Genomic DNA, 115,343 nt, shown 5'->3' with positions numbered 1-115,343 from the left:
CGCCGGTTATGCTGACAGTGTCATGTTCGTTCGCTATCCAGAAATTAGTTGCTTCAATTCATCAGTTTATTCACTTTAAACCAGAACAAGAAAAATTGGTTTCAGCTGAAGTAGCGGAATAATAGGTGTTGTTATGATTTCTCCAGTTTTTTTACTTTATTTTCTATTTTTCTTAATTGTTGGTGTGCCAGTTTTATTTGCACTTGGGTTAGCGCCAGTAATTACTTTTTTTCAGAATGACCAAACATTATTTATTAATATGCTATACCAGCGTCTATATTCTGGTTTAGATAATTTTTTGTTGCTTGCATTGCCATTTTTCATGTTGGCAGGCGAATGTATGTCGAGTGGCGGCATTACCCCTCGTATTATTTCGTTTGCACAGACTCGTGTTCAACACCTTAAAGGTGGGTTAGGGCATGTAGTCATCCTAGCGGCGACGTTGTTTGGTGCACTAACGGGCTCAGCGGTAGCGGCCACCTCAGCGATTGGCAATATGTTAATCCCAGAGATGTCTAAATACCGTTACGACAAAGCTTACTCTGCTGCTTTGACCGCCGCCGCTACCGTGTTAGGTACGATTATTCCGCCGTCAGGTATCATGCTGATCTACGCTTTTGTCATGAATACATCAGTGGCAGCAATGTTCTTATCAGGGATTGTTCCAGGCTTTATCTTCTGTGTTGGTTTAATGATCGTTAACCGTATTCAGATTCGTCATTATCCAGAGGTTCAACCAATGGAGAGGGCGACGAAGATAGAGCGTAGTAAAAGTCTAAAAATGGCTATTCTACCTTTGCTGACGCCCGTTATTATTCTAGGCGGCATCTACGGTGGCATCTTTACACCGACAGAAGCAGCTGCTGTTGCGGTGGCTTATGCCATTGTTATTTCGGTGTATGTTATTAAAGCAACCACCATTAAGGCCACGTACGTATTATTCTCGAAGGTCGCTGTTAACGCCGCTGCTATTTTGATTATCGTTGCTGCCGCAAGTGGATTTGCTTCTGCGATCAGCTTCTCTGGTATCTCAAATCATGTGTCTGAATTGATTAACGGTATTACAGATAATCCTTACTTGCTGTTCTTTATCATCAACATCTTTTTATTCATCGTAGGTATGTTTTTAGATGCAGGCCCTGCGATTCTGATTTTTGCTCCAATTATTGGCCCAATCATGATTAATGCGGGTATCGACCCAGTGCATTTTGGTGTTGTGATGTGTGCCAACCTATCGATTGGATTGGCGACACCGCCAATGGGTTTGGTGTTGTTTGTGGCATCCGGTGTATCAGGTGTGCCATTGCAGAAAATATCAAAGGCGATTATTCCGTTCTTAGCGGTTGAGTTCCTAATCATCTTTATGATTTCGTTCTTCCCGCAGCTCGTCATCGGATTACCAAAATTATTAGGCGTGATGTAACCCAGAGGCCAACGCTATCGGTGTTGGCTCTCAACTAATAAACAATAAATATTAATACCCCTACATGTGAAATATTGAAATAAATTAAATTATAACGATAAATTGAAAGGAACATCTTATGAAAAAGACACTTCTAGGATTAGCAGCAGCGGCAATGTTTACAGCGGGCGCAGTTAATGCGGCAGATTACAAGTTAACCGTCCCTCATGTTACCAATCTTGATGGTTACAACCACCAATCACTATTGGTGTTTAAAAACTACGTAGAGTCGCGTTCTAATGGCCAAATCAGTGTCGATATTTATCCTTCTGGTCAACTATGTGGTAACGCTAAAGAGTGTATTGCTGGGGTTCAAGCTGGCATGTTTGATTACTTCCAAACGACGACGGCAGAGCTCGCAAACTTTTGGCAACCGGTAGGGGCATTTGACTTACCGTACTTATTGCCCAATGACCGTGTGGCGGAATGTGTGTATGACAATGAAAAATTCATTGGTGATGTACGTAGTGAAGTACTGAAAAAAGCGCCGAATGTGCGTCTGATGATGGTTTCAAACTCGGGTGGATGGCGAAATATTGCAACGACCAAGAAGCAAGTGAAAACACCAGATGATGTGAAAGGCCTAAAACTTCGTACGGTTCCAGCCAAGATTCAACAAGAACTTGTCAAAGATCTAGGTGGTTCGCCAACACCAATCGCCTGGCCTGAGGTCTATACTGCTTTGTCGACAGGCGTGGTTGATGGCACTAAAAATGGCATCGTTGATATTATCATGAATCGCTTCCATGAAAGCCTGAATTATATGATCTTAGACGGCCATGCGTACATGGGTGGGGCATGGGTATTTAACGACAACAAATTTAACTCATTCCCAGATGACCTGAAGAAAGTCGTTATTGATGGCATTTCTGCTCAAAATCAATACCTACGAGCGTATCCTAAGCACAAAGAATACTCAGCTTACGAAGAGTTTAAGAAAGCAGATGGCACCATCTATAATCCAACGGCTGCTGAAAAAGAAGCATTTAAAACGGCTTCAGCACCAGTTAAAGATTACTTCTTAAAATCTACAGGACCAGAAGGTCAGAAATGGTTACAGCGTTTTGAAAATGAGATCAAAACATGTGAAGCCGCGATTGATGCCGACTACAACTTACAATTCAAATAAACATACCATTTAGTTAGGGCGCACAATTGTGCGCCTTTTTTTAGCCTAAGAGTCGAATTATTGGAGATAACGATGGAACTGATTACCAGTGGAAATACGCTAACAATAAAACATAAAAATAGAACCGTATTTACGCACTCTCTACAAACACCCGCCCTATTTCTTGGTACTGGCGAAGGCAACTTCGATATGTACCGTGGGAACTTTGATATTACTGACTACGTTGTAGAGCGTCTGCCTTTGAGACAATTTGACGTCACAGAGGCAGGAGAGAACCGTTTTTGTATTACGTTTAAGTTTGACGGAAACGACGTTATTCGCATGATTGTGTCTGAAACGGAAGAAGGCCGCTTGCTGTCTGAATTTGAAGCGGTGGATCATTCATATAATCGTTTCTGGATCCGTGTTTCAGCTACACCTGATGAGCGAGTATTTGGCTGTGGTGAGCAACTGACTTATTTAAACCTACGTGGAAAAAACTTCCCATTATGGTCGAGTGAACCGGGTGTGGGTCGTAACAAAAATAGTTATGTAACTTGGCAAGCTGATGTGCATGATAGAGCTGGTGGCGATTATTACACCACGAACTATCCACAACCCACATTCGTATCGGACAAAAAGTACTTTTGCCATTTAGAAACCACTGCCTATGCGGATTTCAATTTCACAAACGATGATTTTCATGAGCTTCAGTGTTGGGATATCCCTCGTTATTTGCTGCTAGACAGCGAAGATAATTATTCAGACCTAATGGAAAACATTACGGGTGTATTTGGCCGACAACCAGAAATGCCAGAATGGGTATACAACGGCTTAATTATTGGGATCCAAGGTGGTACCGAGATCACCATTGAAAAGGTAGCAGCCGCGAAAGAAGCCGGTATCGAAGTCGCTGGAGCGTGGTGCCAAGATTGGCAAGGCATTAAGATGACCTCTTTTGGCAAGCGCTTGCAGTGGGATTGGCAGTGGAACAAAGAACTATACCCAGAGCTTGATAGTAAAATTCATCAAATGAAAGAAGAGGGCGTTCGCTTTCTTGGTTACATAAACCCGTATGTGCTCGAAGACTTTCCTCTATATAACGAAGCGAAAGAAAAAGGTTATTTGGCCACTCAACAAGATGGTTCTAAATATGTCGTCGATTTTGGTGAGTTTTACTGTGGTGTGGTTGATTTCACTAACCCAGATGCCTGCGAATGGTACAAGGGTGTGATTAAAACGAACATGATCGACTTTGGGCTTGATGGCTGGATGGGCGATTTTGGAGAATACTTACCGACAGATTGTGCATTGAGCAACGGAGTTAGTGCAGAAATAGAGCATAATAAATGGCCATATCGTTGGGCGAAAGTACAGCATGAAGCGATTGAAGAAGCGGGTAAAACGGATGATATCTTGTTCTTTATGCGAGCTGGTGGTACTGGGATTCAAGGGTATTGCCACACCTTATGGGGCGGAGATCAATCGGTCAACTGGTCTCTTGACGACGGTTTAGCGTCGGTGATTCCAGCGGCATTGTCTTCAGGGTTGATGGGGAACGGCATTCATCACAGCGATATTGGCGGATATACCACGTTACACGGTATGAAGCGAACGAAAGAACTGTTCCAGCGCTGGTCAGAAATGGCCGCATTCACTCCGATTATGCGCAGTCATGAAGGTAATAGACCTGGTGATAATCATCAATATGATACCGATGCTGAAACGTTAGCGCACCTAGCTAAAATGACGAAAGTGTTCAAGCATTTGAAGCCGTATATTAAAGAAGCTGTTGCCTTAAATGCGAAACAAGGTATGCCAGTACAGCGCCCGCTGTTTATGCATTACGAGCAGGAAGCTGAAACGTATGAGATTAAGTACCAGTACCTCTTTGGTCGAGATATCCTAGTTGCACCTGTCTACAACGAAGGCGAAACGGTTAAAACCGTGTATTTGCCAGAAGATAACTGGATTCATGCATGGACAGGGAAGGTGTTTACAGGAGGTTGGATTGATATTGATGCTCCAATTGGTGAACCTGCCGTGTTTTATAGAGAATCTTCATCGTATCGTACGTTGTTAGATGAAATAAAAACCATTTAAATCATAGGGTTACACTCTTGTTATATAGCCTCGCCGTTATCGCGAGGCTTTTTTGTAGTTAAAATTACAAAAATGTACATTTATGGACAAAATTAAGTTGACGAAGGTCACGTAAAGGTGCAAAATTGCGATATAAATCACATTGATTAGTCAATTTTACTCAACGTACCAAAGGCATCTGACATGAATAACACCGCAACGCTACAACAACCAATTCAACTGATTGATTCAAAAACTAAAATCGTCTTACGTGAAGTATTGTCATTGATGAAAATGGCATCTTTGGTTGCTGTCCCACTATTATTGCTTTCTCTGGCGTGGATTTAACCACTCACTGTACCGGAAAGCAGCGCACAAAGGATGTGCGTCCGTTATTGATAGTATTTTTCTAACTTCTAACTTCTAACTTCTAACTTCTAACCTCTAACTTCAGACGTCCAACTTGCGACGTTAACCGTGACCGTCCTATTGCTCATCGCTTGCTTTTAGCCAGCGGCTCCTCTTCAATGTATTTCCGTAAACTTTGTGCGCGGTGAACAATGGTTTTGGTGGATGAGATAACCGTGTTTGGCTGAATGTTTCTTTCACAAATCATCAAAACACCAACCCAGATCAGTGATGTATCGATTAGTTTAATATTGAGTTTGTCAGTGTGAATAGGATCACTCTAGCGTTCGAAATGTCGCGGTATCATAGTCGGTCCGCAACACTGAGCGTCTGCAACGGCGCCTAAATTGGTTTATCTATGCTGTCGATTGAAGACAATAAAAAGAAGTGGGACTTTTTTCAAAAGCATCACTGGGTATCACCTGACTTTATGCTGTCGCCGATCCTGGAATCTTGGGAAAGATGCGCTAAACAGTCGAGCCCTTACAACTGGTCCAAACCGCATATTGCTTCTGGCTATACGCTTAAATCTCTGATTAAGAGAAATGAGCGTGTTATTACCTCAGCCACCACAGTGATAGAAGACACCTACGACTTACTGCGAAGCGAAGAACTGGTTCTATTTGTGACGGACGATAGCGGCTGCGTGTTATTTAGTGTCGGGCATGATGCTTTGTTGCGTGAAGTCAGTGCGTTGGGTTTTAAGAAAGGCTGTTTTTTCTCAGAAGGGAAAATTGGTACCAACGCGATCAGTTTGACACTTAACACACATTTACCGACAGAAGTATTTGCAGCAGAGCATTTCAACCGTCATTTGCATTGTTACGCAACCACCGCCGCACCCATATTCGATACGTTTGGTCGCTTACGAGGAACCATCTCGTTATTCAAAAAAGCCACCGAGTACACAAAAGAAAACCACGTCATTATTGCGTCTTGTGCGAAAGAGATCGCGCTGCAGATCCACGTCCAAAATGAGCAAGAGACAATGAACCGGCTACTCAATGCTTACAATGCTACATTGGAGTGTATGGATGACGGGTTATTGTCTTGGAATGAAGATAATCGGATCACGATGGCTAATCACCAAGCCGAAGAATTACTCAATTTCAAAACCTTAGACATTATCGATAAAGACATCTTTTCGGTGGTTCGTTTTGCGCCAAATATCCAAAGAAGTATAGAAACACACAGCACGATTAGGCGTAAACAAACCATCGTTGAGGTAAATGGTGAATTTATCGAGTCGATTGTGACGTTGAAACCGTTGGTTGATGGCTCAAATCTATTATTCATTCATCCTATCGATAAAATTAGAGAACTTGCGCAACAGCAGATAGGGGGAAATGCTAAGTATACATTTGCCAATATTAATGCCCAGTCTCGCGGAATGAAGCATGTGTTAACGATTGCCAAACGTGCCGTTAAGTCAAAAGCACCTATCTTAATCAATGGCGAAGAAGGGGTAGGAAAATCCGATCTTGCTATGGCAATTCATAACGAAAGTAACGCAAAAAACGGCCCATTTATCACGCTGAATTGCCGCTCTTTGACATCCGAAGCCATGGTCAAAGAAATGCTTGGTTTTGATGACGAAGATGGTCAGGGTTTGCCTTCTAAGTTTGAGTTAGCGCATAACGGAACGTTATATTTGGAAAAGGTCGAATATTTGAGTCCAGAGTTGCAAGCGGTATTGCTGAAGTTACTAAAAACGGGTTTAGTGAGCCGTTGTGATAGTGCACGGTTAATACCGGTAAGCTTTCAACTTATTACCAGCACGTCGTCGGATATTAGTGAGTATGTTGCGAGGCGGTCTTTCGGGCGACAGCTGTATTATGAACTGTCCTCGAATGAGCTATCAATACCGCCGTTGAGAAAACGTAAAGAAGATATTGAACATCTTATAATGGTGATTATTCACAATTATGAAAAGCGTCACAATGTGGCGGTATCGATTGAAAAAACCGTGATGGACGCGTTAGTCAAGTTCAGCTGGGCGGGTAATAATTCTGAATTAAAAAGCCGAATGGAACGGATCCTTCTCAATCGCAGTGGCAACCTGATTACCTTAAGTGATATTCCTGAAGAGATTAAGCACAATTTAAGCGACGAAGGCAGTCGAGATGGAAAATCGATACTTACATTGGAAGACGTAGAAAAAAAAGCCATCATTCAAGCATGGAAAATATACGACGGAAAAATGCAAGATATGGCCAAAGCATTGGATATTGGTCGCACGACATTATGGAGAAAGATTCAAAAATATGGGCTTGAAGACACAGCACGTTAAAGGGTGATCTGCAATTTTCTCTGCGCTAATGACGACGACAAGAATAGACAAGAACGCCCTTAGTGCAAATAGGCATCGTTGATGCTGACAGCGTTAGGCTTAGCGTAAAGAGCGTTATTATACAGGGTGTATAACCATCGACTGATGCTGAATGTTTAACATCAACCGATGGGGCGAGTGGTTCCAGTGAGTCGACGATCAGTTGCTGCGAATGACTTTGGCAGGGTTGCCCACACACACTGTGTTAGAGGGTAAATCCTTTACTACGACGCTACCAGCGCCAACAACGACATTGTTTCCAATGGTTACGCCTGGACAGACCGTGACATTGGCGCCAAGCCAAACGTCATGACCAAGTGTTATCGGCAATGCTGATTCAATACCGGAAGCGCGTTCTTTTGCGTCAAGAGGGTGTATCGCGGTCGCGAGAATAACGCCTGGGCCAAGAAGGCAATTGTCACCTGCGGTAATCGTGTTGCAATCAAGAAATGTGCAGCCGTGGTTGGCATAAAACCCTTTGCCGACTTTAATGTTGTAACCATAATCACAATGAAATGGCACGTTGAGATCGGCATCGGTCTCATAGCCCAATAGTGAATTGATGGTATCAGGAATTGTGGGATCGTCAGGGTGGCTCTGGTTTAATTTAAAACACAATAACTTGGCGTTCGTACGCTCGGATTTTAGTGCTTGTTCACTAGGGTCATAATTAACACCGGACAGCATCTTTTGTTTTTCGTTCATAGGATGAATTGATATCACTTAAGTCAGAATAAAGGATAACAACGCAACAAGGTTGTATTGTCATCATTTGTTAAATGGTCTTTAGGTTGGTCGACTGCGGATGAAAAGTCTCTATTTATAACGTGCCAATGAGAGGCTTTCGACTTACATCAGTACTGATGACGAGGGACGCCACACAATCTGCCATTCCCTCGTTCTCTATATGTGTAAGATACAATTAGGTCCCTATCGTACGCTAATTATTGGCTTTTACACGTTCAAGCACAGAAGAGTCAGTGTGGGCAAATTCGCCGTCGTAGATCTTCAACATGGTGGATTGAGAGTACGTCAGTGTATCACCCTCTATGTTAAGGTTCATGGTAAACCCTGTTGTGCTTGCTTTTTGTTGCATAAAATTAGACTCAGCAACACCACGGTCTGACATGGTCAGTGTCATGTTATTGCCTGCCGGTCCTTCTGCGGTGACACAAGTGGTTCTTGGCACACAGAAAGAGTTATAAACGACCTGATTTTCTTGATCGTAAATGAAGTAACCGCGTTGATCATGAAATTTAGAGTCATCAGCTTTTCTAAAGACTTCTTGCTTGTAGTAGAGCGCCACTAGTGTTTGTTCACTCGCATTGACTGCGTCAGCGGCCACTTCAAAAGTCATGACTTCGTAAAATGGAGTAATTGCGGGTGCGCCTTTTCCCTGCTCTGTGCCGGCTTGAGCGGGAGAGAGATCAACCCCGGTGTCGACGGTTTTCCAAGTCCCCACGAGTTGTGCGAGAGGACCAAATTCGAGGCCATCTATCACGGTGTGGTCTGCTAGTGAAGAGAGAGAGAATAACGCTAATGTACCTACTGCTAGTGTTGAGACTAGTTTCATTATGCTGTCCTTAGTTTTTATTATATAAATTAGTTGTTTTTAATCAATGATGAGCGTTATTACCACGTTCTTTACGGATAAATTAATGCTGTGTTCATTTATATTTCGAGTACAAACTCAGCTCTAACTTCATCATTGTAAAACAACATTACTAGTTATTAAGTGGAGGAAAATTAATCCAAATCATTATTAAGATGATAAAAGAGATTTAATTGAAATTAATGTTTAATAAATGTAAGTTTTTATTTCCTTGGTGAATCAATAGCTGTGCTTAAATATTGCATTTATAATATATCTAATGTGTGCATTGGTTGGGTATTGTTTGGACATACATTATTTAACGGCACAAAAAAGGCCAGCTAGTGCTGACCTTGTCTTTTGGGCGTTGACGCCAATTAAGACATTATTATGAGTGGTACTATTGGCCTAATTGATGCGCAGTCAAAATAGCGGCAAATACGCTATCTGCGGTGACTGGAAAAGGCATGTTGTGAATGGTTTCACCTTCCGCGGTAGCACCTTCAGCAACTTCAAATAGTTTCTCTTTGTTGATCTCTTTGACACCCATATCAAACAAGTTGGTCGGTAATCCTACGTCGCGACAGAAAGTGAGCACGGTTTGGATTTCTTCCATTGGCGCATTTTCTAATACTAGTTGAACGAGGGTTCCGAATGCCACTTTTTCGCCGTGGTACAAGTGATGGCATTCTTCTAATTTGGTTAAACCATTATGGATGGCATGCGCTGCGGCGAGACCACTACTTTCAAACCCGATGCCACTAAGGTATGTGTTCGCTTCAATGATGTTTTCGACGGCAGTGGTACTTACGCCGTTTTCTACTGCGATTTTTGCTTTCACACCATCTTCAAGCAACGTCTCATAACACAGTTTTGCGAGCGCTTGTGCAGAGCGGGTCGGCGCGCCACCTGCCATCGTTGGTTTTCCTGATGTCATGTTTGCACGGGCTTCAAAGTACGTAGAAAGCGCGTCACCCATACCAGATACCAACAGCCTTACCGGTGCACCCGCAATGACTTTCGTATCCATTACGACCATATCTGGGTTTTGTGGGAACAGCAGATATTCTGCAAACTCACCTTCTGGGGTGTAGATAACAGCAAGCGCGCTTGTTGGAGCGTCGGTAGAGGCAATAGTAGGAACCACAACCACAGGGATCTTAGTATAGAAAGCAACAGATTTAGCAGTATCAAGCGTTTTACCACCACCAATGCCGATGATGACATCATTTTTCTGTGTTGCGCAGATATCCGTTAGACGGTCAATTTCTAAGCGTGAGCACTCACCATTAAATATGTCCATCGCAAGCGGCATGTCTTCTTTAATAAAGCTATCTTTTACTGTGTCGCCGACTAGGCCTGTTACGAACTCATCGGCAATCGCTAGAGGGTTTGCGCCGAGGGCTTTGACATATGTCGCAATAGAGCCTAATACGTTTTCACCTTGAACATACTTACTTGGGCTAATAATAATCTTGTCCATTTTTCTAGACCTTTTATTTTAAGTTAATAGTTATTTTTGTTTCAACGTTGGCTTCATCTTAAAGAGGGGCAGTGCATTATCGAAAGCATTTACCAAAGTGAGATCCGATTGTTTGACGTGGCTAACAAAGCGCGTTTCGGACGAGAATTGGATTTGGCAATTATGCAGGGTGAGATCACCAAAGCGTCATTTTACTGAAAGTTACGTTTCATTTTGGAACGTTTAATTTTGTTATTTGTTCCATTTTGGAACGATTTGTTTTTTATTGTCGAGTAGCCATTTATTTTTATGATGGATGAAAAGTTACCAGTATCCAATTAACGAACATAAAAATATAAGAGAAACAAAAGATGAAAAAATTAATTAATAGTGTCGAAGACGTTGTTAGAGAGCAGATGGAAGGTCTTGCCGCTTCTCGCCCTGAACTTAAAGTGAATTACGAGCCGCGTTATATGTGGCATGAAGAAACTCCGGGTCAAGTTGCCCTTGTTTCAGGCGGCGGTTGTGGTCATGAACCATTACATGCGGGCTTCATTGGCAAAGGTATGCTGACGGGGGCTTGTCCAGGTGAGGTGTTCACTTCGCCAACACCGGACCAAATGTATGAATGTGGTAACCAGGTGAATACGGGTGAGGGTGTGTTGTTTTTTATCAAGAACTACACCGGTGATGTTCTTAACTTTGAAACCGCTGTTGAACTACTGCATTTCGATGGTATTAAAGTCGGTTCAGTACTGATCGATGATGATGTTGCGGTAAAAGATAGCTTGTACACCGCAGGTCGACGTGGCGTCGCTGGTACGGTCCTCGTAGAAAAAATTGTGGGTGCAGCTGCAGCCAAAGGTTACTCACTAGAGCAATGTGAAGCGCTAGCGACTCGGATAAACAATCGTTGCCGTTCGTTTGGGGTGGCGTTAGATGCGTGCGTTGTACCTGCCGCTGGCAAGCCATCATTCACACTGGCGGATGATGAAGTTGAGTTTGGTGTAGGCATCCATGGTGAGCCAGGCATCGAGCGTATTAAATTTACCAACGCTGACGAGCTTGTCGACAAAATGTTTGTTGAGCTGTCTGAAAATGACGGATACAGCCGCACTTTACGTTTGTGGAACCGTGTCGAAGGTCAATGGGATGAAACATCATCAAAAATTGAAGATTTTGAAGCGAATCAAGAGTACATCGCCATTGTAAATGGCCTTGGAGCAACGCCGGAATCTGAGTTGTACGGTGTGTATCGTCGCTTGGCGCAAAACTGTGAAAAGGCTGGCTTTAATATTGCGCGCAACATGGTGGGTAACTATTGCACCTCGCTCAATATGGAAGGGGTATCTATTACGCTGCTTAAAGCAGATTCCGAAATGCTAGAACTGTTTGATGCTCCGGTTGATACAGCGGCGATTAAGTGGTAATTCGAGGTCAAATTATGCAAATTGAAAAACAACACATTTTAAACTGGCTTGAGCTTTGTGCGGTGTCATACGAAGAGAACCAAGATTTCTTAACGGATCTTGATCGTGATATCGGTGATGCTGACCATGGTCTTAATATGAATCGTGGTTTTAAGAAGGTTAAAGAAACACTGCCAAAAGTTGAAAAACAAAATATCGGCGCAATATTGAAAAATACCGGTATGACGCTTCTTTCTAGCGTTGGTGGTGCCAGTGGCCCTCTATACGGTACCCTGTTTATTCGCACGGCAGCCTCAGTTGGCAGTCGAGAATCCCTTACTTTTCAAGAATTGATCGATGATCTAAAAAGTGGCGTTGATGGCGTGATTTCACGTGGTAAAGCGGAGCAAGGTGACAAAACCATGTGTGATGTTTGGTTGCCCGTGCTTAATGGTACTAAAGCGTCTTTAGAGGAAGGGGTAAGCCCTGACCATCTATTGGACGAGATGGTGTTGCTTGCGGAGAAAAGTGTGGTTTCAACTATTGAGATGCAAGCCAGAAAAGGACGTGCAAGTTACCTTGGCGAACGCAGTATAGGTCATCAAGACCCTGGCGCGACATCGTCACTTCTAATGATTAAAGCGCTAAGACAGGCAATAGCAGGGAAATAAAGCATGGTAGGCATTGTAGTCGTATCGCATAGCCGCCTGTTAGCTGAAGGAGTGGCCGAATTGGCCACTCAAATGACGCAAGGCAAAGCGAATCTAGCGATAGCAGCAGGGATCGATGATCCTGAAAACCCAATTGGTACTGACGCGATTGCTGTCATGGGCGCCATTGAAGAAGTGTGTGACGACGGCGGCGCGATTGTATTGATGGACTTGGGGAGCGCATTACTGAGTACAGAAATGGCGTTGGAGCTCCTCGATGATGACATTCGCGATAAAGTGGTGTTGGTCTCGGCACCGATTGTTGAGGGAACGATGGCAGCAAGTGTTGCCGCCGCTGCTGGGCTTTCTATTCATGACGTTATTGCAGAAGCCACGAACGCATTAGATGTTAAGAAAGAACATTTAGGAGAAGAAGCGGCGACGAGTAAAATCACAGAGGTAGACTGTCTATCCCATGAAGGCGAAGTATTATCGTTTAAATGGCTTGTTAAGAATCCTCATGGCATTCACGCGCGTCCAGCTGCTGCGATCGTTGGCTGTCTTGCCAGTTTTAGTGGTGACCTTCAGCTAGATAAAGAAGGCAAAAAAGCGAATGCGAAAAGTCTAAATAGTATCGCTAAGCTTGGTGTTCGATGTGATGAAAGTATGACGCTGTTTGCGTCTGGTGATGACGCACAGCTGGCGATTGATGCCTTTACTTTGCTTGCACAGCAACACTTTGGTGAGGCTGAAGCGGTGAATAACCCGACGCCAATGGTGGCAAACGAGCACCATGACGATGATGTTGCTGAGCAATCTCAACAAGACATTGAAGGAGCCATTGTAGGGCTTAGTGTAAATGGTGGCATTGTCACTGCGCCCGCTGTGCTCTTTGCTCAAGAAGTTCCGGATGTTCCGACGCGTGATTTTATTGGGGCGGAAGGTGAGCAGTCTAAGCTAAACAATGCAATGTCTTCGGTCAAGCAACACTTAGAGCATCAAGCTAAGCTACCACATGGTGAAATATTTGCTGCACATGCCATGATGCTCGATGATCCTGAGTTACATCTTCATGCAGAACGGTTGATTCTAGAGGGCAACATTGCAGAGCGAGCATGGTGTGATGTGACTACTGAATTGGCACTGCAGTATAAACGCGCTGAAAGTGATTATATGCGTGAGCGTGAAGCTGATGTTTATGATATCGCTCGACAAGTCATGATTGCGCTCACGGGAGCAGTACCAAAAGCACTCACTATAAGTGAACCGAGTATCTTGTTAGCTCGAGATCTGATGCCATCTGATGTAGCAGGATTAGACAAGTCGAAAGTGCTAGCAATTTGTTTAAGTGAAGGCGGAAAAACGTCGCACAGCGCCATTCTAGCGCGTGCGATGGGTATCCCTGCCATTGTTAAAGCGACAGGCTGCACGGACCAAGTAAAAACCGGTGCCCAGGTGACCGTTGATGGTTTTAGTGGTTTGTTGTGGGTCACGCCTTCCACATCGATACAAGAAGAACTAAACAATAAACGTCAAGAATGGCTTGCCAAGCAAGAAGCCGCGTTAAAGAATGCACTTGAAGTAGCGGCCACTCAAGACGGTACCGCGATTCAAGCTCTGGCCAATATTGGCGGTCCTGAAGATGTGGCACAAGCACTAGAGAATGGTGCGGAAGGTGTGGGTTTATTTAGAACTGAGTTTCTATTTCAGGCAAGTGATGCACTGCCAACAGAAGACGAACAGTTCCAAATTTACCGAGATATCGCGCAATCATTTGGCGATAAACCAATCACAATCCGCAGCCTCGATGTTGGTGGAGATAAACCATTAGCCGCGTACCCAATGCCACAAGAAGAGAACCCATTTTTGGGACTTCGAGGCGTTCGTTTATGCTTAACACATGAAGCGCTTTTTGAGACCCAATTAAGAGCCGTGCTCCGTGCTCATGCTGAGCAATCCAATATACAGCTGATGATTCCGATGATAGCGACGGTTGGTGAAATTCATCGCGTCAAAGCGCTGATTAATCGAGTACAAGAGCAACTTCATATTGTAGGCAACGCGCTACCCGTTGGCATTATGATTGAGGTACCGGCTGCGGTATTTAATGCAGATGCATTAGCAAAAGAAGTAGATTTCTTCTCGATTGGCACCAACGATTTAACTCAATATGTTATGGCCGCAGATCGAGGCAATAGCGATGTTGCTGAGTTGGTGAATTACTTTGAACCGGCGGTCCTTAATGCTATAAAAATAACGATCGAGGCGGCTAACAGAGCCGGCATTCCGGTCAGTATGTGCGGTGAAATGGCGGGAGATGTGACTGCAACAGAGTTACTGCTTAGTTTTGGTCTGAGGAAATTCAGTGCCAGCTCGACGCTGTTGCCCGCATTGAAACAGAAAGTTAGAAACGTGAATATGGCGATCGTATAGTCGCCATCAGCCATCAACGCTAAACCCAAGCCCAAGCCTAGTCGCTTGGGCTTTTTTATGTCGGTCGTACTCAAAATATCAAATGGCCAAATGGTGACTATTTACCATTTGCATTATGCCCCTGCAGGTTATCAGTGTTTTAATTGCTAAATGTCTGATATAACAAATGCCTATGTTCTAGTTAGGAGTCATTATGTTGAACGTCGCATTCTTTAGTACTAAATCATACGATGAGCAGTCTTTTAATCGCTCAAATGACACAAGTCAGATGACCTTTCACTTTTACGATTTCCGCTTAACTGAGAAAACCGCAAAGCTAGCAAAAGGCTGTGAGGTTGTTTGCGCCTTCGTCAATGATGACTTGTCCAAGCCGGTATTAGAGCACCTATCAGTAAGAGGTGTGAAGCTCATTGTTATGCGATGTGCCGGTTTCAATAATGTTGACGTTGAAGCAGCAAAAGCGCTGGGTATTCAAGTCGCGCGAGTGCCTGCCTACTCACCAGAAGCCATTGCTGAGCATGCTGTGGGACTGATGATGACCTTGAATCGTCGTTTTCATAAGGCGTATCAGCGTACTCGCGACGCTAATTTTAATCTTGAAGGATTAGTTGGCTTTAATTTTCATGGTAAGACTGCGGGTATCGTCGGTACGGGCAAAATAGGCTTAGCGACTACTCGAATTCTTCGTGGCCTTGGTATGAATGTCCTGTGTTTCGACCCTTATCCTAATCCGCTGGTTACCGATCTTGGCGCAACCTATGTGGATCTCGATACGCTGTTTTCGCAATCTGATGTCATTTCTCTGCATTGTCCGATGACGCCTGAGAATTATCACCTTCTTGATGAAACCGCGTTTAGTAAAATGAAAAAAGGCGTGATGTTAATCAACACCAGTCGCGGGGAGTTACTGGATTCGAGTGCCGCTATTGAGGCCCTAAAACAAGGCAAGATAGGGGCATTGGGTCTTGATGTTTACGACAATGAAAAAGAGCTTTTTTTCCAAGACAACTCAAATGATGTGATAGTAGACGATATATTCCGCCGCTTGTCTGCTTGTCATAATGTGATATTTACGGGTCACCAAGCATTTTTGACTCAAGATGCGTTAGCGAACATTGCGGATGTGACGCTCAGTAATGTTCGTTTGTTTGAACAACAAGCCACAAATGCTAATTTTCTTTAGGTGCTAGGACTGGCACGAGTACCTACTGCCAAGGACACGTTGCGGTGAAGCGATGCAGTAAAGGAGTGGCGCGCAAGTTGTCATCTTATGAAGGTGCTTATTACGTACTTGCTACTCTAGGTGAACGTCAGCAAAGCCATAAGAAGTGAAACCACTCAGCTAGGTCCCCGTGTACTTGCAGTGCATGAGGGCCTATCTAGCGCATTGATTAAAGTTCAGATTCAATGTTTAAGCTTCGAAATAGGGCGTTGCTTACTGGGCTTAGTAGCGTTGTACCAGGTTCTTTGGTGATTTTTTGTGTATCGCTTTCCCATGATGTGTCGTTTTTATCTTGTTGAACATGCCAATAATAAGAATGGTCTTCGGAGAACAAGTAACGCTTTAATTGTTCGGCAAACGCTTCGCTTTCAATGACTATGCCAAACTCAAGGTTAAGAAAATCTGAGCGAGGATCGAAATTTGACGAACCGACGTAACTCAAAATGTTGTCCAAGATAAACGCTTTATTGTGGAAATGTCCGTTAGCAGAATGATAGTTGTCGCGATGGGTCGCGTCGGTGTCATATTCATAAATATTAACACCTAAATCAAGCAAACCCTGACGATGCTGCGCGTAATAAGCCGGTACGAATGGTGAGTCGTTCGATGCGGCTGAATTGGTAAACAGCGTGACATCGGCACCATGATTAATAAAATCAGGGATGACCTTAAACCCATCATTATGCGGTATCAAATAGGGGGTCGAAATAATCAACTCCTCTTTTTTACTTGGATAGCGATAAACAAAATGTTCTAAGCGCTTTTTGAAGTAAGGCATGGAGGTGCCGACCTTGTCTACCGAGTCAAAAATAGGAGTGATTTTGGCTGGGACGTAAATAGCGTCATCAAGCGCATTGACTTCAGATTCAATACGGGTGACCAATGCTTGATTTTGTTCCACTGATTTGGCGACCGCTTGAGTCAATTCGTCACTATTTTGTTTTTTTGATGTTATTAGTGCTTCTATCGGTGTGACTAAGTCGTTCTCCCACAATGCCAAAAAGTTTTCTTCGAAAGGGTTAATGACTTGACCTTTAATTAGGGTATCCAAATCGAAAAAATTATTTTTAGATTTGAAACTAAAGTAATCATCACCAATGTTGCGCCCCCCTAGAATCAGCACCTCGCCATCGATGTTGAAGTATTTTTCATGTAGGCGGTGGTTGAGTTGTGCTTTGTTGCTTTGATAATCAAACGATCGACCTAACCAGTTTGTTTTTCTCGACTTAAAAGGGTTGAAAATACGGATGTCGAGATTGGGGGTTTGGTTAGCGGACGCCAGCCATGTTTCGTTAAATATGAGTAAATCATCAAGGATAATTCGTACCTTTACTCCGCGCTTTGCCGCTTGTGTTAATGCATCCATCAGCATTAAACCAGATACGTCCTTAGTCCACGAAAAATATTCGATGTCGATTGATTTTTGCGCGGTACGAACAAGGGCTAAACGTTGTGCAAACGCCTGAGGCGCAGAAGAAATTAATGACACTTCTCCGTGGAAGGTCTGATATTGCCAATCACTTTCAAAATTATTGTCTACCTGTGGCTGATGGGTGGCACAACCTGAGATTAAAGCGAAGAGAAATAATACCGTGATTAATTGACGGTTAGGTTTCTGAAGAATAGAGCTCATTAAATTCATTGGCTTTCCTAGTAATTGAGTCCATTCAATGAGGTGTAATTTTTGGTTAAACGGTGGCAAAACATCGCTCCCAAAGTGCTACCGAACATCCTTCCACACACGTGGTACTTTGAGTGTCGGTTTTTTAACCTTTTTCTTAGCGACGACATCACCAATAGCAGTTGGTGAACAGGTTTCAATATGTCGTTTTACGACATAAAAAACCTCGAATTCATATTTATACTCGCAATAAAGATGTTCGCCTTTAATAAACTGGTCAGAAAGTTGTCCAGTTAATGTCGTACTATCAGTGGACTGAGCTAAAGTGAACGGCGTTATTAGTATGCTGATTAAAAGTGAAAGTTGTTTTCTTATCATGACTATTTAGCCTGTTTCTAATACAGAAACAGGCTCTATTACATATGAGGGCAGGGCGGTTACTTGTATTCGATCACTTTCGCGACAAACTCAACCATATCTGAATTACCGACCGTGTTTTGATAGAAGTCGACGGAGAAATATTTAGGTTGATCACGTTCGATGTGTTTAATAATGTTTTTGCTAATTTGATTTGGATTGATCGCGCTGTAAACATGGAACTTCTTGATTTTTTCCAAGTTCATCTCTTTTGCTTGGTCTGAAGAAATGTAACGCTCTGTGAAGTTTTCTTCTAATGTACCGACATATTGGATTGTTTCGAAGTTTGCTGATTGCTCCGTAACAACGAAAAGGCCAACATCAGCAGTTTGTTGCTCAAGGTGGCTCATTTCCTTATTAATGATATCGAGATTTTGTTCAGCGCTAAGATGAGGTTGCGCAAAAGCACTGGCAGAAGCACTGGCAATCATGGCCGATAAAAGTAGTTTGTTCATGGGTATCCTTTCTAAAATGTGGTGTAGATTTCGGAAAGGATAGTAATCGGACGAGTGAATTAGGAATAATCGCTTATGAAGGATTCAATCCTCACAAACTACGCATGCAGACTTAAAGTTAGCTTAGGCCTGCGTTTTTGTTGACGCGCTCTACATAACTGACTAGTGCGCTGGCAATCTCGCTATGTAATGTCCTTAGTTGCTTGGAATGAGGGGAGCAGATCGCCACGGGGATTCGAAAATTCTCTCTCACAGCGTCGGTTTCAATTTCAACAAGTCCGTGATCATCAAAGTCGGTGTAAGTCACAGCTCGAGGTAGCATTGCCCACCCCACATTGTGCTGAACGAGTTCCATGGCGACCGTAAGCTGATCAACATACTCATGATCGGCAGAAATAATAATCTTTGCTCCCATTTTGTCATCGAGTAAACTTTTAATAATCAGTTGTTTCGTCGTTTTGAGTAAACCCCAGCGTTCCGATTTAGGTGCTTTAGCGATGTCACTATCTTTTGCCGCGTAAATGCTGAAGGTAAGGTTATTTAATAGTGTCGATTGAATACTACTAATCATGCGTCGGTCGTCCGCATTGATGAGCCCGAACTGAATCTCATCTGCCAAGATGCCATCACGAATCTCTTGTCGGCTTTTTACCGAGAAATTCACTTTCATTGTAGGATGAAGTTCGAATAATCGAATTCGAATCGCTCGAATTGCACTTGGTGGAATAAAACTATTATAAGCAATATTAATGCTTTCTAGCTCACCAAAAGATAAGCTAAGCGCCACTTTATCAAATGAACGAGCTTGCTCAACAACGAGTTTTGCATAGGAATACAGTAGCTTGGCATCTTCAGTGGGTTTGGCCGTTCGGCCTATTCTTTGGAACAACTCAACCGCCAATTCATCCTCGAGATTATTGATGACTTGCCCGATAGTGGTTCGGTGCTTGTCGAGTTGAACCGCTGCTTTGCTAAATGATCCTTGTTCATAGACTGCCACGAAGCTGTTTAACTGCTCAATGCTAAAATTCATAGTGTTTGTTCCCAATCCTGTAATGTGTCGATCAGCCGCATAATTGTCAACAAGATAACATGTAGTCAAGATGATCAACACTGCGAACCGAACATGAACGAGTATAGTCATGAGGGTTACATCCTACAAACGCGATTCACCACTTTTGGGTATCAAGCATATTATATGCCCAACAACGAAGTGGTTACTTGTTTGTGTGCGTTTCATTTTATTAATGCAGTTTTAGCGCGCCAAGATAACACTTTATTTATAATTACGGATACAAGGAATTGTATATCGTAAAATAATTAACTAACGGAATTATAGTTTTGACTTCCGTTAATTAAGGTAATTAAATGTTCAAGCTTAAAAATAAAATGACTCGCACTCTTATTTCTATTTTTCCTTTGGCTTTTTCTGGTGCAGTTATTGCGAATGCCGATGCTGAAAATGTTGACACTTTACCATCGAAGCCAGCAACGATGGAAGAGTATGGGGTTCCTAAGTATCTACCAAAGTTGGGAATTAGCGCGATGGTACAGGAATTACACTTTGTTGAGCATGCGCGCAAAAAAGTAACGATTGCTGACCAAGTTCGTGAATCAGAAGTTTACCTGGTTCAGACTACGGATAAAAAAGGGAATATTGATTTACGCATTAAATATGACCCTAATAATGTTAACGAAAATGAAAATTTGCTCGAAAACATTGAGTCTATTACAAAAGCTGAATATCAAATGCGTCAATACGCTGAAATGTATGATAAAGAATCAGTGAAAGTTAAAGATCTTGGCAATGGCGACCTTGAAATAACGTTTGATTATTCAAAATATACACTACCACAAGATTTGGCGTATTTTAGGTTCATGCAAGGCAAGTTGCTGTTAACCGATGGCCAACCTGTATCTTTAATTGTGACTAATCGCCAACCGTTTACTCAAGGTAAATACTTGATTGATAGTTATCAGCAGACGACATTCTTTGATACCTTACTTAACGGTCGCACGGTGATTAAAGATAAAAAAATAACAGCGATAGGTAAACATAAAAAGAAAGCAGCGAAAATTGAAATTGACTTAACCCCGGTCGTTTATTACGACGATAATTTGGGGGCCGTAGTGAAGGATGAAGCACTGCTCACTAAAGTCTCGGATCCACGTATGAGAGAAGAATACGTAGAGTTGGATCGTACCTTCCCGCTAATGGCTGATATGGTTAGACGTCAGGGTATTGACGTACCACTACCGTTTGGTATTTCGGTCGCTTATCGTAATCAAGATATGGATTTTAATTTTACTGATTTCAATATCATGGGGATGGGGCTTAATGACTTTTTTGATCCCGAACAAACGATAGCCCATGTGACGGCGGAGTCTCTAACGATTCGTGGTGATGTCAATATTTTGCCATTTTGGAATGTGTTTGGGTACGTAGGTCAGATCGATGTAAATGCAGTGGTTGATGCGACATTTAAAGGATTGGATACTCCTTGGCCTTTACCTGACTTGCCATCAGTACAATTTGGTGTACCGATTCATCTTCAGTACGACTTAATCGGTGCTGGTACGACATTATCGGCGGGTTATAAAGAATTTTTCGCTTCGGTAACGGGTACATACTCGCTGACAAGACTTAAGGGTAACAATAACGCTGATTGGGGTGATGGTATTGTGACTATCCAACCGATGCTAGGTTATCAACTGGTTGACTATCGAGCGCAAATTTTTATTGGTGCTGAGTATCAGGGACTAAGACCACGTATGAGTGGAAATCTAGGTAAGGTTGAGATTCCCTATTTTGGCGAAAAAGAATTTGATTATGATGTAGGAGTGGATCTAAATAAGTGGGCTTACCTCGTCGGCTTCAATAAGCAAATCGGCAAGCACTATAATCTAACGATGTTATATAACCGAGGCGAAACAAGAAATGCGCTAACTGTTAACTTGGGTTATCGATTCTAGTTGGAATAACTCGCCTGTTTCTTAATCTTATTTATATTATTTTGTTTGAGTTCTATTATGAAAACCAAATTTGGCATCGTTGTGCTGTCAGTATTGCTGTCTGCATGTTCAACACATCACGCTTTGGATGAGCGTGTTACTAAAGAAAATTATCAACTTGTTACCGTTAGTGGGACAGAAAAACTAAATTTAGAAGAACCGGTTCGATTTTGGGGTGGTGAAAAACCAGACTTTCTTACCTCTGATGTCGCGCATTCACCTGTGATTACGGTAAATGGTGACCGCTTAAACATCTTGGCGCTTTCTGGCGGAGGGGCGAATGGCGCATTTGGTGCCGGCGTGATAAATGGTTTATACGATGCTGGTGAACTCCCTGATTATTCAATCATTACAGGCATAAGCGCTGGCGCACTCATCGCTCCGTTTGTCTATACGGGAGGCGAGGATATTCACCAACTTAAAGAAGTCATGCTGGGGCTAAATGATGACAGAGTGTTGGGGAAAAAGAACTTCCTTAATACGTTGTTCAAAGATGCCTTTACCAATGGCCAGAGTTTGTTGTTATTAATGCAAGAGATCTATGACTCCGAAATGATTGAGCGTATGGCGGAGCGACATAGACAAGGCAAGCGTCTTTTCATTGGCACAACACATTTTGATTCTGGTCAGCAATCGGTATGGAATATTGGCCAAATAGCTGACAGCAACCTTGAAAACAAGGCGGATCTCATTCATCAAATACTGGCGGCAAGTTCGTCGATACCCGGCGTTTTTCCACCACAATTTATTTCGGTAAATTACGAAGGTGAGACGCTGGAAGAGTTACACGTTGATGGTGGGTTAACCTACCAAATGTTCTTTGATCCAGCGAATTACGATTATGGACAAATGAGCAAGGCGATGGGGCTAAAAAATAAGCCACAGGTCCATGTAATCAGAAACGGGACGCTGAAAAGCTCATATCAACGCGTTGCCGATAAGGGGGTCGACTTATTAACTCGAAGCATCACGAGTTTGACGTTACAACAAACTCGTGGAGATATGTATCGAATGCTCTATATGAGTAAAGAAAGTGATTTAGATATAGATTTTACTTATGTGGATCCTGAGTTTAAAGCGCACAAACAGAGCAAAAAAATGTTTGATACTGAGTATATGGTTAACCTGTACAACTATGGTTATAGGAAAGCACAAGGTTTAAACCTTTGGACTAAAGAAGTTCCTCAATAACGATTAATTCTTTTATATATGAAAGAACAAACACTTTAATTTTGGCTCGATTAATATTTAAGAAAATATGATTTTCAATATTAATCGAGTTTTTTACGCAAGACAATATTATGCCTATTAAACATCATCAACTATTTTTATTTACTATAATTAGTCTGTTTTCTACACCAACGTTTGCAAGTTTTTTAGACCCGATTGACGGCCAATTTGATATGGGCGACTACTTGGCCAATAATGCACACGGCTTTATGCCTATACCAATACTGATCACTGAACCTGCAGTAGGGGTCGGGGGCGGGTTTTTAGGCATGTTTCTCCATGAATCAGAGAAAGACAAACAGAATAGAAAAGCACACGCTTTAAGTTCAACGGACGGTGGGGCGCAATTACTAGCGCCCGCGATTACTGTCGCAGGTGGTGCCGTTACTGACAACGGAACCTGGATGGCTCTGGTTGCTCATCGTCATACGTGGAATGATGATAGCATTAGATACTTGGGAGGAATGGGATATGGCCATGCCAATATCGATGTTTTTCGTCGTGCCCCTGATAACTGGCCTATTGATGCATCATTGCAAATGTCGACGGCTAGTGAAGGTTTTCTACTAAAACAACATGTTGAATTTCGGCTACCCAATACCCAGCTTTTTTTGGGTGTTTCACAAAGCGTGTCAACGTTCTCTACGAGTATAAATAGTGCGTCGGTTGACTTATCAGGTCATATTATCGATATCCCCAATATATCACAGTCATTGCAAAGCACCGTATCTTCTCTAGGTGTGATAGCGGAACTGGATACAAGGAACAACTTGTTTTTTCCAACCAAAGGGGCGTCGATTGTCGCTGAGTATATGATTTATGATGAGGCACTGGGTAGTGACTACAATTATCACACTTTGGATGTGGACGCGTTCAAATATGTGCCCGTGAATGACTCGCTGACACTGGGGTTTGCAGGCTCGTATAGTTCATTAAAAACGGAAGAATTGTTTTTGCCTCCACTGTCTAATCCGTATATCAATATGCGAGGGGTGGCGGCGTTTAAATATCAAGGCAATGAAGTCAGCACTCTGCAAGCGCAAGCGATGTGGCACATGACTTCAAGGTGGACTTTAACTGGTTTTTATGGCGTCGGGTCAGCAGCAGAAGAGTCCGAAGCGCTGTATGAAAGTACGGTAAGTGCGTATGGTGCTGGTTTTAGATACAACATTGCGCGTCGCTATGGATTAAATGTCGGTATGGACTACGCTATCAGCGAAGGTGAAGGCACACTTTATTTTCAAGTTGGGACGGGTTTTTAGTAGAGTTAAACCTCTCCTATACCGGGATTGATTTAAAACAATGTTGTTATTGCCGTGGCTTATTATAAGGCACGGCTTTTTTATACCTGTGACTGTGACTGTGACTGTGACTGTAATAAATAAATGGTAGTCGTAAATCGTATAGCTAGCGTTTTGGATATAGAAAGTGAGCCAAGGTGTGCTTTGAGCTGTTTTCAGTAGCGAGTGGCACCATAGTCTCTGATGGGAAAATGAACGAACCGTTAGCGGAGTTGTTAAGTCAATGACATTCCGATTAAGCGACCACAGAGAATTATTTAATGAGGTGCATCAACACTCGGTCTCGATTGATATCTGCGGGGTGCCTTGGCGGCGCTCGTGAGGGAATGATAGCAGAAAAATTGGGCATCCTTTCCCAATACAAGAGCATGGCTCAAAACGTTATGTCCATTCACAAAAATTCATTACATTACCAAGAAGCGTAGTTAACTTGGTCGTCAGATTATAAGTGGGTATGAGTTAGCGTGATAATCGCATTTGAAGGACCAAACCCTTCAATTTATCTGTTTCTAGGTTAGCAGCAAGGGGAGTGATAACGCGCTGTTTACGAAGAGACGTATCAGGCATGTATTTGAGCTAAAGTGATGAGTCAGTAGTGAGCAGCAGTGCTCACTACATGATGAGAGTTTGAGAAGTCAAAACGAACGGTCCGATAACCGTGTTTAGAATATTTCGTATCGTCTGTTTTGAAGAGCAATACCTTGCGAGAGCACAAGGTATTATATCTAGTAGATGCGTTGAACCATAAAGCGGTCTTTGGGTTCGATGAGACAATCTTGTGCAGAAACAATTTGAAGCTCTCGTACATTCTGTATATGAGTTTCTTTTAGTATGCCGTAGCAAGCATTGTTAGCGTATTCGAATGCCTTGTGCGCCTCTAGTCCACTTAACAAACCTGCGGTGAAAAGTGCGGAGATTAAATCACCAACGCCAACGGGTTGTTCGTCGAACTCAATGAAAGGCCTTTGAACCATATAGCATAGGTCTTTCATTGCGAATAACATGGTGAAGACATTGTCTGAAATACTATGAAGGTGTTTCACCACGACCATTGTGGGACCTAGCGTCAATGCTTTTCGGCATGCTGAAATCGCATCTTGTAAGGACTCAATAGTAATGCCAGTAATGGCAGCTAACTCAAATTGATTGGGTACGAGAACGTCGGCAATCGGTGTTAGGTGTTCGATGATAGCATTGGTGACATCATCACTAACAACGTCTTCTTTGTTGGGGCCGCCCATCACGGGATCGCAAACGTAGATTGCATTTGGGTTTGAGCATTTTACTTGCTTTACTAACTTTCTAATCTCAAGTGCTTGAGCGCCGTTAGTTAAATAACCGGACAATACACCTTGGCATTCACTTAATGCGCCAATTCGGTCGAGTCCTAACGTCAATTCACCGATTAAACTGGCGTTAAATTTGGTTCCTGTCCAACCTTGTTTGTATTGTGCGTTATTTGAAAATTGTACGGTATGGATTGGCCATACTTCGAATCCCAAACGTTGCAACGGAAAGACTGCAGCGCTGTTGCCAGCACGTCCGTAAACCACATGGGATTGAATGGAGATAATACCTTTCATAATATGCCTACTTAATTATGAGTTAGATTAAAAGTTGAGTGTTGAACTGAGCAAAGTAGTCATCGAGAACACGACGATTTTCAGAGTGATAGTGGTCATACTTGCTAGGCAACATAATGAAAATCAGATGAATTTAATATAACCTTATAGTTAAATTCTGAATGATGTTCATATCTACATCAGTGCTTTTTATCAGTGTTTTGTTTTAATTTATTAGGGTTGAATCTGTTTGCTAATTGTAGATTTCTTCCCTTTATAGGATCCTATAATAAAGTAATAATGATATTTTAAATAATCGTTTTTGATGGGCGAAACCATCGCAAATTAGGTTTTTTATTATACATCAGGCAGTCAATTGTTATTTTTGTAGATTGTTACTATTATAGTTCGTTGCGTTAGTGGGTTGTTTGCAAGTTATTATAAACAACCCTGATATATTAAATTTATAGGTTTATGAAAGTAGTGGCATTAATGTTATTGTCTGGTTTTACGTTTGCGAATTATTTTGTTCGTTTTATGTAGGGCTAATTCGATGAGGAAATAATACCTCGGGCTGAATTAAATCTATAAAAAACTTACAAATAGCCAGAGACATGAACACAAGAATAATCATGATGATTGGGGTTTGGATATCGTATGTTGGAGTCAGGTGCAACGTTCCATTAGTCAAAACGACAAGCAGTTGCCCGCCTAACATTTTTTGTAAGGGTTGTTTAAGTATGTCGCATATTAACCAAATACAAAATAAATTAGCGAAATAGAAAGCAGCAAGCTGCCACGCTTCGGTCAGTACTGGCATAATCAATACAAATTGAATCAAAATGACGACCGAAAATACTAAGAAACCGCCGATGACGTGTTTAATCATGGATTTAGGCATGGTAACCAGAGAATTAGCAAGCACACACGCTAACATTGGGAACGTTGTGCCGCCTGGTACCGGCAGGTGTATCCATATCAAAAAACTTGTTGCGACAATACATGCGTTTTGTAGAACGGTCATGAATCGTGCTTGGTAATTAGTAAATACAGTGAGTGTTGGCTTAGTTTGTTTAATGAGCGCTTTACCTTCACGATCCGTTAACCCTAATAAGGCTGGTAGCGTCTTGCTTGAACAATCGTTTATGGCATTTTGAGTGAGAAGGCGCTTTATTGTTGAGTAGCGGTGTATCAATAACTGCTCAGATTCTGGCGACTCTATTTCTCGTTCCGCACTCTCTATCAACGCGGCTAGTAAAATCTGATAGTTTTTCTTGTTACTTGCTAGATCATGGCTTCCGTTAAGTGGTAAAGATAACAAGGAAATAAGGCGTTTTTTTGCCGTGGAAAACTCGACGTCTGTTGACGATTTATCGAATAAACTAGGGTACCGGGCACTGACGATTTTTTTCCGTATTGCTTCAAGTGCATCTTCAAACGAACTTTTGACCAACTGCTGGGTTTCTTGTTGCCCTAAGAAGGTGTAGACAAACGTGAAGACGAGAACGCCTAGTATGGTTTCTTGCAAACGAGTCACTGCTATCTGAAATGTTGCCACATTATCAAGACCACCAACCATCGCGATTAAAGTACAAACGGTCAACGCCATTTTAAATAGGTAGCCGTGATATTGGCAGCCTGACAAGTAGATAAGAATGGAAGAGACCGCGATAAACGTCGTCATAAAGTAAATAGGACTTTGTGGAAACAATGCGACAAGAATAACAGCAAGTATACTGCCGAGCGCGGCACCGAGTATGCGTTCCTTGCCTGTTTTAATTGAATGCCCAAATGATTCATTGGTTGCGAGAATGACGACAGTAGCGGCGGCCCAATATGCCTTTTCCCATCCAAGCCACAATGCGATTAACAGCGCAGCAGGAACCGCTATGCTAATTTTTAATGCTTCTCTTATATCTAACTTACCCATATCGACCTACAGAGATTTATGTACTAAGACGGATGCTGTGGTTCCAACAATGAGGTTAAAGTCATCAGGTGTTTCTGTGAGCTTTACTTTAACCGGCACACGTTGAGCCAAGCGAATCCATTGGAAATTTGGATTAACGGTCGGAAGTAGGAAAGATCCAGTGCTCCCGTCTTGTTTTGAAATACCAAACCCCATGCTTTCTACATACCCATGTAATGGGGTATCTGGGTGCGACATGAGTGTCACTTGTGCCTCAGAACCCAGTCGGATGTTGCGAAGATCGGTTTCTTCAAAAAAACCTTCCACCCAAAAGCTGTCGTCTTCGATCAAGGCTACGACGGGTTGATTAGCGACAACTTGAGAACCCTGCTGTAGATTTAGGTTGGTAATGAATCCATCTGTTGGTGCAACGACTGTCGTGAACTCTAGGTTAAGTTCAGCGACTTTTGTTGCTGCCGCAGCCGCTTTAACGTTGGCGCTCGCGGTTTGTATGTCATTTTCTAGGTTGTTTAACGTTAATACAGGGACTGATCCAGGGGTGATTTTCTCTAGTGCCGCAGAGCGATGTTCCTCGTTTTTTGCGCGTTCGAGTAAGGCTTTGGCTTGCAGTAAATTTGCACGGGCTTGATCAAGTGATGCGATAAAGACGCTTTGGTCTATTTCAAATAATACGTCTCCGGCTTTAACAAAATGATTGTCTTCGACATTTAATTGGGTAACCGGCCCTGTTACTCGCGGTGTGACCTCGATGATATGTGCTCGAATCTGTCCGTCTCTTGTCCATGGGTTTTCGATATAATCAGTGTAACGCTGTATACCGAAGTAAGCGGCGATGACAATAATTAATAACGATGAGAGTATTTTTTTTGACATGGGGAGTACCTTTTCACGCTCAAGCTGGATCTAAAAGAGAAGCAAGTATTGACTGATTAATAATGCGTAAATGGCGGCAATTGCGACTTCTACGACAGCATACGCATAAAAAAATCGGTGCCACTTCATATAAATAACGACTTTGCTGGTCAACAGCGTAAGCAGATAACTCAGAACGCACACTAACAAGAAAGGGGGAAAATAGATCCCTCCCAGCTCAAGTTCATGAGGCATCGAAACGAGTGAATATGGCATTGGTTTCTCATTCATCTTGTTGAAATGATAAGTGAGTGATGTCGGCATTTAACACTAACTCACTTGACTAATAGAGAGTTTATAAGTGTGTTGTAGAAATCAGTAATCGGTTTTGTAGGATGATACCCATCCAAAGTATGGTGAGTATTCATGGATAAACTTGTGAGATTTTTATGAGAACTGTGTGAAAGGGGAGATAGATATAAGGTGCATGCTTATTGGGTATTAAGAACGATCAAACCAATAAGGATGGAATTGACATGAACAAACATACTCAGCTAGGACTTATTTTTACATCGGTGACGGCCGCACTTTCCGGTGTTTCCGCACAAGCCGCTGAACTCGATATTACGCTAACCAACGCCACTAAGGGCATTTATTTTACGCCGTTGATTGTCGCGGCACACGATTCAACCCTCGTGATGTTTAGAACAGGCGAAAGTGCTTCTCCTGAACTTGAAGCGATGGCAGAAGGTGGTGATATTTCTGGGCTTTCATCCGTAATAGCGAATGCGGGTGGTGTCGTCGTAGAAAACCCAGCAAGTGGCATTCTTAATCCAGGTGATCAAACCACATTCTCTATCGACACCGGCACAATGGGTTACTTGTCAATTTCGGCTATGTTACTGCCGACAAATGATGGATTTGTTGGACTTGATAGTTGGGAAATCCCGAGCGAAGCTGGGACTTATAAGGTGCGACTCCGTGGGTACGATGCGGGTACAGAAGCGAATGATGAATTAGCAGCGAGCATGCCTAATCCACCATTCATTACTTTCGGTGCTGGGGGTTCTGGTGTTGAAACTACCGTGACAAACGCCAAAGTCCACGTTCATGCGGGAAATCTTGGTGATAGCGACCCTGCCGCAGGCATCAGTGATTTAGACAATGCAAGCCATCGTTGGTTAAATCCGGTTGCCACTTTAACTGTTGTTGTTAAGTAAGGGATTATTATGAAATATAAACTATTCATGATTGCCAGTTCCGTCGCATTACTAGCAGGTTGTCCGGATGATTCAAACAATATAAGCGCCGACACGATGCGAACGTACACCGTGACGGTGAAGAATACGACGGCTAATCAACCCATGTCTCCTCTTGCGGTACTTGCTCATAATAACCAGTACGAACTATTTTCTGTTGGCGTTCCTGTATCGCTTGAGCTTGAAAAACTCGCAGAATCGGGCAGCAATAGTGACATTCTAAGCTTGCAAGCCACCCAAAGTAATGTGGAACTGGGGGTTTCTGGTAATGGACTGATACTTCCTGGGTCATCAGATACCGTGACTTTTAGTATTGATTCCTCTAGTGCAAATGAATTGTCATTGGCATCAATGTTGGTTAACACCAATGATGCATTTATTGGGGAGACAGGTATTAGTCTCGACTCATTAAGTGTGAATGAGAGCTACGAGATGGCAATGAACGTATGGGACGCGGGGACAGAAGGCGATAGCGAGTCTTCCAGCACCATCCCGGGTCCTGCTGGTGGAGGGGAAGGTTTCAATGCCGCTCGTGACGATATAGATAGACTTGCGTTTCATGCGGGGGTTATCTCTGTTGATGACGGATTAATTGGCTCTGCATTGAATGCCAGTCACCGCTTTGCAAGCACTGGTGCCTTGCTGACGATAATTCGTACCAAGTGAAAGATATCGCGCCTTGCTTCGGTCTGGTTTTCTACTGCGTGATTAAATTCGCGTTATTTCACCAAACCAAAGCAAGGAGCGAGCATGGTCACAAAGGAAAGACCAGTCACCGAAGTATTAAACCCTGACGCCGCGACGATTATGCTAGTGGAGGACGACGAAGACCTCGCGGGCTTGATACAAATGCACCTTAAATTTCAGGGCCATCACGTCATTCGAGCGACAAGTGTCAAAGAAGGCATTGAGCGCTATAGTGAACAATCCATTGATATGCTGGTACTGGATCGCGGTCTTCCTGATGGTGATGGGTTAGATGTCTGCTTGCAACTGAGACATCAAAACGACTGGGTGCCAATAATAATGATGACGGCGCGTGATTCAGAGATGGACAAAGTTGATGGACTAGAAGCAGGGGTGGACGACTATATTACTAAGCCTTTTAGTGTACTCGAGTTTCAGGCGAGGGTACGAAATACTCTTCGACGTCATCATCGCCAGCATAAGACCGAACACCTAACGCCCATCCATTCAGAAACCAAACACGAGTCGCCAGCATTAAGTTTAGGCTCATTGTCTATTTATCCTGAGCAACACACGGTAGCACTTGCAGGTCAACATCTTGATTTAACGGCGACCGAATTCACGCTCTTGCATTTTCTTGCACGTCGTCCCGGTCGCGTATACAGCAAGGATGAGTTGCTGGAACATGTTTGGGATACGCATCATAGTGGTTATCATCACACGGTTTGTAGCACCATTAACCGCCTACGAACCAAGCTAAACAAGGCTCATAGCGTACATAATTATATTCAAACGGTGTGGGGTGTGGGGTACAAATTTTTGCCGGATAGTGTGTGATGCATGCTTCTGAAAATCAGCCATAACACAATCTTTCGAGTGTTTTGGGGTTGATGTGGGCGCTAAAAATAAAAAATCGTTTTGAAATTCGATGCAATGGAGGAAGTCATGGTGCCAGGTAACAAGGCTGCGATGAGTTTTAAATCTCGCTTAATTTTGCTAACCAGCGTGTGGTTTTTATTGGCGTCGGCACTTATCGCCTTTACTTACGATTGGCAAAGAAAAACGACGGAACTCCGAACAAAACAGAGCCTACATAAAGAATTGGCTTCGCATATGCGTGACGATAACCCTTTGATGATTGGTACCGATTATAATCCAGTGGCACTCAAGTCTATTTTTCATACCTTGATGTTGATAGGTCCCGACTTTGAGATTTATTTTCTCGATAGCCAAGGCAATATTACCAGTCATGCCGCGCCAGAAGGCGCCGAGTTAATGGATAAAGTGGATACGGCCCCAATCCAACGTTTTCTGATCAACGAACCGTTTCCTATTCTTGGTGATGATCCCCGACACAGCGACCAAAAGAAAGTGTTTTCAGTGGCTGCAATTACTGAATTAGGCTCGACCATCGGATATTTATACGTGGTTATTGGCAGTAGTCGACATACCGACATTGCTAATTCGCAACTGGATACACCCTACCTAGCACTCGCGTCACTCATTCTCTTGTCTATTTTGGGTTTCAGCCTACTTGCATATTGGCTCGTTAAGCGCAGTTTATTGTTGCCGATGGAACGTGTGACGAGAAACTTGCAAGAGCAGGCAGAACAAGACTTTCGTTTAACCCCTGATTTTACGCATCAAGTGCCTGAACTAGTGCCGATTGCAGAGCAATATCAACTCATGGCAAAACGGATACAACAACAATTTTTGCAGCTTGAATATCAATCCAGTGCACAGCGTGAATCTCTTATGACATTAAGTCACGATCTGAAAACGCCTCTGTCGAGTGTGTTGGGTTATTTAGAAACTTGGCGCTTACAAAGCTCGACCCCTGATCCATTAATCGATATTGCTTTCAATAATAGTGTCAAACTCTCAGCTCAGTTGCAGTCTCTGCTTAAAGCTGCGAAAAAGCAACCGGCGTTACCGGTTTATCAATATGAATCCGTTAATCTTTCTAAGGTGTTACACACCTGCAAACAAACGATTCAAGTTGAGCTAAACCGGCGCGCGTTAACCTTATATATGGATACAAATCGTGAAATTTGGACGATTGGAGATGAGTCACTTTTAGAGCGAATGTTGTTAAACCTCTTGGAAAATGCGATACGGCATAGCCCTTTTGGGGGGCAAATTATCGCTACGGTATTGGAGAATACAGAAGGCAGACGAATTGAATTCAGTCTCGTTAATAGCATTGAACCCCAAGCAAAAAATGGCAGCCTAGGTATCGGAACGAAAATCGTAAAATCGATCCTTATGCTTCATCATAGTTACCTTGAAACGGACATTTCTAATGAACAGTGCATCCAACGGTTTGAATTAGAAGCGCTGAATGTTTAGCTAAAGAGATCGACATCGATGCCACCGGGTAAGATCGTTCATAAGCCTAAAAAGGCACGTGATGGTTAACATCACGTGCCTTAGTATAAATCCAACAAGATGGATTCCCACACTATTGGATAGTGGCGTAGTCATAGGAAACGTATTACATTCGCTGTGTGGATTCAGAGTCGAATATTGAACAGCGCGCCGCATCGACCTTAACGGTAATCTTATCACCAGCGTGGATCTCAAATTCGGTGGTTGTGCGGTGAGACAGTGTGTGGTCAGCATCAAACTGAGTCCAAACGAGGGTATCTGATCCCATGGGTTCAACCAACTCTATCGTGCCAGTAATACTATTTTCCTCATCATCATGCTCTAAAGACGTGAATAAATGTTCTGGTCGCATACCTAATGTCACCGCTTTTCCATCGGTTACTGATGACTTAAATGGGTAAGACGTAACGTTTAGCACCAAATCTTTAGAGCGGAAGTAAATGTTGTCACCTTCCACCATTAGTTTCCCGTCAACACAGTTCATCGCAGGCGAACCTAAAAACGTGGCGACAAACAAGTTAGCGGGTTTGTTATAGACATTGTGAGGGGTATCCAACTGCTGGATAATACCATCTTTCATCACTGCAATTCGGTCAGCCAGCGTCAGTGCTTCGATCTGGTCATGAGTGACGTAAATCATAGTGGATTTCAATGTATTGTGCAGTTTTTTGATTTCCAATCTAAGCTCTGCACGCAGCTTGGCATCAAGGTTTGATAATGGCTCGTCAAACAGATAGATGTCAGCATCTCGAACAAGGGCTCGTCCTATGGCAACACGCTGGCGTTGGCCCCCGGAAAGCGCGGAGGGTTTTCGATCAAGCAAGGGTTCTAGCTGCAATAGTTTAGCCGCCCATTGTACCTTCTTATTGATCGTATCTTTGTCGACACCCGCAATCCGCAATCCGAACGACATATTTCGCTCAACCGACATGGTTGGATAAAGGGCATAGGACTGAAAAACCATCCCAATACCGCGGTCCTTTGGATCGGTCCATGTGACATCTTTGCCGTCAAATGAAATGCTGCCGCCACTTGAGTCAATAAGGCCACCGATAGCGTTAAGCAATGTGGACTTACCACACCCTGAGGGCCCCAGTAGAACCAAAAACTCACCATCATTAATATACAGGTCTAACTGCTTGACGACTTTTGTGCTCTCATAACTAATGTCGAGCTTGTTGATGTTAACTATACCCATGATGATTATCCTTTTACTGCGCCAGAAGCGATGCCTCTAACAAACCAACGTCCCGACGCCACATAGATGATAAGAGGGACCAAAGAAGTAAGAATGGTAGCGGCCATGTTGACGTTGTAGGCACGCTCACCGGTTGTGGTGTTGACGATATTGTTAAGTTGCACGGTCATCGGTAGATTGTCTGTGCCTGCAAAGACTAACCCGATCAAGAAATCGTTCCAGATATTCGTCACTTGCATAATGACCGCTACGATGATGATAGGTACCGACATCGGTAGCATTATGGAGAAAAATACTTTAAAGAATCCTGCACCATCAATACGAGCGGCATTGAACAGTTCCATTGGTAAGGTACTGTAATAATTGCGAAACAGTAGCGTCATGATAGGCATACCAAAAATAACGTGTGAGACTACAACGCCTGTTAAGGTACCGTAGATACCTAAATCGGCATAAACACGAATCAATGGGTAGATGAACACTTGGTACGGAATGAATGCGCCCAGCAACAAGCAAGCAAACAGCAGGTTTGCGCCTTTTATTTTCCAAAAGGAGAGGGCATAACCATTTATTGCACCAAATAAAACAGAAATAATGACACTAGGGATCAATATCTTTACCGAGTTCCAAAAGCCCACTTGTAAGCCGTTACATTCTAAGCCAGTACAGGCGCTGCTCCATGCGACTTTCCATGAATCAAAGGACAGCTGCTGTGGCAAGGCAAAAATACTGCTCATGCGAATTTCGTCGAGTTCTTTAAATGACGTAACGATCATGACATACAGTGGCAATAGGAAAAAGAGCGCGGTAATGGTTAGAAAACCATAGATGCCGATGCGTCCCCATCGTGCCTTAACCGAGGTTGGGCGTTTAGTGGCAGCTGGCGTCATCGTAGGTGAGAGAATACTCATAGCTTACCTACCTTGTTTCTTGATGTAGTTGGTGTAAATAAACGGTGCGATTAAACACAGTACAGTGGTGAGCATGACGGTAGATGCGGCAGTCGCAATGCCAATATTGGCGCGCTCAAAGAGGTTATCCATAATAAACTTCGCCGGTACTTCACTGGCGACACCCGGTCCGCCTAACGTCATGGCTACAACAACGTCATACATCTTGATGATACTGATGGACAGCAGTACGACGGTGGTAATAATCATTGGACGCAGCATCGGTAAGATGATGCTGAAATAAACTCGCCACGTCGGAATACCGTCTATTTTTGTTGCTTTCCATAAGTCTTCATCAATACCTCTTAACCCTGCTAATAATAGCGCCATCACTAGGCCAGAGCCTTGCCAAACGGCTGCAATAATGACGGTGTAGATCACCATGTCAGGATTGACGATCCAGTCAAAAGTAAACGATTCCCAGCCCAAGTTGTGCATGGCGTTTTGAATACCGAGCTGTGGGTTGAATATCCATTGCCAAACGAGTCCGGTAACGATAAAGGACATGGCATAAGGGAAAAGAAAGACAGTCCTAAAGAAACTTTCCGCTTTAATTTTTTGATCAATAAAAATAGAAAGTAAAAAGCCGAGAACAAAACAAATAGCGAGAAACAAAAAGGCGATGACTAATAGGTTTTCTAACGATGTGACCCAACGTGATGTCTCGAATAGACGTTCATATTGAGAGAATCCGACAAAGTCATACTTAGGCAGCATTCTTGAGCTGGTAAATGATAGCCTTACCGACCAAAACATCGTACCCATGTAAGCGACAATGACAGTAAAAGCCATTGGTAGTATTGCTACATAAGCCAGTGTGTTTCTTCGAATGTGCCGCTTAATGGCGACTAGATCCATGCGGGATCTCCCTTATTTAATTAGATGAGAGATAAAATAGGCACCGCCCTTGAGGGAAGGTGCCAAGTGTAAGGTGCCAAGTGCGTTTAGTCGCGAAGTGCGCGCTCGAAAATTGTCACGGCTTGCGCGGTGGTGATGTTTGGTGAGTTCCAAACCTCGGTCACGGCATCTTTTAACGAACCGTACAAATATTCTTCCATTAACATTGACCCATCTGGGATTTGGCGGTCAGCGACTTTTAGAATGGCTGCGCCTTTTTGTGCACAGATATCCATTGAGGACACATCAATATCGGTTCGAACTGGAACTGAACCTTTCAGGTTATTGAATTCGACTTGTGTCGCTGGTTTAAGCATGGATTCAACGAGACTCTGCTGAGCGGCGATTTGGTCTTTATCATCGGTTTTAGGGAAGACGAACACGTCGCCACCAACGATGTAAAGCGAGTCATCGCCCAAACCTGGGAAACAACCGTAATCTTGGCCCGGAATTTTGTTGGCCTGAGTAAATTCGCCTTTTGCCCAGTCCCCCATGACTTGTATACCGGCTTTATCGTTAATAACTAAGCTGGTGGTGTCATTCCAGTTACGACCTGGAGACCCTGTGTCAACATAAGGTTTAAGTTTTAGGAAGGTATCGACAACTGTTTTAAACCCATCAGAGTTTAACGTCTCAGCGTCTCTTTTACCCAAGGCATCGAGATACAGTTGTTTACCCCCTATGTTGCTAAGTACCGTGGCGAACAATAGGTTTTCTTGCCAGTTTTGTCCTCCCAGTGCGAGTGGGATATAACCGGCCTCTTTTAGCTTATCAAGGGCAGAGAACAATTCTTCGGGAGTTTGGGGCTCTTGCTCAATGCCGGCTTTATCAAACGCTTCTTTTGAATACCAGAACCAACCAGGCATGTGGATATTGACGGGCGCGGCATAAAAATGGCCGTTAACTTTAATCGCGTCCAGGGTAGGTTTAGGTAGGATTTGATCCCAGTTATTTGCTTTGGCGACGGCATCAATATTATTGAGCATGTCTTCCGCAATCATCTCGTGATACTGCTGCGAGGTGTTAAACAGTGCGGCGGTTGTTGGAGAGCCACCAATCATACGGTTGATTGCCGCCGATCGTGCGTTAGACCCACCTGCAACGGCGCTGTCTTGCCATGTTCCGCCATCCGCTTCATAAGCGTCCGCAAGTACTTTAATCGCTGCAGATTCACCGCCCGATGTCCACCAATGCATAACTTCTGCTTCTTCTTTAGCAAAAGCGGGGGAGGCGGCGATAGCGATAGCAGCAGCAAGTGTCACGTTCTTGATCATGAGAATACCCTTTCGTTGTTTTGTTATAGTCCTAAGTAGTATTTCTATAATGGAATCGATTCCATTTATTATTTTATAGCGCTTCTTTCTCATCAGATCTAGGAACTTTTTGAGTAAATTATAAACATGAGAAATTGGTCACGAATTCTACGTATTTGTGTATTAAGTGTAAAAATTGATGTCTTAAACGGTGTAATTTCACTAATATAAGTGAAATATAGTAGTGACTAGTCCATAGGGTGACAACAAATGGCGACGATAAAAGATGTGGCAAAACTGGCAGGAGTTGGAGTTGGAACTGTTTCCAGATATCTTTCTGGTAATGCCTCTATTTCAGCTAAGACAATGGATAAAGTGGCCGCCGCAATGTCGGATCTCAATTATCGGCCAAACAGCATGGCACGCTCATTATCGTCGAAAAAGTCGAATATCATTGGATTATGGGTGCCATCATTCTCTGGGTCGTTTCATCGAAAGATGCTGCAAACCATCGAAAGAGAACTACGGAAACGCGATAAGCACATCATCCTTGCCAATGCGGAGGATGCAACGACGGATAAAGAGCGGATAGCGTGCTTAGATTATCTCATTGAGAGAGACTGCGATGGCATTCTAATGTCGTGTCCAGAGTTGTCCGTGGTTGAACTAGCAAAAATTGAAGCACGGTACCCGAAAGTGGTGTTCATTAACCGTGATATCGACGAACTCGAGCAAAAAACCTTTAGCGCCGATCATTATCAGGGAGGCAAGTTAGCGGCTCGTCATCTGGTTGAATTGGGGCATAAGAATATTGCCGTTGTGAGCGGACGAATGAGCGCGCAAGATGCAAAAATGCGTCACCAAGGGTTTATCGATGAGTTAAGAGCCTCAGGGATCGAGGTAGATGCCGACCTAATTGAATCTGGTGGCTACAGTTTTGAACAAGGCGCGGTGGCCACACAAAAGTTATTGGCTAAAGACAAGCCGTTTACCGCGTTGTTTTGTGGTAATGACAACAGTGCCATGGCCGCGATTGCAGCACTACATCGACAAGGCATTCGTGTCGGCGTAGACATCTCAGTTATTGGTTATGACGACATCGATATATCGAGTTATACATCGCCAGCAATGACGAGCGTTCATGTGCCGTTAGAAGAAATATCTCGTAATGCTTGTCATCAATTATTGAACTTATGCTACGACGAAAAGCTGCCTATTGCCTCCCATTTTGAACCGACACTTAATGTTCGTGATTCGACGGGTTCAGTGCAAAAATAACAATACGTAGCGTAATAATACACGGGTTCATAAACCGTATTTATTGAATGTGGTTCGAAGAATGCCATTGAAGAAATCATCCTAAATTACTAGAAAATTCGTGGGCTTAGTACATTAATAAGCCCGTCTAGATAGATAAAAACTATTACGTGTAAAGAGGTCTCATTCATGTCAACATTTCTCGATCAGGGAACCCGATTTTCATTAACGGATCCAACGCTTCTTCCTAATTCGGCGGGTTATCTCTGGAATCGTAAGATGATGATTCATGTTAATTGCCAAGGTTACGTTGTCGCGCAATACATGAATCCAGAACCCAAAAAATATACGCATGTACCAAATCTAGCCGCGACGAGTTTTATGCAGCCGGAACAGCCTTATTTTGCCCATCATCCAGGTCGCTTTTTTTATGTGCGAGATGATGAAACGGGCGAGTTGTTTTCTGCACCATTTGCGCCGATTAAATCCAAGTTGGATAGCTTTGATTTCCAGCCGGGTCTAAGCGACGTTAAGTGGATCGTTAAACATCAAGGCATTGAACTGACGATTACTCTTACGTTGGGTGAAGATGAAGCCGCAGAATTGTGGCATGTCGAAGTGTCGAACAAGGGGGCCACACCGCGTAAGCTCTCTGTCATTCCTTACTTTCCAGTTGGTTACATGTCGTGGATGAACATGGGCGCACATTATGATGAGTCGCTCAATGCGATTGTCTGCACTTCAATCACCCCTTACCAAAAGCTAGAAGATTACGAAAAGAACAAGCACCTAAAAGATATGACATTTTTTGCGTCTGACGTTATCCCCGATGCTTATGAGACCAGTCTCCCGCGTTTTGAAGGACAAAGCGGCTTACATAACCCTGCGGCATTGCAAGGATTTGCGGATCTCTGCAGTAAAGAAGCCCATTACGAGATGCCTGTTTGTGCGATGCAATTTAAGCTAGACCTCGAACATGAAGAAAAGAAACAACTGAATTTCGTGTTTGGTCCGGCGCTTGATAAGTCCGAGATTAGGCATGTTGTTGCCCGTCATTCCGGAGATGAAAAAGTGGCAGCAACCCAAGCGTATGAAGAATACATATCGTCAGGCTCCGGTGTGGTAGAAATAGAGACACCTGATGTTGCGTTAAATCATTTTGTGAATCACTGGTTACCAAGACAGGTTTTTTATCATGGTGACACCAATCGATTGACGACTGATCCTCAGACTCGCAATTACCTGCAAGATGGGATGGGGATGGCGTACGTGAAAAGTGACGCTACACGAGCTGTGATCCTTACCTCATTATCTCAACAAAAGATGGATGGAGAAATGCCTGATGGCGTATTACTGACGCCAGAAGCCACCTTGAAGTACATTAATCAAATCCCTCACACTGACCACTCTGTATGGTTGGCATTAATTCTTGATGCCTATCTCAATGAGACGAATGATTGGGGCCTCTTACAACAGGACGTCGCGTGGGCAGATGATGACACTAGTGCGTCAGTACTCGAACATATGAATCGTGCCATGAACCACATGTGTGAAGCGAGAGATTATCGAGGCTTGCCATTCATTGCTCAAGGTGATTGGTGCGACCCGATGAACATGGTGGGCCCGAAAGGAAAAGGCGTCTCGGGTTGGCTAGCGCAAGCGCTAAGCGTTGCGCTGCAAACTTGGATAAGAATATCTAGAAAATACAATGATGAATCCATAATTCAGCAATTCGAATCTATGGTTGAAGAATTGGCCACCATTTCACATGAGTATCTGTGGAAAGGGGATTGGTACGCGCGTGGTATCACGGATGACGGCGTAACGTTTGGTGTCCCAGAAGATAGTGAAGGGCGTATCTTTTTGAATACCCAAAGCTGGGCATTTATGGCCAATATGCCTAATGCGGAACAGAAAGCAAAAATGTTGGCCGCGATTGACGAGCAACTTGATACACCTTATGGCGTCATGTTATGTGCGCCTGCGTTTACTCAAATGCGAGAAGATGTGGGTCGTGTGACACAAAAGTGGCCAGGCTCAGGGGAAAATGGTTCTATTTACAATCATGCCGCCGCGTTTTATGCCGCGAGTCTTTATGCCATAGATGAACCTGACCGAGCATTTGCAGTATTGAGGAAAATGGTGGCTGATCCACAAAGTGATACCTTTGAGCGTAGAGGCCAATTGCCTGTCTATATTCCCAATTATTATCGTGGTGCATATTATCAATACCCCGACACGGCAGGTCGTTCCAGTAACTTGTTTAATACGGGTACTGGTGCATGGTTTTATCGCATGATTATTGAAGAAATGCTCGGTCTTAAGGGATGTGAAGAAGGCCTTTCCATTCAACCTAAAGTACCTTCTGAATGGTCAAATTTTTCGGTCAAACGATCGTTTCGTGGTGCGCAGCTACATGTGACGTATCAACGTACCTCAGAGGTAACGAAGGTTGAGGTGATCATGGATGGTAAGAAACTAACGACTAATATACTGCCAGGGCTTCAATCAGGTGGTTGCTATCAAGTTACGGTACTTCTACCGCGAGAGAACGCACATTCGGTATAGCAGAGTGAATGATGTAGATGGCTAGGCAATAGACTATGTCGAGATCCGCGTTATAAAGAAAGCCAGTTGGTCCTCCAACTGGCTTTTTTATTCGTCTTGTACATTTAGTCCAATGTTGTCACCGGACTATAGGCTGATTATTCTGACTCAGAAGAAGCGGTGTCTTCCGTTGTCGTCACTGGTTCAGCAAACACTTCAACGGGCTTTGCAACAATACTGCGTGTTTCTTGGTTCACATCATTTAAGACGACTTTGAGTGTATCACCTAATCGATACACCAAATTTTGGTCGATAGTGACAGTGCCATTTTCGTTATTGCTAACGATTCGGTCTTTGTTGTTTACTATTAGCGAGTTTGGAATGAACACGGCAGCGCCGTTTTCAGTCAATCGAGCTCGCATACCCGCACGATTAATGTCAAAGATTTCTGCCAAAAATTCGGTGCCGTTCTTTGGTTCGTTTGCAAGAGTTCGAGCGTACAACCAATCTCCGACATTACGCTCTGCCATTCTATGATGTTTGCGGTGAACGGCTAGCTCATCACCCAAGACATCATCCGGCTTTTGTATTGGTTCCGCGTTAGTAATGTGCGCTTTTAGAAGTCGGTGGTTGACCATGTCGCCGTATTTACGAATCGGTGATGTCCATGTCGCATAAACATCGAGGCCCATCGCATAATGCGGTAGAGGTTCATTGCCTACTTCGCTGTATGCTTGGTACTTACGTACTCGGTTGTCTAGGTAGCTTGAGTCCAATCCGCCTAAATCACGGCGCAAGGCAGCAAAGCCGTCCAAAGACATGATTTGCTCTTCAGTGTAGATAGGTTCTTCATTCGGTGGGTTGACCAACTCAAGAACGTCTTTTACCTTCTCTGGTTTAAAACCAGCATGGGTGTTAAATACACCGTAACCAAAGGCTTCTTTTAGAGTGCGACCTGCACAGATGTTGGCGGTAATCATCGCTTCTTCTACGAGGCGGTTAGCGCTACGTCGAGAGTCTGCGTGAATTGCGACAACATCATTATCTTCGCTGAGTTCAAATCGATAATCTGGACGGTCTGGGAAAACAACTGCGTTAGCTTGACGCCAAGCTGCGCGCGCTAATGAGAAATCGTACAAGTCACGAACAACCTCAGCAATTTCTTCACTTGGTTGCCACACATCACTTGAACCATTCTCTAACCAATCAGAGACATGTTGGTAAGCAAGTCGCGCGTGAGATTTCATGTTCGCAGCAAAAAATTTGATGTCATCTTGAATAACACCGTCTTTATTGACCGTGACAGAGCAGCAAAGGGCAGGACGCTCGGCATTTTCAAGCAATGAGCATACATCGTCTGCTAAGTCGCGCGGTAACATTGGAATATTACGTCCTGGGAGATAGATGGTGTAGCCTCGTTGGCGAGCCACAATATCCATTTCATCTTCGGGAGTAATATAGGCCGTTGGGTCAGCAATCGCGATTGTTACTTCGAAGTCGCCATTGTCTTTTTTCTTAGCGAACAGCGCATCGTCCATATCTTTGGTCGATTCGCCGTCGATGGTAACAAAGGGCATAGACGTCATATCAGTGCGCGTGAGCGTAGCATCGTCTTTGATTTCCCATGCGTCTAAACCGGCAGGCTCAGTGTTGGGTAAATCATTTTGCGCTAGGGTGACCCACCACGGCGCGATTTTGTCACCGCCATCGGTAATCTTTTGAGAGATTTCTGCTAAAAAGCCGTTGTCACCTTTTAAAGGGTGATTGATTACATGAGCAACGACCCAGTCACCGTCATTAAGCTCATCACTCTTGATACCTTTTTGAGTTTTGGCTTTTAAAGACAGTTTTTTAAGCTGCGGATGATCCGGTGTAATATTAAGGCGGCCTTTAAAGCGCTTTACGCGGGCAATAAAGCGGGTAACACCTTGTTCAACAAGTTCTTGAGGCTCTGCTAGTTCGCGATCTTTATCCGTACGTATAATTGCGACGACTTTATCGCCGTGCATACATTTTTTCATATACGGTGGTGGGATAAAGAAACTGGTTTTCGCGTCGACTTCTAAAAAGCCAAACCCTTTCTCGGTTGCTTTGATTGTGCCTTCTTTTTTAGGAAGGTTCTCTTGAATCTGCTGTTTGAGCTGGGCGAGTAGCGGGTTATCTTGAAACATGCATCTACTTCTTAATAATGAAAGTGCCCACACTATACCCAAACGCTCGGTTGTTGCCTAGTTCAAACTCAAGGCGTAACCGCATGTCAATCATGCAGCAATAACGTAACGAAATGCTTAAAGTTTTGCCACATTGATGGCACATTACTCAATAATGACAGTTCAAGAATAAAATTGTGATGTATTTCAATTTTTTCTGGCTTTTTTTGTGCTTTTAGTGAATAATCCGCCTCCTTGTTTACGTCCCTAGTGGCTTGATGCGATTTTCACTTTTCCGCATCTGAATGGAATCAGCTCTTATCTACTGTTTTTAAAGCAGTATTGGATCAGTTTGGAATTGGTAGAGCTCATGGGACCTGTGTTTATATTTACTTTAATGGGATCCCAATGCAAGATTCTGCAATTCAATTCAATGAATTAGCTCTTAACAGCAATATTCTTTCTGCTCTAGACTCTATGGGCTTTGTATCGCCAACTCCAATCCAGGCGGCTGCAATTCCTCTATTGTTAGAAGGAAGAGATGCGTTAGGTAAAGCTCAGACGGGTACGGGCAAGACAGCAGCATTCTCTTTGCCGCTTCTTAACAAAATCGATCTTAACCAGCATAAGCCTCAAGCAATCATCATGGCGCCAACGCGTGAGCTTGCTATCCAGGTTGCTGCTGAAATCAAAAACCTTGGTCGTGACATCAAGGGCTTGAAAGTATTAGAGATCTACGGTGGCGCTTCTATCGTTGATCAAATGCGCGCACTAAGCCGCGGTGCTCACATCGTTGTGGGTACACCTGGTCGTGTTAAAGACCTTCTAAACCGTGACCGTCTACACTTAGACCAAGCACATACATTCGTTCTTGATGAAGCGGATGAAATGCTAAAAATGGGCTTCGTAGATGACGTTACTTGGATTCTAGAGAAAGCACCAGAAACGGCTCAACGTGTTCTGTTCTCTGCAACTATGCCTCCAATGGTAAAAACGATTGTTGATCGCTACTTGCGTGATCCTGCTCGTGTTGACGTTGCGGGTACTAACCACACGGTTGATAAAGTTGCTCAAAACTACTGGGTAGTAAAAGGCGTAGAGAAAGACGAAGCAATGGCTCGCCTTCTTGAAACTGAAGAAATCGATGCGTCTATCGTTTTCGTTCGTACTCGTCAAGACACTGAGCGTCTAGCTGACTGGTTAACTGCACGTGGCTTTAGCGCGGCAGCACTACACGGCGACATCCCTCAATCTCAACGTGAGCGTACTGTTGACAACATCAAACAGGGTTCAATCGATATCCTAGTCGCGACTGACGTTGTTGCTCGTGGTCTTGATGTGCCACGTATCACTCACGTATTTAACTACGACATCCCATTCGATGTTGAGTCATACATTCACCGTATCGGTCGTACTGGTCGTGCTGGACGTAAGGGTAAAGCTATCCTTCTTGTTCGTACTAACCAAATCCGTATGCTGCGTACGATTGAGCGTGTAACTAAGTCTCAAATGGAAGAAATTCAACTTCCACCACGTGACCAAGTTGCTGAAGCTCGTCTAGTTAAGCTTGGTGCTGAGCTAGAAACTGAGAAAGGCCACAAATCACTAGAAAGCTTTGCTGAGCTAATCGAAAAGCTTCAAGAAAGCCTAGAGATCGATGCTGCGACACTTGCTGCGATTCTGCTTAAACGTCAACAAGGCAAACGTCCTTTGTTCTACGTTGGTGCTGATCCAATGATTGAAGCTATCGAGCGTGACAAAAAACGTCGTAAAGAACGCCGTGACAATCCTGATGCAGGTCGTCGTGAAGGTGGTCGTAGCTTCAACACTCAAGATTGGGATACTTACCAACTTCAGGTTGGTCGTGAGCAAGGCGTTCAAGTTAAAGATATCGTTGGTGCGCTAGCGAACGAATTAGGCCTAACTAAAGGCTCTATTGGTGCTATCAAACTTGATAAAGGCCAAACGTACGTTCAACTGCCTAAGCAGATGACTACTGATGTAGCAGGTAAGCTTCGTAAGCTTCGCATTCGTCAGAAAGAAGCGGGCGCTGTTGTTGTTGAATTCAATGATTTCCGTGAATCTCGTGGTCCACGTCGCGATGGCGGCGGTAGCCGTGATAATCATCGTGGTGCACGTCGTGAAGGCCATCGTGGTCAACGTGACGGAAACCGTGAAGGCGGCAATCGCGAAGGCGGCGGCTACCGTGGTAACCGTGACGGCGCTAACCGTGGTCAACGTGCTGAAGGTGAACGTCGTTTCGATCGTAACCGTGGCAGCGACCAACGTGGAAGCCACCGTGGCGAACGTGGTCAATCACGTAACACTGAGTCTTAATGCCATTAAACATTAAGCACTAAATGAAAGCCGAGCGAATGCTCGGCTTTTTTGTGTCTGTTAATAAATTTTCTAAGTGAATGGCTACTAGTGATAAAAAACACGATTAAATTCAATGGGTGAATTAATTTAAAATTTGATCTTCGTCAAGAAATATCATTTTGAAACAAATATTCTTATAAAACAAATTTGAAAGATTCAAAAATTATTGAATAATACAATAAGATTATATGGGAAGGTTTCTTTCCCCTTTTCGCTCAACAACAGGATACATTTTCATGTCTGATTCGTTTGTTCTCGTCATCAACTCCGGTAGTTCATCTCTTAAATTCGCCGTCATCGATTCTCAAAGTGGAGAGGCTGTATTAAGTGGGTTAGGTGAGTGTTTCGGTTTGCCTGATGCACGCATGGCTTGGAAATTTAATGGACAAAAAACCGAAGTTGCCGTTGAAGGTGAAGGTAACCACCACAAACTTGCTATTGGTAAGTTGGTTGGCCTAACTGAAGAATTAGGTTTTTCTGATAACATCGTCGCGATTGGCCACCGAATTGTTCACGGTGGTGAGAAATTCACTTCGACGGTTCGCATCGACGAGACGGTGACACAAGAAATTGAAAAACTTGCTGACCTTGCTCCGCTGCATAACCCAGCAGGTGCCATTGGTATTCGCGCGGCTATTGAAGCATTCCCAGCGCTTCCGCAATTCGCTGTATTTGATACTGCTTTCCACCAAACAATGCCAGAGAAGGCGTTCACTGGCGCTATCTCAAATGAGTTGTACACAGAATACGGTATCCGTCGCTACGGTTTCCATGGAACAAGCCACTACTTCGTTAGTCGTGAAGCGGCGAAGATGCTCAACAAGCCAGTAGAACAATCGAGCTTTATCTCGGTTCACCTTGGTAATGGTGCGTCTGTTTGTGCAATTAATAATGGTGAGAGTGTCGATACGTCTATGGGCTTCACTCCTCTATCTGGTTTGATGATGGGTACGCGTTGCGGAGATTTAGACCCAGGCATTATTGAATTCTTGATGAAGAAAGGTTGGAGCCAAGAGAAGGTCTTTGAGACGCTAAACAAGAAGTCTGGCTTCTTAGGTGTGTCTGGCATTACTTCTGACGCTCGTGGCGTGCTAGAGGCGATGGAAGACGGTCATGAAGGTGCTAAGCTTGCCTTTGAAGTCTTCACATACCGTGTAGCGAAGTACATTGGCTCTTACTTGATTCCTCTAGATCACCTAGACGCGGTTATCTTCACCGGTGGTATTGGTGAAAACTCACTACCAATTCGTCGTGAAATCATGCGTAACCTTAAATTGCTTGGCTTTGTCGAAGACGAGAAGGGTAACGAAGACGCGCGCTTCGGTGCTGCTGGTATCGTCGGTAAGTCTGAGCTTTTGGGTGCGGTGGCTATGGTTATCCCAACCAATGAAGAATTTGTGATTGCTCAGCAGTCGGTAGAACTTCTGTAATAGATTCTAAGAAAATCAGATAATGAAAAGCGAGCCCAAGTGGCTCGCTTTTTTGTTTTGTATGTTGATTAAACCATCACGAACGATACTTTCTTCGTTTAGTCGATCTTCGAGTCAACGAGGCTAGTGCTGAGTTATTTATGCCCCATTTTTTGTTTCAAACCAATCACAAGAACCGTCATCCCCTTGAAAAAGGGGATCTTCGTCAGCACGTTGTGAACCTATTCGTGTGTTATTCATTTCTATTTAAGTGAGTCACATGCTGATGAAGATCCTCGTTTGCACGAGGATGACGGCCTAATTGGGATGGGTAGAAGAGCAATAAGCTGAGAGCTTTATGTCCAAAGGCGTGTTAGTAGGCGCGATACGAATAGCTTGCCAACCAACGAAGAATTTGGGACTGCTCAACAGTCGGTAGAACTACTGTAATTGATTTAAAATTTATTAGTAGAAAGCGAGCCTAGGGCTTAATGCCGATCAGTTAATCGAAAGTAACAGATTGAGCGATCCTTCCAGAATGTCAAAATCCGAGTGTTATTTTAACACTCGGATTTTTTATGTTTCTTAGACAAGCTCTTAATCAAGTACGCAACTTCTCTACAGAACAATTCTCAAAGTTATCAGATCTATTGTCCCCTGAACTCATTGATCAATACTTCCAAGAGTCTGGGGTGGCGATTATTTAAAAGCGCAGATTACCAATGGAAACAAGAGTGGTAAAAAAGAGGCCTTGTCGCTATGCGACAAGGCCTCCTAGAAGACGTTAGTTAATGCTTAACTTACAAGCATTACAGCGAAAGCCGGCCTTTAGTTTCTTTTGGCAGTGTCTGCGACGTGCCATCTGAATTTAACCCTGTCATGCCAATCTTAGAATATCCATTGGTACAGGAAGCCAGCTCCAATCGCCATGCTCAAGATGACAAATAAGAACGCTGCAATCATTTGGTTCTTGAAGATAGACTTAAGAAGAATAACTTCAGTCAAACTTGCTCCTGCACTACCAATAATTAATGCCATGACTGCACCAAGACCCATGCCTTTTGCTGCAAGCGCTGCACTTAGTGGGATGACAGCTTCAGCACGAATGTACAGCGGAATGCCAATCACAGCAGCGAACGGAATTGCCCAAGGGTTGTCTTCATTAGCAACTTTTGCGACGAACTCTGTTGGCATGAAGCCGTAGATTAACGATCCGAGCGCAATACCGCCAATCAGGTATGGAAGTACTTTTTTGAAATCTTTCCAAGTTGAATTCCAAATTCTTACCCATTTGTTGACCGGTTTTGCTTTCGCTCCGCCACAGCTTGATCCGCAGCCTTTACTTTCAGGTGCGATGTAAGCATCTTCTTTTACGTACTTTTCAAATCCTAATTTTTCTAGTGTGTAACCTGCAATTACAGACACGCCCATAGCGATAACAAAGTAAAACGCAGTCACTTTTATACCAAAGGTAACGGCAAACAAACCGATAATAATAGGGTTAAGCAGCGGACTTGCAAACAAGAACACCATCATGGTGCCAAAACCGGCTTTTGCTCTTAGCAGCCCTTTTAGGAAAGGGATAGTTGAGCATGAGCAAAACGGAGTGATTGCGCCGAGTAAACCGGCAACAAGGTAACCTTTACCGTTTTTTGAACTTAAAATGCTTTGAATCTTAGATGGTGGGATGTATTCCTGCAAAATACCAACAACGTAACTAATCAGTAAAAATAGTATTGTTAGTTCGACAGCAAGGAAAGCAAACATGCCTAATGTGTCCATAACCATGTCTTGTGTAATGTTCATTTTAATGTCTCATTATTTCTGGAATAATCGAAATATACGCAAGTAGCGTTGCGTCGTCAATATATTTCTATTTTTATCGAAGTGTTTTTTCTGAAGTCTACGCTGTGATGATAAGCCCGGTAAGTAAGCCATTGAAAACAAGGGTCACCTGATCCAACTGAATGTTGAAAAACGGACGATTGTGGACGTCAAATTACGGTTTGTGATGAAAACGCCTCTCATACCAAGTCCTATATAACCTCCAACATAGCTTTCGATCTTTCAGCCACGCGAATTCCGTTAGCACTAGTGTCGTTTGGCAACCAATGTTACGGAACACCTCAAAATACCTGCTCCCGTTTGTCCTCTATAACAACCGTTAATCTTCGATGCTGACCGTTTGTCGCATCCACATGTCGAGGCTCTTCAAAGGCGGTAGGCTAATGATCAATCTACAGGAGAGCGACAACATGATGAAATTTGATGGTATCTCAAAGCATTATTCACTCGGCCAAAATCAAGTACAGGCATTAGGTGGCGTGTCTGGACACATTGCACAGGGGGAGTTAGTTGCATTATGTGGTCCGTCAGGTTCGGGGAAAAGCACACTACTCAATATTTTAGGCATGCTGGACACTCAGTACGATGGAGACATTACTTTTGGCGATGGAATATTGTCAAAAACACCACAGGAATTGACTCAGTATCGCCGCGAAAATCTGGGGTTTATTTTTCAGCGTTTCAATTTGGTTCCTGTGATGAGCGCGTTAGAAAACGTCAGCTACCCGCTAGCGTTGAATGGTTATAGCCAGAAAAACCAGAAACGCTTGTCGCTGGAAATGCTTGAAAAGGTCGGGTTAGGTGATTGGGTTCATCACCGACCGGAGCAACTGTCTGGGGGGCAGCAACAGCGTGTGGCCATTGCTAGAGCATTGGTCCATAAACCCTGCCTCGTTATTGCAGATGAACCGACAGCAAGCCTTGATAGTGCATCTGCTAGCCAGGTCATTGAACTAATGAAAACCTTAGGGCATGAGCAAGCAACGACGTTTATTGTTGCGACCCATGATAGAAGGATGGCAACGCGATGTGATCGGATGATTGATCTGGTCGATGGAGAAATAAGCCATCAGCCGCACGAGTGGGCCAGTTAGTCATTAAGGAATGTCACGAATGAGCACGGCGTTCATTGAAGACGTTTTTAAAGGTCGGGATGACAGATTGTATTGACGACAGCCACCAGAAAAAGGAAGCAACATGATCACACACATACTCTATTCGTTCAAAATGCCGTTTTTATACTTATTACGTAATCGTAGGCGCACCATGCTCTCATTGTCGATCGTAGCGATTGCTATTTTTGCACTGACCGCGGCGGCCGGTTTTGGCTTGTTTACTTATCAAGCGTTAGAGAAATCAACGGCCAATGATGTTGGGCACATTACCGTGACCCAAGCGGGTTACTTCACTTCTGAAGAAGAGATGCCGCTGGAAAATGGAGTGCGTGACCCGCAATCGCTTATCGCCTTACTCGGCGATGTGGAGCACGCTAGAAGTGTTCAACCTCGCGTGTACTTCTCAGGGTTAATCTCGAATGGTAGAAAATCAGCAATCTTCATTGGTAATGGGGTCGAGCCTAATGAGTTTCAGATGCGAGATGGTTTTGTTCAGATGGAGTCGGGAAATACGTTGCAAGATTACCGATCTGCGGGGGAACCGCTATTTGATGGCGAGGTGAGTCTTAAAGACAGCGAGTTTGGCAATGAAATGGATGCTGGCATTATGATTGCGAAAGATCTCGCGCATAATTTACAGGTTTCAGAAGGCGATTGGGTCACACTGTTGGCCACGACAAGCGATGGCGCACTAAATGCGATTGATTTTGAGGTGACCGGCGTGTATTCCACAGGTGTGCCGGAAATGGATAAGCGTCAGGTTTACATTGGGATAGGTGCGGCACAAGATTTACTCAATTCAGAGCGCATTAGTACGTTATCGCTCTACTTGAGCGATACCAAATATACGTCACAAGGATTACTCGACGTCAATCAACGCCTCAGTGAGTATCAGACAAATAAGGAATTTAGCTTGCAGGGTGACGCTCAAAACTTAGAGACGACACCTTGGCAAGAACGGGCATTTTTTTATCACAAGGTTCGTGGGCTTTATAACGGTATTTTTGGGGTGCTTGGTGTGGTGATGGGGCTGGTGGTATTTGTTGCCTTGTTTAATACCATGACAATGACCGTGACAGAACGTACACGAGAAATCGGCACGCTGTCTGCACTTGGCAGTTATCCTAGAGAAATCATAGGCGGTTTTGTACGAGAATCGATCCTCATCGCACTCATTGGTAGCGTAGTAGGGGCAGGGCTAGCACTTACCACGACATTACTTCTTAAGGTGGCAGATATACAAATGCCACCCCCGCCAGGACGCTCCGAAGGGTACCCGTTAGAGATTGTTTTTTCCCCCCAAGTTGCAATGTATTCCTCGCTGGCAATATTGATAATTTGCATGTTCGCCGCCTATGTGTCAGCACGTAAAGGCGCTCAAAAACCCATAACAGAGGCGTTATCTTATGTATAAATCATGGCTGATTACGAAAAAACTGCGCGGTATTGTAGCGATGCTTGTCTCCGTGGCCTCTGTCTCCGCCTTTGCTTCAGAGGCAGAATCATTAATTAAGCAAGCTGATAGCTATCGATTGGATGCCGGCGCATCTCGTGTCGTGTCTGAGGTTAGGCTTTATCAAGATGATAAGCTGGATAAAACGCGTCTTTATGATGTGTATCTAAAGCCTAATCGTGAATCCTTGGTCGTGTTTAAGGCCAATGTCGAGAAAGGACAAAAAATGTTGATGCTCGGAGATAATTATTGGTTATTAATGCCGAAAAGTCGCCGACCGATTCGTATTACACCTATGCAAAAACTACTTGGAGAGGCCTCGGTCGGTGACATATCGACATTGACGTGGAGCCAAGATTATCAAGGGCAGGTGATAGAAAATGAAGACATCTTAGCCTCAGATGGCTCGATGACAAAAACCAAGAGGCTGAAACTGGTAGCGAAAACCGCAGGCGCAAGTTACCAACAAATAGATCTATGGTTGGATAACAAAACCGCATTTCCCATTCAGGCTGACCTTTACTTACGCTCTGGAAAGTTGGCAAAGAAAGCGCAATTTGAACAAGGTGTCAGAAATGGTGAGCGACGTGTTACCGCCATGATCTTACGTGACCAGATCCAAATGAATAAAAAAACAGTCATTGATTATCAGTCCATCGAACCTTACTCGCTGCCGAACAAGTATTACAACCCTGCGTTCTTATCTAAGAATAAGCAGCTAGGGATTGAATAATGAAAAGTGACCCTGGTCGTCGCTTCATAAGGTGGAACCAGCGTGATGGATTATCGAGTGTTGCTGGATTGGTTATCAGCCTTGTTGTCTCCACTAATGTCATCGCGACTGAATATGACCATTCGAGTACGTACAAGCCTCGAACTGACAGTCATCATTTAAATGAGCTTTTGACGTCCAGTGAGTCCAGTACAGCTGTTGATTCAAATAACGTGAATGAGGATTCCAATGAAGGGAATAAAAATGATGTGCGACGCTATTTTGATGCGCTGTCCTTTAGCGTGGACTATCAAGTCAATGCGCAAAGCATTGGCGCTCAAACCTCGCGTTTTTTTTCGCAACAAGAGGTCAGCCAAGTTTCTAAGGTAAACGGAGTGATTGACGTTGGTGTTCAATTTGACGTTTTTTCTGGAAGCGTTGCATTGCTCAGCAGCGATTTATACAACAGTGCTGATACTCACTCTAGGGATTATCAAGAGCGCAGCACAGACTTGGTGGTTCGCGAAGCCGTCATTGAATCGTCATTCATGATAGGTGATAGGGAGTGGGATATGCTAGCTGGAAAGGCTCGCATTGACTGGGGTGTGGGTTATGGCTATCGAGTGTTAGATTTGTTTAATCCTTATCGCCGCAATCCCGTCGGAATTCAGATTGAAGAGGGGGCTGGAACACTGGCGGTGTCTCATTATGGTGGTCAATCTGAATTGACGTTTATCACCACTGATTCGAGCTGGACTCAGCTCACTAGCACTGAGTTTGAAAAAGCCAATGAACAGCAGGGACTCGGTATGCGTTATTACACATTACTAGGTGATTCTGAATTACAAGCGATAACCTACTACGACAATGTGAGAGAAGGGATGATCGCTGGTAGCTTGGTTACGGTCTTTGGCAACGCCTGGGAGATGCATTCATCTGCTTCGATCCAGCGCCGTTACCTCACGTATACATTTGCCGATCAAAAGCCTGCGACGTTGTCTGAAGGCAAAAATGCCGTTCAATACCTAGTCGGCATAACATGGGCGCATGAGTCGGGTAATAGTGTCATCGCCGAATATTGGTATGACGAGAGAGCATGGAGTCAGAGTCAATGGCAACATGCTTATGACGCCGCGGCGAACGTTTACCCAATAGTCGCCAACTCATACGGGCTGGGGTATACCCAACAGAATTTGGTTCAGCATAGTGTAATGTTACATTGGGCGCTCGATCCATCTGCATGGGCAAATTGGCAATGGAGTCGAGAACTCGGGCTAGCCGATCGTTTAACACCAAAAATAGACGTTATGATCTCACCTGAAGATGGTGGTGTCATTGCGACACAATGGCTCGATTTTATGATGTTGGACAACGGGAGCTCGAACCTGCACCTTGAACTGGCTGCGCGTTATGTTACTGGCGCGGACAGTTCTGTATATGCAAACCTGCCTGAACGCTATAACATGTTGATTAATATAAAAGGGAGGTTCTAATTATGGAATGCACAGGCAAACGTTCAAACTGGGTGCGATCCACCATTTTTACGTCTTTGTTTTGTCTTGCGATTGCGGTTATCACCTCGTCAATCTGGACGGCCCCGTATTATGAAAATGCTTTTATCAGCCTTGGTTATGGATACAGTGCGTTGTTTTTTTCATGGCTGATTGAGCGATGGTTACCCAAGATTGCCGCTATGCGCATCACCTCATTAGTGATGTCCATATCTGGCGCAGTTTGTTTGGGTACGATAAATGCCTACTTTTGGCTACGGCAATACCCGGGGTTTGATGCGTGGCAAGGGTTAAAACCGGTGTTGTTACTTGGGATTATTTTTACCGCGATATCCTTTTACTTCTTCCATGCACAGGAAAAGCAGTTTTCTTTGCAGCAACAAATAGACCAAGCTAAGCTGGATAAAGCTAAGCAAGACAAGGTCTTAATTGAATCTGAGCTTAAACAACTGCAAAGCCAAATTGAACCACACTTTCTTTTTAATACCCTTGCCAATATTAACGTCCTCATTGATTACGACGCGAATCAAGCAAAAGAGGTGTTAGATAAACTGACGATACTGCTTCGTGGGTCAATGTCTCGACATCGACAAACCCAAATTGATGTGGCGTCAGAGGTAACGCTGATTCGAGCTTACTTGGGCATTCAGCAAGTGCGGTTAGGTTCGAGATTACGTTTTGATATCGATATTCCAGATGAGCTGTCAACCATAAAAATCCCGCCTTATTTGTTACAGCCGTTGGTCGAGAATGCCGTCATGCATGGAATAGAACCAAGCGTAGCAGGGGGGAGTATTGAGATAAATGCGCGTCAGGAAGGCGAATTCTGTATTTTAGAAATTTCAGACACTGGCGTTGGCCTTCAGTATGGGAATAAAAACTCCGAAAATTCGAATCATGGTATTGGCTTGTCCAATGTCAAAGAGCGGTTGTTAGCAAAGTATGGAGAAAAATCGTCGTTGTCGGTAAACGAGAAAAAGGAAGGGGGTGTGATGTCTACCATTGTATTACCGACGTCTACAGTCTTGCCCATGCAAAATAAACAGGAAGCCTAAAATGACAACATATACGGCAGTTATTGCCGACGATGAACCTCTATTACGATTCCATTTAGATAAAATGTTGGCAGAGACATGGCCAGAATTGGAGATTGTGAGCCGTTGTGAGAACGGTGAACAAGCCATAGAGGCAGTCGAGGAGCATCAACCTGATGTAGTATTTCTTGATATTCAAATGCCCGGTTTATCAGGAATTGATGTTGCCAATCAGCTTGCCGCACTCGAGAAAGCAACGGAACGATCGGCTCCGATTATCGTTTTTGTCACCGCGTTTGATCAATATGCGATTGCGGCCTTTGAGGCCAATGCGATTGATTATGTGTTGAAACCCATACAAGAAGACCGCCTGCTCGCCACTTGTCATCGAATACAACAACGTTTACTTCCATCTGAGAACAGTGGCACCTTGCAAACGCTGATGTCAAAGATTGAACACCTTTCGGCAGGCGGGACGCCAAAATATACCAAGTGGTTGAAGGCGAGCAAGCATGATGAGATCCATTTACTTGCCGTTGATGATATTGCGTATGTTAAAGCTGAAGACAAGTACGTTACGGTTGTAGCTTGGGTAGAGTCAAGTTATCAGGAATACGTTTTACGTAGTTCGATTAAAGAACTGACCACACAGCTTGACCCTGATTATTTTTGGCAAATTCATCGTGCGACACTCATAAATGTTCGTCGTTTAGATAAGGTCAAAAAAGATCTCTCAGGCAAATGGATGGTGCACATTGCCGGCACGACATTACCTGTGAGCCGAGCCATGCAGTCTCTGTTTCGTTAAAAGGTATTGAGTGACGCGATTTTCGCTTGGTGGATCCTTAACGCTGCAGAAAGAAACATCGACGCCTTGGTTATTGAACCTCGCATAATTCTAATGGTAGGCCATCGGGGTCTTGGAAAAAGGTATAACGTTTTCCAGTGTACTCATCAATACGTATGGGCTCGACTGCAATGCCTTGTTCAACAAGCCACTCCACGGCGTTAGCCATATTGTCGACAGTAAACGCTAGATGTCTAAGCCCTTGTGCTTCGGGAAAACTCGGTCTTTTGGGTGCATCAGGAAATGAAAATAACTCCAATTGAGTGCCATCGGGAAGGGCAAGGTCAAGCTTGTAGGAGTCTCGATCAGTTCGGTAATTTTCATCAAGGATGCTGAGTTTTAATACCTCAGTATAAAAATGACGCGAAGCCGCATAATCGGAACAAATAATGGCAACGTGGTGTGTGGCTTTTAACATGAAGATTCCTACAATTGTGAAGAGTCATGATTAGCTTTTTTTTACACAATAAAGCAAACAGAAGTACCTAAATGTGTCATTAAAAAAAGGGTGGGGGAAAGTCAGCGACGCGATAACGAATCACAGCGACAAACGTTCCGGTAACACTGACATGACATAATCGATAAACACCCGCATCCTGGCTGGCAAATATTTGGTTTGCGCGTATTGAAGCGCAATCGTGCCATGATAATTACTTTTTATCGTCCAATCTGCCAACACCTGCACGGTACTGCCGTCTTTCAATGATTCTTTGATCACAAAATCGTGAAAAATACCGATGCCTAGCCCTTCTTTCACACCACTTAAACGCAGTTGTGATTGATTGACGGCATATCGACCAGAGACCTTCACGGTGAGGAACGCATCGTCTTTTAAAAAATTCCAAACATGATCTCGTGTAGTCTCAGCTAAATATAAACAGTCGTGCTCGAGTAAGTCTTCAGGGGTCTTTGGCATGCCATGCTTGGCAATGTAATCTGGACTAGCACACAACACCAAGTTAGTGGGTCCTACGTCTTTCATGACGAGATTTTCGTCAGGCTTATCAGTGAGTTTAAAGGCGACATCTACGCCCATTTTCATTAAATCAATATTACCGTCGAGCGCACGAACCTTGAGTTGAATCTCTGGATACTGTTTTAAAAACGGGGTGATAAAGGGCTGCAACACGGAATTAAGGAAAGCTTCAGGCGCGGCGACCGTTAAGGCCCCGCTTGGTACAGTATGATCCGACTGGGACACTTCTACGGCTTGTTGCGCTGCATTTACCATCAATACGCTCTGGTCATAGACCTTTTCCCCGGCCTGAGTAATGACAAGCTTACGCGTTGTGCGCTCAAATAATTTAACAGATAGCGCGCTTTCTAAACGGGTGATGGTTTTAGAAAGGGCTGAAGGGGTCACCCCAAGGTTTTTTGCCGCTGCGGTGAAGCTACCCTCATTGACCACCATAATATAAGAGGCAAGGTCAGGGAGTAAACTGATGAGCTTGTGATTAAACATTATTGTTGCCTCAAATTCACTAATGGTTTTCCATGTTAAGGGATAATCGTTTCCTTCACAATGAACTAGAATGGTTTCATTAAAGATAAGCGCCTATGGTGACTCGTCTTTCCCTACACAACCTATGTATATAGGAACATAAAAAGGAATCTAAGATGTCTTCTGCATTCTACCAGCAAATCCAAGATCAAATTGAAGAAGTAAAAAACGAAGGGCTGTACAAGTCAGAGCGTATTATTACTTCTCAACAAAAAGCAGCGGTTAAGATCTCTAGCGGTGAAGAAGTCCTTAACTTTTGTGCAAACAACTATTTAGGTCTTGCTAATCACCCTGAACTTATCAAAGCCGGTCAGGTCGGTATGGATGAGCATGGTTTTGGTATGGCATCTGTACGTTTTATTTGTGGTACTCAAGATATTCATAAAGAACTAGAACAAAAGCTCTCTACGTTCTTGGGCAAAGAAGACACGATTCTTTATACGTCATGTTTTGACGCCAACACGGGTTTGTTTGAAACCATTTTAAGTAAAGAAGATGCAATCATCTCTGATGCTTTGAACCATGCCTCAATTATTGATGGCGTACGTTTGTGTAAAGCAATGCGTTTCCGCTACTCAAACAACAATATGGCTGAGCTTGAGCAGCAATTAATTGCGGCCAAAGAAGCGGGCGCTCGTCATACTCTTATCGTAACAGACGGTGTGTTCTCGATGGATGGTGTGGTTGCCAACCTTCCTGCTATATGCGATTTAGCCGATAAGTATGGCGCATTGGTCATGGTTGATGACTCTCACGCGGTTGGCTTTATGGGCAAATCTGGCGCGGGCACTCATGAATATCATGATGTGGTTGACCGCATCGATATCATCACAGGTACATTGGGTAAAGCAATGGGTGGTGCATCAGGCGGTTATACTTCAGGTAAAAAAGAAGTCATTGACTGGTTGCGTCAACGCTCACGTCCATACTTGTTCTCAAACTCGGTTGCGCCAGCCATTGTTAATGCATCCATTCGCGTTCTAGACTTACTAGAAGAAAGTGGTGATTTGCGTGACCATTTATGGGCGAATGCTGCGCATTTCCGTACACGTATGGAAGGGGCAGGGTTCACTATGGGCGGCGCTGATCACGCTATCATCCCAATTATGTTGGGTGATGCAAAAGTGGCAGCAGAATTTGCAGAGCGCGCTCTAGAAAAAGGTATCTACGTGGTTGGTTTCTCTTTCCCTGTTGTACCAAAAGGGCAAGCACGTATTCGTACACAAATGTCTGCGGGACACTCACGTGAGCAACTTGATCGCGCGATTGATGTCTTTATCGAAGTCGGCAAAGACATGTCCATTATTTAGACGCTGTATAAGCAATAAGCGTCAATGAATGAGCATCAAAATGATGCTCATTTGATATTAAGAATTGATATTTTTACGTGCTGATTAGCCGTAGGAATCATAGGTAAACCGATGAAAATTAAAGCGCTATCAAAACTCAAACCTGAAGAAGGCATTTGGATGACCGAGGTTGAAAAACCTGAAATGGGTCATAATGATCTTCTTATTCGCATCAAGAAAACAGCGATTTGTGGTACTGATGTTCACATTTACAACTGGGATGAATGGTCTCAAAATACGATTCCTGTTCCTATGGTTGTGGGTCATGAATACGTTGGTGAAGTGGTTGGCATTGGCCAAGAAGTGCGCGGATTTGAGATCGGTGACCGTGTTTCTGGCGAAGGTCACATTACCTGTGGTCACTGTCGTAACTGTCGTGGCGGACGTACGCACCTTTGTCGCAATACGACAGGTGTTGGTGTTAACCGTACCGGTGCGTTCTCTGAATTCCTAGTGATCCCAGCGTTTAACGCATTTAAAATTCCAGCTGAAATCTCTGATGATTTGGCTTCGATTTTTGACCCGTTTGGAAACGCAGTGCACACAGCACTATCGTTTGATCTAGTTGGCGAAGACGTACTTATTACAGGTGCAGGCCCGATAGGTATCATGGCTGCGGCGGTAGCAAAACACGTTGGCGCTCGTCATGTTGTGATTACTGACGTCAATGAATACCGCTTAGATCTTGCTAAGAAGATGGGCGTAACGCGCGCTGTTAACGTGATGGAAGAGAAGCTAGAAGATGTCATGTCTGAACTTGGTATGACGGAAGGCTTCGATGTTGGTTTAGAAATGTCGGGTAATCCTTCCGCGTTTAACAGCATGCTGACCAACATGAACCATGGCGGTAAGATCTCGCTTCTAGGTATTCCACCGTCAGACATGGCAGTAGACTGGAACCAAGTTATCTTTAAAGGTTTAGTTATTAAAGGTATCTACGGTCGCGAAATGTTTGAAACGTGGTACAAGATGGCGTCTTTGATTCAATCTGGCCTAGATCTATCACCAATCATCACTCATCACTTTAAAGTCGATGACTTCCAAGCCGGCTTCGATGCTATGCGCAGCGGACTTTCTGGCAAGGTTATTCTTGATTGGGAATAGTAACAAACAAGGTTAAATTGATAAAAAGCGATAGGTAAAACTATCGCTTTTTTTGTGCCTAGGGTTTCTATCTAGGCGATACATGACTGGTAATGGGCCATTATTCCGGTATTCATTATCAATAGTGCGTTCATCCATCTTTAATCCTGTTCCAGTCCCCATTTCAGCGAACCTTGGTTTTGACTTATCCTGCCTTTCTTCTAATTACATAGACGTATAACGCTCAAATGCTATTGCCTCTCCTTTGCGTGAGATTGTTTCAAACAAGTATAACAATGCGCCCAATTAAAAAGGCGTACCGTTTATTTGATGTTAAATACTGTTACTCGATTCTATTGCAACGGGTGTGATTGAGACGCTGAATACCAAATTAAGAAAATAATATACGACGGTTAACCTAACGAACAACGGCGACAAGCATTGATTCGACGAGTCATAAAAAAGCCCCCCAATAGTTGGAAACCAATTATTGGAGGGCTTTTTATCACCCGATTGTTCGGGACAGCGATGTGTTTTTAACTATGTTATGTCTACACAGCGTCAGTTTTTTTCGCTTTAAATTTCTCTCGCATGGATTGAAGCATGACGTAAAAGACGGGCACCAAACAGGTTCCGACAATAGTCGCCGCGATCATGCCACCCATCACCGCGTAGCCTAATGAGACTCGGCTTGCCGCGCCAGCTCCGGTAGCAATAACTAACGGAATAACCCCTAAAATAAAGGAGAATGCTGTCATCAGTACTGCCCTAAACCTCAATCGAGCGGCTTTGACAGCGGCATCGGTGATGCTCATGCCACCTTCACGAAGCTGCTTAGCAAATTCGACAATCAATATGGCGTTTTTACAAGCGAGGCCTATTAGTAGTACCAAGCCGATCTGGGTATACAAGTTAATATCGGAGCCCATAATCCAGATATAGACAAAGGCACCTAAGATGGCAACAGGAACCGCAAGCATGACCGAAATAGGGACCGTCCAGCTTTCATATTGAGCCACTAAGAACAAATAGGTAAAAATAAGTGCCAAACTGAAAATGAACGGCGCTAGATTTCCCGCTTTCAATTCTTGATAAGTTTGCCCTGACCATTCATACGTATAACCATTCGGGAAAGTATTGTCTGCAATGCGTTTTACGGCATCGATAGCCTGCCCTGAGCTGTAACCTGGGGCAGGGAAGGCGTTAACCTTAACCGCACCATATAGGTTAAATTGGTTAATGTACTCAGGACCAAGTTTAGGCTCAATGGTCACGAGTGTGTTGAGGGGCACCATGACATCATCTTTATTTCGAATGTAAAAACGCGCGATGTCGAGTTCAGAATCTCGGTATTCTGTTTCGGCTTGCATATTGACCCTAAACACCTTACCAAAGCGATTGAAGTCATTAACGTACATGGAACCGAGCATGGTTTGTAGCGTAGTGAAAATACTACTAAGTTGTACGCCTTGTACCTTTGCTTTTTGCCTATCAACATCCACAAATAATTGTGGTACGTCTGCTTGGTAAGTACTAAATGCCGCGGTCAGTTCAGGTTCAGTCGTTGCTTGGATCGACGTTGCCCGCATGACACCCGCGAGGTCTGCCGGAGAACGACCCAGAGTATCTTGAATGTAGAACTCCACACCGGATACGGTTCCCACACCGGGAAGTGCTGGTAAGGAGAAACCGACGGCTTGAGCCTCACTGTATCGAGCTAATACGCCATTGGCTCGTTGTACAATTTGAGATTCGACCAGAGACGGATCTTGACGCTCGTCCCAATGAGATAGAATGACCACCATCAAACCAGCATTCGATGACACTGCGCCCGAAATGATGGAGTAACCACTGGCCGAAATAACGTTAGTGACACCCTCAATTTTATTGAGGTCGTCGACCATTTTCGTGATGACTTCTTTGGTCCGGTTAATGGACGCACCATTTGGCAATTGTACGTCAACGAAGAATGCTTTTTTGTCTTCTGTCGGTACGAAGCCTGACGGCAATGAAGTGGCTAGCATGCCGGTGGCACCGATAAGTAGGGCATAGACGACCCCAACCAGCATCAGTTTACGAACCATACCGGACACGAAGCCTGTGTACTTAGTGGTTGCACGATCAAACACCTTGTTGAATTTAGCGTGAAAGCCTTTTTCATGAACTTTAGGTGGTTTAAGCAGCGACGCACAAAGGGCAGGGCTCAATGTTAATGCATTGATTGAGGAAATAAGAACGGCGATACAAATGGTAATGGAAAACTGCGCATACATTTGCCCAGTAATGCCAGGCATGACCGCTGTCGGTGCGAATACAGCAAGCAGTACAAGTGTGGTTGCAACAACCGGACCTGTTACTTCCTGCATTGATTTGGTCGTGGCATCAACGGCATTTAGCCCTTCATCTTCCATTAATCGGGTGGTGTTTTCGACCACGACAATGGCATCATCAACCACAATACCGATTGCCAAGATCAGTGCGAACAGAGACACGGTGTTTATGCTCATTCCTGTGGCTAACAAAAAGGCAAAAGTACCGATGAGTGAAACGGGAATTGCAATGGCGGGAACGAGGGTTTGCCGGAAGTCTTGAAGGAATATATACACCACTAAAATAACCAATGTGACTGCTATTAGCAGGGTTTCGATCATTTCATCAATGGAGGTCTCTACGAACTGAGTGGTGTCATAGAGGATTTTATATTCCATGTCTTCTGGAAATTGGTTCTCGAGGCGAGACAACTCTTCATGCACACCTTTAGCGACTTCTAAGGCGTTTGCACCACTGGCTTGGTAGATAAACAATAGCGCAGAGGCTTTGTTGTCCAGCATAGCTTCCGCGTCATAACTTGCAGCACCAAGTTCAATACGCGAAATATCCTTGAGATAAACAGCGCTTCCGTCTTCATTTGAACGAATGATGATCTCTTCAAATTCCTCTGGATGGCTCAGTCGACCTTTGGTGGAAAGCGTATATTGAAATTGTTGGTCTCGCGGCACTGGGGCAGCACCGATACGGCCGGCAGCGACTTGGATATTTTGCTCTTGGATGGATCCAATCGCATCCTCGACCGTCACACCAAGGCTTGCCATGCGATCTGGGTTTAACCAAATACGCATTGAATAATCCATGCCACCGATAATGCTAACTTTGGACACGCCATTTACACGGGCAAGGTTGTCCTTAATATTGATGCCCATATAGTTGTTAAGAAAGAGATTATCTAAAGACTCATTAGGAGAAACAAGGTTAAGCATCATCAAGATGTTAGGATCTTGTTTTTCTACTTTTACACCATTTCGTTGAACTTCAGAAGGTAACCGGGGCATGGCTTGCTGGACCCGGTTCTGAACGTTGACCTGAGCCATGTCCACGTTACTGCCAACTTCAAATGTAACACTTAAATTGTAACTACCGTCATTTGCCCCCTTTGATTCCATATAAATCATGTTTTCAACGCCGTTAACCTCAGCCTCAATGACTTTGGCAACGGTATCGGCAACGACCTCAGCGCTCGCACCTGGATATGAGGTGGTGACAGAGACCATCGGGGGTGAGATGTTTGGAAACTCAGCGACGGGCAAAACGGGAATGGATAACAAACCTGCTAGCGTTAATACGATAGAAATGACGAACGCGAATTTGGGCCGATGAATAAAAAACTTACTAATCATAGCGATTCCTTATTTATCTTCTGAAAATGGCTGAATAGTATCCATATCATGCTCGACTTCAGATCCGATACGCGCTTTCTGTAAACCTTCTGTGATGAGGAGTTCGCCTTTTTCAATACCGCTTTCTACCTCCCAGTCGATGCCGTAACGTTTACCTAAAACCACGTTTTTCCGTTTGACGATACTTTCGTTATTGACGGTTAATACGTAACGTCCTTGTTGGTCTTCCTGAACGGCACGTTGAGGAATCAATACGACTTTCTCGATGGCAGGGGCTTGGATAATGGCCGTCACATACAGCCCAGGGACAATAACGTGCTCTGTGTTCGGGAATTCAGCACGCACTGCTAGCGTTCCTGTACCGCCATCTACTCGATTATCAATGAAGTCGATAATACCTTCTTCACCAAAGACGGAACCATCTGGGAAGCGAATTTTGATCGGTAGGTCTTCTATTTTGTAGTCAGAAGTTGACGATTTGTGCGCGCGTTGTGCGTTGATAATGACTTTTTCTGGAAGCTGGAAATTCACCCAGATTGGTTCCACTTGAACAAGATTCACTAGCTCGGTTTGATCAGGAATGATTAAGTCACCCATGAAGACTTCAGCGCGTCCGATACGACCACTGAAAGGGGCGTATATTTTGGTGTAACCTAATTCAAGTTTTGCATTATCTAATTCGGCATTGGCGCTTTGTAATGCCGCTGCATTTTGAAGCTTAGTAGAGAGTAGATTGTCATAATCAGATTGGCTGATATATTTGTCTTTAATCAATCCTTCACCACGCTTGAAGTTGCGCACCGAGGTGTTATAAGCCGCTTTGGATTGTGCTACCAATGCTTTAGATGCTTTGAGAGCCGCTTCGTATTGTTCAGGGTCGATTTCAAATAGGACATCGCCTTTCTCGACATTACTGCCTTCTTCAAAGAAAGTGTGCAGTAAATTACCACGAACCTTTGATTTAATTTGAATATCTTGACTTGCTTCGGTACGGCCAACAAATTCCTCACTAGGCGTAATTTCTTTAACAACGACCTCGAGAACTTTAACCTTTGGAATGACTGTGTTTTCAGCTGAAGGCTGAGTGTCGCAGCCCATTAAAAAAGTGAGGGGAATGAGAGTAACGGCAAACCCGGCTACAATGCGTTTGGCTTTTGGAAAGTAAAGCATAAACAATCCTTGTTTAGTGAAAATGACAAATTGATTATTAAAGTTTATATTATGATTTAAATAAAACTGGATAAATGTAGGAAATAATCCATATTTGTTAACGACTTGCTGAAAATGAGAGGTTCATCAAGTATGGCAACAATGTGTGCATACCCAATAAAGCGAGAGCATGACTCCCCGGACGATTGACTCATGATAGTAGCAGATAAGAAAAAGCCCCCAATAATTGGTGTCCAACTATTGGGGGGCAGTTCATATTGGGGCTTTTTTATGTTGATTGGGTATTAGTCATCAAAAGGATAGTCACTCACATTCGCTTCTTTGTATCTTACGGTCCAAGTAGCGATGGCACCGGTACTTGCATCAATCACATTAGCGCTTGACCAGCCAGTATATTGTTCGAATGTTTTTATCAGCAACGACTCAGATACTACATCAACAGATGCAAAGGTTATTCGATAGGTTTCAGTATCATTCATAATAGTGACCCTGTAGCGTATGTCGTTATTATCTTCAAGGAGTTGCCATGAACCACGAAGCCAAGTGCCATCATCATTTACTAGGGCGTCACCCGATTGACCAGATGCATCGGCCATCTTAAATACGATCGTATCGTCTTCACCATCGCGACGTTCCAGAACAAGTACGCGTTCATTGTTAGTCAAATGTTCTGCAACTCTTGGCGTGTAAACTCGACTGTCAAAGTTCTGTGTGTTGATACAGGCACTAATCTGATCGTCAAATTGTGAGTACGACGACGTTGATGTAGGGCCATTGTCGCCCCATGTATCGTCAGAATTGATAGTACATTCACTAGAAGCGTCAATTTGATCAATCTTATAGAGCCAAGCCCGATCATCGCCATCCCAATAATCCGCCACCAAATAACCATCATCACTTTCTGCCAAGAATGCCATTTTAAATTCGACGAACCCATCAGACTGGGATGAGACATCCAAAATGGAATCTTCGCTTAAAGCCCAATTGAATTGGCCGTCCCACACGCCATCATAAATGGCGTTAAGTGTGCCGTCATCGGACATGACGAAGACACTACTCGCGTTGCCGTCGTCCCAACTGTCAGCAAGAATAAGCGTGTTGATGTCACTAGCCAACAGATCAAGTTTGGCGCTCGCTCGGCACTCTCGATAAGCTTCGACAGAAGACTCAAATTGCTCGTAATCACTAATGGATTCATCGCTGAATATACACAATTCATTGTTCGCTTTGAGTTGCATTTCTTTGGACCAAATTTCTTGGATGACGACGCCATTTTCAGACCATGTGTCGTAAAATTTGAAAGAGCCTAGTACTTCATGTTGATCAACAAGCGCCCAGGTCCACTCAGCGCCGTCGTCGTAAGTTATAGTGACCAAGTTGTTATTAAGCACCCAAGTCACTTGATAGGTATCGGCGAGATCCTCATCTTTAACTACAGTAGCGCTGCCATCATCGTTGAAGAAGTATTCTCGACTGCTTCCGTTACTTCTAGTTCGGTAAAAGCTATTGTCGACTAAGAAGCTGGTTGTGATTGGTAACATACCGCCACAGCTTTCAACAGCAGACAGATAGTTTGCGTAAGTCGCGGAGTCTGTGTTTTGAAGAGTACATTCAAATTCGGGCCGTAAGCTGGCTTGGTAGTCGTCAAGTGCTGTTTCATTAACAAAAGTCACATTCGATGCGATCACACCGTCGTCAATGTGGTTATCTTTCCAACCAATATGAACGCTATTATTGTAATCCGAAAGAATGAGCGTAGGTTGTTCAGGTTGATTGTCCCCCATATGATTAAGGATTATTTTAGGGAGTGTGAACTCGATAATGTCCGCGCCGTGGACCGTGACTTTCTTCCATGTGGATGTAATCGGTTGGGACGCATTATTGACGAGAAGACGCGCTGTGGTCGGAGCGTTAATCTCATAGTAAAAGGCTAAGTTTTCGGTGTCGGTTTCGACGAACTCCATGAACGTATCATCGGAGATGAACACCCCTTTAATCGACGGCAAAAATAATGATGTATCAGAAGAGATTGAAGTAGACACGCTTTGTGAACTGATGACATCAGCCGTAGAAGCATGAAAGCTTCCTATTTGTGAGGTCGCTTGGTCAGTGAGCCAATAGTTGACGGCTTGAGTTACCATTGAAAAGTTTATGGCTTCTGCACCTTCAGAAAAGAGAAGGTTAGTATTTCCGTGAGGCCAGTAAGTATCAATGGTCGATATTGGTTTTCCACTAAGTGACACTACCGAACCAAAAGCCGTATAGCTTGCGTGAGAATCGTGATCTGACCCTACCGTTACAACCCAGTTAATACCGTCAAAAATGAGCGAAGCATCGACTCCAACTTCAACCCAGCCGCTTTCAACCAATAGGATATCGGATTGACTATCGGATAAAACCTGCCAAGTTCCTACACCGTCGTCGCTGTAATCGAAGTATTCAGATTGACTGAAGCTGGCGGTCGGGCTGCCATCCACCACATCTAGATCAAACGCTTCACGATCCAATTCAGGGTCATCAAAGTCATGGTTTCCCCAAAGCGAGTACGCGACACTATTAGACTCGAAAAAAGCGCGTAATTTCGTGTTTTCATTAGTACTAACTGTCGGGTCGAACGGCGCGGCGTCGGCGATATCAAGTACGCCGTCATTGTCATCGTCTTTATCGGCATAGTCACCGATGCCATCACCATCGTTGTCTTTGCTTTCAAGAGGGTCATATGGCATGACATCTTCGTCATTACTGATCCCATCGCCATCAATGTCAGGGTCCATGTTATCGCCAATACCGTCTCCATCAATATCATCCCAAGAGGTGACATAACCTTCAGGCCTGGCATCCGCATCGACAAAATGGTCAATTGCGTCTGGAATCCCGTCACTGTCAGAATCGTCATCGACATGGCTGTCTGCTATTTCAAGTGACCCATCGCCGCCAACAATGACAAGGTTTCTTGCAGAATCAAATTCAGTGGACGCTACGATGGTGCTGAGTTGAGACAGCCTATCTTCCACACTATGATCCGATGCTTCTTGCATTAAATTTTGGCTCAATTGCTCAGTGGTTGTTGGAAGAACTTTAGCGGAAACGATGATCCGTGCCATTTGTTGTGTGGTTTCGGAACCGTCTTCATAGAAATCGCCTAATAGCTTGTCTTCATCAATACCAAGACTTGTTGCCACTTGCTGTTTAGCGGACTCTAGGGTGTCGCCATTATTAACTTTGACATGAACAAGGGTGGAAAAGGGAGTGACTGCAGTTTGGCCAGCGGGCGCCGACATGATGTAATCTTCAGTTACAGGAGTGCTGCTACTGCCATTACCGTCTCCGATATCGACGGTTTTACCGCGAATGGCCCTGACGATTACGGGGTATCGGCTTGCGTCAATGATGGGGCTACCATTGTGATCTGTTACCCCTTCAAGGCTCAATATAGCATCACCAAGGCCTGATGTTTCTGCGCTTGGCTCTCCGGTGTTGAATTGGCCATCTGCGTTTAAGTCCAACCAGACGAACGCTCCGTTGAGGTAGCCATCGATTGCTTTAACATTATAATTTGATGCGTTACTCGTGGTTCCATCGTCATCACTACCGCCACACGCGGAGAGCACTGACACGATTGAGAGTGCCAGTGCAGAATGTATATGTTTCATATGTAAGCCTCACTTCCATTGTTGTTGATACCTAGTCCAATCTGACGTTGTTATGCGTCGTTATCAATTTCGGCAGGTCGCCATTGATAGCGATTCGTACCCTGTTGACGTCGTTGTTTGTTTATTCGTAGTCACAATCGAACTATGTTGTTTGATTTGTGACGTGCTTGTACTAATAAACGTAGAAATGGAAAAGGAAGCAAATTGAAGGGGCGCTTTACCCCCAGTTGGGGGGGGAGGTAAGGTTAGATGTTGTGATGATCATCACAATAAGCTCGGCTTGTTTTCTCGTGCCAGTTTTAGAATAGATTGATTTCAAATAGTCTTTGATCGTATGAGGAGAACGGTTGAGTTGGCGAGCCATTTCCTGTCGGGTGTATCCGCGAACGGTGTATTCGCATACTTTAATTTCCATCTCATTCAGTTGGTAGAGTTGGTTGAGTAAAGCTGGATTTAGTTGAACTGGTTGGTTTTTTTCTATGAGAAATACCATCGCTCCCTGAGTTGATAGGTTAGCTAACACAGGAGTAAACACTAAAACGCCATTGTCAGCTCCGGATTGATCATGAAGTGTCATTATCTGGAAACCATGATGTTCGGTATAGTTCATGGTTACGGCTCGTAATAAATTAATCGTAAATTGGCGAGAATGCTCGGGGTTATCAAAAGTCATTCGATCATCGGACAAATGGATGCCATCGAGTCGTGCGATTTGTTTTCTTGCCTGAGTGTTATGGTGAATAAGCTCCCCACGAGAGCCAAATATTAAGCTCGCTTGAGGGAGGAGTTCGAGGGCATTTTCCCAGTTATTATTATTCTCGGATTCAGTATGTTTTTTATAAAGAAGGTAGGCTTGTTTAATGTGCGGCATTAAATTGTCGAGGATCAAAACATCGTGCTGGCTGAACGTCCCGTGACGCGTTTGTCTATGAGCGAGAATACAGGCGATACTATCGGCATCTCGATGGATAAGAGCGCCGCACGCATCACTAAAATTATGTGAGTCAAACCATTTTTCGGCTTCAGAAATGGCCCCATGACGTTGCGCTAGTGGCGTACGACCAATATCGGTTTGTAATGAATAAAAGCGGCTCATTGGGCTACTCTGAATATAGTCGAGAACATAATCGACTGAGCCGAGGTTTTTATCAACGTGTTCGAGTAAAGCAGGGACTTTAGGGCCTGACATCCATGCCGAATAGACTTCCGATGTCGCCGTTTTAGCAAAATACATAATGATGTCGGCAAGCTCAAATTGAGATACCATTTTATCGAGAAACGGTTGAAAACCTGTAGGGGATAAGCTTGAGGCATAGAGTAGTTCGAGAAGTTCGCTAAAATCGACGATGATTTTCTTCGAACTGTTGTCGATCTCGACATTGTTATTATCGTGGTCGATCTTAACAGAATTGCTGGGCACGGACTCTTCCATGAGGAACTTTCTCTAATGATTGATTTGTTATTAGCTAAGGTGTAACTATAGGATGTATTTTTTATTATGAAAGCACACACCCTTCCTGCGGGGAAAGATATCAAGGCTGGTGGGCATAACCTACTGATTTTATGTCCATGCCTTTTTGGGGGATAGGAAAATTAAAAAATCTGTAATAGCGTCTTACTTATCTTTTAATGAAAGTAGCCGTAAGATATGCCAACACATACTGAAAATAACGCGCAGTCACTAACGCAATATTATGATTGCCATGGGAGTGGCAAGCCCATGGTGATGATTCATGGGTCATATGCGACGACATCTACTTGGAAACAAATGCTTTCTCTGGTTTCAGGTGAGTACCGTTGTATTTTAATAAAACTTCCTGGACATTGTGGTACTCCTGATCCAACAGATTTTGACACTGTTAGCGTAGAAACAGAGTTAAGTATTATAGAGGCTATCATTGACAAGGAATGTGCCGAACCTGTGCACCTTGTTGGGCACTCTTATGGCGGTGTTGTTGCTTTAGCGCTTGCCCTAAAAAGGCGGGTGAAATTATCTCAGTTGAGCTTGTTCGAACCTGTTGCAACGTGGGTATTAGATCTCCAACAAGATCTATCAGCGTTAACTATTGTGGATGAGTTTTTGAATACTTACCGCCGTGCAATCGAATCTAACGTTACGAATGCTTGCGGGCTTGTTATAGATTTTTGGGGCGGAGGGTATCATTTTGGTAATTTTCCGGAATCGGTTAAGGCGATGATGGCACAACTGCAAGACAACAATGTACGCCACTGGAAAATATGTACTAGCGTAGACTTTGTTAAATCTGATTTGAAAACAATGACGGTTCCTACCACGATCGTGTTTGGCTCTCAGTCTAACGCGATCGCTAAAGCCATTGCAGTGCACCTGTATGAGTTACTCCCTTGCTCATCGTTGCATGAGATAAAAGGGGCAAGTCATGGCCTCGTTGCAACTCATGCTAAACAATGTGCGAACGTAATAACGAAACCTTGTCTAAGCTAAAGGGTTGGAGCTGAGTTCACTGAGCGGTGAATGACGCGAATATGTACCGAGGACCAATTGATCGTTCTACACATGAACGGTGGTCGCGATAAGCGTTATAGCTGTAGTAACCATAGTTGTAATAAATGCTGTAGTTACAATAAGCATTATAAATATTGGCTCATAGAAGGCATAATCTTCGTTAAGAAAGGCAGCAGGGCACCCCTTGAGGCCTGATTTATCTTGTTGATAATTGAAGCGTTAAGACAAAAAAGTTAACGATGCTTAACGCTTCATTTTAGATTGAAATATGGCTAGACAAGCGTGGTTAATTTGCTGAGCAATACATCGATATCATTGGATGAGATATCTTTGTGCGTGACAAACCGAATTGGATTACTTGGCGTGATAGTGATGCCGTCTTTTGCCAGCGTATCTGCAATAGCGTCAATATCAACGGTATCGCATAGTTTAGCAAATACAATATTGGTTTCTACGAAGTCCGCGTTGACACTAAAACCATTTATATCATTGAGGCCATAAGCGAGCTTTTTAGCGTTGGCATGATCAACGCGTAATTGTTCAACCTGTTCCGTCAGCGCCAGTTTACCCGCCGCCGCTAAAATTCCAGCCTGACGCATACCGCCGCCAACCATCTTACGCAGCCTTCTTGCGCGTTGAATGAATGCTTTATCTCCAAGGAGTAACGAACCAATAGGAGCAGCCAACCCTTTTGAAAGACAAATAGTCATTGAGTCAAAATGTTGTGCAATTTCTTTAACATCAACGTTAAGCGCCACCGCCGCGTTATAGACACGAGCACCGTCGAGGTGGAGATTGAGTTTGTGCTCATCAACAAACCGACGGGCATCGGCCAAATAAGAAAGTGGTAGAACCTTGCCATTGATCGTATTTTCTAAGCTCAGTAACGTGGTACGTGCGAAATGATTGTCGTCCGGTTTAATGGCCGCTTTCAGCTTGGCAAAATCGAGAGTGCCGTCTGGATTGTTCTCGATAGGTTGAGGCTGAATAGATCCTAATACTGCAGCGCCACCAGCCTCATATTTATAATTATGGGCTTGCTGACCACATAAGTATTCATCGCCACGTTGGCAGTGTGCCATTAAACCCAGTAGGTTTGCTTGGGTACCGGACGTAGTAAACATAGCGGCTTCAAAGCCATGTCGCTCTGCGGCCCACAACTCGAGGTCATTGACGGTGGGGTCATCTCCATAGACGTCGTCGCCAACAGGGGCGTTAGCCATGGCAGCACGCATAGCTTGAGTAGGCTGGGTCACGGTGTCCGAGCGAAAATCCATTGAAACTCTCCTAAAGGTATCCACATAATATAGCTTTACTTAAACAAGCTATCGTTTTGGCATCAGTGATGCAACCATCAATTATTTTTTGTTGTAGTTCTAAGCGTGACATTGTCATAACTTCAATAACTTCATCGTCATCACACGGAAGGTCGGTGTTTGAAAACAAGCCCTTTGCGACATATAGGTGTTGTATCTCGTCACAAAAACCAGCCAATGGCGTGACTTGGCCTAGTGAATACAACTCGCTTGCTTGAAAACCCGTTTCTTCAATCAGCTCTCGATGGGCGCATTCATAGGACGTTTCATTTTCTTCGAGTGTACCGGCGGGGAGTTCAAGTAACCATTTCTTCAACGACGGCCTGTATTGATTGATCAGTAAGACATCCCCGCTAGCGGTGATGGGCAGAATTACTGCGGCGCCAGGGTGTTTAATGGTCGTGTGAGTGATGATTTTTTGATTGGGTAACTCGATATCTTCTTCAATTAGCGAGATTGATTTCCATTGATGAATAGTCCGATTCGCCATAATTGGGGCCCGTTGATGTATAAGCTAATAGCTTAGGAGTTAGAGACGGATGATATCAATGCAATAAACCATAATGTGGCGCAAAAGTCGATGGAGTGTTGTGTCAGGCTCACGTCAGCTTATGATCGAAAATGGAATCTAGGATTTCTGATCTATTATAGTGCTCGAAATTTAGGTATATCAGTAAATCTGTGTATTTATTAATGTTTTATTGCAGGTGAGTAATGCTTGGAGCGGACGGTCTTAATCTTGCCATGATGGTTGCGGAATCAGGAATAGTCGATTCAGCGGTAAGAGATATCATGCATCAAACGGATTTGTTGGCACTAGGAAGTGACGAGGGAATTAAACAAAGTGTCACCGCGACAATGACCAAATGGACCAAAACCGTCAGACGAAAGCTTGTCACAAAACAGGCCGCTGATTCATTGCAAGACGAGCTCAATCTTTATCAGCGAGTGGTTTATCTCACAGACCAAGAGTTCCATCAAGAGTTCGGCGTTCTGATTCAAAATTTTCCCGTCGATTCCGCTTTTTTTGATCAAGCACATTCGCTCGCCGCTAATAGCAATGAATATCCTGCTTCTCTTTTCTCTCGCCAGTTCTGTAAGTTGTGGTACGACAGTCTAAAAAATAGCGTTGAAGAGAAACAACAAGCCACCCTTGATGAACAAAAGTCTAAATTCCTTAAGCAGCTTTATCAAAAAATCGACACGCTTAAAGATATGGAACATCTACAGCGCGACGGGGATGAGGGCAAACTGGGGCGACTGTGGGATCTTGCTGGTTCTGAGTTGACTAAGCAAGATTGGAAACACATTGAACGCACCGCCGATTACCTAGCAAAGCATTCAGATCTCAAGGCCATTGCCGATAAGCTTGGTCGAATGGCAGAAGAGGTAGATGCGCCTGAGTTAACCAAGGTGCGTTGCAAAGAAAATATCGTGGTAGAGGAGAAAAGTGAATTCGCAACCGACGATATAGTGGGTATCCACGAAAGCAATGACATAAACCGTTTGCTCCCTAACGAAACAATGTACTTAGCCGATCCAGAGTTGGAAACAATATTTTATCAGCACTTAGTTGAGCAACGATTATTAACGTATAAAGCCGAAGGCAAACATAGGACGATTCGTGAACTGCAAGTGCCAACGAATGCGAATGGCAAGGTAGATAAAGAGAAAGGCCCAATGGTGATTGCGATAGATGCCTCTGGTTCTATGCAAGGTGCTCCAGAGAAGTCGGCTAAGGCTATTGCGTACTCATTAATGAAAATGGCAGCGCAACAACAGCGGGAATGTCATGTTATTCTTTTTTCATCAACCTTTATCACATACGATCTCACGGGAGTGAGTGGTTTAAAAGAAGCGTGTGATTTTTTGTCGTATACCTTTAAAGGTGGAACTGATTTATCTCAGGTTCTAAATCACGCCGTTGATATTATGCAGGGTGAGCGTTACAAAAACGCCGACCTTTTAGTTATTTCTGACTTTATTACGCCAAGACAGGATGAAAATACGGTCGACAAAGTGTCGTCCCTAAAAGGGCAATACAATCGTTTTCACTCCTTATGTCTATCGAAATACGGCAACCCCGATGTACTCGACTTATTCGATAGCCAGTGGCGATATCATCCAAGTTTAATGGGGCAGTTTGTCAAACACCCTTCACTGAAGTTAAATAAAGCGAAACAAGTGTTGTCTCATACTTTCGGCTAATAAGCAGGAAAGTCGAACGCACAAGTTTTTGTGTAAACATCAATAAAATCAGCTTGATAAATTTCTGAGAGCGTTCATGCTTATCATGGGACGTTGATGAAATGTCTTGTAACATAATAATAACAAATGTATAAATTTAATAATGCGTCCTAATTTGTGCTCAGAGGTAAAGGCATGATCAAACCCACCGTTGTTTCCCATGCTGACAGAGCGTTAAGGTCAGAAAGAATTACCAAGCTTGCTGCTGCACTCTCTGATGGTGTTTATGAACGAGAAGAGACCATAAAACTGTGCCTGCTTGCTGCATTAGCAGGTGAAAGTGTCTTCCTTCTTGGTCCTCCGGGGATTGCAAAAAGCTTGATTGCCAAACGCCTTATTCAAGCTTTCGATAACAGTAGTTATTTTGAATATCTAATGACTCGATTCTCAACGCCAGAAGAAGTCTTCGGGCCACTTAGTATTCAAGAACTTAAAGATAATGGTCGCTATGTTCGACTGACAAAAGGTTACCTTCCTACTGCCCAAGTCGTGTTCTTAGATGAAATCTGGAAAGCAGGTCCGGCAATTCTCAATACGCTCCTTACTGTAGTGAATGAAAAAACCTTTAAAAATGGTAGTGATATTGAGCGGGTCCCTATGCGCCTGCTCGTGTCGGCGTCGAATGAACTGCCTGATGAAGATAGTGGCTTAGATGCTCTTTACGATCGAATGCTAGTGCGGGTTTTTGTTAACCGTATTCAGAACAAACAAAATTTCAAATCAATGTTAACTGTGGGTACCTCGCAAGAAGCGAAAATTCCTGAAGGATTAGCGATCACTGATGATGAATACCATCAATGGCAAAGCGATTTGGAAACAGTTGAACTCAGCGATGACGTTTTTGAAAAACTCTACCAGCTAAAAGAGTTACTAGAATCTGCCTCTAACGATAACCGTTCGCGCTTGTCTGAATCCGATCTCTATGTCTCAGACCGTCGTTGGAAAAAAGCGGTGAAACTGCTTAAAGCGAGTGCGTTTTTTAACGGAAGAGACAGCGTGAATCCGTTAGATTTGTTACTGCTTCAAGATTGTCTTTGGAACAGCCCTGAATCAAGAGAAATCGTTAACAGTGTCGTACATGACTTTGCACTCAATTATGCGTTTGATCAGCAAGAGGTCTTCCAACAAATTGAAGACGGCAAAGAGACGCTTACCGATCTTCAAGAAGAGATTGAAGCGGAATACGCGATGCCATTGTCACTAGAAAGTAGCACTGGTTTACGACGCAAGGATGTTTACCAATATGATACGTCGAATGCCAAGTCATACAAAGTAGGACCCGCGACAGACTTAGTGAAATTGGTGTTATTACGAAGCAACCTTTCAGTATCCGAAAGTGAAAAGGGCGATAGCCGTTGGGTTTATATTCCACGTGACGAACTCAACCGCACCATTAAAGAAGGGGGAGGGGATGTTTATGGTTACGTGAATCAAAATACTCACCTATGTCGATTAAAACTCGACCTCGATGCGGCGAATAACCTCGTGATTAAAGATATCGCCAACCGCTCTGTACCACTGACACTAGTGACGAAACAAGGCGTTGATGAAACATTACATATCGAATGGGAAACACAAGCTGCACGAGTATTGGCGCAATTAAATCACACGGAACATCACTTGCGATCGGTACGTTCTAAGTTTCATGGCGCGCTACCTCATAATTTTATTGACCAAATGGTTCCAACGGAAATGGAAGTCAGCATACAAACGGTGACTAAGACGTTAGAGACAACCAGCGCAGAAAGTGCCAAAGCGATTGCTAGGGTAAAAAGTCTACGATCATTTTTTGAGTAAAACCGTAACCATCGGGAGACAGGATGTTAGGAGCAGATGGCTTAAATTTAGCCTTGATGATTGCTGATTCAGGGATCGTTGATAGTGCGGTTAACGACCTTATGGCTCGCTCACAGGTCACGGCGCTAACGGAGAATCGAGGCGTCCGACGTTCTGTTAAAGGTCATTTATTGAAATGGCGAGGCTCGGTGAAAAAGCGCATGACTCGTGTTTGTGAAACCGAACGGTTTCAGCATGAATTAGCGTTATACCAAGAAGTGATCCATTGGGATGAAGCGACGTTTTTCGCTCAAATTCACGATGTGACCAAAAAACTCGAATGGCACTCTGCTTTTTATTTACAAGCGAAACGCTTGCTAGATAAAAACAACCAGCATCATAACCCCATGTTTCCCCGTTACTTTTGTGACCTTTGGTACAAGAGCTTATCAGATGCGATCAAACAGGCAGAAATGACCGAGCTCGAAGCCAGTAAAGAAAAGTTTCTCACCGACCTTTACCAACGCATGGAAACCATGAAAAACATGGATACCGTTGCGGAGCAGGGTGACGAAGCCGCGTTGGGACGTCTATGGGATATGGCGGCCGCTAAGCTAACCAAAACCGATCTCAAGGTTATGCATAACCATGCTGAGTTCCTTAAAAAGAATAAAGGTCTGCAAGACATTGCTGAGCAGTTAGGTCGAATGGCTAACGAACAAGATGATCCTGAACTCAATAAATCACCAACTGAATCTTTAGAGATGGTGGAAGAAGAAAGTGATGAAGCGACTGATGACATTGTCGGGATCCACGAATCAGACGACCTGAATAAACTACTACCGAACGAAACCATGTTCCTAGCTTATCCTGAATTGGAAGTGGTGTTTTATAAACACTTAGCCGATAAGCGGTTAATGAATTATAAAATGCAGGGGAAATCGAGGACATTAAAGAAAGTACGAGCCACGCAGCCTGATAACAGCGAAATAGAGATTGATAAAGGCCCATTTATCGTCTGTGTGGATGCGTCAGGCTCAATGAGTGGTTTCCCTGAGCAATGCGCGAAAGCGATGGCGTATGCATTGATGCAAATCGCCTTGGCTGAATCAAGAGAATGCTATGTCATTCTTTTTTCAACGCAACATATTACTTATGAACTGACGAAACAAGACGGTTTACGGGAAGCGGCCGACTTCCTCAGTTATTCATTCCATGGTGGTACCGACTTAGAGCCGGTATTAACCCAGTCCATTGATCTGATGTTGTCTGATACCTACAAGAATGCTGACCTCGTTGTGATCTCTGATTTCATTGCTCCAGAACAATCACCAGACCTGGTGGGAAAGATAACCGAACTCAAGAACAAAAAGAATCGTTTCCATGCTATTAGCCTGTCTAAATACGGCAACCCTTCCTTGATGGGTATGTTTGACCACTGCTGGTCTTATCATCCTAACCTCGTAGGGCGACTGATGAAAAAATGGTGAGGGGACGATTTTTGAAAGTTAGCAGGCTCCTATTTGCATCACTGGTGGGTTAAATACCGTTTCTTTTTAAACGTATGAACCGATTTATGTGTACTTTTTTATACTCACAGTCCGTGCTGAGATCAGAATCTACCGCTTCAATGAGCGATTCTCGTAGAGTGGTTTTTGCACGAACTGAGGGTTAGATAATCGCTTTGTACGGAAAGTCAGCAAGTGGACAACTTATTTCATTTTTTTGTTTGACTAATACCGCTCAATCCGTAAAGTATGCATCTCACACGGAGACACTCTCTCATTAACGTGTTGAAATTAAACATATTGAAGACAATTATGTTTAAACTAAAGGCGCCTTGGCAGAGTGGCTATGCAGCGGATTGCAAATCCGTGGACCTCGGTTCGACTCCGGGAGGCGCCTCCATTCTCTTTCTCAGTTTATGAGTCAGAAGAATGCAAATGCGATACTAGCTCAGTTGGTAGAGCGCAACCTTGCCAAGGTTGAGGTCATCGGTTCGAACCCGATGTATCGCTCCAAATTAAAATCTTATGGCGAAAGCGATGAGACACAGATGGTGTTTAACCACTCTTTATTGAAAGAGTACATTGGTTGGCGCATCGCAAGACATTGCGTGCCCTGGTGGTGGAATTGGTAGACACAAGGGATTTAAAATCCCTCGACGTTCGCGTTGTGCCGGTTCAAGTCCGGCCCGGGGCACCATCTATTTTGATAGACATTCTATCGCTAGAATGACATCAAAAGAGTTGTTCTCTTTAAACACTACTGAAGGCGCCTTGGCAGAGTGGCTATGCAGCGGATTGCAAATCCGTGGACCTCGGTTCGACTCCGGGAGGCGCCTCCATTCAATTTTCTCTCACTCTATATCTTCCTACTAATCCCGCTTAGAATTTCCAGCAACAGCTCTCGCTCCTAGTGATGATCTATACGTATCCCCATAATCAGTCTACTGTGAAAAACGATCACTTGAGTCTATGTTTTTGAACACCTTCGTACAGACCATTTTTATAGGTATTGACGCAAAGGCATCGATATTTGTTTGCTTTGATTCTAATGTGGGATAGACGAAAAAAGATGCGGCTAGTAGGCCACATCTTGTAGTGAGGGTTTATAGTAAAACGCTTATACGGACTTAAACTCAAGCATTCCTTCGGTAAGAATGAAATCGATAATAAAATCTAGGCCAATACTTTCTTTAAGGTTCGTAAAAATATAGGGTTTTGTTGGCCGCATTCTTTGTGTGTCGCTTTCCATCACCTCCAACGAGGCCCCTACGTAAGGCGCCAAATCGATCTTGTTAATCACGAGGAGATCTGACCGTGTAATACCTGGGCCGCCTTTTCTTGGGATTTTCTCTCCTTCAGCGACATCGATAACATAGATGGTCAAATCTGCCAGCTCAGGACTGAAAGTAGCACTTAGGTTGTCACCACCACTTTCGACAAAAACGACATCGAGGTTTTTGTGTTTTTGTGCTAACTCTTCAACGGCAGCAAGGTTCATTGAAGCATCCTCACGAATTGCAGTATGTGGGCATCCACCAGTCTCCACACCGATAATTCGATCTGGCGCTAATGCTTCAGCACGAGTAAGAATTTTTGCATCTTCTTGCGTGTAAATGTCGTTAGTGACGACTGCAATGTTCAGTTTGTCACGAATCGCTTTACATAGAACTTCTAACAGGGCTGTCTTACCTGATCCTACTGGACCGCCAATTCCAATGCGAAGTGGTTGTTTATAATCTTCCATAATATTCTCTTTACGACCTAAACAGTCGGGTATATTGGGTTTCGTGTCGACTACTAGCGATTGCGATGGAGGGCGTAAAGCTGCCAATCTCATCGTCTTGAACATCGAGTGCTGCCAATAAAGCTTGCGGAAACTGGTTGGATAATTCGATCAGCGATAGTTGACCAGCGGTTTGCCCTAATGGGATAAGTTTGACCCCAGCCATCACCATATTTTCCGCCCAACTCCATACATACCCTCGTTCTAACTCATGGAGAGGAATGCCCCACTCATGAGCGGCCAAACAAAATCCCAATAGCGAATTAGATCGATGATTGGTGTCTTGTCTGGCCTCATCTAGTAGCGATATTGATTTGAAATTAAGTTGCTTTAATAGTGTGTACAATGCCTTACCACGTTGAAGCTCTTCTGCGCGCAGCTCTTTGGTTTCGCGACATGAATATAAATACTCTGACCAATGCGCGATAGCTGACATATCGTTGTCAGCAACGGCGGCATACAGACGCTTCATTATGGGAAGCTCAAGTGTCACTATGCTGTAATTGAGCATCATAGTGAGCCAGTCCACCATTGAAGATTGGTTGTTCACCCATTCAGCCTCTACCGCCCATTCAAGTCCTTGAGAGTAGGTAAAACCCCCTATGGGAAGAGAAGGGCTAATAAGCTGGAACAGACGAAAGCTCGAAACTGAATCACCCGTATGGTTTGATTGATCACTTTGGGATCCGTGACGTGCCAATTGGTCATGGTGTTTTAAGGCATTGTTCACAATCGTTACCTTATTGCTTAAAGCAGAGAAATAGCAACGGAGGTTGACGCAACGCCAATCGCAGCCCATTTGTGCGTCAGTAGTAAACTGGTTTTTCGCCCTAGCTGCATCAAAATAAACGCTGAGATAAGCATGCCAATTGAAAATTGCGTAATGGAACCAGACGCTTCAACACCATGCGCAAAACCATGGAAAAAAATCAAAGCAATGGATGCGAGAGTGAGGCATTTTGTTAGGGTCTCTCTGGCGGAAAAGACATTCCAAAGACCAAAGGCTACGACAAAGAGCGACCCAATAATCAGAGTTTCGACACCGGCTATTTCACCCATCAAGCGCCCACCCACGAGCCCGATTAATAAGCTGCCAAGTGCCGCCATGATAAGCTTGAGGTGAAGAGGTTTTGATGGCTGTTTAGATTGCACAAACCCGACTAATAACCCAAAACCAATCAGAACCACCAGATGGTCAAGACCGGTCACTGGGTGCGTTACGCCCGAAAGGAAAGCATTCATTGCTGAATCATGGTGGTGTCCCACGTGTGCAAAACTTGGTGCGCTAAATAGTGCGGAAAGAGACAAGGTTGAAAGTGATAGTGTTCTAACGGAGGCTTTGGAAACCTGAACTGACGGTAAGCGAAATGATGACATAAAACGATTCCTTGTTGATTATATTTATCGGTGCGTCAATGAGTTGCGATTAAGTTTAGAGTGATTGTTGATTGTTGATTGTTGATTGCTGATTGTTAGGGCGGTATAACGCGCTAGAAACTTAATGGTGGTGATGTCCGCCACCAGAGCTCCCTCCATAAGCACCACCTTCAGGTTCAAAAGGCTCGATTTCACTTGTAACTTCCGCTCCGAGGCCGACCACCATTTCATCAAGTACGTGATCATGCTGATAGCGTACCCAACCCGTGTGAACTTGAAGTGGGACGTGTCTATTACCTAAATGGTAAGCGACGCGAGTGAGGAGCAAAGCATCGTCGCAGTACACCGTAGAAACGCTTTCTGACGCCGCTTTAACTTCAATCGTTAAGCCACACTTACTGCGCAGTACTTCCCCATGACGAAGAATGTGGCCACGAGGAAGAAATAGACCAGCAGCACGCCCATCATCTAATGTGACTTTAAGTCTACTTTTAATCCGGCTGTCTATCGGTAAGCTAAGGCTACCATCGGTTTGAGTGTGTGAGCTTCGAGAGGCAAGCTCCATTAGTTCGATCATGAAAACTCCTGATTTAGAATAAAAAATATCGTTGTGCCATTGGTAGCTCAACGGCTGGCTCACAAGTCAGTAATTCACCGTTCGCCTTGACTTGATAGGTTTGTGAATCGACCTCAATTTTTGGTTGCCAGTCGTTCAGCTTCATATCTTTTTTAGAAATGTTTCGACAATGTTTACTCACACCAATAAGACTGCCTAACCCAAGCTGCTTGTCGACACCATCTTTTTTCGCCTGCTCAGAGATGAATAGCATGGACGTTTTTTGAGATGCCTTACCGTAGCTACCAAACATGGATCGGTAATGCACGGGCTGTGGGGTAGGGATTGACGCGTTAGGGTCGCCCATTGGTGCCATTGCAATCATTCCGCCTTTGATAATTGAACTCGGCTTAACACCAAAAAACGCGGGCTTCCACAGCACGAGGTCAGCAAGCTTTCCAACCTCAATGGATCCAATCTCGTGACTCATACCATGAGTAATTGCTGGGTTAATGGTGTATTTGGCGACGTATCGTTTTAATCTGAAGTTGTCACTAAAGTCAGTGTCTTCCTTTAAATGACCACGTTGAACCTTCATTTTGTGAGCGGTTTGCCATGTACGAGTGATGACTTCACCGACTCGGCCCATCGCTTGTGAGTCAGAGGCAATCATTGAGAATGCGCCGAGATCATGAAGGATATCCTCAGCAGCGATGGTTTCTCTACGGATACGTGATTCCGCAAAGGCAACATCTTCAGCAATTGATGGTGAAAGATGATGACAGACCATTAGCATATCCAGGTGTTCATCAACGGTGTTGACGGTATAAGGTCTGGTTGGATTCGTTGAAGAGGGGAGTATATTGGCTTCCCCACAAGCGCGAATGATATCAGGAGCGTGTCCACCACCAGCGCCTTCGGTATGGTAAGTGTGTATAACACGGTCGCCAATGGCCCCAAGTGTCGACTCTACAAAGCCAGACTCGTTAAGGGTATCGGTGTGAATCGCGACTTGAACATCCATCTCATCAGCAACGGTTAAGCAGGTGTCGATAGAAGCGGGTGTGGTCCCCCAATCTTCATGGAGTTTAAGTCCAATGGCACCAGCTGCCACTTGCTCGCGAAGTGCTTCGGGTTGACTTGCATTTCCTTTTCCAAGTAATCCAAAGTTCATTGGAAATTGATCAAGAGATTCCAGCATACGATGGATGTTCCAAGGACCGGGCGTGCATGTGGTCGCGTTGGTTCCAGTGGCTGGTCCGGTGCCGCCGCCTATCATGGTGGTCACGCCAGACGCCAAGGCTTCTTCAATTTGTTGTGGGCAGATAAAATGAATATGAGAATCAACGCCACCTGCGGTTAATATCGATCCTTCACCTGCGATTATTTCAGTTCCCGGGCCGATAATGATATCGACACCCGTCTGTATGTCAGGGTTACCAGCTTTACCAATGGCGGCAATGCGGCCATCTTTGATGCCAACATCTGCTTTTACGATACCCCAGTAATCCAATACGACGGCGTTGGTAATCACTAAATCCGGGGTTTCTGCGCTAGGTCGCTGGCTCTGTCCCATGCCGTCCCGTATTACTTTTCCACCACCGAACTTCACTTCATCGCCGTAGGTCGTGAAATCTTTTTCTATTTCTAACCACAACTCTGTATCAGCGAGTCGTAAACGGTCGCCAACTGTTGGGCCAAACATCTCCGCGTACGCTTGTCTAGAAATACTCGCCATAACCTGTCCTTGTTATTGTTTTCATTATTATTTTGCTAATTATGTGTTTGTATAAAACCTGGGTGTTCAAAGTAAAGTGCTGTCGACTAAAGCAAACCCATGACCTTACCTTGAAAACCGTATACCTCACGTTTGCCACCAAACTCGACAAGTTCTATCGTACGAGACTGTCCAGGCTCAAAACGAGTCGCCGTGCCTGCAGGTATGTTTAGGCGAAAACCTTTACTCGAAATGCGGTCGAATTCTAGCGCTTCATTGACCTCGTAGAAGTGATAGTGAGAACCGATTTGAATGGGTCTATCACCGAGGTTTTTTACAGAAACCGTCAGCGTTTGTTTACCAGGGTTCAATTCAATGCTGCCGCTCGCGGCTTGTAATTCACCGGGAATAAAAGCACTGGTTTGTTTCGCAATATTTGTCATGAATTAAGCCCTAAACAATGGGTTCGTGGACGGTGACGAGTTTGGTGCCATCCGGGAAGGTGGCTTCAACTTGTATATCTGGGATCATAGAGGGAATACCATCCATTACGTCATTAGCGCTTAGAATGGTTCGTCCGTAACCCATCAAGTCCGAGACACTTTTTCCTTCTCTAGCGCCTTCGAGAATCTCACTACTTATCAAGGCGATCGATTCAGGGTAATTGAGTTTAATTCCCCTTTCTTTGCGTTGCTTCGCTAGCATGCCGGCACAAAAAATAAGTAGCTTATCTTTTTCTCTTGGTGTTAATTCCATCTTGCTGTCCATGTCGTGGTGGATTGATCTGGCGCGATGACATCTCGTGTCGGATCGCACCGGTTACGGTGTTTTGCTATTTAATTTTTTTCTTAACGGCTTGCTGTTAATTACGTTGCCCAAATCCTTGGTAATTCAGCGGCGCTACCGAGCCATACTTGACGAACCTGCTGCCAAATTTCACTGAATGCCGCTAGGATAGTTTCGCTCCATTCCCCTAAAGCCCGAATAATAATTAACCCTTCAATTTGGGTGATACCAAGGATAAGACTGGCGTATTTTTCTCTGCCCTGTATTGCATTCAGCAAGCTCTGTACCAACTCAAATAACTCATCATCAGTATTGGTAATAAAGAATGATGCAGTCATGGAACAGTCTCTTAGTCCATTGATACTAAAGAGTTTATCTTCACCTATTCGTTTAATTTGTTCGGTGAGAACGCGTTGCTGATTGATGAAAACCGCTGTCTTACCTGTGATTGCACCAATATCGAATCCCTCATTTAGTGCAGGGCGTCCAAAACAGTGCATCTCCCAACCCATAAATCTAGATTTATCAGTGAGATAGATATGTGTGTTTACCTTTGCATGGCTGTCTGGAAAAAATATATTTTCCTGTGGCAACCATTCCAATGTCGCACCATCTTCGACCACGAGAGTTTGAGTCTGCTTCGCCAGCTTATTATCAGAACGGTAGAACTTAGTTGCTCCTGGTGTCGTGATCAGGGTATGGGCCCCTGACTCTACCTGCACATCGATAGTCAATGAATCGCCACCCACCACACCGCCTGGAGGGTGTAATAAATAGACATGGCATATGTTTTTTTCTGGATAGAGTGGGCGCTGTATAGACAAAGGGCCTTTTTGAGAGCGATGTTTTAAGACCGTTTTGTCCCCTCGATCAATAAAACCTAGCTTGAGCTCTGCTATCCAACCTGCGTTGACATCGTTGCATGGTGTCGAGTGCACTGAAGCACTTGGTGGCATTATTGGCGAGGGGGGCGTCAGAGAAGAAGCGTGCTGGGGAGTCGTCATACGGTCAGGTACTCCGAGATAAGTTGTTCATTAAGCGCAGGCATTTCCCCCGTCGCAACCGCTCGTCCGCGGTCTAGGATACAAAATTGGTCACCGACTTTTCGTGCAAATGGCAGTTTTTGCTCGACCAGCAAAACAGTAAGCCCATATTTTTGATTGAGCATAAGAATGATGTCGCCAATTTCTTGAACTATGTTGGGTTGAATGCCTTCCGTCGGCTCATCTAATATAAGCAGCTGCGGATCAACAACGAGCGCGCGTCCGATCGCTAGCTGTTGCTGTTGACCACCGGACAAGTCGCCGCCACGGCGGTGACGCATCTCTTTTAACACAGGGAAAATATCGTAGATAAATGCCGGTATTTTTCGGTCGCCGCGTTGACGAATCGGAAGACCAACTTGAAGATTTTCTTCGACCGTAAGTGTCGGAAATATTTGTCTTCCTTGCGGGACATAGCCAATCCCGAGGCGAGGGCGTTCTTCTGGGGCTTTTTGTTGAATGCTCTCGCCATTCAACTGAATTTGGCCTTCTTTAATTTTTACGAGCCCCATAATCGATTGGAGGAGCGTTGTTTTTCCAACGCCGTTTCTTCCCATTAACACCGTGCATTTACCTTTTGGAATCTCGACGTTCAGATCCCAAAGCGTATGACTTTCACCATAGAACTGGTTGACTCCTTGAATACTGAGCATCGCTATTCTCCTAAATATACTTGTTTGACTTGCGCGTGGTTTTGCACCTGATCCATTGTGCCTTCCGCTAGAACATGTCCTTGATGGAGTACGGTGACATGGCTTGCAATGGAGCGTACAAAATCCATGTCATGTTCGACGACAACGACTGAGTGCTTCCCAGCAAGAGAATTAAGGAGCTCTGACGTTCTGTCCATTTCTTGGTGTGTCATGCCCGCAACAGGCTCGTCGACGAGCAATAGTTTTGGGTTTTGCATGAGTAACATGCCAATCTCAAGCCATTGTTTTTGGCCATGAGAAAGGTTACCGGCGAGATTAGTCGCGGCAGGTTGAAGGTGGATCAGCTCTAGCACTGAACGTAACTTATCGCGTTGCTCACCAGATAATGTTGCACGGAATGTTGCCCAAACTGAGCGTTGGCCAGCCATCGCGAGCTCAAGGTTTTGCCATACAGTTAAACATTCAATGACCGTTGGCTTTTGAAACTTTCTGCCGACCCCAGCATTGGCAATCTCCGCTTCATTCATATCCAAAAGATTAATATTCGAACCAAGCCAAACTGAACCTGTATCGGGTGTTGTTTTGCCAGTAATAATATCCATCATGGTGGTTTTGCCTGCACCGTTTGGACCGATAATGCAACGAAGTTCGCCTTCCTTGATGTATAAATTAAGGTCATTAATTGCTTTAAACCCATCAAAGGATTTATTGACCCCTTCTAAATACAACAAGATGTTGTGTGAGGTATCGATCAATGGATGATGTTGAGGCTTGATGAAATCAAAGACTTCATCTCGTTTGGTAAAAGACTTTAAAACTTGAGTTGTTTCACTTAAGCGGCTCAGGGCGTTCATTGTGTCGCCTCCTTAGTTTTGGGATGAGGCGAAGCACGTCTTAATTTTGAACCCTGATCGGCCACAAAACCTATGACGCCTTTTGGTAGGTACATCGTAGACAACACAAATAATCCGCCGAGTGCGAACAGCCAGATTTCTGGAAATTCAACGGTGAACCAGCTTTTTGCATAGTTAACCAGTAAGGCACCAACGATGGCACCAAATAGCGTGGCTCGACCTCCAAGTGCCACCCAAACAACAATTTCGATAGAATTAAGAGGCGAAAATTCACCTGGATTGATGATGCCAACTTGCGGAACATATAACGCACCCGCGACACCAGCTATCACGGCAGAGAGGATGAAAATCCATAACTTCATGTTGTCGACATCGTAGCCCATGAAGCGTGTGCGTGACTCGGCATCACGAATCGCGAGTGACACTCGCCCTAAGCGGCTATTGATCACCATACGGCAGACGAGGTATGAAAGAATCAACGCGATGGCGGTGCAAACAAAGAGGGCGATTTTGGTTCCGTCGGCTTGCAAACTGTAACCGATGATGTCTTTGAAGTCGGTAAGACCGTTATTTCCCCCAAATCCCATTTCATTTCTAAAAAACGCTAGCATAAGTGCAAACGTCAACGCTTGCGTCATGATGGATAAGTACACACCGGACACTCTAGAGCGAAACGTTAAATAACCAAAAACCCACGCCAATATGCCAGGAACAAGCACGACCATAAGGCACGCAAACCAGAATTGGTCGAAACCTTGCCAGAACCAAGGCACTTCGCTCCAGTTTAAGAAGACCATAAAATCAGGTAGCTCTGCATTGCCATAGACGCCTCTGTCACCGATTTGGCGCATAAGGTACATACCCATGGCATAGCCACCAAGCGCGAAGAATGCGCCGTGACCAAGACTCAAAATACCTAAATATCCCCACACTAAATCCACAGCAAGTGCCAACATGGCGTAGCTGAGATACTTACCTAATAAGGAAATCGTGAACGTCTCGATATGGAGAGGATGTCCTGTTGGCAGCAACAAGTTAGCCATGGGTATGAATACCGCCATAGCAAATAGTATCGCGATGGTAAACTGGCCACCGCGGTCATTTTTTAAAATAGACATTAGCATCGTTGTTCCTTAACTCTCTGCTGCGCGGCCGCGTTGAGGGAATAAGCCTCGTGGACGTTTTTGGATGAATAAGATAATAAAGACAAGCACCAAAATTTTTGCGAGTACTGCGCCAGCCCATGGCTCAAGAATCTTGTTAAATATGCCAAGCCCCAGCCCCGCAACAAGCGTTCCCCATAAGTTCCCGACGCCGCCAAACACGACAACCATGAATGAATCAATAATGTATGCCTGACCCATGTTTGGACCAACGTTAGTCAGTTGAGACAATGCAACACCAGCGACACCCGCAACGCCCGAACCTAGCCCAAAGGTCAATGCATCAACACGCTCTGACCGGATACCCATTGCCTTTGCCATTGAACGGTTTTGTGAGACCGCTCTAACTTGCAACCCGAGAGGCGTTCGCTTGAGTAGCGTAAGTAATGCCATGAAGACGGCAAAACAAAAAAGCACAATGTACAAACGGTTGTAAGTGATCGACAACATAGGGTTAATTTGTAATGCACCTGACATGAAGTCAGGGGTACTAACGGAGCGATTTAGTGGCGAGAAAATGGAGCGAACGGCTTGTTGTAAAATAAGGCTCAAACCAAATGTTGCCAGTAATGTTTCAAGGGGGCGACCGTATAAATGACGGATTACACCCCGTTCGATGGCTATCCCAACGGCACCGGAAACAAGAAACGCCATAGGGACGGACAAGATAAGTGACAGCCCGAGGTGGTTTGGCATTAAGAGTTGCATGACGTAAGTGGTATAAGCACCGATCATGATTAGTTCACCATGAGCCATGTTTATCACGCCCATTACGCCGAAGGTGATCGCAAGTCCAATGGCCGCAAGTACTAAGATGGACCCCATGCTAAGGCCGAAGAATGCGGTTTCCACTCCGGAGTACAAGCGTTGACTTTGTTGGTACTGGTCCAAACCTTTTTGTGCAGCAGCAAGAACCTCTGCATCAGTTGATTTATTCATCACGTCAGTCAGTCGGCTGAATACAATCGAGTTTTTGTAACTTGATAGTGTGACGATTGATGCAAGTTGTATCGACTTATTGTCAGATAATGCACCAAAAGCAGCCGTCGCCAGTGTCATCGCGTTGATAACTGCCGAATCCTCTTCTGTCGCAAGTGCGAGTGCGATGTCGGCATTGAGAGCGGGTTCGGTATTGCCAACCAGAGAAAGGACAGCATTCAAGCGAGTGGTGCTGTCTTCAGCGAAGAGTCCCATTTTGGCGAGCTCTGACCGAATTTCCTTACGCAGCTTATTGTTGACTCGTACTTTTTTGAAGTCACGAGTATTTGTGATGACGAGGGTGGATTGAGAATATACGGTTTCAGCTTGTTGGTTGACAGCAAGATTATCAATAACGTAAAGCTGATTCGTTTCTGGGTGAAAATAAAGATCACCGTTCAACCAGCCATTCAATAGGCGTTGATTCTGCGATTTCTCAGGTTGTTCTGTGAGCCAGTTGATGGCGAGTTGCTTGTTTTTTGTGCTCTTTCCCGTAAGTATTGGGGCGATTTGTTCATAAGATGTGATGGTTTCTGCATGGACAAGCGAAGAAAAAAGTAATGTGAAAAAGAGAGAGAAAGTAATGGGTATTCTCAATGCTTTCATATTCTGACGTCCTGTGTTTTATAGTTATGAGCTGACTTTTCGAAAAACGTATCCAAAAGTCAGCGATGCTCGGTGTTAATGTGTTGCCAAAACACCGAGCAACAATATCTACTCACCATGGTGACGATTTAAATACGAGTGATGACCTCAATATTTACATGACATCCCGGCTAAGAAGATTTCTGGCGATAGATCAGGCTTGGTTAGTTAGAACCAGAACATTTCGCTGTTTTGACATTAAAGCTGCCACATGAAAAAGGCTTGCTCCAACTTGAGAACAGATCCTTTGAGCCCGGAAGAAAGTCAGACCAAGCATCTCCAGCAATAAGTCCCGTTGTTTCCCAAACGGTATCAAATTGACCATCGTCTTGAATTTCACCAATCAGCACTGGTTTGGTGATGTGATGGTTAGGCAGCATAGTTGAGTAACCACCGCTTAAGTTCGGAACGGCAACACCAATCAAAGCGTCTTGCACAGCTTCTGCATCGGTGGTGCCGGCATTGGTGACCGCTTGAACCCACATATTGAAACCGATGTAGTGTGCCTCCATTGGATCGTTGGTCACACGTTTATCGTCTTTGATGAATTTTTGCCATGTCTCGATGAATTCACTGTTTTCATCGGTATCAACGCTCATGAAATAGTTCCATGCCGCAAGATGACCAACGAGTGAAGAGGTGTCCATGCCAGACAATTCTTCTTCGCCGACAGAGAACGCGATGACTGGAATATCTTCAGATGATACGCCTTGTGCGCCAAGTTCTTTATAGAAGGGGACGTTGGCATCACCATTGACCGTAGAGACGACAGCGGTTGCTTTGCCTTCAGAACCAAATTTCTTGATATCTGAAACAATAGATTGCCAATCAGAGTGACCGAATGGCGTGTAGTTGATCATGATGTCACTGTCGCTAACCCCTTTGCTCTTGAGATAAGCCTCGAGAATTTTATTGGTGGTACGTGGGTAAACGTAGTCTGTCCCAGCTAACACCCAACGTTCAATCTCTAAGTCATTCATTAGGTAATCAACGGCAGGGATCGCTTGTTGGTTAGGCGCCGCGCCTGTATAAAAGACATTTTTAGAAGATTCTTCACCTTCATATTGCACGGGATAAAACAAGATACTGTTGAGTTCTTCGAAGACAGGAAGCATGGATTTACGCGAGACCGACGTCCACCCACCAAACACAACATCGACTTTTTCCTTTTCGATCAGTTCACGTGCTTTTTCTGCAAATAGTGGCCAGTTTGACGCAGGGTCGACGACAACCGCCTCTAGTTTTTTACCAAGCAAACCGCCTTTTTTGTTTTGTTCTTCGACCAGCATCAACACTGTGTCTTTTAGTGTGGTTTCACTGATCGCCATTGTTCCCGACAAAGAATGCAATACGCCAACTTTGATCGTTTCTTCTGCGTAGGCGGAAGCGGACAATGCGGCAATAGCGCCAAGAGTGGCCAGTGTGAGCTTTTTGGTAGTCTTCATTTTTATCTCCTTGTAATGAATAACTATTCTTGGAGCAAGATTGTTGCCAAAATCGACACTAGAGAAAATAAAAGCTTAACGCATTGATTTTAAATGTTTAATTTTTGCTAGTTGTTATTGTAGGTGCGAGATAAAAAATGAAGTGCGCCGCATTTTGGTTCATGCGTGCAAGTCACTCACCAAAATGGTGAATACATGTTGATAATTTGATCGGTAACGAAAACACAGCGTAAATGAGATGTTTTTCTCAGTGGTTAAGTGTGTGGATGATGAATGGGTAAGGCAGCTGATAGGAGTTTTAGTAGTAAGCCTTTGAATGCGCTTAAGTTGCAGGCGTTAGCGTATTGTGGACAGAAAATATCGAGATGAGTAGCTCGCGGGATCGTGAGCGAAGAGCTGGGGGAGATCAGAAACACTTTTCATCTTGCGCGTATGAAACGGGATAGATAAACTCGTGTTCAAATGAAAGGGAGCAAGTATGTTTATTGTATACAAACTAATAAAATTGGCGTTAATAACCGCAGTTTTTTTGACCATTTTTGATCTCATCTCTTATGGAGAAGTCACTTGGTATAGCCGTTTACTAGGGATATAGTTGCGCCTATTGAAGAGTGTATATCTTAAATTAAAGCCCATGAAAAATAACTATCTATGGGCTTAAATTTAAGTTAAGCCATTGACTTAACTGACTTCTTTTCTTTTAGCATCTTCGCTAGAAAATATACGTTCACACAAGCAATAAATCCATTAGTGACCACTACTGGCATAGAGTCAATTGCCAGTCCATAGGCTGTAAACAGCGCGCAGCCGATAAAATTCAGTACTCTTAATTTTACGATGTCTTTCATTGTTAGTGAAATAGCCACCATGATTGAAGCGGCATAGCCAAGAATTTCCACTGTATTAACGTCCATTTGTTTTCCTCTAAATCTTGCCAGTTTAACTGGTACCAGTTCTTCTCATCATGAGATTAACGAGGAAGCTCCGTGCCTCGAATGGTTCGTTGGGTTGATGGAATTAATATAACAAGCCCAATGTGTCGAGGAAACCCAAAGGTTGTCTATTGGAGAGGGTTAGCGATTACGCAAACGTTTTTTCGAATTGACGGTGTGTTAATGACAAGATCTGTTGAAGGATTTCTTGCGTGGAGAGTACCTGTGCATGCTGGTGCTTACTCGTGTGGAACAGTAAGGTTTAAGGGGAGAGAATCAAATTAAAACGCTCGCTAAGATAGCGAGCGTTGATAACAACCAAATGAATCAGCAGTATTACTTCTTGCCTTGCACTTGTTGCTTGTCTTCTTCTGTCAGCTCGCGAATGCGACGGCTGATATCGCGACGGGCTTTAGAAATTTCAGCACTCTTGATGATATGATCATCAACGCGGTCTTCATAATCTGCTTTCATGTTTTTGATAATCGCCAAGATTTCATCTTGTGTCATGTCTGGCTTGACGTAGTCCAGAAGGTTTTCAAGAAGATCGACACGTTTGCGGTTATCACGAACCTTTTTTTCGTTGTCTAGTAGTTCACGTTTTAGTTTGTTCTTACGACGTGCTTGAGACACGATTTCGAATACACTACTCATAAAATCCTTTCCTAAATTATTCGTCAAAATCTAACTTGATTAAAACACAACAATTGCCTGTAGAACAGTCCTTAGATCAATGCTGTCGCATTGTTGCTTATAATCTAGACACTTAGAAGAATAACCGATTGAGTTGAGAGGGCGGTTAGCGCTATATTTGGGGGTATTGAAGTTTATAGTGTGTGCCAAATAATGTTGTCCAATTCAAATCGACCGCCCAAGTACGCGAGTGAGATAAAGGTAAGTAGTGATATGCTCGCTGACATGGCTTCTCCTGATCATGATATCTCGCCTAAACTGAAAGAGGCTTACGTCCGTGAGCGTCTTAAGCAAGAGCGTACCGAAGTTGAATTGAATCGTTCTCGAGTGGTGATGGTCGATCAACATGGTCGATTTATTAAAATGCCATTTTTGATAGAGCATTAAACGCACGCATTTAAACAAAAAGACGAGAGCAAGAAGGATAAATATGAGCATTGAACTTTCCCCCCTTGAAGCAAGAGTTATCGGCTGTTTAATTGAAAAGGAGGTAACAACTCCAGATCATTACCCATTAACTTTGAACAGTCTTACGTCTGCCTGTAATCAAAAAAGTAACCGCGAGCCTGTCTTGTCGTTATCCGAAGCTGAAGTACAAGATACCCTAGAGGGATTAATTACACGTCGCTTAGTGAATGACGAAAGTGCATTCAACAGCAGAGTGTCGAAGTATCAACATCGCTTTTGTAACACCGAGTTTGGTGATCTACGTTTGTCTAAGCAAGAGAAAGGGATTGTATGTTGTATGTTGCTTAGAGGTGCGCAAACCCCAGGTGAATTACGAACTCGTACTAACCGTTTATGCAATTTTACAGATGTTAAAGAAGTGGAAGTCACGCTCGATGCGATGGCATCCAGAGAGCAAGGCCCGTTAGTGGTTAAACTGCCTCGTGAACCTGGTAAGCGTGATTCTCGCTACGCACATCTGTTTAGCGGTGAGGTGGACATCGAGGCATTGTCACAAGCGTCTTCTCAATCATTCACGTCGAGTAACCAAAACGACGGTCGTATTGATTCTCTTGAACTCAAAGTTCAAACCCTGGAATCTGAGTTGGCCGAACTCAAGGCGCTGGTTAACTCGTTAATCGACTAATTGATCGGCTGAACAATATAAAATGCCTTGCTCGGTGCTCATAGATCGACTTTAAGCAGGAATGAGAATAATGACCATCGATACCGCGCCATGGACGGTGTATTTGCTTCGAACGAATGAAAACAAACTGTACTGTGGCATAACTAACAATATGGCAAGGCGTTTTCAACAACACGAAACAGGGAAAGGGGCCAAATCGTTACGCGGTCGAGGCCCTTTGCATCTTGTCTGGACGCAAGAAGTCGCGAATAAAAGTGAGGCATTAAAGACAGAAATAGCGATAAAAAAGCTGTCCAAAGCCACTAAAGAGAATCTGGTTGTCAACGCTTCTGTTTTTATACGAAACGAATAACGAGTTTACTGGCTGAAATACGTTATGTTGTATACAATTAATTAAAACGCCAAAACGATAATTACTAATGAAAAAGACGTTTTCAATATTAACTAAAGCATTGCTCATTTCGTTGTCAGCGCCTGTGCTGGCAGGGGATTCACTTCCTGGATATTGGGAGTATCATGAATACCTTAATGAGTTCCCAACCCAAAATGAATTAACCGATGAGTTAACGAAAAGCGTGAGAGCTTCGGCAGTTCGTTTGTCGGTGAAACAAGAAGATCCCGTTACAATATCGGTTGTCTACCCTGGTCAACAGGTTTCGGATTACTGGATTCGGAATATTAAAGCTTTTGAATCGAGAATGGATGAACTGGGGATTGATTATGAGATTAATCAAGTCTTCACTCGCCCTAATGTTGACCTCCGACAACAAAGTGTTTCGTTAATGGAGGCAATTAAAAATAAAACAGGGTATTTAATCTTCACGTTAGATACGACTCGTCATCGAAAGTTTATCGAACATGTACTGAATTCGACAGACACAAAGCTAATTCTTCAGAATATAACCACCCCAGTAAAAGCGTGGGCTGATAATCAACCCTTCATGTACGTTGGATTTGATCACGTTAAAGGTAGTCACGTATTAGCGGATTACTTTAAGGAAACCGTGACGGGAAACAGCTCATATTCCGTTTTATATTTCTCTGAAGGTTATGTGAGTGATGCACGTGGTGGAACCTTTATTGAAGATATGTCCAAGGAAAACCGTTATCGACTCGCTTCGTCTTATTATACAAAAGCAGATAAGTTGAGCGGTTACCAAGCGGCAAAAGATATGTTGAAGGCGCATCCTGAAATAGATTTTATTTATGCTTGTGCGACAGATATTGCTCTAGGTGCGGTTGAGGCCATCAAAGAATTGGATCGAAATGATGTCATCATAAATGGTTGGGGTGGGGGATCCGCCGAGCTAGATGCAATTAGAAAAGGCGACCTTGATGTTACTGTTATGCGCATGAATGACGATACAGGTATAGCAATGGCAGAAGCGATCAAGAGGGATCTGGAAAACAAACCGGTTCCAACGGTATATTCTGGTGATTTCGAGCTGGTCACAAGCTTAGATTCAGAGCAGAAAATTGAAACGCTGAAAGCACAAGCCTTTCGTTATTCCGATAAATAATTATGCCGTTGACTCATTTTAATAGTCGTAAAACGCTGGTTACACTTATCACCCGGATAGTTGTCTGGGTGGTAGGTGTTTTCACTATTGGAATGCTGTTGCAAAGCTGGCATTTAAGCCGAGATCTCGTAAAAGAAGAAACACAGCGTACGTCCCGTCAGACAAGCAGTTTAATGGTCAACTATTTTGACTACCGGTTAGCGTCACTCAAAATATTACAAGATAGTAATGCAAAGAGTGATACGGTTGAGCAGTATTTTGAAAACTATGATACTCGGTCTCTTGATTATTATTTCTTACGCGAAGATAATTTGGAGCCGATACACTCCCCAGACTTTCGTTTTATTACTCATCTTACCGACATCATTTGGGATGATGGTAATGCACTATTTTACGGTTTAGAAGATCATAGCCTTATTGATGTTTTGCAGCAAATCGGTGCTCATAGTAATTGGAATGTGGTTAGAGTGGACTCTCAATTGGGGGAGTTATTTATTTTGGTCCGTAGGACTCCCATTATCCATAGCGAATCAGGAGAAGTTTTAGGTTATTTACTGGCGGGCATTGTATTAAATGATAACGCTGGGTTATTGTCTAGCTTAATGAGTGGCAGTAATAGTGACGATGTATTATTAATGTTTGATGAGCATTTTGTAGCTTCAACTATATCAGATGATGATAATTATACGCACCATTCAATATTGACTATGATAAAAAATGGTAAACGGGATTTAGGTCCACTATTAATATCAGAAACTCATTTGGCGGTTGGGCTCAATCAACACACACTTAAAATATATTCAATTCAGCGTAATGCTAGGGGCGATGTTTTAAGAAACAATTATCTGATCGGGATTGCTTTATCGCTAGTCATCATTATATCAGTATCATTCGTGACACGAAGGTGGTTAAACAGGAAGGTGAGCATCGAGCTTGAAAACCTCATGTCTTACACTAAAATTTCCAGCAATGAGGGCGACTTATTTAATTTTTCAGGGTCACCGATCTATGAGTTCCACCATATAGGTATGACCTTGAACGATACATTTGAAAGGTTGTCGGAACAGAAAAAATTGTTCCAGGACTTATTCAATTTTTCGTTATCACCGATTATCGTTTGGTCCGATACAGCAACCATTACCCAGATTAACCCTGCAGGTAGGAAAGTACTGGGGTTAACTAATGAAATTGAAGGCGCCGACACCAAGCCTTATACAGAGTTTGTTGAACAAATGAAAGTCCATGTTCAGAAGGCTAACCTAGGCGCAACGCTAACCGGGATCAATGTACCTATCGGAAATAAAGTATTTCGTTGGAATCTCTCAGCCATTCAGCCTCAAGGTAATAAAACATTTGTTCTTGCACAAGGACTGGATATTACGGTTTTAATTGATGCTGAGCGACAAAGTAAAAAAGCAAGAAAAGAAGCAGAATCAGCCGCCAAAGCAAGAACCGATTTCTTAGCCAAGATGAGCCATGAAATACGCACGCCTCTAAACGGCATATTAGGGATCTCACAGCTTCTTAAACAAGGCAGTGCTGATGTAAATTATCAAGAACAAATTAAAGTCCTTTGCCAAAGTGGAGAGCACTTACTTGCAGTTCTAAATGATATTCTTGATTTTTCGAAAATAGAAAATGGCAGCTTTAATATAGAGAAGCATATATTTAAGTTTAGCGAGATTACGAGTGCATTAAATGGTATTTATGGACCATTATGCAAAAGTAAAGGTGTGGATTTTGTTATTGATGATCAATTGCCTTTAAATACGATGCTTAATTCAGACCAAGTGAGACTGAATCAAATCTTATTTAACTTGGTTAGTAATGCGATTAAATTCACACATCAAGGTTCAGTGCAGGCATCATTTATTTTAGGTAAAACCAATGCTCATGAGTTGGACACATTGCGCATTATTGTCGAAGATACGGGAATTGGAATTTCTGCTGACCAAATGTCTCTGATTTTTGATCCCTTTGTTCAATCTGAAGCAACCTCAACTCGTGAGTATGGGGGGAGCGGTTTAGGCCTTGCTATTGTCAAGCATTTAGTGCACTTACTCGATGGCGACGTTTTACTGGAAAGTAAGTTAGGTGGAGGGACTCGGTTCACAATCGAGATCCCAATTGAATTCGTCATTGAATCAAGTATCAAAACGCCGTTGGCTGAACCCGAACTCGATTATCATTTATTTGACCGTTCGCTTAGTATTTTGTTGGTGGAAGATAATCATACTAACGCTTTTATCGCTAAAGCATTTTGCGAGAAGTACGGGATGAATGTGATGTGGGCGAGGGAAGGACACGAAGCGTTCGAACTGTTAAATAGTATGTCCTTTGACCTGATATTGATGGATAACCAACTGCCATCCATTTCAGGGATTGAGATTACGCGAGAGGTAAAAAAGAATAGCGAAATAGATACGCCTATTTACGCGTGCACAGCCGACAACCTAGAAACGACTAGGGACGCATTTTTACAAGCAGGCGCTGATTACGTTATTGTAAAACCGATTAAAGAGAAGTCATTAAATCTTGCACTTAAGCATTTCAGACAATATCACTACAAATCATGAAAGAATGATTCGGAACGCTGCAGGTAGATAGGTTCGTAGTTAGTTTAAAAATAGCAAAGAGAATAAAGTATTGTGAAGGGTGAGGTTACTTTACCTCACCCTTAATTCGTTTATGGCAGGGGCGCTCGTCGATTACTAGGTGGCGCTTGTTGCTAGTCTCGGTTATATATCCAAAAAAGAGTACGTTTACCGCGCCAGCTTATGGTGAGCTTGAGAAAAATGGCCGGCACAGAACGCACCAACAATAGAAAGTTCACCTGCTAAACATAGTACCGCTGTCACTTCTGCAAATGCTTGAGATTTTCCTGAACCATGTAGCCCAAGAAGCTCTAAACATGCGCGCTGACTCGGCAAACCTGTTCCTCCACCCACGGTTCCAACCATGATATTAGGCATCGTAACACTGGCATAAAGATCACCATTGGCGGTTAGTTCCATGCGTGTCATACCTATAGCTGACTCTGCGACACACGCAGCATCTTGACCACACGCAATATAAAGTGCAGCAAGTGCATTCGCATAATGGGCATTGATGCCAATGGTGCCGCTCAATGCTCCACCGACAGTGGTCATTTGTGCAAATTCTGACATTTTCTTAGGTGTTGTATGCAGGTACTTTTCAATGAGCTCTGCCGCTATTGTGACCTCTGCCGTTACCTTTTTACCTCGTACACTTCTTAACGTTTGTGAATTCGCTTTTTTGTCACCAGAAAGGTTTGCATCTAAGAATGCATATTCAGGTTGGATTGGTGAATGCGCTAAGATAAATTCAAACACACAATTGGTCGCAATTGTGACCATGTTCTGTCCTGATGCGTCGCCAGTTAAGTATTCAAAGACCAGGTAAACATGATTACCTTCGATATTGACGTTAATATCAATCAGTTTGCCGTGCGAGGTAGTGGATTCTGCGAGTATTTTGAAATCATCAAATTGCGTTACGACCCATGCAACAAACTGTCCTGCTTCAATAAGCGATTGAAATGCAAAGCCTGGTGTTCGAGTCACGCCTTCATTGAGTAACATAGCACTAGCGCCACCGCTTGCCGTAATGAGGTTCGCTCCGCGGTTATACGATGCGACCAATGCGGCTTCTGTCGTCGCGAGTGGTACCTGATAATCGCCATTCGCGAACAAACCGTTGACTCTGAGTGGTCCGGCAGTGCCAATTGGCATCTTTAGCGTTCCAATAAAAAACTCAATATTTTTATTGTACGAGAGCATTTGACTCATGGTGTGAGGATCGAGTAGCTGTTGCTTGGCCTCGTCATTATCGAGTTGTTTCCAGCGATAATCCACATGTCGTTGAGTCAGGTTGGGGCTACGATTGACACGTTGGCTGGGGGAGTGCGTCTTTGGTGCGAGTTTGTCTTGTAACTCGGAAAGAGCAGCGTCTTGTGTAATGTTATCGAGATAATCTCGTTTGTGTAGATTAATTTTGGGCATTTCAGTCGCAGTAGAACAGTTTGGGGGAATTCTACTTAGGTCACGGACAGATACAAGCGTAATTCAGTCAGTTTTATTAAGTAATGTCGCTGAGAGTTTGATTTTAAAGTAATTTCAGTGCTAAAAGGAAATACTTGTATACAATTTTCAACCTAACACTTCTGCGTAAATCTACTTAAGATTAACTTACTTAAATAATTGTGACAGTGCTTGCATCTCGTCATCATTTAATAGCGACTGAGCGGTTGGCTCTAACTGACTTGAAATTTCGCCTTTTAACGCCTTAAGTTGTTGATTAGATAGTAACTTAAGCTGTTCTCTAAGTTTCTCGAACTGTTGATGGGACATGTTATCACCTTTTACTAATGTCTTGAGCAAGTTTGGATGAGGTCCGTTCATCTGTATTTTGTATTAATCATTTAGCATCTAATTTATAGAATGATTGATTAAGACTTGTCCGAGAAATGTAAGGGTATCTTTAAGGAAAGGTGAGAAAAAGTGGTCGAAAACCCAAGGCTCACAAGGGTTTTCTGACGGTTATTGTAAATAATTATTTAAAATCATAGCATTAAGTGATTTTGATATTTCTTTCGTCTTTTTGCGCAGAATTTTCTAATGTTGAAAATGTATTGGCTAGAGTGTGGAGCTCTGGCAGCATCCGGTAGATCAAATGAAGTTGCTGAAGGACCATTCGGGCTGAGCGCTCGTCTTCTTCTCGCCATTCAGTTAATCGACGATGAATATCAAATTGCTCAACGGTAGAAAACTCGCAGTCCTCTGAATACGTGGCCAATTGATGCTCTAGCTGTTCAAGGTGCGCATTAATGGTTCTGTGCGCTTCTAGCACCAAGAGGTGGATCGACTCATCTTCTAGTCGCTGACGATGGGCACCTAGTGCTGAAGTGTAACTGAGTAGCGCATGGTTTAGTGTTAAAAACCGAAAGCTTTCATCGGTCGCCAATTGATAACGCCCAGGCTCTGCGAGCATATTCGAAATTGCGTTGGTTAAATGCGCATCGGCGTTGTGTGCTCGGCGCCTTGCAATTCGATAGTTAAGGTCGTCTTTCTTCCCGATACGATATTGCCCAATGATTTGCATTAGATAATGGCGATTGGAATACACGGCGTCAGCCATCACTTTATGCAGCTTGCGAGACTCCCAATCAGGTAAAATAAAATGAACCGCGGCAACGGCAAGTCCGCAGCCAATGAGAGTATCCATTAACCGCGGGAGGACGACGGCATAACCTTCACCTAACTGGTTAAAGCAAAGTAGCACTAGTACGGTAATAAAGCCTGTCGCATAGCCATAATTATTAATGCGAAATGCAAAGAACATAACGCCAGAAAGGACGATCAGTAATAACTGACTTTCGGGTGAAGGGAAGAGTGTTAATAGGGGGACACCAACAAACAGTCCAACTAAGGTACCGGCAACACGAGCGGATAGTTTTTTACGAGTCGCGCTGTAGTTTGGTTGGCAGACAAATAGTGTGGTGAGCAAGATCCAGTAGCCACGTTCAATGTCAAATACTTGGATAATGCCGTATCCGAGCGTAAGCGTAACAGATAGGCGTACAGCGTGGCGAAACAAGATTGACTCGGTATTGAAGTTACCTTTAATTCTTGCCCACATTGCCGATAAGGTATGTGGATTTGTGTCATCTAGAATTGTGTCATCACTGATACCACTATCGGGGTTGCTGACATTACTCAACAGTTTTTCGACCGTTGCTAGATTGTTTAGGAGGTAATTGAGCTGAGCAAGTGATGCGAGATGTTCAGGTTGTTTGTGCTCGTTTAAGTATTCGATAGAGTCTTGCAGTTCGACCAGTGCTTTTATAGAGCGATCGTTGTGGTCGTATTCGTTACCTAACTTGATTGCTAACGCTATATCTCGACATGCATGAGCCTGAGTCTCTAAAACATGCTTGAATCGAAATAATACGTCGGTACGCCCAAATTGTGCCGATAACTCTTGGTAACGAGAATGGCTTGAACTGACGCGCTCATGAATGTCCTGAGCGATTAGGTAGACTTTTAAAAATCGGTCACTTGGCCCATCAACATGACCTTTTCGAGAGCGGTTTAGTAAGGTCGCTTTGCAGGCGTTCAGTGCGTTTACGGTTCGAGCATTAAATTTGGCCTCATCAAGTCGATAAGGTTGTGGTACTAAATCAAAAGTGGGGTGGAACAAACCGCGCTTGGCATCAAGATACAAAGATAAATCTTTAAATACATTCGATAAGCTTTGTTGAACAGGTTGCATTGGCCAGAAAATATTCCAAACCATCGAGACTAAGTAATACCATGCTGACCCTGCAAGCAACAATAAAGGTTGGAACCATAAATTGGTGCTTTCGTGCGCGCCCAGCATGGTATAGATCGCAATCAATAATGAACCAAAGGCGATGCTTGCATAGCGAGCGCCTAACGCGCCAAGCATGATAAAAAGAAACGTCGAGCAAAACAGACCGAGTGCGAACGCCCAAGGTGTATTAAATAAGATCTCTATTGAAAAAGCAGCAATCGCAAAACAAATGAAAGTCAGCGTGATGGCTTTCAAGCGCCCGACAAAACTGTCGTCGCTTTCTGCGAGTGCAGCGGCGATAACACCTAAAATTAGCGGTGTCACCCAAGTATGCTGGTCTAAATACCAAGCAGGAATGACAACGCCTAATAACGTAATGAGTATTAGGATGCTGTAGTTAAAGGTTTTATTTGCCCATTGAAGACGAAGTTGGCGAAAAATGCTCACGATTTGCAGCTATATTGAATCAAAACAACATTCTAGCAGAAACCACTTGAACAGGTGTATCTCTGTCTCGAGGAAATAAGCGTCACGTTACAATTAATGTTGTTTGGAGCAAATACTATCCGGATAAATTATGGAACAAAGCGAGTGTTTTACCCGTTTGAATAACATGAATTATCGTCGTTTTTTCACATTTCTAACAGAAACTTAGATGGAAATCAGTAACTGATGGAGTAGACTGTTGGTAGTTTTATTTGTTAAAGATTGATGAGCGAAATGCATCTAACCGCGTCACCAACCGCTGAGATTTTTACCCAGCACGAATTCAGAACCATCGAACTCGATGAACATAGCCTTACGTTACACTCAGCACGGGCAGAAGTCAGGATACCTTTTAGCGAGTGGTCAGGAAAGCTCACTGTAAAGCGTGGTGTTTTTTGGTCGTCGATCTCCGTGTTTGGCCATGAAGCGGACAAGTCACAACTGTGTTGGGTTGTACAAGGATTGTCATGGGTAAAAGCACAAGAGTTCGCTAAATTTGCCGTTTCTTGTTACCAGCATTGGCATGAGACGCAATGTCAGTTGCTTAACGAGCATCTGCCAAAATGGGAGGATGAACTTCGGCGCCTTACAACGCTACCGCGATTTCTACCTCATTCTTCGATTGCAGAATGGAAGTTGGAAGTGAATCGCCAATTCCTAGACATGAACATGTCTTTGAGTGAAGCCATTCGGCGTATGCCTAATCGAATTGACGCTCTAATGCCTTGGCTAGATGAAACAAGCCATACATTACACTCCCGTAATCAGTCTTGGCTGGAGAATGAATGTGAAAACTGGCAAGTGTTATTTGCACAATCGGAATCATCGCCACTCAATCATTCTCAACAGTTAGCCGTCTTACACAATAATGACCATAACCTTGTTTTAGCGGGGGCGGGCTCAGGGAAAACCAGCGTTCTAATGGCGAGAGTCTCTTATCTCTTACAGAGTCATTTAGCACAGCCAGAGCAAATATTGTTGGTTGCGTTTGGCCGTGACGCCGCGAATGAAATGAAACAACGTTTGGTGTCTAAACTTGGACAAACTGCGGATGATATATCGGTCCTTACTTTTCATCAGCTCGGACTAAAGATCCTGAAACAGTCTAACAAAGTGCCGACGACGCTGACGCCATTGGCGACTGAAAAAGCGCAAAAAAATGCATGGTGTGTTGATTGGCTTAAAAAGCACTGGATGACACCGACAAACTATAAGCGGTGGCAGAAACACCTTTCACGCTGGCCCATTGCGTATTTGAAAGGTGATGATGAACTGGGTAGCCAATCTGAGAACCCAAAACTGATCGCGTGGTTGGAACAGCAGCTAGATCAGCTTGTCTCTTCGGGCTTAACAAAAAAAGCAATTCAAGAACAAATTGTCGAAAACGAGGATTATGCTCGTCTTAACAGTGAACTCATGCTGTGCTGGTCGTGTTATCAAGCTTGGCAAAAAATGCTAAAAGAGAACGATCAAATTGATTTCACGTCAATGATAACGAATGCGACTAAGTTTATTGAAAGTAAGCACTACTCGTCGCCATGGAAATTTATTATGGTGGACGAATATCAAGATATCTCTCCAGATCGTCTGGCTTTAATTCAAGGGTTATGTGAGCAAAATCCTAAGAGTGAAGATAACGCTACTTTATTTGCGGTGGGTGACGATTGGCAATCTATCTATCAATTTACCGGTGCTGATGTGGATCTGACCACTGGATTTTCTGAACGATTTCCTAATGCGTCGGTGCATCAACTAGATACAACCTATCGATTCAACAATATGTTGGGTGATGTTGCGAATCGTTTTATTCAGACCAATCCAAATCAGATTGAAAAAGACCTGAAGAGCCATAAAAACGTCAAACAAAAGTCCGTGGTGATTGAGAACGGTAATCGAGTTGAAAAAATTCTAGAAGATTTAAATTCGAAAGCGCGAGTACCAGCATCGGTTCTCTTGTTAGGGCGTAATCATTACCATTGCCCAGAGTTACTCAAGGATTGGAAAAATCAGTTTAAGCAATTGACGCTCGAGTTCATGACGTGCCACGGTAGTAAAGGTAAGGAAGCCGACTATGTCATCATAGTGAACGTGGATGAAGGGCAGTTTCCAGCAAAGCGAAAATTCATCCATCTTGATAACGCACTTACAGCGACCACCGATACGTATCCCCACGCAGAAGAAAGACGGTTGTTTTATGTTGCCTTGAGTCGTGCGAAGAAAAAAGTGTGGGTGACTTACCAGTCTACACCTTCTGTGTTCGTCAAAGAAATTGCTGAATACGATCAAGTTATTGTAAAAAAATAAGTGGCAACATCATTGTTGCAATACTCTAGGAGTAGAATGTCACCATTTACCCTAATACAGAGGACTCAAAGTGCTAGATCTAGACCATTATCAAGCGATCATATTTGACATGGACGGCACGTTACTTGACACGATGCCAAGCCACCTTGAAGCGTGGTCAAAGACGACTGCTCATTTTAATCTGCCATTTGACCAGGCTTGGATACACTCGATGGGTGGAATGCCCAGCGCAAAAATTGCCGCCGTTATGTTAGAGGCCGCAAACATTGAAGGCATACCGACCGAGATTGCCGCATTTAAAATGAAAACATTTAATGACAATCCAACGAGTGCCGACCCCATAGCGCACACCTTAAAGGTGATGAAAAAGTACGCGGGTATTAAACCGATGGCTATTGGGACGGGGAGTATGCGTGACACGGCTGAACGTTTGCTCAGGCATGCGAACCTTTATGAAGAGTTTGACTATGTGGTTTCATCCAATGACGTTGAACAACACAAGCCTAATCCAGATACATTCTTACTGGCATCCAAGCTCATGTCGACAGAGCCAAACAACTGTATTGTGTTTGAGGATACTCAATTAGGATTGCAAGCGGCGCATGCAGGAGGAATGGATTGTTACCTTGTCACTTCTCAGGGGTTTGAATTTCACCCTGTCAGCTGAGTAGATTGGTTTTGAGTGAACAGTGCCATTGTTAGCCGTTCAGTTTTAAAATAAAAAAAAGCCCAAAAATGGGCTTTTTTTATTTTAAATCAATGCTTTAGTTTGTTTTTGGGCCACAAGGCAAACCTTGCCTTGTCACCTTATCACACACTTGATTGCTGATTGCTGATTGCTGATTGCTGATTGCTGATTGCTTATTGAATTTGAATCAACTCGACATCAAAGATGAGCACGGATGCCGGCGGGATAGGACCCGAACCACCTTTGCCATAAGCAAGGTTACTTGGAATGAACAAGCGATATTTATCGCCTTCAGACATCAGTTGAAGCCCTTCAGTCCAACCCTTAATGACCTGATTAAGACCAAAGCTGATTGGTGTACCACGTTCGACCGAACTGTCGAATACTGTGCCATCGATCAACGTGCCATGATAGTGTACTTTGACCTTGTCTTTCGCTGACGGATGTACCGTGCCTTCACCCTTATGCAATACTTCATATTGAAGGCCACTTTCAGTCGTTTGTATGCCTTCCTTCATTGCATTTTCTTGCAGAAAAGCTTGCCCTTGCTGGAGGTTCACTTCACCTGCTTTGTTATTTGTCCATGTACGGTAAATCATAAAACCCGCGAGGATGAATACGATAATGGGGATAAGTATCTTCGACACAGTAATTCCTTGATAAATTTCAGTAATAAAATGTAATGTCTAACGTCAGTTATAACACTATTTGTTTTTTAGGTAGTTAATTGTTGCCGCGATTTGCTTGATGTCTTCATGACCTGCAAGCATCACTTCATATTTACCATTCACGATGAATGTCGGTACGGCGTTAATTTGAGCTTCGGTAGAGACTTTGTTGGCGAGCTCAACATATTCAAATAGTTCTTTTTGCTGAGCCTCATCTAACGCATAAGGGCTTACCATCGTACGAGAAGCGAAAATTCGATCCAGTTCAATTTGTTTTTGTTGGCCGTCGAGATCTTGATTTTGTACAAGTGAAAATAACTCCAACTTCATATCTTCTGGAACGCGTTGGTCTTCTGATTGCATTACTGCACTATAAAAAATCATGGCGGCTATCTGAGCACTGTCATTAAACATGACGTGAATTTTCCCCAACTTCGAATCAGTCAGCTCTTCTAGTTCAGGTAGCATTGGCTCAAGATTGCGACAGTGGCCACAGCCTAGCGAAAAAACTTCTGTCACTTGTGGAAGGTTGAGTTGACTTAAGTCATTAGGAAGTACGCTGTACTGCTTACCTTCAGTAGGGGTATCTGATTCGCCGCAAGCAGTAATAACGGCCGCTAAAGAAAGGACTGTGAGTATTTTTGTGAGAGATTTAATCATTGGAATACATCGGTTTGATAATAATGCACTGAGTGTAACTGCTAGTAATTAGTTCAGACAAGCAATTAGTAATAAACTGAAACAGGTATGTGAAGATTATTTTATTCTAGAGCCTTAAAGTTTCTGTTTTGAGGGCCGATACATAAATTATCGGATGAGGTTACAAGCATGTGGAGTGAGCGATGAAAAAAATTGCGTATTTAATTATGGCGGGTTTACTGACAGGTTGCAGTAGTACGTCGTCGATTACTGACAGCATGTTTTCTGGAATGCTTGATACCGCGCCACGCTCAGAACATGATGTGAAATATCCCGATTGGGCGAATGCCCCTGTGATGAATACCTCTTCCACAAATGCGGCAAGAGTGGGTGGACCGGATGGTCAGTATCGAACGCAAGCATGGGATTCATTAGAAACGTATTTAGTTAATCACGGGTTAGATTACGAGCTCGTTCCAGGCGATTACGTGATGATTCGTCTAAAAGAGCAAATCCATTTTACCTCCGGCTCAGCGAGCGTATCGAACAATTCTGCGCAATGGTTGTTCCAACTGGCCAGCTTTTTGTCAAAGCAGCAGGGAATAGATGTCGTTATCGGTGGGCATACGGACAGTACGGGTATAACAGCCAAGAACGATATCTTATCCGATAGACGTGCGGAAACCGTGAAGAATACGCTGATTCAAAACCAAGTCTCTCGTCAGATGATATATACCCGTGGTTACGGTGAATACGTACCAGCTTGTACTAACGCTACATCGTTTGGTAAGGCGTGTAATCGGCGAGTAGAGTTGACGTTAATCGTGGCCAAATAGTTAAACAACATGAGATAAAAAAAGCGACGTTAATCGTCGCTTTTTTATTGTACCTATCTTAAGCCAACCATTAACTCAAACCGATAATATTGCCTTCATCGTCAAGGTCGAGAGCCATAAATGCAGGCTTGTCAGGTAAGCCTGGCATTGTCATTACGTTGCCACACAATGCATAAATAAACCCAGCACCGGCACAAAGTTTAAGCTCTCTAATCACGACTTCAAATCCAGAGGGCGCACCTTTAATACTGCCATCAGTGGTAATCGACAACGGTGTTTTGGCAAGACAGACGGCCAGTCGATTGAATCCTTGTGCTTCATATAAGGCAAGTTGCTTTTGGGCTTGGTATGACAACGAAACCGTAGCGGCACCATACCCAGCCTCACAAACGGCCATCAATTTCTCTTTAATCGTTTGTTCTGGTGAGTATAAAGGTTTGAAATTGACGTGAGTTTCACAAGCTGACATCACTTGTTTGGCTAACTCTACGGTGCCTGCGCCGCCATGTGAAAATCCTTGACTGACAGAAACACGGCAGTCTGCAGCAAGTTCGTTTATCCAATGAGTCAGTAGGTCTAATTCTTGTTGGCAATCTTGTGGAAATTGGTTTATCGCAACTACCGCTGGCACACCATATTTTGCCACGTTGTTAATGTGCCATTTTAGATTATCGAAGCCAGCGAGTAAGGCTTTGTTGTCACTTTCAAATAGAGCGTCGGGGATTGGCATTCCAGGTTTTAAATCATATAAACCCGAATTGGCTTTCAAGCCACGTAACGTTGCCACGATTACTGCACAGTCCGGCTTTTTGTCGGTCGCGGCTGCTTTGATATTGCACGCTTTTTCAAAGCCCATATCTGAACCAAACCCACCTTCCGTTACCGTGTAACTTGCCAGCTTGGTCGCAATTTTATCCGCGATAATTGAGGAATTGCCATGGGCAATATTCGCGAATGGGCCTGCGTGGATAAGCGTAGGTACGCCCTCTAACGTTTGCATAAGCGTCGGCTCAACGGCGTCTTTCATGCTTACGGCCATTGCGCCTGCAACTTGAAGGTCTTCAGTCGTAACCGGGTCGCCATCTAAATTGTAAGCGACAACAATGCGACCAATACGGGCGCGGAGGTCTTTTAGGTTTTCAGACAATGCCAATATTGCCATTAATTCTGACGCAGCCGAGATGTCAAAACCATCGTCGCGCTCGATGCCGTTGATGGTTTTATTGACTTCATTTTTTCCGACCGTAACCATTCGAAGTGAGCGATCATTATGATCGATGACACGCTTCCAAACGACGTTCTTGATATCAATTTTTAACGCAGTTAGCCCCGTTCTGGACTCGAACTTTTCGTAGCCTTGACGCTGCTCATGGTAAATCCGAGCATCGATGGCTGCCGCAGCAAGATTATGTGCCGCAGTCACAGCGTGTATGTCGCCAGTAAGGTGCAGGTTAAGTTCTTCCATTGGTGCGACTTGTGCGTATCCGCCACCCGCTGCACCACCTTTAACGCCGAATACCGGCCCCATTGAAGGCTGGCGAATACAAGAGAATACAGACTGTCCAAGTTTTTTTAAGCCTTGAGCCAGACCAATAGTTGTCACCGTTTTCCCTTCACCGAGTGGCGTAGGGGTAATCGCAGTCACAACAATCAGTTTACCATCAAGGTTTGGTTTCAACCGCTCAATCGCTTTTAAAGACACTTTTGCTTTATGCATGCCTTGAGGAAAGACCTCGTGATCAAGCAAGCCTGCATCTTTTGCGATGGTGGTAATAGGGGAAAGTGGAGCACTTCTGCAAATTTCAATGTCGGATAGCATTAACGGTCCTTTAAAGCCACAAAATTAATGAGGGAAACGTTTGCGTCGAGATAATACTGGGTAATAATTCTTTGTAAAGATAAAAATTTAGAATGCTGTACTAATATTGAGCAGCTAAGTTTTAATCTTTTGTTTTAACAAAAAAAGAGGCTAATTAGCCTCTTTTTGTTATCGGTCCCAGTATGCTTCTTCCAAGCTATCTTCTCGCTCAGGCAGTGCGCGAGTCAGCCTCGGAGAGTGCTGCATCAACACCTCGTAACTGACTCGGTTCGCGTATTTGCAAACCTGCGACAATGAGGAGTACGTCAAACAAGGGACGATGTGTTTGTCTGATTTTGGTACATTGTTATGATGAAAGGCATTCGCCGTCATGTCATGCAATAACGCCGATAATGCGCCATCTCCAGCCCCATTGGTGTTCTTGATCTCTAACGGACCACCAAGGTAAGGGCCGATATGCGAATATACTTTCTGTGGGTCGGTACAGTCTGACTTACGCATTGCTCGGCTAAATTCAAACTGGTTAAAGTTCTCGATAGGGCCTTCAATGAGTTCGTGAGTTGTGTCTCTTAGCGCGACATTGTCACAATATCCTGCCATGTACAAACCATGTGGACCGGCGGTACATAATACCAAATCTACCCAATCTAACGCTTTGTCAGCGGCAAGTAGCGGGTCGGAGAAACCAGTAAGCGCTTCACCTTCTTCTTCATTCATCGCCACAATGGTGACATTATCTTTTATGTAGTCTTGCCAAAATTTTTCATTGCCTTCGATTACCCACTTTGTGCCAAGAGTCAGGACAACAGGCACTGATTTCTGTTTCGCTAACTCAACAGCACGTGCGACGGCTAGAGGCATTGGATCGTCTGGTTTACCACGCATAAGGTAAGATGAAACGACAAGCGCGGAAGCTTTATCGAAAATCTGCTCTGGTATGCTTTCAGGCAGTAGCTGATTCATCTCACCTTCGTTAATAGCAAAGGTACGTTCACCATCGTCTGTGATAAGGGTATAGCAGCGACCAATCGGACCATCTACGGTCTGTAGATGATTGAGGTTCATTCTAGACGATGTGCGACAAAGGTAACGATATCCATATGAACCAACTTCGATATTCTTCGACATTACGCCAAGCAAAACGGATTTGCTGTCTGCGAGAACCGAATAGTTGTGTAGCGTATTACCGATGGTATCGCCAGGGAATTGGTGCGTAATTAACCCTTGTTCAACAAGCTCCTGATATAAGGCATCGGCTTTACTTTCTTCAAGAACAAGTGAGTGTCCCTTACTCAACTCATATTTCTCTAAAAACGAATCGTCGACGCGAGCTTCGATATCCACGATCGTTTGGCCCACACCAATAATGGTGGGACGAAAGTACTTTGGTGCCGCTTGGGCTTGGCTAACTGACAAGTTCTTTTTACTTGTTGGAAAGTAATGCTTTGATTTACGTTGTCCGGGGAATCTCATAGTAAACGCTAAGGGAACAAAATTTTCCGCATAATATCACGTTTACTGTCATTTCGTTGCAATATATTGCAGGATTTATAGGACGAATCATTTGTTTTGTAGCAGCTTTCTAATTATTACTATAAATGCATGTGCATATGTCGGTCGTGCTATTGACAACCTTAATAAGGATACTAATCTAATTTAAAACAGCGATATAGGTGAGATATTGAATCCTTTCGATATTAATAAGGTCGACTTTAAGCAAGCATTCAATCGACTCGATAGCTACTTCTTTATTAAAGATGTCGAGGGATGCTATGTGTTCGTTAATGACGCAATTTGTAAGTTGTTCCGTGTGAACAACGAACAGATCCTAGGCAAACGCGATCACGACTTTTTTGATCTAGATGAGTGTAATGATATCGCTTACAACGATCAGCGTGTTTTAGCGGGTCAAACCATATCAAAAATTGAACAAAGTGTTTTAAAAGGGGAGCGTACTCGATTTTATCAAGTCATGAAGTCTCCCTTGCTTGATGGGGAAGGCAAGGTCATCGGCGTGTTTGGTATTGCTATTGATGTGACTGACACTGTTGAGAAGCGCAATGAACTTGAAACGATGGTGATCCGAGATGTACTAACGGGCTTATACAATCGCCGATTCTTTGAGATGCAGCTAATCAGAGAACATGCCGCCTTCCAACGTCATAAGCAACCTTTGTCGTTACTTATGCTTGATATAGATAACTTCAAATCAATTAATGATCAATTTGGTCACAGCATGGGTGACTATGTTTTAGAAGGGCTTGGTCGATTAATGTTAGAAGCGCTACGAATTGAGGACTACTGTTGTCGGTATGGCGGTGATGAATTTGCAATATTACTTCCTAATACACGTTTGCGAGAGGCCTATTTTCTTGCAGAGCGACTGCGGGCACGCGTGGTTGACAAGCGGTTTGATACAGACAGTGATGAAAAATTAGTTGTCTCGATAAGCTTAGGGTGTGCGAACCTTAGCAGCATGCAAGACATTAAAATGATGACCAATTTTGCCGATGTTGCTTTGATGCAAGCCAAGCGAAATCAAAAGAATATTACCTTTGTTTCTTGTGAGCAGAAACAAGCAATCTCAACGTGCTCGGATTGTTCGGGGTGTAACTGAACCATTGGTTGTTATATTTAAGCAACCTTTCCGCTGAGTGTGAGTATAAAGTTTAGCTTTTACTCCGGCCTTGTCGTACTTTGTTTAAGTCAGAGTGATGCAATTAATTACTTTAATCAGCTCATTATGTGATTTGATTATTTGCACTATTCACATCATAATGTGATTTGAATAATGTGCATTATCGAATCAAGGACTCTTTATGTGGATCTGGCAGGAGACTGATTGGCCTAACTTTATCTGGGATAAAACCGTTATAGAGCCGACCCTTAGAGTGACCCGTTTAAATCAGGGCATTCTATTGGGAAAAATATTCAGCCACTCTCAAAATGAAGAAGAGAACATGCTGGATACATTGTTGGCGAATATCGTCCATTCCAGTGCCATCGAAGGTGAGAAGTTAAATGCCTTCTCTGTACGTTCGTCGTTGGCAAATAAATTGGGTCTGTCTGAAGCAAGACCTTTCCCTACAACAGAGCAAACCGATGGCCTAGCGGAAATCATGGTAGACGCTGTTGATAATCTAGACACACCCCTCACACTTGAAAGAATATTGCATTGGCATGAACAGCTCTTTCCAAAAGGTTACACGATGTTTAGCCCAGTCACTGGCGGTCAACTGCGAGGTAATGAGCCAATGCAAGTGGTTTCTGGGCGTATTGATAGACCGGTTATTCATTTTGAAGCACCCGGACGCGAAATTCTTGATAGAGAATTAGAAGCGTTCATCAGTTGGTTTAATGACTCTAAAAGTAACATGGCATTGGATCCATTGTTAAGAGCAGCCATTACTCATCTGTGGTTTGTTACATTGCATCCGCTTGACGACGGTAACGGGCGTATTACTCGCTTACTAACCGACTTAGCTTTGGCTCAAGCTGAACAGAAATCAGTGCGCTTCTACGCAATGTCAGTAGGGATACTTGCTAATCGAAAAAGCTACTACGAGATCCTTGAGCAAACTCAGAAAGGGGGTGTGGATATAACCGGCTGGTTAGTTTGGTTTTTTGAAATATTAAACGAAACGTTTGATGGTGTGCTGAATGAGATTGATCAGACTGCATTCAAAACCAACTTTTGGCGGAATGTAGACCAGACCATATTGACGGAAAAACAAGTAAAAGTGCTAAATCGTATGTTGAATGGGGACTTTATCGACGGTATTAATACCTCCCAATATCATAAGGTTGCTAAGGTGAGTAAACCAACGGCCACTCGTCATCTGACCGCGCTAGTTGAGCAGGGGTGCTTGGTGAAATCGGGAGCAGGGCGCAGCACTCGTTATTTCCTTCCTAGATAGCCCAGTTTTGACGTTATTGCTCGCTATAACCACCGGAGTGGCAAGGGGGAAAGCGACAAAATTGATTCTACCCAAAGTACGGCTGGATAATCATCCTGGCTTACTTGAGGAGATAATCGCTATTGGACACTCGTTTGCCCGCCCCGTTATTATAATGTATGAATAGAGACCAGAATGAAAAGCCGCTTAAGTTGATTGCCTGTATTGTTTGTAACCCCCCATTCGGTTTACAGGCAACCGCTCTATTGACACGTAATTGAACAAGCCACCTTGATAAAGTTTTATCTTTTTAACTTTGATTAAGATAGATCTCGAACTGCACGAGCATAATTTTCAATGCGAATGACATCACCCTGGGGGCCGTGACCATTAGGGTAATCTTTTGCATTGCCTTCTTTGGGCTCCGCTCGTTGAGCTCCAGCGCCATGTACATCAAGTAGGGTGCGAGTCCCAGACTTTGGTCTCTTCATAAAGCCCAGGCATTCGCCGAAACAGAAATAAGCGGCTTGTGATTGAGACTTCGGACCAACACGCAGATGCGTGGTGCTGCTCCAAAATGCAGGGTAATTCAAATTCCCTTGTTCATCTTTTATCGAAGATATGGAAAATACAGGATCGATTGCAGCAGAGTTCGTTGCTTGAGGCGAGCGAGAGTAATCGACGATCGTTTGCAGCTCCTTAATCGTAGGTAAGCGCCAATTGCTATATCCTAAGTACTGCTCCTTATTCAGTTGAACAATCCACTCTTTCGCCTCTGACCAATTCATTCCTGTTTGGCTGTCCTGTTTTGCCCACATCAATTGAGTCGCAAAGTCACTGACGGTTTGGTCATTGTTATCTTGAAAGTGGTTTTTACCATAATCGGAATTCCCGCGAACCAAGCGAACCGTAAATTTGTTATCTAGTTTGGAACGTGGATGGACAAGTGGGTAACCCTTAATACGTCCATCAGCAAAGTTAACGCCAAAGAGTGCTTTGTCTTTGCCCATCACTTTACCCGTATAAATAGAGGTTGTGAGGTACTGTGAATCAATCACCCGTGTACCATTAGTGCCATAAGCAAAATCAAAAGCCTCTATATCAATGAACGGCTTAGCACCTTTAGGTACGGTAGACATATCTCGATTGCTGGCATCGACTCCAGTGAACAATATAAGCGAGTACAGCTCTTTAATGGTCGGGACTCGCCAATCGTTGTAACCACCAATAGTGGCAGATTTAGCGTATTCAGTGGCCTCATTAAAACTCAGGACTTGATAGTCTTGCTGCCACATTAAACCAGTGACATTATCGGTGATAGTATTGTCGTTGTTATTCTGATATTGACCGGTCTCTATCGAGACGACGGGATAACTTGCAACGTCGACTGAGGGTGTTATTGGTGCCGTTTGAGCAAAAGGCGCACTAACCGTACAACAAGCCGCTGTGATAAAAACTGTTCGAATGAAAGTAACCATAAATATCCTTAACAGTAAGGGGATAGAGGGTAGTGGTATTTATTGCGCCGTTGTTGTGTTGCCACAATCTAACGACATAAAATCAGCACCAAAGATAACTTGGCCTTTATATTGTTTTTCGATAACGTTAAGACTTGCAGTTTCATTAATTTCGCCACGCACAAAATGGGTATAAACAAGTTTACTTACTTTAGCGTCTTTGGCTATTTGACTAGATTCCTTAATATTTAAATGAGCATGTTGACCATTCTTTTTCTTAGTTTTACTTTTTTGACCCGATTTGTTTTTTTTATTTCGTTGAGCCTTACCACTGTTATTCATGATCATTCCACCTGAATCAATGATTAAGCAGTTGGCATCTTTAGCGAATTGCGCGACACCAGGACCAGAGCTCAAGTCTCCCGTTACGACGACAGATTGATCTTGATAATCAAAGCGGTATGCAATGGATTCGATGGTGTGTGGTACTGAAAGAGTCGAGACTTTTATCTGATTAATTTCAAAACGATCACCGCCTTTTAGCTTACGGACAGCTACGCTTTCCATTCTGTCTTTTAAAGAACGTTGAGTCTTACCAAGGCGGTAATTTAAATCTTCTTCATACAAACTAATGTTAGCGCCAACAAAGTCTTCAGTTTGTTTTGGACCCGCAACAAGAAAATCGTGACGACCGAGTAAAGCCGTAGTGAATACGGAAGAAAAGTCGGCATTGTGATCCAAATGGTGGTGGGTGAAAAGAAGTGCATCTATCTGACGTCCATCAACCCCCAACTTCTCTAAATTACGTTTTACACCATCACCCATATCAATCAAAATTTGAGTATCAGCTAATGTGATTAGTACGCCTGCACTGACTCGGTCAGGATTATAATCCGGAGAGCCAGAGCCTATGATAGTAGTATTCATTTGTGGGGCTTGCGCATACACAAGGTTTGCCAGACTGCATGCAGCAATGATAATTATCTGTCGCTTGAGGTGAGTCAAGGGAAACTCCAATTTCAGGATAATAAACTCATTACACTTTAAAGATCACGGCAAACAAACAATATAACCTTTACTCAAATTTACGTATCAATAACTAAACATCTTCTATATACAAAAATAAGACTCAGAACTGATTGCCTTTATGAATATGAATCGAACCGCTGCACCGCAATGTGATGACAGCGCATAAGGAAAAATAGTTCTTGGCGGATGAGGTTATGTATTTTGTTAATCATGCAAAATTTACTTATTAGAGAAAGATCCGCATTAAAAAACGAAGCGATAGACAGAAAAAAGATAATTGCTGGGTTATTAGTAACAAATGCTGGATTGTTAATTTAATTGGGACAATCGCTTTTGGACAACCCAGCTTTCACGAAATTGACGACATCATTTGGTTAGTGTAAAGAGTGACGCTCTAAGAGAGCGCTGTCCGACTTAGATCCAACGAGAACTGAACGAACTACTTTTCCGAATAAGAAGATGTCGAAAATCCGACTATACGATACGACATCAACGCGTGTAAGCTGCGATTTCCTTAGATACTCCTTCTCAATAAGCTCTGTATTAACGGTATGAATTACTTTCAAAAATGCAATGTTAGCTTACCCGTTTTAGATTGATGTAGCATTGACGACCACGTTTGAGAAGCGCATTCTTTTATATCCGAGCAGGACGGCGTTTGCTTTAATTAATGGAGCGATCGAACAATAGTTTGTTCTGTGCGACACATCCATCTGATTGGTAGGACACATGAATAAAATTGTTATGTTAGTTATGGGGCT

The 115,343-nt window shown here is 43.7% G+C and carries 93 protein-coding genes and 4 tRNA genes (2 of these 97 running past the window's edge); 49 read left to right on the top strand and 48 right to left on the bottom strand.

Features of this window, described 5'->3' with window-relative positions; genetic code table 11:
* From ACE1OE_RS12245 to dhaR, 6 genes are all read left to right on the top strand, one after another.
* A protein-coding gene (locus ACE1OE_RS12245) for a TRAP transporter small permease (protein ID WP_102469259.1) crosses the window boundary here: on the top strand, nucleotides 1-122 show its final stretch. Its footprint begins 418 nt before the window's first position; only the last 122 of its 540 coding nucleotides appear in the window; its start codon lies off the left edge, out of view; the stop codon is at nucleotides 120-122.
* An 11-nt stretch (nucleotides 123-133) separates the two neighbouring features.
* Entirely contained in the window at nucleotides 134-1,423 is a 1,290-nt protein-coding gene (locus ACE1OE_RS12240; RefSeq protein ID WP_372059548.1) for a TRAP transporter large permease, read from the top strand.
* Nucleotides 1,424-1,541: 118 nt separating this feature from the next.
* A complete protein-coding gene (locus tag ACE1OE_RS12235) occupies nucleotides 1,542-2,591 on the top strand; it encodes a TRAP transporter substrate-binding protein (RefSeq protein WP_102469257.1) in 1,050 nt (349 codons plus the stop codon).
* 72 nt (nucleotides 2,592-2,663) lie between these two features.
* The gene (locus ACE1OE_RS12230) at nucleotides 2,664-4,673 is read left to right on the top strand and encodes an alpha-glucosidase (RefSeq protein ID WP_449211231.1); all 2,010 of its coding nucleotides are present in this window, start codon (nucleotides 2,664-2,666) and stop codon (nucleotides 4,671-4,673) included.
* Between the two features lie 183 nt (nucleotides 4,674-4,856).
* On the top strand, nucleotides 4,857-5,000 hold the full coding sequence (locus ACE1OE_RS12225; protein ID WP_198593059.1) for a hypothetical protein: 144 nt from the start codon (nucleotides 4,857-4,859) through the stop codon (nucleotides 4,998-5,000).
* Between the two features lie 418 nt (nucleotides 5,001-5,418).
* A complete protein-coding gene (gene dhaR / locus ACE1OE_RS12220) occupies nucleotides 5,419-7,350 on the top strand; it encodes a dihydroxyacetone kinase operon transcriptional regulator DhaR (RefSeq protein ID WP_102469594.1) in 1,932 nt (643 codons plus the stop codon).
* A gap of 198 nt (nucleotides 7,351-7,548) precedes the next feature.
* Here dhaR and ACE1OE_RS12215 read toward each other — a convergent pair whose 3' ends face one another.
* From ACE1OE_RS12215 to ACE1OE_RS12205, 3 genes are all read right to left on the bottom strand, one after another.
* Nucleotides 7,549-8,094 carry a sugar O-acetyltransferase gene (locus ACE1OE_RS12215; protein WP_372059553.1) on the bottom strand — a complete coding sequence of 182 codons (546 nt, stop codon included), beginning with the start codon at nucleotides 8,092-8,094 and terminating at the stop codon, nucleotides 7,549-7,551.
* A gap of 235 nt (nucleotides 8,095-8,329) precedes the next feature.
* Nucleotides 8,330-8,962: a heme-binding beta-barrel domain-containing protein gene (locus tag ACE1OE_RS12210; protein WP_449211230.1), complete on the bottom strand. Its 633-nt coding sequence runs from the start codon at nucleotides 8,960-8,962 to the stop codon at nucleotides 8,330-8,332.
* Nucleotides 8,963-9,380: 418 nt separating this feature from the next.
* Nucleotides 9,381-10,463, bottom strand: coding sequence for a glycerol dehydrogenase (locus tag ACE1OE_RS12205; RefSeq protein WP_449211229.1), 1,083 nt, complete (start codon nucleotides 10,461-10,463; stop codon nucleotides 9,381-9,383).
* A 350-nt stretch (nucleotides 10,464-10,813) separates the two neighbouring features.
* Between ACE1OE_RS12205 and dhaK the strand changes: the two genes are divergently transcribed.
* From dhaK to ACE1OE_RS12185, 4 genes are all read left to right on the top strand, one after another.
* On the top strand, nucleotides 10,814-11,872 hold the full coding sequence (dhaK, locus tag ACE1OE_RS12200) for a dihydroxyacetone kinase subunit DhaK (protein WP_102469249.1): 1,059 nt from the start codon (nucleotides 10,814-10,816) through the stop codon (nucleotides 11,870-11,872).
* Nucleotides 11,873-11,886: 14 nt separating this feature from the next.
* Nucleotides 11,887-12,522, top strand: coding sequence for a dihydroxyacetone kinase subunit DhaL (dhaL, locus tag ACE1OE_RS12195; RefSeq protein ID WP_102469248.1), 636 nt, complete (start codon nucleotides 11,887-11,889; stop codon nucleotides 12,520-12,522).
* A 3-nt stretch (nucleotides 12,523-12,525) separates the two neighbouring features.
* Nucleotides 12,526-14,934: a phosphoenolpyruvate--protein phosphotransferase gene (gene ptsP / locus ACE1OE_RS12190; protein ID WP_449211228.1), complete on the top strand. Its 2,409-nt coding sequence runs from the start codon at nucleotides 12,526-12,528 to the stop codon at nucleotides 14,932-14,934.
* 193 nt (nucleotides 14,935-15,127) lie between these two features.
* Nucleotides 15,128-16,117 (top strand): 2-hydroxyacid dehydrogenase, encoded by a 990-nt coding sequence (locus ACE1OE_RS12185; RefSeq protein WP_449211227.1) that lies wholly within the window; start codon nucleotides 15,128-15,130, stop codon nucleotides 16,115-16,117.
* A gap of 208 nt (nucleotides 16,118-16,325) precedes the next feature.
* Here the strand turns inward: ACE1OE_RS12185 and ACE1OE_RS12180 are convergent, their stop codons facing one another.
* The 3 genes from ACE1OE_RS12180 to ACE1OE_RS12170 all read right to left on the bottom strand — a co-directional run bounded on the left by ACE1OE_RS12180 (nucleotide 16,326) and on the right by ACE1OE_RS12170 (nucleotide 19,682).
* Nucleotides 16,326-17,798, bottom strand: coding sequence for a phospholipase D-like domain-containing protein (locus ACE1OE_RS12180; protein ID WP_449211226.1), 1,473 nt, complete (start codon nucleotides 17,796-17,798; stop codon nucleotides 16,326-16,328).
* 416 nt (nucleotides 17,799-18,214) lie between these two features.
* Entirely contained in the window at nucleotides 18,215-18,649 is a 435-nt protein-coding gene (locus tag ACE1OE_RS12175) for a hypothetical protein (protein ID WP_449211225.1), read from the bottom strand.
* A 118-nt stretch (nucleotides 18,650-18,767) separates the two neighbouring features.
* Nucleotides 18,768-19,682 carry a LysR family transcriptional regulator gene (locus ACE1OE_RS12170; protein ID WP_449211224.1) on the bottom strand — a complete coding sequence of 305 codons (915 nt, stop codon included), beginning with the start codon at nucleotides 19,680-19,682 and terminating at the stop codon, nucleotides 18,768-18,770.
* A gap of 335 nt (nucleotides 19,683-20,017) precedes the next feature.
* Here ACE1OE_RS12170 and ACE1OE_RS12165 point away from each other — a divergent pair, with 335 nt between their 5' ends.
* From ACE1OE_RS12165 to ACE1OE_RS12155, 3 genes are all read left to right on the top strand, one after another.
* Nucleotides 20,018-21,622 (top strand): hypothetical protein, encoded by a 1,605-nt coding sequence (locus ACE1OE_RS12165; protein ID WP_449211223.1) that lies wholly within the window; start codon nucleotides 20,018-20,020, stop codon nucleotides 21,620-21,622.
* Between the two features lie 57 nt (nucleotides 21,623-21,679).
* Nucleotides 21,680-22,852, top strand: coding sequence for a patatin-like phospholipase family protein (locus tag ACE1OE_RS12160; RefSeq protein ID WP_449211222.1), 1,173 nt, complete (start codon nucleotides 21,680-21,682; stop codon nucleotides 22,850-22,852).
* A gap of 110 nt (nucleotides 22,853-22,962) precedes the next feature.
* Nucleotides 22,963-24,153, top strand: a complete 1,191-nt coding sequence (locus tag ACE1OE_RS12155) for a BamA/TamA family outer membrane protein (protein ID WP_449211221.1) — start codon at nucleotides 22,963-22,965, stop codon at nucleotides 24,151-24,153.
* 764 nt (nucleotides 24,154-24,917) lie between these two features.
* Here ACE1OE_RS12155 and pdxY read toward each other — a convergent pair.
* The 4 genes from pdxY to ACE1OE_RS12135 form a co-directional block, all read right to left on the bottom strand.
* A complete protein-coding gene (gene pdxY / locus ACE1OE_RS12150; protein WP_449211220.1) occupies nucleotides 24,918-25,775 on the bottom strand; it encodes a pyridoxal kinase PdxY in 858 nt (285 codons plus the stop codon).
* A 514-nt stretch (nucleotides 25,776-26,289) separates the two neighbouring features.
* Entirely contained in the window at nucleotides 26,290-27,684 is a 1,395-nt protein-coding gene (locus tag ACE1OE_RS12145; RefSeq protein WP_449211219.1) for an FUSC family protein, read from the bottom strand.
* A gap of 6 nt (nucleotides 27,685-27,690) precedes the next feature.
* A complete protein-coding gene (locus ACE1OE_RS12140) occupies nucleotides 27,691-28,557 on the bottom strand; it encodes an efflux RND transporter periplasmic adaptor subunit (protein ID WP_449211218.1) in 867 nt (288 codons plus the stop codon).
* A gap of 30 nt (nucleotides 28,558-28,587) precedes the next feature.
* Complete coding sequence (locus ACE1OE_RS12135) at nucleotides 28,588-28,812, bottom strand: DUF1656 domain-containing protein (protein WP_449211217.1); 225 nt, start codon at nucleotides 28,810-28,812, stop codon at nucleotides 28,588-28,590.
* Between the two features lie 260 nt (nucleotides 28,813-29,072).
* Between ACE1OE_RS12135 and ACE1OE_RS12130 the strand changes: the two genes are divergently transcribed.
* The 4 genes from ACE1OE_RS12130 (at nucleotide 29,073) to ACE1OE_RS12115 (ending at nucleotide 32,831) form a co-directional block, all read left to right on the top strand.
* Nucleotides 29,073-29,756, top strand: coding sequence for a spondin domain-containing protein (locus tag ACE1OE_RS12130; RefSeq protein WP_449211216.1), 684 nt, complete (start codon nucleotides 29,073-29,075; stop codon nucleotides 29,754-29,756).
* 9 nt (nucleotides 29,757-29,765) lie between these two features.
* The gene (locus tag ACE1OE_RS12125; protein WP_449211215.1) at nucleotides 29,766-30,461 is read left to right on the top strand and encodes a spondin domain-containing protein; all 696 of its coding nucleotides are present in this window, start codon (nucleotides 29,766-29,768) and stop codon (nucleotides 30,459-30,461) included.
* An 84-nt stretch (nucleotides 30,462-30,545) separates the two neighbouring features.
* The gene (locus tag ACE1OE_RS12120; protein ID WP_449211214.1) at nucleotides 30,546-31,319 is read left to right on the top strand and encodes a response regulator transcription factor; all 774 of its coding nucleotides are present in this window, start codon (nucleotides 30,546-30,548) and stop codon (nucleotides 31,317-31,319) included.
* A 132-nt stretch (nucleotides 31,320-31,451) separates the two neighbouring features.
* Nucleotides 31,452-32,831: a sensor histidine kinase gene (locus ACE1OE_RS12115; protein WP_449211259.1), complete on the top strand. Its 1,380-nt coding sequence runs from the start codon at nucleotides 31,452-31,454 to the stop codon at nucleotides 32,829-32,831.
* A 145-nt stretch (nucleotides 32,832-32,976) separates the two neighbouring features.
* On the opposite strand, the gene ACE1OE_RS12110 is transcribed toward ACE1OE_RS12115, so the two are convergent.
* The 4 genes from ACE1OE_RS12110 to ACE1OE_RS12095 form a co-directional block, all read right to left on the bottom strand.
* The gene (locus ACE1OE_RS12110) at nucleotides 32,977-34,068 is read right to left on the bottom strand and encodes an ABC transporter ATP-binding protein (RefSeq protein ID WP_449211213.1); all 1,092 of its coding nucleotides are present in this window, start codon (nucleotides 34,066-34,068) and stop codon (nucleotides 32,977-32,979) included.
* Nucleotides 34,069-34,073: 5 nt separating this feature from the next.
* Nucleotides 34,074-34,958, bottom strand: coding sequence for a carbohydrate ABC transporter permease (locus ACE1OE_RS12105; RefSeq protein ID WP_198593062.1), 885 nt, complete (start codon nucleotides 34,956-34,958; stop codon nucleotides 34,074-34,076).
* Nucleotides 34,959-34,982: 24 nt separating this feature from the next.
* Complete coding sequence (locus ACE1OE_RS12100) at nucleotides 34,983-35,876, bottom strand: carbohydrate ABC transporter permease (protein ID WP_372059573.1); 894 nt, start codon at nucleotides 35,874-35,876, stop codon at nucleotides 34,983-34,985.
* Nucleotides 35,877-35,962: 86 nt separating this feature from the next.
* The gene (locus ACE1OE_RS12095) at nucleotides 35,963-37,189 is read right to left on the bottom strand and encodes an ABC transporter substrate-binding protein (RefSeq protein WP_449211212.1); all 1,227 of its coding nucleotides are present in this window, start codon (nucleotides 37,187-37,189) and stop codon (nucleotides 35,963-35,965) included.
* Nucleotides 37,190-37,438: 249 nt separating this feature from the next.
* On the opposite strand from ACE1OE_RS12095, the gene ACE1OE_RS12090 reads away from it, so the two are divergent.
* Both ACE1OE_RS12090 and ACE1OE_RS12085 read left to right on the top strand, forming a co-directional pair.
* Nucleotides 37,439-38,446 carry a LacI family DNA-binding transcriptional regulator gene (locus tag ACE1OE_RS12090; protein WP_449211211.1) on the top strand — a complete coding sequence of 336 codons (1,008 nt, stop codon included), beginning with the start codon at nucleotides 37,439-37,441 and terminating at the stop codon, nucleotides 38,444-38,446.
* Nucleotides 38,447-38,614: 168 nt separating this feature from the next.
* Nucleotides 38,615-40,993: a GH36-type glycosyl hydrolase domain-containing protein gene (locus ACE1OE_RS12085; RefSeq protein WP_449211210.1), complete on the top strand. Its 2,379-nt coding sequence runs from the start codon at nucleotides 38,615-38,617 to the stop codon at nucleotides 40,991-40,993.
* A gap of 137 nt (nucleotides 40,994-41,130) precedes the next feature.
* Here the strand turns inward: ACE1OE_RS12085 and rnb are convergent, their stop codons facing one another.
* Nucleotides 41,131-43,143 (bottom strand): exoribonuclease II, encoded by a 2,013-nt coding sequence (gene rnb / locus ACE1OE_RS12080; RefSeq protein WP_449211209.1) that lies wholly within the window; start codon nucleotides 43,141-43,143, stop codon nucleotides 41,131-41,133.
* A gap of 387 nt (nucleotides 43,144-43,530) precedes the next feature.
* On the opposite strand from rnb, the gene ACE1OE_RS12075 reads away from it, so the two are divergent.
* The 3 genes from ACE1OE_RS12075 to ACE1OE_RS12065 all read left to right on the top strand — a co-directional run bounded on the left by ACE1OE_RS12075 (nucleotide 43,531) and on the right by ACE1OE_RS12065 (nucleotide 47,617).
* Nucleotides 43,531-45,459, top strand: coding sequence for a DEAD/DEAH box helicase (locus ACE1OE_RS12075; RefSeq protein WP_449211208.1), 1,929 nt, complete (start codon nucleotides 43,531-43,533; stop codon nucleotides 45,457-45,459).
* Nucleotides 45,460-45,737: 278 nt separating this feature from the next.
* Nucleotides 45,738-46,931, top strand: coding sequence for an acetate/propionate family kinase (locus ACE1OE_RS12070; protein ID WP_102469225.1), 1,194 nt, complete (start codon nucleotides 45,738-45,740; stop codon nucleotides 46,929-46,931).
* Nucleotides 46,932-47,488: 557 nt separating this feature from the next.
* On the top strand, nucleotides 47,489-47,617 hold the full coding sequence (locus ACE1OE_RS12065; protein WP_449211207.1) for a hypothetical protein: 129 nt from the start codon (nucleotides 47,489-47,491) through the stop codon (nucleotides 47,615-47,617).
* A gap of 181 nt (nucleotides 47,618-47,798) precedes the next feature.
* On the opposite strand, the gene ACE1OE_RS12060 is transcribed toward ACE1OE_RS12065, so the two are convergent.
* Nucleotides 47,799-48,716 (bottom strand): permease, encoded by a 918-nt coding sequence (locus ACE1OE_RS12060; RefSeq protein WP_102468484.1) that lies wholly within the window; start codon nucleotides 48,714-48,716, stop codon nucleotides 47,799-47,801.
* A 449-nt stretch (nucleotides 48,717-49,165) separates the two neighbouring features.
* Here ACE1OE_RS12060 and ACE1OE_RS12055 point away from each other — a divergent pair, with 449 nt between their 5' ends.
* From ACE1OE_RS12055 to ACE1OE_RS12030, 6 genes are all read left to right on the top strand, one after another.
* On the top strand, nucleotides 49,166-49,849 hold the full coding sequence (locus ACE1OE_RS12055) for an ABC transporter ATP-binding protein (RefSeq protein ID WP_449211258.1): 684 nt from the start codon (nucleotides 49,166-49,168) through the stop codon (nucleotides 49,847-49,849).
* Nucleotides 49,850-49,952: 103 nt separating this feature from the next.
* A complete protein-coding gene (locus tag ACE1OE_RS12050) occupies nucleotides 49,953-51,284 on the top strand; it encodes an ABC transporter permease (protein ID WP_449211206.1) in 1,332 nt (443 codons plus the stop codon).
* Nucleotides 51,277-52,056: an outer membrane lipoprotein-sorting protein gene (locus tag ACE1OE_RS12045; RefSeq protein WP_449211205.1), complete on the top strand. Its 780-nt coding sequence runs from the start codon at nucleotides 51,277-51,279 to the stop codon at nucleotides 52,054-52,056. The genes ACE1OE_RS12050 and ACE1OE_RS12045 overlap by 8 nt, the downstream gene beginning before the upstream one ends.
* Nucleotides 52,056-53,528 (top strand): hypothetical protein, encoded by a 1,473-nt coding sequence (locus ACE1OE_RS12040; RefSeq protein WP_449211204.1) that lies wholly within the window; start codon nucleotides 52,056-52,058, stop codon nucleotides 53,526-53,528. Before ACE1OE_RS12045 ends, ACE1OE_RS12040 begins: the two co-directional genes overlap by 1 nt.
* Before the next feature lie 2 nt (nucleotides 53,529-53,530).
* Entirely contained in the window at nucleotides 53,531-54,601 is a 1,071-nt protein-coding gene (locus ACE1OE_RS12035) for a sensor histidine kinase (protein ID WP_449211203.1), read from the top strand.
* A gap of 1 nt (nucleotide 54,602) precedes the next feature.
* Nucleotides 54,603-55,388: a LytR/AlgR family response regulator transcription factor gene (locus ACE1OE_RS12030; protein WP_449211202.1), complete on the top strand. Its 786-nt coding sequence runs from the start codon at nucleotides 54,603-54,605 to the stop codon at nucleotides 55,386-55,388.
* Nucleotides 55,389-55,458: 70 nt separating this feature from the next.
* On the opposite strand, the gene gloA2 is transcribed toward ACE1OE_RS12030, so the two are convergent.
* Both gloA2 and ACE1OE_RS12020 read right to left on the bottom strand, forming a co-directional pair.
* Nucleotides 55,459-55,845, bottom strand: coding sequence for an SMU1112c/YaeR family gloxylase I-like metalloprotein (gene gloA2 / locus ACE1OE_RS12025; RefSeq protein ID WP_449211201.1), 387 nt, complete (start codon nucleotides 55,843-55,845; stop codon nucleotides 55,459-55,461).
* A gap of 120 nt (nucleotides 55,846-55,965) precedes the next feature.
* Complete coding sequence (locus tag ACE1OE_RS12020) at nucleotides 55,966-56,889, bottom strand: LysR family transcriptional regulator (RefSeq protein WP_449211200.1); 924 nt, start codon at nucleotides 56,887-56,889, stop codon at nucleotides 55,966-55,968.
* 155 nt (nucleotides 56,890-57,044) lie between these two features.
* Between ACE1OE_RS12020 and ACE1OE_RS12015 the strand changes: the two genes are divergently transcribed.
* Nucleotides 57,045-58,238 (top strand): glycine C-acetyltransferase, encoded by a 1,194-nt coding sequence (locus ACE1OE_RS12015; RefSeq protein WP_102468493.1) that lies wholly within the window; start codon nucleotides 57,045-57,047, stop codon nucleotides 58,236-58,238.
* 111 nt (nucleotides 58,239-58,349) lie between these two features.
* Nucleotides 58,350-59,381 carry an L-threonine 3-dehydrogenase gene (gene tdh, locus ACE1OE_RS12010; RefSeq protein WP_102468494.1) on the top strand — a complete coding sequence of 344 codons (1,032 nt, stop codon included), beginning with the start codon at nucleotides 58,350-58,352 and terminating at the stop codon, nucleotides 59,379-59,381.
* Nucleotides 59,382-59,911: 530 nt separating this feature from the next.
* Here tdh and ACE1OE_RS12005 read toward each other — a convergent pair.
* The 4 genes from ACE1OE_RS12005 to ACE1OE_RS11990 all read right to left on the bottom strand — a co-directional run bounded on the left by ACE1OE_RS12005 (nucleotide 59,912) and on the right by ACE1OE_RS11990 (nucleotide 69,277).
* Complete coding sequence (locus tag ACE1OE_RS12005; RefSeq protein ID WP_449211199.1) at nucleotides 59,912-63,034, bottom strand: efflux RND transporter permease subunit; 3,123 nt, start codon at nucleotides 63,032-63,034, stop codon at nucleotides 59,912-59,914.
* 9 nt (nucleotides 63,035-63,043) lie between these two features.
* A complete protein-coding gene (locus ACE1OE_RS12000; protein ID WP_449211198.1) occupies nucleotides 63,044-64,204 on the bottom strand; it encodes an efflux RND transporter periplasmic adaptor subunit in 1,161 nt (386 codons plus the stop codon).
* 284 nt (nucleotides 64,205-64,488) lie between these two features.
* A complete protein-coding gene (locus ACE1OE_RS11995) occupies nucleotides 64,489-67,857 on the bottom strand; it encodes a thrombospondin type 3 repeat-containing protein (protein WP_449211197.1) in 3,369 nt (1,122 codons plus the stop codon).
* 217 nt (nucleotides 67,858-68,074) lie between these two features.
* Entirely contained in the window at nucleotides 68,075-69,277 is a 1,203-nt protein-coding gene (locus ACE1OE_RS11990; protein WP_449211196.1) for a helix-turn-helix transcriptional regulator, read from the bottom strand.
* A gap of 228 nt (nucleotides 69,278-69,505) precedes the next feature.
* Between ACE1OE_RS11990 and ACE1OE_RS11985 the strand changes: the two genes are divergently transcribed.
* Complete coding sequence (locus ACE1OE_RS11985) at nucleotides 69,506-70,321, top strand: alpha/beta fold hydrolase (RefSeq protein WP_449211195.1); 816 nt, start codon at nucleotides 69,506-69,508, stop codon at nucleotides 70,319-70,321.
* A gap of 293 nt (nucleotides 70,322-70,614) precedes the next feature.
* Here the strand turns inward: ACE1OE_RS11985 and ltaE are convergent, their stop codons facing one another.
* Nucleotides 70,615-71,619, bottom strand: a complete 1,005-nt coding sequence (gene ltaE / locus ACE1OE_RS11980) for a low-specificity L-threonine aldolase (RefSeq protein WP_449211194.1) — start codon at nucleotides 71,617-71,619, stop codon at nucleotides 70,615-70,617.
* Between the two features lie 10 nt (nucleotides 71,620-71,629).
* Nucleotides 71,630-72,148: an NUDIX hydrolase gene (locus ACE1OE_RS11975; RefSeq protein WP_449211193.1), complete on the bottom strand. Its 519-nt coding sequence runs from the start codon at nucleotides 72,146-72,148 to the stop codon at nucleotides 71,630-71,632.
* 224 nt (nucleotides 72,149-72,372) lie between these two features.
* On the opposite strand from ACE1OE_RS11975, the gene ACE1OE_RS11970 reads away from it, so the two are divergent.
* From ACE1OE_RS11970 to ACE1OE_RS11940, 7 genes are all read left to right on the top strand, one after another.
* On the top strand, nucleotides 72,373-73,866 hold the full coding sequence (locus ACE1OE_RS11970; RefSeq protein ID WP_449211192.1) for a VWA domain-containing protein: 1,494 nt from the start codon (nucleotides 72,373-72,375) through the stop codon (nucleotides 73,864-73,866).
* Between the two features lie 174 nt (nucleotides 73,867-74,040).
* Complete coding sequence (locus ACE1OE_RS11965; RefSeq protein WP_449211191.1) at nucleotides 74,041-75,702, top strand: ATPase RavA domain-containing protein; 1,662 nt, start codon at nucleotides 74,041-74,043, stop codon at nucleotides 75,700-75,702.
* A gap of 23 nt (nucleotides 75,703-75,725) precedes the next feature.
* Entirely contained in the window at nucleotides 75,726-77,171 is a 1,446-nt protein-coding gene (viaA, locus tag ACE1OE_RS11960) for an ATPase RavA stimulator ViaA (protein WP_449211190.1), read from the top strand.
* A 344-nt stretch (nucleotides 77,172-77,515) separates the two neighbouring features.
* Nucleotides 77,516-77,589 (top strand) — tRNA-Cys (locus tag ACE1OE_RS11955).
* 37 nt (nucleotides 77,590-77,626) lie between these two features.
* Nucleotides 77,627-77,702: transfer RNA gene (locus ACE1OE_RS11950), tRNA-Gly, on the top strand.
* A gap of 97 nt (nucleotides 77,703-77,799) precedes the next feature.
* Nucleotides 77,800-77,886: transfer RNA gene (locus tag ACE1OE_RS11945), tRNA-Leu, on the top strand.
* 68 nt (nucleotides 77,887-77,954) lie between these two features.
* Nucleotides 77,955-78,028: transfer RNA gene (locus ACE1OE_RS11940), tRNA-Cys, on the top strand.
* A 278-nt stretch (nucleotides 78,029-78,306) separates the two neighbouring features.
* On the opposite strand, the gene ureG is transcribed toward ACE1OE_RS11940, so the two are convergent.
* The 15 genes from ureG to ACE1OE_RS11865 form a co-directional block, all read right to left on the bottom strand.
* On the bottom strand, nucleotides 78,307-78,933 hold the full coding sequence (gene ureG, locus ACE1OE_RS11935) for an urease accessory protein UreG (RefSeq protein WP_102468502.1): 627 nt from the start codon (nucleotides 78,931-78,933) through the stop codon (nucleotides 78,307-78,309).
* A 10-nt stretch (nucleotides 78,934-78,943) separates the two neighbouring features.
* Nucleotides 78,944-79,672 (bottom strand): urease accessory protein UreF, encoded by a 729-nt coding sequence (locus ACE1OE_RS11930; RefSeq protein ID WP_449211257.1) that lies wholly within the window; start codon nucleotides 79,670-79,672, stop codon nucleotides 78,944-78,946.
* A 47-nt stretch (nucleotides 79,673-79,719) separates the two neighbouring features.
* The gene (locus tag ACE1OE_RS11925) at nucleotides 79,720-80,349 is read right to left on the bottom strand and encodes a HupE/UreJ family protein (RefSeq protein WP_102468504.1); all 630 of its coding nucleotides are present in this window, start codon (nucleotides 80,347-80,349) and stop codon (nucleotides 79,720-79,722) included.
* 121 nt (nucleotides 80,350-80,470) lie between these two features.
* Nucleotides 80,471-80,926, bottom strand: a complete 456-nt coding sequence (gene ureE / locus ACE1OE_RS11920; RefSeq protein ID WP_102468505.1) for an urease accessory protein UreE — start codon at nucleotides 80,924-80,926, stop codon at nucleotides 80,471-80,473.
* Nucleotides 80,927-80,939: 13 nt separating this feature from the next.
* Nucleotides 80,940-82,643 carry an urease subunit alpha gene (gene ureC, locus ACE1OE_RS11915; RefSeq protein ID WP_449211189.1) on the bottom strand — a complete coding sequence of 568 codons (1,704 nt, stop codon included), beginning with the start codon at nucleotides 82,641-82,643 and terminating at the stop codon, nucleotides 80,940-80,942.
* An 86-nt stretch (nucleotides 82,644-82,729) separates the two neighbouring features.
* The gene (locus ACE1OE_RS11910; protein ID WP_449211188.1) at nucleotides 82,730-83,065 is read right to left on the bottom strand and encodes an urease subunit beta; all 336 of its coding nucleotides are present in this window, start codon (nucleotides 83,063-83,065) and stop codon (nucleotides 82,730-82,732) included.
* Between the two features lie 10 nt (nucleotides 83,066-83,075).
* The gene (gene ureA, locus ACE1OE_RS11905) at nucleotides 83,076-83,378 is read right to left on the bottom strand and encodes an urease subunit gamma (protein WP_102468508.1); all 303 of its coding nucleotides are present in this window, start codon (nucleotides 83,376-83,378) and stop codon (nucleotides 83,076-83,078) included.
* Nucleotides 83,379-83,488: 110 nt separating this feature from the next.
* Entirely contained in the window at nucleotides 83,489-84,364 is an 876-nt protein-coding gene (locus ACE1OE_RS11900) for an urease accessory protein UreD (protein ID WP_449211256.1), read from the bottom strand.
* A gap of 44 nt (nucleotides 84,365-84,408) precedes the next feature.
* Nucleotides 84,409-85,104, bottom strand: coding sequence for an urea ABC transporter ATP-binding subunit UrtE (gene urtE, locus ACE1OE_RS11895; protein ID WP_449211187.1), 696 nt, complete (start codon nucleotides 85,102-85,104; stop codon nucleotides 84,409-84,411).
* A gap of 2 nt (nucleotides 85,105-85,106) precedes the next feature.
* Nucleotides 85,107-85,958 (bottom strand): urea ABC transporter ATP-binding protein UrtD, encoded by an 852-nt coding sequence (urtD, locus tag ACE1OE_RS11890; RefSeq protein WP_449211186.1) that lies wholly within the window; start codon nucleotides 85,956-85,958, stop codon nucleotides 85,107-85,109.
* Nucleotides 85,955-87,082: an urea ABC transporter permease subunit UrtC gene (urtC, locus tag ACE1OE_RS11885; protein ID WP_449211185.1), complete on the bottom strand. Its 1,128-nt coding sequence runs from the start codon at nucleotides 87,080-87,082 to the stop codon at nucleotides 85,955-85,957. Before urtC ends, urtD begins: the two co-directional genes overlap by 4 nt.
* Nucleotides 87,083-87,091: 9 nt before the next feature.
* The gene (gene urtB, locus ACE1OE_RS11880; protein ID WP_449211184.1) at nucleotides 87,092-88,705 is read right to left on the bottom strand and encodes an urea ABC transporter permease subunit UrtB; all 1,614 of its coding nucleotides are present in this window, start codon (nucleotides 88,703-88,705) and stop codon (nucleotides 87,092-87,094) included.
* Between the two features lie 203 nt (nucleotides 88,706-88,908).
* Nucleotides 88,909-90,189 (bottom strand): urea ABC transporter substrate-binding protein, encoded by a 1,281-nt coding sequence (gene urtA, locus ACE1OE_RS11875; protein WP_102532348.1) that lies wholly within the window; start codon nucleotides 90,187-90,189, stop codon nucleotides 88,909-88,911.
* 668 nt (nucleotides 90,190-90,857) lie between these two features.
* Entirely contained in the window at nucleotides 90,858-91,103 is a 246-nt protein-coding gene (locus ACE1OE_RS11870; RefSeq protein ID WP_102468514.1) for a YgjV family protein, read from the bottom strand.
* Nucleotides 91,104-91,457: 354 nt separating this feature from the next.
* Complete coding sequence (locus ACE1OE_RS11865; RefSeq protein WP_102468515.1) at nucleotides 91,458-91,775, bottom strand: DUF496 family protein; 318 nt, start codon at nucleotides 91,773-91,775, stop codon at nucleotides 91,458-91,460.
* A gap of 192 nt (nucleotides 91,776-91,967) precedes the next feature.
* On the opposite strand from ACE1OE_RS11865, the gene ACE1OE_RS11860 reads away from it, so the two are divergent.
* The 5 genes from ACE1OE_RS11860 to ACE1OE_RS11840 all read left to right on the top strand — a co-directional run bounded on the left by ACE1OE_RS11860 (nucleotide 91,968) and on the right by ACE1OE_RS11840 (nucleotide 97,003).
* On the top strand, nucleotides 91,968-92,201 hold the full coding sequence (locus ACE1OE_RS11860) for a hypothetical protein (RefSeq protein WP_133148205.1): 234 nt from the start codon (nucleotides 91,968-91,970) through the stop codon (nucleotides 92,199-92,201).
* Nucleotides 92,202-92,244: 43 nt separating this feature from the next.
* Entirely contained in the window at nucleotides 92,245-92,907 is a 663-nt protein-coding gene (locus ACE1OE_RS11855) for a YceH family protein (RefSeq protein WP_102468516.1), read from the top strand.
* A 70-nt stretch (nucleotides 92,908-92,977) separates the two neighbouring features.
* Nucleotides 92,978-93,259, top strand: a complete 282-nt coding sequence (locus ACE1OE_RS11850) for a GIY-YIG nuclease family protein (RefSeq protein ID WP_449211183.1) — start codon at nucleotides 92,978-92,980, stop codon at nucleotides 93,257-93,259.
* Between the two features lie 67 nt (nucleotides 93,260-93,326).
* Nucleotides 93,327-94,427, top strand: coding sequence for an autoinducer 2-binding periplasmic protein LuxP (locus ACE1OE_RS11845; protein ID WP_449211182.1), 1,101 nt, complete (start codon nucleotides 93,327-93,329; stop codon nucleotides 94,425-94,427).
* Between the two features lie 92 nt (nucleotides 94,428-94,519).
* Nucleotides 94,520-97,003, top strand: a complete 2,484-nt coding sequence (locus tag ACE1OE_RS11840; protein ID WP_449211181.1) for a LuxQ periplasmic sensor domain-containing protein — start codon at nucleotides 94,520-94,522, stop codon at nucleotides 97,001-97,003.
* 186 nt (nucleotides 97,004-97,189) lie between these two features.
* Here the strand turns inward: ACE1OE_RS11840 and ACE1OE_RS11835 are convergent, their stop codons facing one another.
* From ACE1OE_RS11835 to yccS, 3 genes are all read right to left on the bottom strand, one after another.
* On the bottom strand, nucleotides 97,190-98,449 hold the full coding sequence (locus tag ACE1OE_RS11835) for a hydroxymethylglutaryl-CoA reductase (protein ID WP_102468520.1): 1,260 nt from the start codon (nucleotides 98,447-98,449) through the stop codon (nucleotides 97,190-97,192).
* Between the two features lie 186 nt (nucleotides 98,450-98,635).
* Nucleotides 98,636-98,797 (bottom strand): hypothetical protein, encoded by a 162-nt coding sequence (locus ACE1OE_RS11830; RefSeq protein WP_198593060.1) that lies wholly within the window; start codon nucleotides 98,795-98,797, stop codon nucleotides 98,636-98,638.
* A 220-nt stretch (nucleotides 98,798-99,017) separates the two neighbouring features.
* Entirely contained in the window at nucleotides 99,018-101,207 is a 2,190-nt protein-coding gene (gene yccS, locus ACE1OE_RS11825) for a YccS family putative transporter (RefSeq protein ID WP_372059674.1), read from the bottom strand.
* 273 nt (nucleotides 101,208-101,480) lie between these two features.
* On the opposite strand from yccS, the gene helD reads away from it, so the two are divergent.
* Together helD and ACE1OE_RS11815 are read left to right on the top strand one after the other, a co-directional pair.
* Entirely contained in the window at nucleotides 101,481-103,550 is a 2,070-nt protein-coding gene (helD, locus tag ACE1OE_RS11820) for a DNA helicase IV (RefSeq protein WP_449211180.1), read from the top strand.
* 70 nt (nucleotides 103,551-103,620) lie between these two features.
* A complete protein-coding gene (locus ACE1OE_RS11815) occupies nucleotides 103,621-104,217 on the top strand; it encodes a beta-phosphoglucomutase family hydrolase (protein ID WP_449211179.1) in 597 nt (198 codons plus the stop codon).
* A gap of 194 nt (nucleotides 104,218-104,411) precedes the next feature.
* Here the strand turns inward: ACE1OE_RS11815 and ACE1OE_RS11810 are convergent, their stop codons facing one another.
* Together ACE1OE_RS11810 and ACE1OE_RS11805 are read right to left on the bottom strand one after the other, a co-directional pair.
* The gene (locus ACE1OE_RS11810; RefSeq protein WP_102468523.1) at nucleotides 104,412-104,885 is read right to left on the bottom strand and encodes an FKBP-type peptidyl-prolyl cis-trans isomerase; all 474 of its coding nucleotides are present in this window, start codon (nucleotides 104,883-104,885) and stop codon (nucleotides 104,412-104,414) included.
* A 57-nt stretch (nucleotides 104,886-104,942) separates the two neighbouring features.
* Nucleotides 104,943-105,566, bottom strand: coding sequence for a thiol:disulfide interchange protein DsbA/DsbL (locus tag ACE1OE_RS11805; protein ID WP_449211178.1), 624 nt, complete (start codon nucleotides 105,564-105,566; stop codon nucleotides 104,943-104,945).
* Between the two features lie 182 nt (nucleotides 105,567-105,748).
* On the opposite strand from ACE1OE_RS11805, the gene ACE1OE_RS11800 reads away from it, so the two are divergent.
* Nucleotides 105,749-106,381: an OmpA family protein gene (locus tag ACE1OE_RS11800; RefSeq protein WP_449211177.1), complete on the top strand. Its 633-nt coding sequence runs from the start codon at nucleotides 105,749-105,751 to the stop codon at nucleotides 106,379-106,381.
* A gap of 70 nt (nucleotides 106,382-106,451) precedes the next feature.
* Here the strand turns inward: ACE1OE_RS11800 and ACE1OE_RS11795 are convergent, their stop codons facing one another.
* The gene (locus ACE1OE_RS11795) at nucleotides 106,452-108,200 is read right to left on the bottom strand and encodes a formate--tetrahydrofolate ligase (RefSeq protein WP_449211176.1); all 1,749 of its coding nucleotides are present in this window, start codon (nucleotides 108,198-108,200) and stop codon (nucleotides 106,452-106,454) included.
* Nucleotides 108,201-108,368: 168 nt separating this feature from the next.
* Complete coding sequence (locus ACE1OE_RS11790; RefSeq protein ID WP_372059669.1) at nucleotides 108,369-109,673, bottom strand: inosine/guanosine kinase; 1,305 nt, start codon at nucleotides 109,671-109,673, stop codon at nucleotides 108,369-108,371.
* A 208-nt stretch (nucleotides 109,674-109,881) separates the two neighbouring features.
* On the opposite strand from ACE1OE_RS11790, the gene ACE1OE_RS11785 reads away from it, so the two are divergent.
* Nucleotides 109,882-110,817, top strand: coding sequence for a sensor domain-containing diguanylate cyclase (locus tag ACE1OE_RS11785; RefSeq protein ID WP_449211175.1), 936 nt, complete (start codon nucleotides 109,882-109,884; stop codon nucleotides 110,815-110,817).
* A gap of 202 nt (nucleotides 110,818-111,019) precedes the next feature.
* Nucleotides 111,020-112,117 carry a Fic family protein gene (locus tag ACE1OE_RS11780; RefSeq protein ID WP_449211174.1) on the top strand — a complete coding sequence of 366 codons (1,098 nt, stop codon included), beginning with the start codon at nucleotides 111,020-111,022 and terminating at the stop codon, nucleotides 112,115-112,117.
* Nucleotides 112,118-112,416: 299 nt separating this feature from the next.
* Here the strand turns inward: ACE1OE_RS11780 and ACE1OE_RS11775 are convergent, their stop codons facing one another.
* Entirely contained in the window at nucleotides 112,417-113,574 is a 1,158-nt protein-coding gene (locus ACE1OE_RS11775; protein ID WP_449211173.1) for an Lcl C-terminal domain-containing protein, read from the bottom strand.
* A gap of 39 nt (nucleotides 113,575-113,613) precedes the next feature.
* Nucleotides 113,614-114,480 (bottom strand): MBL fold metallo-hydrolase, encoded by an 867-nt coding sequence (locus ACE1OE_RS11770; protein ID WP_449211172.1) that lies wholly within the window; start codon nucleotides 114,478-114,480, stop codon nucleotides 113,614-113,616.
* An 831-nt stretch (nucleotides 114,481-115,311) separates the two neighbouring features.
* Between ACE1OE_RS11770 and ACE1OE_RS11765 the strand changes: the two genes are divergently transcribed.
* Nucleotides 115,312-115,343: the beginning of a hypothetical protein gene (locus ACE1OE_RS11765; protein WP_102468532.1), read on the top strand. The gene runs 160 nt beyond the window's last position; only the first 32 of its 192 coding nucleotides appear in the window; it begins with the start codon at nucleotides 115,312-115,314; its stop codon lies off the right edge, out of view.

It is taken from the genome of Vibrio sp. E150_011, assembly GCF_053544015.1.
Note: the sequence above shows the minus strand (reverse complement) of the source record. Positions and strands in the feature narration are given on the sequence as shown.

Coding starts and splice junctions, on each gene's coding strand:
- ACE1OE_RS12240 (WP_372059548.1), top strand. CDS start 134: ATGATTTCTCCAGTTTTTTTACTTTATTTTCTATTTTTCTTAATTGTT.
- ACE1OE_RS12235 (WP_102469257.1), top strand. CDS start 1,542: ATGAAAAAGACACTTCTAGGATTAGCAGCAGCGGCAATGTTTACAGCG.
- ACE1OE_RS12230 (WP_449211231.1), top strand. CDS start 2,664: ATGGAACTGATTACCAGTGGAAATACGCTAACAATAAAACATAAAAAT.
- ACE1OE_RS12225 (WP_198593059.1), top strand. CDS start 4,857: ATGAATAACACCGCAACGCTACAACAACCAATTCAACTGATTGATTCA.
- dhaR (WP_102469594.1), top strand. CDS start 5,419: ATGCTGTCGATTGAAGACAATAAAAAGAAGTGGGACTTTTTTCAAAAG.
- ACE1OE_RS12215 (WP_372059553.1), bottom strand. CDS start 8,094: ATGAACGAAAAACAAAAGATGCTGTCCGGTGTTAATTATGACCCTAGT.
- ACE1OE_RS12210 (WP_449211230.1), bottom strand. CDS start 8,962: ATGAAACTAGTCTCAACACTAGCAGTAGGTACATTAGCGTTATTCTCT.
- ACE1OE_RS12205 (WP_449211229.1), bottom strand. CDS start 10,463: ATGGACAAGATTATTATTAGCCCAAGTAAGTATGTTCAAGGTGAAAAC.
- dhaK (WP_102469249.1), top strand. CDS start 10,814: ATGAAAAAATTAATTAATAGTGTCGAAGACGTTGTTAGAGAGCAGATG.
- dhaL (WP_102469248.1), top strand. CDS start 11,887: ATGCAAATTGAAAAACAACACATTTTAAACTGGCTTGAGCTTTGTGCG.
- ptsP (WP_449211228.1), top strand. CDS start 12,526: ATGGTAGGCATTGTAGTCGTATCGCATAGCCGCCTGTTAGCTGAAGGA.
- ACE1OE_RS12185 (WP_449211227.1), top strand. CDS start 15,128: ATGTTGAACGTCGCATTCTTTAGTACTAAATCATACGATGAGCAGTCT.
- ACE1OE_RS12180 (WP_449211226.1), bottom strand. CDS start 17,798: ATGAATTTAATGAGCTCTATTCTTCAGAAACCTAACCGTCAATTAATC.
- ACE1OE_RS12175 (WP_449211225.1), bottom strand. CDS start 18,649: ATGAACAAACTACTTTTATCGGCCATGATTGCCAGTGCTTCTGCCAGT.
- ACE1OE_RS12170 (WP_449211224.1), bottom strand. CDS start 19,682: ATGAATTTTAGCATTGAGCAGTTAAACAGCTTCGTGGCAGTCTATGAA.
- ACE1OE_RS12165 (WP_449211223.1), top strand. CDS start 20,018: ATGTTCAAGCTTAAAAATAAAATGACTCGCACTCTTATTTCTATTTTT.
- ACE1OE_RS12160 (WP_449211222.1), top strand. CDS start 21,680: ATGAAAACCAAATTTGGCATCGTTGTGCTGTCAGTATTGCTGTCTGCA.
- ACE1OE_RS12155 (WP_449211221.1), top strand. CDS start 22,963: ATGCCTATTAAACATCATCAACTATTTTTATTTACTATAATTAGTCTG.
- pdxY (WP_449211220.1), bottom strand. CDS start 25,775: ATGAAAGGTATTATCTCCATTCAATCCCATGTGGTTTACGGACGTGCT.
- ACE1OE_RS12145 (WP_449211219.1), bottom strand. CDS start 27,684: ATGGGTAAGTTAGATATAAGAGAAGCATTAAAAATTAGCATAGCGGTT.
- ACE1OE_RS12140 (WP_449211218.1), bottom strand. CDS start 28,557: ATGTCAAAAAAAATACTCTCATCGTTATTAATTATTGTCATCGCCGCT.
- ACE1OE_RS12135 (WP_449211217.1), bottom strand. CDS start 28,812: ATGCCATATTCACTCGTTTCGATGCCTCATGAACTTGAGCTGGGAGGG.
- ACE1OE_RS12130 (WP_449211216.1), top strand. CDS start 29,073: ATGAACAAACATACTCAGCTAGGACTTATTTTTACATCGGTGACGGCC.
- ACE1OE_RS12125 (WP_449211215.1), top strand. CDS start 29,766: ATGAAATATAAACTATTCATGATTGCCAGTTCCGTCGCATTACTAGCA.
- ACE1OE_RS12120 (WP_449211214.1), top strand. CDS start 30,546: ATGGTCACAAAGGAAAGACCAGTCACCGAAGTATTAAACCCTGACGCC.
- ACE1OE_RS12115 (WP_449211259.1), top strand. CDS start 31,452: ATGAGTTTTAAATCTCGCTTAATTTTGCTAACCAGCGTGTGGTTTTTA.
- ACE1OE_RS12110 (WP_449211213.1), bottom strand. CDS start 34,068: ATGGGTATAGTTAACATCAACAAGCTCGACATTAGTTATGAGAGCACA.
- ACE1OE_RS12105 (WP_198593062.1), bottom strand. CDS start 34,958: ATGACGCCAGCTGCCACTAAACGCCCAACCTCGGTTAAGGCACGATGG.
- ACE1OE_RS12100 (WP_372059573.1), bottom strand. CDS start 35,876: ATGGATCTAGTCGCCATTAAGCGGCACATTCGAAGAAACACACTGGCT.
- ACE1OE_RS12095 (WP_449211212.1), bottom strand. CDS start 37,189: ATGATCAAGAACGTGACACTTGCTGCTGCTATCGCTATCGCCGCCTCC.
- ACE1OE_RS12090 (WP_449211211.1), top strand. CDS start 37,439: ATGGCGACGATAAAAGATGTGGCAAAACTGGCAGGAGTTGGAGTTGGA.
- ACE1OE_RS12085 (WP_449211210.1), top strand. CDS start 38,615: ATGTCAACATTTCTCGATCAGGGAACCCGATTTTCATTAACGGATCCA.
- rnb (WP_449211209.1), bottom strand. CDS start 43,143: ATGTTTCAAGATAACCCGCTACTCGCCCAGCTCAAACAGCAGATTCAA.
- ACE1OE_RS12075 (WP_449211208.1), top strand. CDS start 43,531: ATGCAAGATTCTGCAATTCAATTCAATGAATTAGCTCTTAACAGCAAT.
- ACE1OE_RS12070 (WP_102469225.1), top strand. CDS start 45,738: ATGTCTGATTCGTTTGTTCTCGTCATCAACTCCGGTAGTTCATCTCTT.
- ACE1OE_RS12065 (WP_449211207.1), top strand. CDS start 47,489: ATGTTTCTTAGACAAGCTCTTAATCAAGTACGCAACTTCTCTACAGAA.
- ACE1OE_RS12060 (WP_102468484.1), bottom strand. CDS start 48,716: ATGAACATTACACAAGACATGGTTATGGACACATTAGGCATGTTTGCT.
- ACE1OE_RS12055 (WP_449211258.1), top strand. CDS start 49,166: ATGATGAAATTTGATGGTATCTCAAAGCATTATTCACTCGGCCAAAAT.
- ACE1OE_RS12050 (WP_449211206.1), top strand. CDS start 49,953: ATGATCACACACATACTCTATTCGTTCAAAATGCCGTTTTTATACTTA.
- ACE1OE_RS12045 (WP_449211205.1), top strand. CDS start 51,277: ATGTATAAATCATGGCTGATTACGAAAAAACTGCGCGGTATTGTAGCG.
- ACE1OE_RS12040 (WP_449211204.1), top strand. CDS start 52,056: ATGAAAAGTGACCCTGGTCGTCGCTTCATAAGGTGGAACCAGCGTGAT.
- ACE1OE_RS12035 (WP_449211203.1), top strand. CDS start 53,531: ATGGAATGCACAGGCAAACGTTCAAACTGGGTGCGATCCACCATTTTT.
- ACE1OE_RS12030 (WP_449211202.1), top strand. CDS start 54,603: ATGACAACATATACGGCAGTTATTGCCGACGATGAACCTCTATTACGA.
- gloA2 (WP_449211201.1), bottom strand. CDS start 55,845: ATGTTAAAAGCCACACACCACGTTGCCATTATTTGTTCCGATTATGCG.
- ACE1OE_RS12020 (WP_449211200.1), bottom strand. CDS start 56,889: ATGTTTAATCACAAGCTCATCAGTTTACTCCCTGACCTTGCCTCTTAT.
- ACE1OE_RS12015 (WP_102468493.1), top strand. CDS start 57,045: ATGTCTTCTGCATTCTACCAGCAAATCCAAGATCAAATTGAAGAAGTA.
- tdh (WP_102468494.1), top strand. CDS start 58,350: ATGAAAATTAAAGCGCTATCAAAACTCAAACCTGAAGAAGGCATTTGG.
- ACE1OE_RS12005 (WP_449211199.1), bottom strand. CDS start 63,034: ATGATTAGTAAGTTTTTTATTCATCGGCCCAAATTCGCGTTCGTCATT.
- ACE1OE_RS12000 (WP_449211198.1), bottom strand. CDS start 64,204: ATGCTTTACTTTCCAAAAGCCAAACGCATTGTAGCCGGGTTTGCCGTT.
- ACE1OE_RS11995 (WP_449211197.1), bottom strand. CDS start 67,857: ATGAAACATATACATTCTGCACTGGCACTCTCAATCGTGTCAGTGCTC.
- ACE1OE_RS11985 (WP_449211195.1), top strand. CDS start 69,506: ATGCCAACACATACTGAAAATAACGCGCAGTCACTAACGCAATATTAT.
- ltaE (WP_449211194.1), bottom strand. CDS start 71,619: ATGGATTTTCGCTCGGACACCGTGACCCAGCCTACTCAAGCTATGCGT.
- ACE1OE_RS11975 (WP_449211193.1), bottom strand. CDS start 72,148: ATGGCGAATCGGACTATTCATCAATGGAAATCAATCTCGCTAATTGAA.
- ACE1OE_RS11970 (WP_449211192.1), top strand. CDS start 72,373: ATGCTTGGAGCGGACGGTCTTAATCTTGCCATGATGGTTGCGGAATCA.
- ACE1OE_RS11965 (WP_449211191.1), top strand. CDS start 74,041: ATGATCAAACCCACCGTTGTTTCCCATGCTGACAGAGCGTTAAGGTCA.
- viaA (WP_449211190.1), top strand. CDS start 75,726: ATGTTAGGAGCAGATGGCTTAAATTTAGCCTTGATGATTGCTGATTCA.
- ureG (WP_102468502.1), bottom strand. CDS start 78,933: ATGGAAGATTATAAACAACCACTTCGCATTGGAATTGGCGGTCCAGTA.
- ACE1OE_RS11925 (WP_102468504.1), bottom strand. CDS start 80,349: ATGTCATCATTTCGCTTACCGTCAGTTCAGGTTTCCAAAGCCTCCGTT.
- ureE (WP_102468505.1), bottom strand. CDS start 80,926: ATGATCGAACTAATGGAGCTTGCCTCTCGAAGCTCACACACTCAAACC.
- ureC (WP_449211189.1), bottom strand. CDS start 82,643: ATGGCGAGTATTTCTAGACAAGCGTACGCGGAGATGTTTGGCCCAACA.
- ACE1OE_RS11910 (WP_449211188.1), bottom strand. CDS start 83,065: ATGACAAATATTGCGAAACAAACCAGTGCTTTTATTCCCGGTGAATTA.
- ureA (WP_102468508.1), bottom strand. CDS start 83,378: ATGGAATTAACACCAAGAGAAAAAGATAAGCTACTTATTTTTTGTGCC.
- ACE1OE_RS11900 (WP_449211256.1), bottom strand. CDS start 84,364: ATGCCACCAAGTGCTTCAGTGCACTCGACACCATGCAACGATGTCAAC.
- urtE (WP_449211187.1), bottom strand. CDS start 85,104: ATGCTCAGTATTCAAGGAGTCAACCAGTTCTATGGTGAAAGTCATACG.
- urtD (WP_449211186.1), bottom strand. CDS start 85,958: ATGAACGCCCTGAGCCGCTTAAGTGAAACAACTCAAGTTTTAAAGTCT.
- urtC (WP_449211185.1), bottom strand. CDS start 87,082: ATGCTAATGTCTATTTTAAAAAATGACCGCGGTGGCCAGTTTACCATC.
- urtB (WP_449211184.1), bottom strand. CDS start 88,705: ATGAAAGCATTGAGAATACCCATTACTTTCTCTCTCTTTTTCACATTA.
- urtA (WP_102532348.1), bottom strand. CDS start 90,189: ATGAAGACTACCAAAAAGCTCACACTGGCCACTCTTGGCGCTATTGCC.
- ACE1OE_RS11870 (WP_102468514.1), bottom strand. CDS start 91,103: ATGGACGTTAATACAGTGGAAATTCTTGGCTATGCCGCTTCAATCATG.
- ACE1OE_RS11865 (WP_102468515.1), bottom strand. CDS start 91,775: ATGAGTAGTGTATTCGAAATCGTGTCTCAAGCACGTCGTAAGAACAAA.
- ACE1OE_RS11860 (WP_133148205.1), top strand. CDS start 91,968: ATGTTGTCCAATTCAAATCGACCGCCCAAGTACGCGAGTGAGATAAAG.
- ACE1OE_RS11855 (WP_102468516.1), top strand. CDS start 92,245: ATGAGCATTGAACTTTCCCCCCTTGAAGCAAGAGTTATCGGCTGTTTA.
- ACE1OE_RS11850 (WP_449211183.1), top strand. CDS start 92,978: ATGACCATCGATACCGCGCCATGGACGGTGTATTTGCTTCGAACGAAT.
- ACE1OE_RS11845 (WP_449211182.1), top strand. CDS start 93,327: ATGAAAAAGACGTTTTCAATATTAACTAAAGCATTGCTCATTTCGTTG.
- ACE1OE_RS11840 (WP_449211181.1), top strand. CDS start 94,520: ATGCTGTTGCAAAGCTGGCATTTAAGCCGAGATCTCGTAAAAGAAGAA.
- ACE1OE_RS11835 (WP_102468520.1), bottom strand. CDS start 98,449: ATGCCCAAAATTAATCTACACAAACGAGATTATCTCGATAACATTACA.
- ACE1OE_RS11830 (WP_198593060.1), bottom strand. CDS start 98,797: ATGTCCCATCAACAGTTCGAGAAACTTAGAGAACAGCTTAAGTTACTA.
- helD (WP_449211180.1), top strand. CDS start 101,481: ATGCATCTAACCGCGTCACCAACCGCTGAGATTTTTACCCAGCACGAA.
- ACE1OE_RS11805 (WP_449211178.1), bottom strand. CDS start 105,566: ATGATTAAATCTCTCACAAAAATACTCACAGTCCTTTCTTTAGCGGCC.
- ACE1OE_RS11800 (WP_449211177.1), top strand. CDS start 105,749: ATGAAAAAAATTGCGTATTTAATTATGGCGGGTTTACTGACAGGTTGC.
- ACE1OE_RS11795 (WP_449211176.1), bottom strand. CDS start 108,200: ATGCTATCCGACATTGAAATTTGCAGAAGTGCTCCACTTTCCCCTATT.
- ACE1OE_RS11790 (WP_372059669.1), bottom strand. CDS start 109,673: ATGAGATTCCCCGGACAACGTAAATCAAAGCATTACTTTCCAACAAGT.
- ACE1OE_RS11780 (WP_449211174.1), top strand. CDS start 111,020: ATGTGGATCTGGCAGGAGACTGATTGGCCTAACTTTATCTGGGATAAA.
- ACE1OE_RS11775 (WP_449211173.1), bottom strand. CDS start 113,574: ATGGTTACTTTCATTCGAACAGTTTTTATCACAGCGGCTTGTTGTACG.
- ACE1OE_RS11770 (WP_449211172.1), bottom strand. CDS start 114,480: ATGAATACTACTATCATAGGCTCTGGCTCTCCGGATTATAATCCTGAC.